General features: G+C 66.9%; 130 protein-coding genes and 1 tRNA gene (1 of these 131 only partly in view). 70 read left to right on the top strand and 61 right to left on the bottom strand.

The window, feature by feature from the left end:
- The 4 genes in view from nifJ to hypE are tightly spaced (each overlapping or abutting the next) and all read left to right on the top strand, a layout consistent with a single transcriptional unit that may run on beyond the window.
- On the top strand, positions 1–2,616 hold the 3' portion of the coding sequence (gene nifJ, locus ACLNEE_RS04235; RefSeq protein ID WP_411422729.1) for a pyruvate:ferredoxin (flavodoxin) oxidoreductase. Its footprint begins 1,101 nt before the window's first position; only the last 2,616 of its 3,717 coding nucleotides appear in the window; its start codon lies beyond the left edge, outside the window; its stop codon occupies positions 2,614–2,616.
- Positions 2,613–3,644 (top strand): dihydroorotate dehydrogenase-like protein, encoded by a 1,032-nt coding sequence (locus ACLNEE_RS04230; RefSeq protein WP_411422730.1) that lies wholly within the window; start codon positions 2,613–2,615, stop codon positions 3,642–3,644. The genes nifJ and ACLNEE_RS04230 overlap by 4 nt, the downstream gene beginning before the upstream one ends.
- On the top strand, positions 3,641–4,801 hold the full coding sequence (gene hypD, locus ACLNEE_RS04225) for a hydrogenase formation protein HypD (protein WP_411422731.1): 1,161 nt from the start codon (positions 3,641–3,643) through the stop codon (positions 4,799–4,801). The genes ACLNEE_RS04230 and hypD overlap by 4 nt, the downstream gene beginning before the upstream one ends.
- Entirely contained in the window at positions 4,798–5,793 is a 996-nt protein-coding gene (gene hypE, locus ACLNEE_RS04220) for a hydrogenase expression/formation protein HypE (protein WP_411422732.1), read from the top strand. The genes hypD and hypE overlap by 4 nt, the downstream gene beginning before the upstream one ends.
- Before the next feature lie 10 nt (positions 5,794–5,803).
- Here the strand turns inward: hypE and ACLNEE_RS04215 are convergent, their stop codons facing one another.
- A complete protein-coding gene (locus ACLNEE_RS04215; protein WP_411422733.1) occupies positions 5,804–6,304 on the bottom strand; it encodes a hypothetical protein in 501 nt (166 codons plus the stop codon).
- Positions 6,305–6,458: 154 nt separating this feature from the next.
- On the opposite strand from ACLNEE_RS04215, the gene ACLNEE_RS04210 reads away from it, so the two are divergent.
- The 3 genes from ACLNEE_RS04210 (at position 6,459) to ACLNEE_RS04200 (ending at position 9,571) form a co-directional block, all read left to right on the top strand.
- Positions 6,459–6,647: a hypothetical protein gene (locus tag ACLNEE_RS04210; RefSeq protein ID WP_411422734.1), complete on the top strand. Its 189-nt coding sequence runs from the start codon at positions 6,459–6,461 to the stop codon at positions 6,645–6,647.
- Positions 6,648–6,674: 27 nt separating this feature from the next.
- Positions 6,675–7,589 carry an aldose epimerase family protein gene (locus tag ACLNEE_RS04205; protein WP_411422735.1) on the top strand — a complete coding sequence of 305 codons (915 nt, stop codon included), beginning with the start codon at positions 6,675–6,677 and terminating at the stop codon, positions 7,587–7,589.
- A gap of 65 nt (positions 7,590–7,654) precedes the next feature.
- On the top strand, positions 7,655–9,571 hold the full coding sequence (locus ACLNEE_RS04200) for a sensor domain-containing diguanylate cyclase (protein WP_412006811.1): 1,917 nt from the start codon (positions 7,655–7,657) through the stop codon (positions 9,569–9,571).
- Here the strand turns inward: ACLNEE_RS04200 and ACLNEE_RS04195 are convergent.
- The 5 genes from ACLNEE_RS04195 to ACLNEE_RS04175 all read right to left on the bottom strand — a co-directional run bounded on the left by ACLNEE_RS04195 (position 9,501) and on the right by ACLNEE_RS04175 (position 14,338).
- On the bottom strand, positions 9,501–9,887 hold the full coding sequence (locus tag ACLNEE_RS04195) for a MerR family transcriptional regulator (protein ID WP_411422737.1): 387 nt from the start codon (positions 9,885–9,887) through the stop codon (positions 9,501–9,503). The two genes, ACLNEE_RS04200 and ACLNEE_RS04195, sit on opposite strands and share 71 nt — an antisense overlap.
- Positions 9,888–9,919: 32 nt before the next feature.
- Positions 9,920–10,597, bottom strand: a complete 678-nt coding sequence (locus ACLNEE_RS04190) for a mechanosensitive ion channel family protein (RefSeq protein ID WP_411422738.1) — start codon at positions 10,595–10,597, stop codon at positions 9,920–9,922.
- 51 nt (positions 10,598–10,648) lie between these two features.
- Complete coding sequence (locus tag ACLNEE_RS04185) at positions 10,649–11,551, bottom strand: hypothetical protein (RefSeq protein ID WP_412006810.1); 903 nt, start codon at positions 11,549–11,551, stop codon at positions 10,649–10,651.
- A 23-nt stretch (positions 11,552–11,574) separates the two neighbouring features.
- Positions 11,575–13,800, bottom strand: coding sequence for an FAD-dependent oxidoreductase (locus ACLNEE_RS04180; protein ID WP_411422739.1), 2,226 nt, complete (start codon positions 13,798–13,800; stop codon positions 11,575–11,577).
- A gap of 94 nt (positions 13,801–13,894) precedes the next feature.
- A complete protein-coding gene (locus ACLNEE_RS04175; RefSeq protein ID WP_411422740.1) occupies positions 13,895–14,338 on the bottom strand; it encodes a cupin domain-containing protein in 444 nt (147 codons plus the stop codon).
- A 90-nt stretch (positions 14,339–14,428) separates the two neighbouring features.
- Here ACLNEE_RS04175 and ACLNEE_RS04170 point away from each other — a divergent pair, with 90 nt between their 5' ends.
- Positions 14,429–14,896 (top strand): DUF2721 domain-containing protein, encoded by a 468-nt coding sequence (locus ACLNEE_RS04170; RefSeq protein WP_411422741.1) that lies wholly within the window; start codon positions 14,429–14,431, stop codon positions 14,894–14,896.
- On the opposite strand, the gene ACLNEE_RS04165 is transcribed toward ACLNEE_RS04170, so the two are convergent.
- The 5 genes from ACLNEE_RS04165 to ACLNEE_RS04145 form a co-directional block, all read right to left on the bottom strand.
- Positions 14,890–15,114: a hypothetical protein gene (locus ACLNEE_RS04165; protein WP_411422742.1), complete on the bottom strand. Its 225-nt coding sequence runs from the start codon at positions 15,112–15,114 to the stop codon at positions 14,890–14,892. The two genes, ACLNEE_RS04170 and ACLNEE_RS04165, sit on opposite strands and share 7 nt — an antisense overlap.
- A gap of 77 nt (positions 15,115–15,191) precedes the next feature.
- Positions 15,192–15,704, bottom strand: a complete 513-nt coding sequence (locus tag ACLNEE_RS04160) for a BCAM0308 family protein (RefSeq protein WP_411422743.1) — start codon at positions 15,702–15,704, stop codon at positions 15,192–15,194.
- 47 nt (positions 15,705–15,751) lie between these two features.
- Positions 15,752–16,081: a DUF924 family protein gene (locus ACLNEE_RS04155; RefSeq protein WP_411422744.1), complete on the bottom strand. Its 330-nt coding sequence runs from the start codon at positions 16,079–16,081 to the stop codon at positions 15,752–15,754.
- A 4-nt stretch (positions 16,082–16,085) separates the two neighbouring features.
- The gene (locus tag ACLNEE_RS04150; RefSeq protein ID WP_411422745.1) at positions 16,086–16,337 is read right to left on the bottom strand and encodes a hypothetical protein; all 252 of its coding nucleotides are present in this window, start codon (positions 16,335–16,337) and stop codon (positions 16,086–16,088) included.
- 96 nt (positions 16,338–16,433) lie between these two features.
- The gene (locus ACLNEE_RS04145; protein WP_411422746.1) at positions 16,434–17,234 is read right to left on the bottom strand and encodes a class I SAM-dependent methyltransferase; all 801 of its coding nucleotides are present in this window, start codon (positions 17,232–17,234) and stop codon (positions 16,434–16,436) included.
- Positions 17,235–17,312: 78 nt separating this feature from the next.
- Here ACLNEE_RS04145 and ACLNEE_RS04140 point away from each other — a divergent pair, with 78 nt between their 5' ends.
- Positions 17,313–18,134 carry a M23 family metallopeptidase gene (locus ACLNEE_RS04140; protein ID WP_411422747.1) on the top strand — a complete coding sequence of 274 codons (822 nt, stop codon included), beginning with the start codon at positions 17,313–17,315 and terminating at the stop codon, positions 18,132–18,134.
- A gap of 3 nt (positions 18,135–18,137) precedes the next feature.
- Here ACLNEE_RS04140 and ACLNEE_RS04135 read toward each other — a convergent pair whose 3' ends face one another.
- Complete coding sequence (locus ACLNEE_RS04135) at positions 18,138–18,362, bottom strand: chlorophyll a/b-binding protein (RefSeq protein WP_412006809.1); 225 nt, start codon at positions 18,360–18,362, stop codon at positions 18,138–18,140.
- A gap of 152 nt (positions 18,363–18,514) precedes the next feature.
- Between ACLNEE_RS04135 and ACLNEE_RS04130 the strand changes: the two genes are divergently transcribed.
- On the top strand, positions 18,515–19,144 hold the full coding sequence (locus ACLNEE_RS04130) for a phosphate-starvation-inducible PsiE family protein (RefSeq protein ID WP_411422749.1): 630 nt from the start codon (positions 18,515–18,517) through the stop codon (positions 19,142–19,144).
- A gap of 500 nt (positions 19,145–19,644) precedes the next feature.
- Here the strand turns inward: ACLNEE_RS04130 and ACLNEE_RS04125 are convergent, their stop codons facing one another.
- Positions 19,645–20,127: a cupin domain-containing protein gene (locus ACLNEE_RS04125; RefSeq protein ID WP_411422751.1), complete on the bottom strand. Its 483-nt coding sequence runs from the start codon at positions 20,125–20,127 to the stop codon at positions 19,645–19,647.
- Between the two features lie 192 nt (positions 20,128–20,319).
- On the opposite strand from ACLNEE_RS04125, the gene ACLNEE_RS04120 reads away from it, so the two are divergent.
- From ACLNEE_RS04120 to ACLNEE_RS04110, 3 genes are all read left to right on the top strand, one after another.
- Complete coding sequence (locus ACLNEE_RS04120; protein ID WP_411422752.1) at positions 20,320–21,570, top strand: glutamate carboxypeptidase; 1,251 nt, start codon at positions 20,320–20,322, stop codon at positions 21,568–21,570.
- 101 nt (positions 21,571–21,671) lie between these two features.
- Complete coding sequence (locus ACLNEE_RS04115) at positions 21,672–21,845, top strand: DUF3955 domain-containing protein (RefSeq protein ID WP_411422753.1); 174 nt, start codon at positions 21,672–21,674, stop codon at positions 21,843–21,845.
- Between the two features lie 218 nt (positions 21,846–22,063).
- Positions 22,064–23,773, top strand: a complete 1,710-nt coding sequence (locus ACLNEE_RS04110; protein ID WP_412006808.1) for a protein adenylyltransferase SelO family protein — start codon at positions 22,064–22,066, stop codon at positions 23,771–23,773.
- A gap of 7 nt (positions 23,774–23,780) precedes the next feature.
- On the opposite strand, the gene ACLNEE_RS04105 is transcribed toward ACLNEE_RS04110, so the two are convergent.
- From ACLNEE_RS04105 to ACLNEE_RS04055, 11 genes are all read right to left on the bottom strand, one after another.
- On the bottom strand, positions 23,781–23,966 hold the full coding sequence (locus tag ACLNEE_RS04105; protein ID WP_411422756.1) for a hypothetical protein: 186 nt from the start codon (positions 23,964–23,966) through the stop codon (positions 23,781–23,783).
- The gene (locus tag ACLNEE_RS04100) at positions 23,966–24,145 is read right to left on the bottom strand and encodes a type II toxin-antitoxin system HicA family toxin (protein WP_411422757.1); all 180 of its coding nucleotides are present in this window, start codon (positions 24,143–24,145) and stop codon (positions 23,966–23,968) included. Before ACLNEE_RS04100 ends, ACLNEE_RS04105 begins: the two co-directional genes overlap by 1 nt.
- Before the next feature lie 125 nt (positions 24,146–24,270).
- Complete coding sequence (locus ACLNEE_RS04095; RefSeq protein ID WP_412006807.1) at positions 24,271–24,696, bottom strand: hypothetical protein; 426 nt, start codon at positions 24,694–24,696, stop codon at positions 24,271–24,273.
- A 53-nt stretch (positions 24,697–24,749) separates the two neighbouring features.
- Positions 24,750–25,049, bottom strand: coding sequence for a HepT-like ribonuclease domain-containing protein (locus ACLNEE_RS04090; RefSeq protein WP_411422759.1), 300 nt, complete (start codon positions 25,047–25,049; stop codon positions 24,750–24,752).
- Between the two features lie 40 nt (positions 25,050–25,089).
- Positions 25,090–25,455, bottom strand: coding sequence for a nucleotidyltransferase family protein (locus ACLNEE_RS04085; protein ID WP_411422760.1), 366 nt, complete (start codon positions 25,453–25,455; stop codon positions 25,090–25,092).
- Complete coding sequence (locus ACLNEE_RS04080; RefSeq protein WP_411422761.1) at positions 25,425–25,613, bottom strand: hypothetical protein; 189 nt, start codon at positions 25,611–25,613, stop codon at positions 25,425–25,427. Before ACLNEE_RS04080 ends, ACLNEE_RS04085 begins: the two co-directional genes overlap by 31 nt.
- 267 nt (positions 25,614–25,880) lie before the next feature.
- Entirely contained in the window at positions 25,881–26,234 is a 354-nt protein-coding gene (locus ACLNEE_RS04075; protein ID WP_411422762.1) for a HepT-like ribonuclease domain-containing protein, read from the bottom strand.
- A 2-nt stretch (positions 26,235–26,236) separates the two neighbouring features.
- On the bottom strand, positions 26,237–26,536 hold the full coding sequence (locus ACLNEE_RS04070; RefSeq protein WP_412006806.1) for a nucleotidyltransferase family protein: 300 nt from the start codon (positions 26,534–26,536) through the stop codon (positions 26,237–26,239).
- A 444-nt stretch (positions 26,537–26,980) separates the two neighbouring features.
- On the bottom strand, positions 26,981–27,160 hold the full coding sequence (locus ACLNEE_RS04065) for a type II toxin-antitoxin system HicA family toxin (RefSeq protein ID WP_411422764.1): 180 nt from the start codon (positions 27,158–27,160) through the stop codon (positions 26,981–26,983).
- Positions 27,157–27,375, bottom strand: coding sequence for a type II toxin-antitoxin system HicB family antitoxin (locus ACLNEE_RS04060; RefSeq protein WP_411422765.1), 219 nt, complete (start codon positions 27,373–27,375; stop codon positions 27,157–27,159). Before ACLNEE_RS04060 ends, ACLNEE_RS04065 begins: the two co-directional genes overlap by 4 nt.
- 106 nt (positions 27,376–27,481) lie before the next feature.
- Positions 27,482–27,865, bottom strand: coding sequence for a DUF3427 domain-containing protein (locus ACLNEE_RS04055; protein ID WP_411422766.1), 384 nt, complete (start codon positions 27,863–27,865; stop codon positions 27,482–27,484).
- A 130-nt stretch (positions 27,866–27,995) separates the two neighbouring features.
- Between ACLNEE_RS04055 and ACLNEE_RS04050 the strand changes: the two genes are divergently transcribed.
- Together ACLNEE_RS04050 and ACLNEE_RS04045 are read left to right on the top strand one after the other, a co-directional pair.
- Complete coding sequence (locus ACLNEE_RS04050) at positions 27,996–28,307, top strand: nucleotidyltransferase family protein (protein ID WP_412006805.1); 312 nt, start codon at positions 27,996–27,998, stop codon at positions 28,305–28,307.
- Positions 28,297–28,647, top strand: coding sequence for a HepT-like ribonuclease domain-containing protein (locus tag ACLNEE_RS04045; protein WP_411422768.1), 351 nt, complete (start codon positions 28,297–28,299; stop codon positions 28,645–28,647). The genes ACLNEE_RS04050 and ACLNEE_RS04045 overlap by 11 nt, the downstream gene beginning before the upstream one ends.
- A 14-nt stretch (positions 28,648–28,661) precedes the next feature.
- Here ACLNEE_RS04045 and ACLNEE_RS04040 read toward each other — a convergent pair whose 3' ends face one another.
- Entirely contained in the window at positions 28,662–29,045 is a 384-nt protein-coding gene (locus ACLNEE_RS04040; RefSeq protein ID WP_412006804.1) for a DUF3427 domain-containing protein, read from the bottom strand.
- 483 nt (positions 29,046–29,528) lie between these two features.
- Here ACLNEE_RS04040 and ACLNEE_RS04035 point away from each other — a divergent pair, with 483 nt between their 5' ends.
- From ACLNEE_RS04035 to ACLNEE_RS04025, 3 genes are read left to right on the top strand one after another with little or no spacing between them, the layout of a single operon-like run.
- Positions 29,529–29,726, top strand: a complete 198-nt coding sequence (locus ACLNEE_RS04035; RefSeq protein ID WP_411424256.1) for a type II toxin-antitoxin system RelE/ParE family toxin — start codon at positions 29,529–29,531, stop codon at positions 29,724–29,726.
- Between the two features lie 4 nt (positions 29,727–29,730).
- The gene (locus ACLNEE_RS04030; protein ID WP_411424257.1) at positions 29,731–30,012 is read left to right on the top strand and encodes a HigA family addiction module antitoxin; all 282 of its coding nucleotides are present in this window, start codon (positions 29,731–29,733) and stop codon (positions 30,010–30,012) included.
- A 10-nt stretch (positions 30,013–30,022) separates the two neighbouring features.
- On the top strand, positions 30,023–30,151 hold the full coding sequence (locus tag ACLNEE_RS04025; protein ID WP_411424258.1) for a hypothetical protein: 129 nt from the start codon (positions 30,023–30,025) through the stop codon (positions 30,149–30,151).
- A 149-nt stretch (positions 30,152–30,300) separates the two neighbouring features.
- Here ACLNEE_RS04025 and ACLNEE_RS04020 read toward each other — a convergent pair whose 3' ends face one another.
- Complete coding sequence (locus ACLNEE_RS04020) at positions 30,301–33,483, bottom strand: DUF3427 domain-containing protein (RefSeq protein WP_411424259.1); 3,183 nt, start codon at positions 33,481–33,483, stop codon at positions 30,301–30,303.
- Positions 33,484–33,774: 291 nt separating this feature from the next.
- On the opposite strand from ACLNEE_RS04020, the gene ACLNEE_RS04015 reads away from it, so the two are divergent.
- The 4 genes from ACLNEE_RS04015 to ACLNEE_RS04000 all read left to right on the top strand — a co-directional run bounded on the left by ACLNEE_RS04015 (position 33,775) and on the right by ACLNEE_RS04000 (position 36,383).
- Positions 33,775–34,074 carry a BrnT family toxin gene (locus ACLNEE_RS04015; RefSeq protein WP_411424260.1) on the top strand — a complete coding sequence of 100 codons (300 nt, stop codon included), beginning with the start codon at positions 33,775–33,777 and terminating at the stop codon, positions 34,072–34,074.
- Positions 34,061–34,339, top strand: a complete 279-nt coding sequence (locus ACLNEE_RS04010; RefSeq protein ID WP_412006803.1) for a BrnA antitoxin family protein — start codon at positions 34,061–34,063, stop codon at positions 34,337–34,339. Before ACLNEE_RS04015 ends, ACLNEE_RS04010 begins: the two co-directional genes overlap by 14 nt.
- A gap of 106 nt (positions 34,340–34,445) precedes the next feature.
- Positions 34,446–35,465 (top strand): DUF2806 domain-containing protein, encoded by a 1,020-nt coding sequence (locus ACLNEE_RS04005; protein ID WP_411424262.1) that lies wholly within the window; start codon positions 34,446–34,448, stop codon positions 35,463–35,465.
- 108 nt (positions 35,466–35,573) lie between these two features.
- Complete coding sequence (locus ACLNEE_RS04000; RefSeq protein ID WP_411424263.1) at positions 35,574–36,383, top strand: HNH endonuclease; 810 nt, start codon at positions 35,574–35,576, stop codon at positions 36,381–36,383.
- A gap of 96 nt (positions 36,384–36,479) precedes the next feature.
- Here ACLNEE_RS04000 and ACLNEE_RS03995 read toward each other — a convergent pair whose 3' ends face one another.
- The 3 genes from ACLNEE_RS03995 to ACLNEE_RS03985 are packed head-to-tail and all read right to left on the bottom strand — an operon-like array spanning position 36,480 to position 38,225.
- On the bottom strand, positions 36,480–37,481 hold the full coding sequence (locus ACLNEE_RS03995; RefSeq protein ID WP_411424264.1) for an HIT domain-containing protein: 1,002 nt from the start codon (positions 37,479–37,481) through the stop codon (positions 36,480–36,482).
- A gap of 11 nt (positions 37,482–37,492) precedes the next feature.
- Positions 37,493–37,891: a HEPN domain-containing protein gene (locus ACLNEE_RS03990; RefSeq protein WP_411424265.1), complete on the bottom strand. Its 399-nt coding sequence runs from the start codon at positions 37,889–37,891 to the stop codon at positions 37,493–37,495.
- Positions 37,878–38,225, bottom strand: coding sequence for a nucleotidyltransferase domain-containing protein (locus tag ACLNEE_RS03985; protein WP_411424266.1), 348 nt, complete (start codon positions 38,223–38,225; stop codon positions 37,878–37,880). The genes ACLNEE_RS03990 and ACLNEE_RS03985 overlap by 14 nt, the downstream gene beginning before the upstream one ends.
- 265 nt (positions 38,226–38,490) lie before the next feature.
- Here ACLNEE_RS03985 and ACLNEE_RS03980 point away from each other — a divergent pair, with 265 nt between their 5' ends.
- The 5 genes from ACLNEE_RS03980 (at position 38,491) to ACLNEE_RS03960 (ending at position 40,713) form a co-directional block, all read left to right on the top strand.
- Positions 38,491–38,715, top strand: coding sequence for a 2-oxoisovalerate dehydrogenase (locus tag ACLNEE_RS03980; RefSeq protein WP_412006802.1), 225 nt, complete (start codon positions 38,491–38,493; stop codon positions 38,713–38,715).
- Positions 38,712–38,957 (top strand): type II toxin-antitoxin system HicA family toxin, encoded by a 246-nt coding sequence (locus tag ACLNEE_RS03975; RefSeq protein WP_411424268.1) that lies wholly within the window; start codon positions 38,712–38,714, stop codon positions 38,955–38,957. Before ACLNEE_RS03980 ends, ACLNEE_RS03975 begins: the two co-directional genes overlap by 4 nt.
- A gap of 342 nt (positions 38,958–39,299) precedes the next feature.
- The gene (locus tag ACLNEE_RS03970) at positions 39,300–39,569 is read left to right on the top strand and encodes a BrnT family toxin (RefSeq protein WP_412006801.1); all 270 of its coding nucleotides are present in this window, start codon (positions 39,300–39,302) and stop codon (positions 39,567–39,569) included.
- Between the two features lie 338 nt (positions 39,570–39,907).
- Entirely contained in the window at positions 39,908–40,300 is a 393-nt protein-coding gene (locus ACLNEE_RS03965) for an AbrB/MazE/SpoVT family DNA-binding domain-containing protein (protein WP_411424271.1), read from the top strand.
- Positions 40,297–40,713, top strand: coding sequence for a type II toxin-antitoxin system VapC family toxin (locus tag ACLNEE_RS03960; protein WP_411424272.1), 417 nt, complete (start codon positions 40,297–40,299; stop codon positions 40,711–40,713). The genes ACLNEE_RS03965 and ACLNEE_RS03960 overlap by 4 nt, the downstream gene beginning before the upstream one ends.
- Before the next feature lie 139 nt (positions 40,714–40,852).
- On the opposite strand, the gene ACLNEE_RS03955 is transcribed toward ACLNEE_RS03960, so the two are convergent.
- On the bottom strand, positions 40,853–41,098 hold the full coding sequence (locus tag ACLNEE_RS03955) for a hypothetical protein (RefSeq protein ID WP_411424273.1): 246 nt from the start codon (positions 41,096–41,098) through the stop codon (positions 40,853–40,855).
- Between ACLNEE_RS03955 and dcd the strand changes: the two genes are divergently transcribed.
- A complete protein-coding gene (gene dcd / locus ACLNEE_RS03950) occupies positions 41,097–41,621 on the top strand; it encodes a dCTP deaminase (protein WP_411424274.1) in 525 nt (174 codons plus the stop codon). The genes ACLNEE_RS03955 and dcd overlap by 2 nt on opposite strands.
- A gap of 28 nt (positions 41,622–41,649) precedes the next feature.
- On the opposite strand, the gene ACLNEE_RS03945 is transcribed toward dcd, so the two are convergent.
- On the bottom strand, positions 41,650–42,306 hold the full coding sequence (locus tag ACLNEE_RS03945) for a L,D-transpeptidase (RefSeq protein WP_411424275.1): 657 nt from the start codon (positions 42,304–42,306) through the stop codon (positions 41,650–41,652).
- A 44-nt stretch (positions 42,307–42,350) separates the two neighbouring features.
- Positions 42,351–43,700: a DUF2252 domain-containing protein gene (locus ACLNEE_RS03940; protein WP_412006800.1), complete on the bottom strand. Its 1,350-nt coding sequence runs from the start codon at positions 43,698–43,700 to the stop codon at positions 42,351–42,353.
- A 411-nt stretch (positions 43,701–44,111) separates the two neighbouring features.
- Between ACLNEE_RS03940 and ACLNEE_RS03935 the strand changes: the two genes are divergently transcribed.
- Entirely contained in the window at positions 44,112–44,255 is a 144-nt protein-coding gene (locus tag ACLNEE_RS03935) for a hypothetical protein (protein ID WP_412006799.1), read from the top strand.
- 2 nt (positions 44,256–44,257) lie between these two features.
- A complete protein-coding gene (locus tag ACLNEE_RS03930; RefSeq protein WP_412006798.1) occupies positions 44,258–44,542 on the top strand; it encodes a hypothetical protein in 285 nt (94 codons plus the stop codon).
- Between the two features lie 121 nt (positions 44,543–44,663).
- Here the strand turns inward: ACLNEE_RS03930 and ACLNEE_RS03925 are convergent, their stop codons facing one another.
- Complete coding sequence (locus ACLNEE_RS03925; RefSeq protein ID WP_411421500.1) at positions 44,664–45,935, bottom strand: serpin family protein; 1,272 nt, start codon at positions 45,933–45,935, stop codon at positions 44,664–44,666.
- A gap of 173 nt (positions 45,936–46,108) precedes the next feature.
- Between ACLNEE_RS03925 and ACLNEE_RS03920 the strand changes: the two genes are divergently transcribed.
- Both ACLNEE_RS03920 and ACLNEE_RS03915 read left to right on the top strand, forming a co-directional pair.
- Entirely contained in the window at positions 46,109–46,783 is a 675-nt protein-coding gene (locus ACLNEE_RS03920; protein WP_412006797.1) for a LuxR C-terminal-related transcriptional regulator, read from the top strand.
- Positions 46,784–46,850: 67 nt separating this feature from the next.
- Positions 46,851–48,395, top strand: a complete 1,545-nt coding sequence (locus ACLNEE_RS03915) for a sensor histidine kinase (protein WP_411421502.1) — start codon at positions 46,851–46,853, stop codon at positions 48,393–48,395.
- Here the strand turns inward: ACLNEE_RS03915 and ACLNEE_RS03910 are convergent.
- Positions 48,380–48,916 (bottom strand): hypothetical protein, encoded by a 537-nt coding sequence (locus tag ACLNEE_RS03910; RefSeq protein WP_411421503.1) that lies wholly within the window; start codon positions 48,914–48,916, stop codon positions 48,380–48,382. The genes ACLNEE_RS03915 and ACLNEE_RS03910 overlap by 16 nt on opposite strands.
- A 164-nt stretch (positions 48,917–49,080) precedes the next feature.
- Between ACLNEE_RS03910 and ACLNEE_RS03905 the strand changes: the two genes are divergently transcribed.
- A complete protein-coding gene (locus tag ACLNEE_RS03905) occupies positions 49,081–49,695 on the top strand; it encodes a hypothetical protein (RefSeq protein WP_411421504.1) in 615 nt (204 codons plus the stop codon).
- Between the two features lie 76 nt (positions 49,696–49,771).
- Positions 49,772–51,700, top strand: coding sequence for a hypothetical protein (locus ACLNEE_RS03900; protein ID WP_412006796.1), 1,929 nt, complete (start codon positions 49,772–49,774; stop codon positions 51,698–51,700).
- Position 51,701: 1 nt separating this feature from the next.
- Here ACLNEE_RS03900 and ACLNEE_RS03895 read toward each other — a convergent pair whose 3' ends face one another.
- Positions 51,702–51,959, bottom strand: coding sequence for a hypothetical protein (locus tag ACLNEE_RS03895; RefSeq protein WP_411421507.1), 258 nt, complete (start codon positions 51,957–51,959; stop codon positions 51,702–51,704).
- 87 nt (positions 51,960–52,046) lie between these two features.
- On the opposite strand from ACLNEE_RS03895, the gene ACLNEE_RS03890 reads away from it, so the two are divergent.
- Entirely contained in the window at positions 52,047–53,504 is a 1,458-nt protein-coding gene (locus ACLNEE_RS03890; protein ID WP_411421625.1) for a glycosyl hydrolase family 57, read from the top strand.
- 50 nt (positions 53,505–53,554) lie between these two features.
- Here ACLNEE_RS03890 and ACLNEE_RS03885 read toward each other — a convergent pair whose 3' ends face one another.
- Positions 53,555–54,469, bottom strand: a complete 915-nt coding sequence (locus ACLNEE_RS03885; RefSeq protein WP_411421508.1) for a hypothetical protein — start codon at positions 54,467–54,469, stop codon at positions 53,555–53,557.
- A gap of 173 nt (positions 54,470–54,642) precedes the next feature.
- Here ACLNEE_RS03885 and ACLNEE_RS03880 point away from each other — a divergent pair, with 173 nt between their 5' ends.
- Genes ACLNEE_RS03880 through ACLNEE_RS03870 form a run of 3 tightly spaced genes read left to right on the top strand, consistent with a single transcriptional unit; the run spans position 54,643 to position 57,217 of the window.
- A complete protein-coding gene (locus tag ACLNEE_RS03880) occupies positions 54,643–55,320 on the top strand; it encodes a hypothetical protein (RefSeq protein ID WP_411421509.1) in 678 nt (225 codons plus the stop codon).
- A 5-nt stretch (positions 55,321–55,325) separates the two neighbouring features.
- Positions 55,326–56,687, top strand: coding sequence for a serine hydrolase domain-containing protein (locus tag ACLNEE_RS03875; RefSeq protein ID WP_411421510.1), 1,362 nt, complete (start codon positions 55,326–55,328; stop codon positions 56,685–56,687).
- Between the two features lie 2 nt (positions 56,688–56,689).
- Positions 56,690–57,217 carry an ureidoglycolate lyase gene (locus ACLNEE_RS03870; RefSeq protein ID WP_412006795.1) on the top strand — a complete coding sequence of 176 codons (528 nt, stop codon included), beginning with the start codon at positions 56,690–56,692 and terminating at the stop codon, positions 57,215–57,217.
- A 9-nt stretch (positions 57,218–57,226) separates the two neighbouring features.
- Here the strand turns inward: ACLNEE_RS03870 and ACLNEE_RS03865 are convergent, their stop codons facing one another.
- Positions 57,227–57,697, bottom strand: a complete 471-nt coding sequence (locus ACLNEE_RS03865; protein WP_411421511.1) for a lysozyme inhibitor LprI family protein — start codon at positions 57,695–57,697, stop codon at positions 57,227–57,229.
- Positions 57,698–57,904: 207 nt separating this feature from the next.
- Between ACLNEE_RS03865 and ACLNEE_RS03860 the strand changes: the two genes are divergently transcribed.
- Entirely contained in the window at positions 57,905–58,132 is a 228-nt protein-coding gene (locus tag ACLNEE_RS03860; RefSeq protein ID WP_411421512.1) for a hypothetical protein, read from the top strand.
- A gap of 39 nt (positions 58,133–58,171) precedes the next feature.
- Here ACLNEE_RS03860 and ACLNEE_RS03855 read toward each other — a convergent pair whose 3' ends face one another.
- Positions 58,172–58,855 carry a GAF domain-containing protein gene (locus ACLNEE_RS03855; protein ID WP_412006794.1) on the bottom strand — a complete coding sequence of 228 codons (684 nt, stop codon included), beginning with the start codon at positions 58,853–58,855 and terminating at the stop codon, positions 58,172–58,174.
- Between the two features lie 196 nt (positions 58,856–59,051).
- Between ACLNEE_RS03855 and ACLNEE_RS03850 the strand changes: the two genes are divergently transcribed.
- The 5 genes from ACLNEE_RS03850 to ACLNEE_RS03830 all read left to right on the top strand — a co-directional run bounded on the left by ACLNEE_RS03850 (position 59,052) and on the right by ACLNEE_RS03830 (position 63,250).
- Complete coding sequence (locus ACLNEE_RS03850) at positions 59,052–59,312, top strand: hypothetical protein (RefSeq protein WP_411421514.1); 261 nt, start codon at positions 59,052–59,054, stop codon at positions 59,310–59,312.
- A gap of 64 nt (positions 59,313–59,376) precedes the next feature.
- Complete coding sequence (locus ACLNEE_RS03845; protein WP_412006793.1) at positions 59,377–60,549, top strand: transporter substrate-binding domain-containing protein; 1,173 nt, start codon at positions 59,377–59,379, stop codon at positions 60,547–60,549.
- A 108-nt stretch (positions 60,550–60,657) separates the two neighbouring features.
- Entirely contained in the window at positions 60,658–61,047 is a 390-nt protein-coding gene (locus tag ACLNEE_RS03840; RefSeq protein ID WP_411421516.1) for a DUF6632 domain-containing protein, read from the top strand.
- A gap of 87 nt (positions 61,048–61,134) precedes the next feature.
- Positions 61,135–61,656 carry a hypothetical protein gene (locus ACLNEE_RS03835; RefSeq protein ID WP_412006792.1) on the top strand — a complete coding sequence of 174 codons (522 nt, stop codon included), beginning with the start codon at positions 61,135–61,137 and terminating at the stop codon, positions 61,654–61,656.
- Between the two features lie 55 nt (positions 61,657–61,711).
- Entirely contained in the window at positions 61,712–63,250 is a 1,539-nt protein-coding gene (locus ACLNEE_RS03830) for a cytochrome P450 (protein WP_411421518.1), read from the top strand.
- Here ACLNEE_RS03830 and ACLNEE_RS03825 read toward each other — a convergent pair.
- Positions 63,245–63,640, bottom strand: coding sequence for a hypothetical protein (locus tag ACLNEE_RS03825; protein WP_411421519.1), 396 nt, complete (start codon positions 63,638–63,640; stop codon positions 63,245–63,247). The genes ACLNEE_RS03830 and ACLNEE_RS03825 overlap by 6 nt on opposite strands.
- A gap of 350 nt (positions 63,641–63,990) precedes the next feature.
- On the opposite strand from ACLNEE_RS03825, the gene ACLNEE_RS03820 reads away from it, so the two are divergent.
- From ACLNEE_RS03820 to ACLNEE_RS03810, 3 genes are all read left to right on the top strand, one after another.
- Positions 63,991–64,236, top strand: coding sequence for a DUF3136 domain-containing protein (locus tag ACLNEE_RS03820; protein ID WP_412006791.1), 246 nt, complete (start codon positions 63,991–63,993; stop codon positions 64,234–64,236).
- Between the two features lie 154 nt (positions 64,237–64,390).
- The gene (locus tag ACLNEE_RS03815) at positions 64,391–64,564 is read left to right on the top strand and encodes a hypothetical protein (protein ID WP_412006790.1); all 174 of its coding nucleotides are present in this window, start codon (positions 64,391–64,393) and stop codon (positions 64,562–64,564) included.
- A gap of 112 nt (positions 64,565–64,676) precedes the next feature.
- Positions 64,677–65,363 carry a helix-turn-helix transcriptional regulator gene (locus ACLNEE_RS03810; RefSeq protein WP_411421521.1) on the top strand — a complete coding sequence of 229 codons (687 nt, stop codon included), beginning with the start codon at positions 64,677–64,679 and terminating at the stop codon, positions 65,361–65,363.
- Between the two features lie 259 nt (positions 65,364–65,622).
- Here the strand turns inward: ACLNEE_RS03810 and ACLNEE_RS03805 are convergent, their stop codons facing one another.
- Together ACLNEE_RS03805 and ACLNEE_RS03800 are read right to left on the bottom strand one after the other, a co-directional pair.
- Positions 65,623–66,471 carry a lysophospholipid acyltransferase family protein gene (locus tag ACLNEE_RS03805; RefSeq protein ID WP_412006789.1) on the bottom strand — a complete coding sequence of 283 codons (849 nt, stop codon included), beginning with the start codon at positions 66,469–66,471 and terminating at the stop codon, positions 65,623–65,625.
- A 470-nt stretch (positions 66,472–66,941) separates the two neighbouring features.
- Entirely contained in the window at positions 66,942–67,187 is a 246-nt protein-coding gene (locus ACLNEE_RS03800; protein WP_411421523.1) for a hypothetical protein, read from the bottom strand.
- A gap of 262 nt (positions 67,188–67,449) precedes the next feature.
- Here ACLNEE_RS03800 and ACLNEE_RS03795 point away from each other — a divergent pair, with 262 nt between their 5' ends.
- The 3 genes from ACLNEE_RS03795 to ACLNEE_RS03785 are packed head-to-tail and all read left to right on the top strand — an operon-like array spanning position 67,450 to position 71,001.
- Positions 67,450–68,163, top strand: a complete 714-nt coding sequence (locus ACLNEE_RS03795) for a putative 2OG-Fe(II) oxygenase (protein ID WP_411421524.1) — start codon at positions 67,450–67,452, stop codon at positions 68,161–68,163.
- A gap of 50 nt (positions 68,164–68,213) precedes the next feature.
- Complete coding sequence (locus ACLNEE_RS03790; RefSeq protein WP_411421525.1) at positions 68,214–70,742, top strand: plasma-membrane proton-efflux P-type ATPase; 2,529 nt, start codon at positions 68,214–68,216, stop codon at positions 70,740–70,742.
- A 22-nt stretch (positions 70,743–70,764) separates the two neighbouring features.
- Positions 70,765–71,001, top strand: a complete 237-nt coding sequence (locus tag ACLNEE_RS03785; RefSeq protein WP_411421526.1) for a hypothetical protein — start codon at positions 70,765–70,767, stop codon at positions 70,999–71,001.
- 137 nt (positions 71,002–71,138) lie between these two features.
- Here the strand turns inward: ACLNEE_RS03785 and ACLNEE_RS03780 are convergent, their stop codons facing one another.
- The 3 genes from ACLNEE_RS03780 to ACLNEE_RS03770 form a co-directional block, all read right to left on the bottom strand.
- Complete coding sequence (locus tag ACLNEE_RS03780; protein ID WP_411421527.1) at positions 71,139–71,567, bottom strand: hypothetical protein; 429 nt, start codon at positions 71,565–71,567, stop codon at positions 71,139–71,141.
- Positions 71,568–72,401: 834 nt separating this feature from the next.
- Positions 72,402–72,965 (bottom strand): PPC domain-containing DNA-binding protein, encoded by a 564-nt coding sequence (locus ACLNEE_RS03775; protein ID WP_412006788.1) that lies wholly within the window; start codon positions 72,963–72,965, stop codon positions 72,402–72,404.
- Positions 72,966–73,136: 171 nt separating this feature from the next.
- The gene (locus tag ACLNEE_RS03770; RefSeq protein WP_412006787.1) at positions 73,137–73,592 is read right to left on the bottom strand and encodes a hypothetical protein; all 456 of its coding nucleotides are present in this window, start codon (positions 73,590–73,592) and stop codon (positions 73,137–73,139) included.
- A 418-nt stretch (positions 73,593–74,010) separates the two neighbouring features.
- Here ACLNEE_RS03770 and ACLNEE_RS03765 point away from each other — a divergent pair, with 418 nt between their 5' ends.
- Positions 74,011–74,517, top strand: a complete 507-nt coding sequence (locus ACLNEE_RS03765) for a lysozyme inhibitor LprI family protein (RefSeq protein WP_412006786.1) — start codon at positions 74,011–74,013, stop codon at positions 74,515–74,517.
- Between the two features lie 60 nt (positions 74,518–74,577).
- Here the strand turns inward: ACLNEE_RS03765 and ACLNEE_RS03760 are convergent, their stop codons facing one another.
- Both ACLNEE_RS03760 and ACLNEE_RS03755 read right to left on the bottom strand, forming a co-directional pair.
- Positions 74,578–74,910, bottom strand: a complete 333-nt coding sequence (locus ACLNEE_RS03760; protein WP_412006785.1) for a hypothetical protein — start codon at positions 74,908–74,910, stop codon at positions 74,578–74,580.
- An 867-nt stretch (positions 74,911–75,777) separates the two neighbouring features.
- Positions 75,778–75,851 (bottom strand) — tRNA-Arg (locus ACLNEE_RS03755).
- 65 nt (positions 75,852–75,916) lie between these two features.
- Between ACLNEE_RS03755 and ACLNEE_RS03750 the strand changes: the two genes are divergently transcribed.
- Complete coding sequence (locus ACLNEE_RS03750) at positions 75,917–76,732, top strand: helix-turn-helix domain-containing protein (RefSeq protein WP_412006784.1); 816 nt, start codon at positions 75,917–75,919, stop codon at positions 76,730–76,732.
- Here ACLNEE_RS03750 and ACLNEE_RS03745 read toward each other — a convergent pair.
- Both ACLNEE_RS03745 and rsmI read right to left on the bottom strand, forming a co-directional pair.
- Entirely contained in the window at positions 76,729–76,971 is a 243-nt protein-coding gene (locus ACLNEE_RS03745; protein WP_411421535.1) for a hypothetical protein, read from the bottom strand. The genes ACLNEE_RS03750 and ACLNEE_RS03745 overlap by 4 nt on opposite strands.
- Before the next feature lie 35 nt (positions 76,972–77,006).
- Positions 77,007–77,894: a 16S rRNA (cytidine(1402)-2'-O)-methyltransferase gene (gene rsmI / locus ACLNEE_RS03740; protein WP_411421536.1), complete on the bottom strand. Its 888-nt coding sequence runs from the start codon at positions 77,892–77,894 to the stop codon at positions 77,007–77,009.
- Between the two features lie 96 nt (positions 77,895–77,990).
- Here rsmI and ACLNEE_RS03735 point away from each other — a divergent pair, with 96 nt between their 5' ends.
- Positions 77,991–78,914 carry a 3'(2'),5'-bisphosphate nucleotidase CysQ family protein gene (locus ACLNEE_RS03735; RefSeq protein WP_412006783.1) on the top strand — a complete coding sequence of 308 codons (924 nt, stop codon included), beginning with the start codon at positions 77,991–77,993 and terminating at the stop codon, positions 78,912–78,914.
- A gap of 64 nt (positions 78,915–78,978) precedes the next feature.
- Positions 78,979–80,424, top strand: a complete 1,446-nt coding sequence (locus tag ACLNEE_RS03730) for a hypothetical protein (protein ID WP_412006782.1) — start codon at positions 78,979–78,981, stop codon at positions 80,422–80,424.
- 16 nt (positions 80,425–80,440) lie between these two features.
- On the opposite strand, the gene ACLNEE_RS03725 is transcribed toward ACLNEE_RS03730, so the two are convergent.
- The 5 genes from ACLNEE_RS03725 to serS all read right to left on the bottom strand — a co-directional run bounded on the left by ACLNEE_RS03725 (position 80,441) and on the right by serS (position 86,180).
- Entirely contained in the window at positions 80,441–82,567 is a 2,127-nt protein-coding gene (locus tag ACLNEE_RS03725; RefSeq protein WP_411421539.1) for a polyribonucleotide nucleotidyltransferase, read from the bottom strand.
- 140 nt (positions 82,568–82,707) lie between these two features.
- Positions 82,708–83,010, bottom strand: a complete 303-nt coding sequence (gene rpsN, locus ACLNEE_RS03720) for a 30S ribosomal protein S14 (RefSeq protein ID WP_411421540.1) — start codon at positions 83,008–83,010, stop codon at positions 82,708–82,710.
- Between the two features lie 36 nt (positions 83,011–83,046).
- Positions 83,047–83,724 carry an endonuclease III gene (nth, locus tag ACLNEE_RS03715; RefSeq protein ID WP_411421541.1) on the bottom strand — a complete coding sequence of 226 codons (678 nt, stop codon included), beginning with the start codon at positions 83,722–83,724 and terminating at the stop codon, positions 83,047–83,049.
- Positions 83,725–83,743: 19 nt separating this feature from the next.
- Entirely contained in the window at positions 83,744–84,832 is a 1,089-nt protein-coding gene (rseP, locus tag ACLNEE_RS03710) for an RIP metalloprotease RseP (RefSeq protein WP_411421542.1), read from the bottom strand.
- A 67-nt stretch (positions 84,833–84,899) separates the two neighbouring features.
- Positions 84,900–86,180, bottom strand: coding sequence for a serine--tRNA ligase (gene serS / locus ACLNEE_RS03705; protein ID WP_411421543.1), 1,281 nt, complete (start codon positions 86,178–86,180; stop codon positions 84,900–84,902).
- Positions 86,181–86,346: 166 nt separating this feature from the next.
- On the opposite strand from serS, the gene ACLNEE_RS03700 reads away from it, so the two are divergent.
- From ACLNEE_RS03700 to ACLNEE_RS03685, 4 genes are all read left to right on the top strand, one after another.
- Positions 86,347–88,317, top strand: coding sequence for a hypothetical protein (locus ACLNEE_RS03700; protein WP_411421544.1), 1,971 nt, complete (start codon positions 86,347–86,349; stop codon positions 88,315–88,317).
- Positions 88,318–88,911, top strand: a complete 594-nt coding sequence (locus tag ACLNEE_RS03695; RefSeq protein ID WP_412006781.1) for a type II secretion system protein J — start codon at positions 88,318–88,320, stop codon at positions 88,909–88,911.
- Positions 88,912–88,943: 32 nt separating this feature from the next.
- Positions 88,944–89,579 (top strand): hypothetical protein, encoded by a 636-nt coding sequence (locus ACLNEE_RS03690; protein ID WP_411421546.1) that lies wholly within the window; start codon positions 88,944–88,946, stop codon positions 89,577–89,579.
- A 115-nt stretch (positions 89,580–89,694) separates the two neighbouring features.
- Entirely contained in the window at positions 89,695–90,375 is a 681-nt protein-coding gene (locus tag ACLNEE_RS03685; RefSeq protein ID WP_412006780.1) for a type II secretion system protein, read from the top strand.
- 48 nt (positions 90,376–90,423) lie between these two features.
- Here ACLNEE_RS03685 and ACLNEE_RS03680 read toward each other — a convergent pair whose 3' ends face one another.
- Entirely contained in the window at positions 90,424–90,684 is a 261-nt protein-coding gene (locus ACLNEE_RS03680; RefSeq protein WP_411421548.1) for a NifU family protein, read from the bottom strand.
- 57 nt (positions 90,685–90,741) lie between these two features.
- Positions 90,742–91,329, bottom strand: a complete 588-nt coding sequence (locus ACLNEE_RS03675; RefSeq protein WP_411421549.1) for a hypothetical protein — start codon at positions 91,327–91,329, stop codon at positions 90,742–90,744.
- A 119-nt stretch (positions 91,330–91,448) separates the two neighbouring features.
- On the opposite strand from ACLNEE_RS03675, the gene lepA reads away from it, so the two are divergent.
- Complete coding sequence (gene lepA, locus ACLNEE_RS03670; protein ID WP_411421627.1) at positions 91,449–93,257, top strand: translation elongation factor 4; 1,809 nt, start codon at positions 91,449–91,451, stop codon at positions 93,255–93,257.
- 97 nt (positions 93,258–93,354) lie between these two features.
- On the top strand, positions 93,355–93,921 hold the full coding sequence (locus ACLNEE_RS03665) for a hypothetical protein (protein ID WP_411421550.1): 567 nt from the start codon (positions 93,355–93,357) through the stop codon (positions 93,919–93,921).
- Between the two features lie 2 nt (positions 93,922–93,923).
- On the opposite strand, the gene ACLNEE_RS03660 is transcribed toward ACLNEE_RS03665, so the two are convergent.
- Positions 93,924–95,636 (bottom strand): putative bifunctional diguanylate cyclase/phosphodiesterase, encoded by a 1,713-nt coding sequence (locus ACLNEE_RS03660; RefSeq protein ID WP_412006779.1) that lies wholly within the window; start codon positions 95,634–95,636, stop codon positions 93,924–93,926.
- A 168-nt stretch (positions 95,637–95,804) separates the two neighbouring features.
- Here ACLNEE_RS03660 and ACLNEE_RS03655 point away from each other — a divergent pair, with 168 nt between their 5' ends.
- The 4 genes from ACLNEE_RS03655 to ACLNEE_RS03640 are packed head-to-tail and all read left to right on the top strand — an operon-like array spanning position 95,805 to position 97,954.
- The gene (locus tag ACLNEE_RS03655) at positions 95,805–96,329 is read left to right on the top strand and encodes a hypothetical protein (RefSeq protein WP_411421552.1); all 525 of its coding nucleotides are present in this window, start codon (positions 95,805–95,807) and stop codon (positions 96,327–96,329) included.
- Positions 96,326–96,871 (top strand): hypothetical protein, encoded by a 546-nt coding sequence (locus tag ACLNEE_RS03650; RefSeq protein WP_411421553.1) that lies wholly within the window; start codon positions 96,326–96,328, stop codon positions 96,869–96,871. The genes ACLNEE_RS03655 and ACLNEE_RS03650 overlap by 4 nt, the downstream gene beginning before the upstream one ends.
- Positions 96,858–97,346 (top strand): hypothetical protein, encoded by a 489-nt coding sequence (locus ACLNEE_RS03645; RefSeq protein WP_411421554.1) that lies wholly within the window; start codon positions 96,858–96,860, stop codon positions 97,344–97,346. Before ACLNEE_RS03650 ends, ACLNEE_RS03645 begins: the two co-directional genes overlap by 14 nt.
- 32 nt (positions 97,347–97,378) lie before the next feature.
- Entirely contained in the window at positions 97,379–97,954 is a 576-nt protein-coding gene (locus ACLNEE_RS03640; RefSeq protein ID WP_412006778.1) for a prepilin-type N-terminal cleavage/methylation domain-containing protein, read from the top strand.
- Positions 97,955–97,979: 25 nt separating this feature from the next.
- Here ACLNEE_RS03640 and ACLNEE_RS03635 read toward each other — a convergent pair whose 3' ends face one another.
- Both ACLNEE_RS03635 and ACLNEE_RS03630 read right to left on the bottom strand, forming a co-directional pair.
- Entirely contained in the window at positions 97,980–98,627 is a 648-nt protein-coding gene (locus ACLNEE_RS03635; protein ID WP_411421556.1) for a hypothetical protein, read from the bottom strand.
- A 13-nt stretch (positions 98,628–98,640) separates the two neighbouring features.
- A complete protein-coding gene (locus tag ACLNEE_RS03630; RefSeq protein ID WP_411421557.1) occupies positions 98,641–100,221 on the bottom strand; it encodes a methyltransferase regulatory domain-containing protein in 1,581 nt (526 codons plus the stop codon).
- 21 nt (positions 100,222–100,242) lie between these two features.
- On the opposite strand from ACLNEE_RS03630, the gene ACLNEE_RS03625 reads away from it, so the two are divergent.
- Positions 100,243–100,527, top strand: coding sequence for a hypothetical protein (locus ACLNEE_RS03625; protein ID WP_411421558.1), 285 nt, complete (start codon positions 100,243–100,245; stop codon positions 100,525–100,527).
- Between the two features lie 42 nt (positions 100,528–100,569).
- On the opposite strand, the gene ACLNEE_RS03620 is transcribed toward ACLNEE_RS03625, so the two are convergent.
- Positions 100,570–101,046: a prepilin-type N-terminal cleavage/methylation domain-containing protein gene (locus tag ACLNEE_RS03620; protein WP_411421559.1), complete on the bottom strand. Its 477-nt coding sequence runs from the start codon at positions 101,044–101,046 to the stop codon at positions 100,570–100,572.
- A 115-nt stretch (positions 101,047–101,161) separates the two neighbouring features.
- Here ACLNEE_RS03620 and ACLNEE_RS03615 point away from each other — a divergent pair, with 115 nt between their 5' ends.
- Entirely contained in the window at positions 101,162–102,505 is a 1,344-nt protein-coding gene (locus ACLNEE_RS03615; RefSeq protein ID WP_411421560.1) for a sensor histidine kinase, read from the top strand.
- Here ACLNEE_RS03615 and ACLNEE_RS03610 read toward each other — a convergent pair.
- Entirely contained in the window at positions 102,474–103,244 is a 771-nt protein-coding gene (locus tag ACLNEE_RS03610) for a response regulator transcription factor (RefSeq protein WP_411421561.1), read from the bottom strand. The genes ACLNEE_RS03615 and ACLNEE_RS03610 overlap by 32 nt on opposite strands.
- 53 nt (positions 103,245–103,297) lie before the next feature.
- On the opposite strand from ACLNEE_RS03610, the gene ACLNEE_RS03605 reads away from it, so the two are divergent.
- Positions 103,298–104,122 carry an ABC transporter permease gene (locus tag ACLNEE_RS03605; protein WP_411421628.1) on the top strand — a complete coding sequence of 275 codons (825 nt, stop codon included), beginning with the start codon at positions 103,298–103,300 and terminating at the stop codon, positions 104,120–104,122.
- 3 nt (positions 104,123–104,125) lie between these two features.
- Positions 104,126–104,500, top strand: coding sequence for a hypothetical protein (locus ACLNEE_RS03600; RefSeq protein ID WP_411421562.1), 375 nt, complete (start codon positions 104,126–104,128; stop codon positions 104,498–104,500).
- Here ACLNEE_RS03600 and trmH read toward each other — a convergent pair.
- The gene (gene trmH / locus ACLNEE_RS03595) at positions 104,460–105,149 is read right to left on the bottom strand and encodes a tRNA (guanosine(18)-2'-O)-methyltransferase TrmH (RefSeq protein ID WP_411421629.1); all 690 of its coding nucleotides are present in this window, start codon (positions 105,147–105,149) and stop codon (positions 104,460–104,462) included. The two genes, ACLNEE_RS03600 and trmH, sit on opposite strands and share 41 nt — an antisense overlap.
- A 15-nt stretch (positions 105,150–105,164) precedes the next feature.
- Between trmH and ACLNEE_RS03590 the strand changes: the two genes are divergently transcribed.
- Both ACLNEE_RS03590 and ACLNEE_RS03585 read left to right on the top strand, forming a co-directional pair.
- Complete coding sequence (locus ACLNEE_RS03590; RefSeq protein WP_412006777.1) at positions 105,165–105,506, top strand: MGMT family protein; 342 nt, start codon at positions 105,165–105,167, stop codon at positions 105,504–105,506.
- Positions 105,499–105,930 (top strand): transcription antitermination factor NusB (locus tag ACLNEE_RS03585; protein ID WP_412006776.1); only part of this gene is annotated, 432 nt, incomplete at its 3' end. The genes ACLNEE_RS03590 and ACLNEE_RS03585, both read left to right, overlap by 8 nt.

The following is a 105,930-nucleotide window of genomic DNA, read 5'->3' as shown; positions in this document are numbered from 1 at the left end:
GTGCACGGCGCTGTGCCGCCGCCGCGGGTGCTGGGCGGCCGCTACGGGCTCTCCTCCAAGGAGTTCACCCCGGCGATGGTGAAGGCCGTGCTGGACCATCTCAAGCGGGCGATGGCCGGTCCCGGGGCCCTCAACCACTTCACCGTGGGCATCGACGATGACCTCACCCACCGCTCCCTGCCGGTGGAGGCCGGCTTCGTGACCGAACGCCCGCGGGCCGAATGCGGCGAGGTGCGGGCGGTGTTCTACGGCCTCGGCTCCGATGGCACCGTGGGGGCGAACAAGGCCGCGATCAAGATCATCGGGGAGGGCACCGATCTGTTCGCCCAGGGCTACTTCGTCTACGACTCGAAGAAATCGGGGTCGGTGACGGTGTCGCACCTGCGGTTCGGGCCGCGGCCGATCCGCTCCAGCTACCTGATCCAGCGCCCCACCTTCGTGGCCTGCCACCAGTGGGATTTTCTCGGCCGCTTCGACCTGCTGGCCGGCATCGAGCCGGGGGGCGTGCTGCTGCTGAACAGCCCCTTCGGCGCCGCGGAGACCTGGAGCCGGCTGCCGGAGCGGCTGCGCCAGCAGATCCGCCAGGCCGGCCTGGACGTGCACCAGATCAATGCCTACCGGGTGGCGCGCGAGGCCGGCATGGGGCCCCGCATCAACACGGTGATGCAGGCCTGCTTCTTCGCCCTCAGTGGGGTGCTGCCGCGGGACGAGGCGATCGGGCGCATCCGCGGCTCGATCCGCAAGACCTACGGGCGCAAGGGGGAGGCGGTGGTGGCGATGAACCTGGCCGCCCTCGACGCCAGCCTCGACCATCTGGAGCAGCTTGACTGGCGGGCCCTCGAGGCCCAGGCCGCCCCGCCGCCAGCTCCGGCCAGTGCCGAGCCCGGCCTGGCCGAGCGCCTGGAGGCTGCGCCGGCGTTCGTGCGCGAGGTGATCGGCCCGATGCTGGAGCGCCGGGGGGACCAGCTGCCGGTGAGCGCCCTGCCCTGCGACGGCACCTGGCCGGTGGGTACGGCCCGCTGGGAGAAGCGCAGCATCGCCGCGGAGGTGCCGGTGTGGGAGAGCGAGCTCTGCGTGCAGTGCGGCAAGTGCGTGATGGTGTGCCCCCACGCCGTGATCCGCGCCAAGGTGGCGCCGCCCGAGGCCTTCGAGCTCGCCCCGGAGGGCTTCCGCACCGCCGCCGCCCGGGACCACGCCTTCAGCGGCCAGACCTTCACCCTCCAGGTGGCCGCGGAGGACTGCACCGGCTGCGGCCTGTGTGTGGAGGTCTGCCCGGCCCGCGACCGCAGCGAGCCGCGGCGCAAGGCGATCAACATGGCCCCCCAGCGGCCGTTGCGCGAGCAGGCCCGGGGCCACTGGGACTTCTTCCTGCAGCTGCCCGAGACGCCGCGCGGCGATCTCGACCTGCGCAGGATCGGCCAGCAGCAGCTGCAGCAGCCCCTGTTCGAATTCTCCGGGGCCTGCGCCGGCTGCGGTGAGACCCCGTACCTCAAACTCGCCACCCAGCTGTTCGGCGACCGGATGCTGGTGGCCAATGCCACCGGCTGCAGCTCCATCTACGGCGGCAACCTCCCCACCACACCGTGGAGCGCCAACGCCGAGGGGCGTGGTCCTGCCTGGAGCAACTCCCTCTTCGAGGACAACGCCGAGTTCGGCTACGGCATGCGGGTGGCCCTGGATCAGCGCCGGGAGGCGGCCCTGACCGATCTGCACCGGCTGGCCTCGGCGTTGCCGCCGGAGCTGGTGGAGGCCATCGGCGGCGCCGATCAGGCCGATGAGGCGGGCCTCGTCGCCCAGCGGGAGCGGGTGGCGCAGCTCCGCCGCGAGCTTCAAGCCCTGCTGGAGGGCACCGCCCCGGGCCTGGGTCAGGACGACCAGGGGCGGGCGGCAGCCCATCGGCTGCTGGAGCAGGCCGATGGGCTGGTGAAGACGAGCGTCTGGCTGGTGGGGGGCGACGGCTGGGCCTACGACATCGGCTTCGGTGGGCTGGATCACGTGCTGGCCAGCGGCCGCGACGTGAACGTGCTGGTGCTCGACACCGAGGTGTACTCCAACACCGGGGGGCAGGCCTCCAAGGCCACCCCGCTGGGGGCGGTGGCGAAATTCGCCGCCTCGGGCAAGGGCTCCGCCAAGAAGGACCTGGGCCTGATGGCGATGACCTACGGCCACGTGTACGTGGCCAGCGTGGCGATGGGCGCCCGCGATGAACACACGATCCGGGCCTTCCTCGAGGCGGAGCGGTATCCGGGGCCCTCGCTGATCTTGGCCTACTCCCACTGCATCGCCCATGGCATCGCCATGGCCCAGGGGATGGAGCACCAGAAGCTGGCGGTGGAGTCGGGCCGCTGGCTGCTCTACCGCTACGACCCCCGCCGGGCGGAGCGGGGGGAGAGCCCCCTGCAGCTGGACAGCCCGGCGCCGCGTCGGTCGCTGGAGGAGGGGATGGCGTCGGAGAACCGGTTCCGGATGCTGCGCTACGGCCAGCCGGAGCGGGCCCGCGAACTCCTGCGCCGGGCCGAGGCCGAACGGGAGCGCCGCTGGGCCGCCTACCGGGCCCTGGCCCAGCCCCACCCCAGCCCCTCCAGTCCCACGCCGCCCGGTTCGAGCCCGCCATGAGCCCCGATCTCTCCACGACCTACCTGGGGCTGAGGCTGCGCACCCCGCTCGTGGTGGGGGCCGCCGGACCCCTCAGCGAGGACCTCGCCCACCTCGAGGCCCTCGAGCAGGCCGGCGCGGCCGCCATCGTGCTGCACTCCCTGTTCGAGGAGCAGATCGAGCGCGAGCAGCTGGATCTGCACTGGCACACCCACCAGGGGGCGGAGAGCTACGGCGAGGCGCTCAGTTACCTGCCCGAGGTGGCGGCCTTCCACGAAGGCCACGATCTCTACCTGCGTCAGATCGAGCAGGCCCGCCGGCGCCTGGGCATCCCCGTCATCGCCAGCCTGAATGGCACCAGCCCCGGCCGCTGGGTGGAGGCGGCCCGCCGCATCGAGGCGGCGGGGGCCCACGGGCTTGAGCTCAACATCCATTCCCTGCCGGTCGACCCCGACCTCTCCAGTGCCGCGATCGAGGCCCGGGTGGAGGAGATCGTGCGGGAGGTGCGGGCCGAGGTGGCCCTGCCGCTGGCGGTGAAGCTCGGCCCCTTCTTCACCAACTTCAGCGCCATGGCCCAGCGGGTGGCCCGGGCCGGCGCCCAGGGCCTGGTGCTGTTCAACCGCTTCTACCAGCCGGACATCGACATCGAGGAGATGGTGGTGCGTCCGAATCTGCTGCTGAGCACGCCCCATGACCTGCGCCTGCCCCTGCGCTGGGTGGCCCTGCTGCATGGCCGGGTGTCGCTCGACCTGGCCGGCAGCAGCGGCGTGCACCGGGGCACCGATGTGGTGCGGATGCTGATGGCCGGGGCCTGCGTCACCCAGGTTGTGGCGGCCCTGCTGCGCCATGGGCCCGCCCGGCTGGCGGGGCTCGAGGACGAGCTGGCCACCTGGCTGATGGAGCACGAGGTGGCCACGGTGGCCGAGCTGATCGGCTGCATGAGTCAGGAGCGTTGTCCCAATCCGGAGGAGTACGAGCGGGCCCAGTACATGCGGGCGATCCAGAGCTACCGGCGCGCCGATGCGGCGGCCGCCCCCGGCCCCTGGTGAGCCACGTCGCCGCGCTGGCGGCCCAGCTGCGGGCCACCCAGACCCGCCCCTGGACCCTGATGGAGGTGTGCGGCGGCCAGACCCACGCCATCGTGCGCTGGGGGATCGATCAGCTGCTGCCGGAGGGGCTGCGGCTGATCCATGGCCCCGGCTGTCCGGTGTGCGTCACCCCCGCCACCGTCCTGGACCAGGCCCAGGCCCTCGCCCGCCGGCCGGAGGTGATCCTCTGTTCCTACGGCGACATGCTGCGGGTGCCGGGCAGCGCCCCGGGCGAGGACCTGCTGGGGGTGCGGGCCGCGGGCGGGGACGTGCGCTTGCTGACCTCCCCCCTGCAGGCGCTCGCCCTGGCCCGCCGGGAACCCCACCGCCAGGTGGTCTTCCTGGCGGTGGGGTTCGAGACCACCGCCCCGGCCACGGCCCTGCTGGCGCTGCAGGCCGAAGCGCTCGGGCTGGGGAACCTCTCGCTGCTGGTGGCCCATGTGCGGGTGCCGCCGGCGATGGCCGCCATCCTGCGGGAGCCCGGCAACCAGGTGCAGGGGTTCCTGGCGGCCGGCCATGTGGGCTCGGTGATGGGTCTGGCGGAGCTCCAGCCCCTGGCGAGGGACCATGGCGTGCCCGTGGTGATGACGGGCTTTGCGCCCGAGGAGCTGATGGCGGGGCTGCTGCGCTGCGTCGCGATGCTGGAGGCCGGCACGGCCGGCGTGGCCAACGCCTATCCCAGCGTGGTGCGCGAGCAGGGCAACCCCGGGGCCCGCGCCCTGCTGGAGCGGGTGTTCCGGGTGGTGGATCAGCCCTGGCGCGGGCTGGGGGTGATCGCGGCCGGCGGGCTGGCCCTGCGGCCCGAGCTGGCCTGGCTCGACGCCCGGCAGCGCTTTGCTCTGGAGGCGTACTGCGGAACGCCGGCGGCCGTTGAGGACCCGTGCGCTGGGGAGCAGTGCTCTGAGGGCCCGTGCGCTGAGGCGCAGTGCATCGCCGGCCGGATCCTGCAGGGCCGCGCCCTGCCGTCCGACTGCCCCGCCTTCGGAGGGCGCTGCACTCCGGAGCATCCCCTCGGTGCGCCGATGGTGTCCAGCGAGGGGGCCTGCGCCGCCTATCACCGCTACCGGGCCGACAAGGCCCAGGCCCGACCCGCCATGGCCCCGGGAGGTGGGGGGTGAGCGAGCGGATTCAGCTGGCCCATGGCGGCGGTGGCCTGCTGATGCAGCAGCTGATCGAGCAGGAGCTGCGCGGCCTCTACGCCGATCCCCGCCAGGTGCTGCACGATGCCGCCGCGATCGACGCCCCGCCGGGCCGGCTGGCCTTCACCACCGATGGCTACGTGGTGCACCCGCTCGAGTTTCCCGGCGGTGACATCGGCCGGCTGGCGATCACCGGCACGGCCAACGATCTGGCCATGGCCGGAGCGCGGCCGCTGCACCTGAGCGTGGCACTGATCCTCGAGGAGGGCCTGCCGATCGCGCTGCTGCGGCGGCTCGTGGCCTCGATGGCGGCGGCGGCCCGGGACTGCGGCGTGAGCGTGGTGACCGGAGACACCAAGGTGGTGGAGCGGGGCAAGGCCGACGGGGTGTTCATCACCACCAGCGGTCTCGGTGTGGTGGCGGAAGGCCGCCGGATCGATCCCACGGCGATCCGCCCGGGGGATCAGCTGCTGCTGAGCGGGGATCTGGGGCGGCACGGGGTGGCGATCCTGGCGGCGCGCCACGGCCTGGTGCTCGACCCGCCGGTGCTCAGCGACTGCGCGCCCCTCTGGCCCCAGGTGGAGCGGCTGCTGGAGCAGGGGGTGGCGATCCATTGCCTGCGGGATCTCACCCGCGGCGGGCTGGCCAGTGCGCTCCAGGAGCTGGCGGCGGCGGCGGCGGTGGAGATGGCCGTGCAGGAGGAGCGGCTGCCGGTGGCCGCGGCGGTCGCCGGCACCTGCGCGGTGCTGGGTTTCGAGCCGGTGCATCTGGCGAATGAGGGCCGCTTCGTGGCCGTGGTGCCACCCGAGGCGCGGGCCCGGGCCGAGGCGTTGCTGCAGCCGGCGGGTGGGGGCTGGATCGGCGAGGTGCGGGCGGCGGCCGGCTCGCCGCGGGTGCTGCTCACCACGGCCCTCGGCACCGAGCGGCTGCTGCTGCCGCTCAGCGGTGAGCTGCTGCCACGGATCTGCTGAGCCCCCCGGCTCAGGGGGCTGGTGGCGCCAGCCGCCAGAGGGCCAGCCCGCCGCCCCGGCCCCGCGCCGCCAGCCATCCCTCCTCCCCCTGCCGGCGGCTGGCGATCAGGGCGAAGAACGGCCGTGACCGCTCGTTCCCCGGCCGCGGCAGGGGGCGCTGCCAGAGCAGGCGGCGGGCCAGCCGCAGCTCCACCCGCTCGAACCAGAACACCAGCAGCGGGCGGCGGCCGCGCAGCGCTCCCTCTCCCACGAAGCAGAGCTGCAGGCTGCCGAGTTGCACGCTGTTGCGCACCCCGAGCGGCCCTCCGTCCATCGCCGTGATGGCCAGGCAGGCCCCGAGGGGGCGGAGCAGGGCCACCGCCGCGGGCATCGGCCGTGCCTGGCGGCGGCTCCAGAGCTGCCACAGCTGCCAGGTGCCCTCCAGGTCGTTGGCGGTCAGTCCGGAGCCGTGGCGGCGGCTGTGCTGTTCGAGCTCGAGGAGTGCGGTGCCTTCGGGGTGGGCCAGGGCCATCGGCACGATGCTCGGCGGGAACGGGGTGACGGCAGCGGGGGCAGCTTCACATGCCGCAATCGTTCTCTGGGTATCCCTGCTTATCCGGAAAGCCAGATGTTGCTAGCCACGGGCCACCTTCATACGGTAAAGGACCAGCCCCCACCGCCGCGCCATGAACTCTGCCGAAGCCTTCCCCGTCCAGGGCCTTCAGGCCTCCGGTCACCCGGCGGCCTTCGCCCAGGGGGCCGGCCACCGGGACCATGACCCGGTCGAGGCCTACTTCGAGTGCATCACCACCTGTTCCATCGACGATGGCGAGTGCGTGACCACCTGCACCGAGATCCTGCGGCAGCACAGCTGAGCGCCCCGATCTGCCCGGACCCCGCCGATGGTTGACGCCATGGGCCTGCGCCAGCGGCGCGATCCCTATCCCCATTGGGAATACGGCGATCCCGCTGGGACCGAGCTGCTGCGGGTGGTGCCCGAGCGGGGTGGGCTGGTCACCGGCTGGCGCAGCCTGGGCCGGGAATGGCTTTACCTCGATGTCGAGCGCTTCCGGGATCCGGCCCTGTCGGTGCGCGGAGGGATCCCGGTGCTGTTCCCGATCTGCGGCGGCCTGCCCGAGGATCGGTTGCCGCTGCCCCAGGGCACCTTCCGGCTGCCCCAGCACGGCTTTGCCCGCACCCTGCCGTGGCAGCTGGTCCCGTTGCCGGAAGGGGGCGGGATCCGGCTGGAGCTGCTCCATGACGCCCACACCCTGGCGGTCTATCCCTTCGCATTCCGCCTGACGCTGGAGTACCGGCTGGCCCCCGGCAGCCTGCAGATCACCGCGCTGGTGGACAACCTCGGCAGTGAACCGATGCCGTTCAGCCTCGGGCTCCATCCCTACTGGCGGGTGGGGGCGCCTGGGGGCGTGCGGCTGGAGGGGCTGCCCGAGCAGTGCATCGACCAGCGCAGCATGGCCTCCGCCTCCACCGCCGCGCAGCTGGCCGAGCTGGGATCGGGGGTGGATCTGCTGGCCCATCCGGCCGGTCCGGTGCGGCTGGTCGACCCCGCCACGGCTTCGGCGGTGGTGCTCGAAGTCACCCCCCCCCTGGACCTGGTCGTGGTCTGGACGGATCCCCCCCGGCCGATGGTCTGCCTTGAGCCCTGGAGCGCGCCGCGCCAGGCCCTGATCAGCGGCGATCGCCGGCTGGAGATCGCTCCGGGGGAGCGCTGCAGCCTGGGCTGTCACTACCGGGTGCTGGCCGGGACCGCGGCGGCCGAGGGGGCTCCGGGAACGGCGTGGCTAGAAGTGGGGTGAACGCTGGGGTGGACGCTGCGCAGGCCGCCGCATCCCGTTCCGCTCCGCCAGCAGCCCCGACCGCCATGGAAGCCCCTCCCCTCAGCGCGCACGAGGCCGAACGGCTCCTCGCGCAGGCGGGTGACGGGGGGCTCGACAGCGAGCTGGACCCGCTGGTCGGGGGTATCTGCGCCCTGACGCGCCGCCTGGCCGGCGCCGAGCTGGCCATGGTGAGCCTGGTCGACACCGAGCGGCAGTGGTTCAACAGCTGGGCGTCCGGCCGGCTTGGGGTGCAGGCCAGCGACACCCCGAGGCCGCTGGCCTTCTGCGCCCAGACGATCCTGTCGCGGGCTCCGCTGATCGTTCCCGACACCTGGAAGGACGGGCGCTTCGCGGCAGACCCCCTGGTCACCGGCGCTCCGGGGATCCGCTTCTATGCCGGGGTTCCCCTGATCGGCCGCCAGGGCCTGGTGATCGGCAGCCTCTGCGCCATCAGCCGGCAGGTGCATGGCCTCTCGGAGGAACAGGTCGACAGCCTCGAGAAGCTGGCCTCGGTGCTCGTGCAGCTGCTGGAGAGCCGGGGGCCCTCCCCTCCGGACGCCCCCAACGCCGCCGTATCGCCGGCTCCGGATCGGCTGATCAGCCGGGCGGCGCTGCTGCAGCGGCTCGAGCGGGCCTGCTCCCCGGATCCCGATCCCGATCCCGCTGCCGCCGCCGGCCCCCTTGCTCCCCTGGCCCTGCTGCGCTGTCGGTTGCGGGATTACGAGCGGATCACGGCGACCTTCGGCCGCGTGCTGGCGGAGGCCTGCCTGGCGGAGGCCTCCCGCCGCATCCTGGCCGTGATCCCCGCGACGGCCGTGGTGGCGCCCTTCTCCGAGGCGGAGGTGCTCGTGCTGGTGCCGGATCCGGGCCGGGGCGCGACGGTGCAGGCCCTGGGGGAGAGGATCCTCGCGGAGGTCAGCCGGCTGCATCGCATCGGCAACCTGCCGTTGGCCATGGCCATGGCGGTCGGGGTGGCCACCGCCGGCGAGAAGGACGCCTCGGCCACCACCCTGCTCGCCGACGCCGGCCTGGCGCTGCAGATGGCCAGCCGCTCGGCAGGCAGTGCCCTGCGCCTGGTGGATGCCCGTGCGAAGGGGACCGCCCTGGCGAGCTACCGCTTCGAAACCCAGTTCCACTCGGCCCTGCACGATCGGATTCTCGACCCCGCCTTTCAGCCCATCGTGGATCTGGCCACCGGGTGGCCCCTCGGCCTGGAGGCACTGGTGCGCTGGGAGCATCAGGGGCAGCTGCTGCCGCCGGCGCGGTTCATGCCCCAGGCCGAGGACGCGGGCCTGACCGGTGCCGTGGACCTGCTGGTGGCCGAGAAGACCCTGGCCGCGCTGTCCCAGCTGGCGGGGGCGGTCGCCGGCCTGCCGATGACGATCAGCCTCAACCTCTCGAGCAGCACCCTGAAGGACAGCGTCCTGCGCCTGCGGTGGCTCGGCATGCTCAAGGCCTCGACGCTGCCAGCGGGATGGAGCCTGCAGGTGGAACTGCTGGAGGAGGCGTTCCAGGACACCTCCGAGGCCTTTGATCAGTTCCTGCAGCACCTCACGGACAGCGGGGTGACCATCGCCATCGATGACTTCGGCACCGGTTACTCCTCGCTGGGGCGGCTGATCGCGCTGCCGATCCAGCGGGTGAAGCTGGACCGCACCTTCATCGCCCGGCTGGATTCGGGCAGGCCGGGCCCCCGCAAGCTGCTCAGCCGGATGGTGGTGATGCTGGAGGATCTCGGCCTGGAGATCACCGCGGAGGGGGTGGACTCGCCCCTGCAGAAGGCCTGGCTGCTGGACCATGGCATCCGCAGCGCCCAGGGCTATCTGTTCGCCCCGCCCCTGCCCTGCTCCGAAGCCATCCGCTACCTGAAGCGCGCCGCCGCGCCGCTGCTCAGGCCCGACGACCCCCGCAGGACTGCCAGCTCTCCAGCAGGGTCATCAGCTCCTCCCTCAGGGTCCTGAGGTCGAGGATCTTGGCTTCGATCTCGTCGACCTTGTCCCGGAGGGTGGCCTGCAGGGTCTCGCAGGTGCAGAGCCCGGAGCGTCGCGCCGCCAGGATGCCCTTCACCTCGGCGAGGGGGATGGCCATCGCCTTCAGGCGCCGGATCAGGGCCAGGTCGGCGTAGACCCCCTCGTCGAACAGGCGGTAGTGGCCGGCGCTGCGGGCGACGGGCTGGATCAGCCCCTCATCGCAGTAGAAGCGGATCGTCTTGACGGGCAGGCCGGAACGGGCCGCGACCGTGCCGATCTTCAGGCCAGGGGGCGCGGCCACAGCCATGGCCTGACTTTTCTGCTGGTGGAGGGTCGAGCCTAGGTCTGGCCGGCCGTCGCCGCGGCAGCCGGTGGCAGGGTGCTGGGGTTGCCGTTGCGGATGGCGTGATAGCCGGGGGAGAGGATCTCCACCTTGGCGGCGGCGAACTGGTCCTGGATCGCAGCCAGCAGATCGGAGAGGGTCTCGCGGTACTTCTTGGCGTCGCGCACGCCGGCGGTGAGCTCGTAGCTGATGTGGAAGTCGTTGAGGCTGGTCTGCAGCACGAAGGGGTCCACCTCGTCGCTGATGCCTTCCACCGATTCGGCCGCGGCCAGCAGCAGGGCGTGCACCTGGCGCCAGGGCACGTCGTAGCCGATCGTGATCGTGGTGCTGAGCGCCACGGGTTTGCGGATCTCGCGGCGGGAGAAGCTGTAGTTCACCACCGAGGCGGCGATCACGGCCGCGTTCGGAATGCTCACCAGCTCGTTGCGGGGCGTACGGATGCGGGTGACCAACAGGGCCCGCTCCTGCACCAGACCCACCACCCCGTTGATCTCCACCCGGTCGCCCTCGAGGAAGGCGCGGGTGTAGATGAGCATCAGCCCGCTGATGATGTTCGTGGCCACGGCGCTGGAGCCCAGGGCGGCCAGCACGCCGAACAGCAGGCCCGCCCCCTGGAACACCTTGCTGTCTGAGCCGGGGATGTAGGGGAAGGCGAACACCACCCCGATCAGCACGATCAGGATGTTGGCGATGCGGCGGGTGGGAATCGCCCACTCGCGGTAAAATCAGCGGATGCTGATCTGGCCGCGCCGCAGGGCGGCGAACAGCCAGTTGCTGACGCGCACCATCAGGGCGGTGCCCACCGCGATCACGGCGATCCAGAGCAGGCTGGGCACCAGGCGCAGGCAGGCCCGGATCAGGCGCAGCGCCAGGCTGAGGATCTGGTCGCTCAGCCCGTCGGCCATGGCCTGGGTGGGCGGGAAGAAGCTGAGCAGCAGCGGGATCAGCAGCCAGCTCACCGTGATCAGCAGCCCCCAGTGCACGATCGAGAGCGCCAGATGGCTGATCGCCCGGGTCTGGGCCGAGGTCACCAGCGTCTGCTGGCCGATCTTCAGCTTCGGGGCCAGTTCCACGCTGCGGCCCGCGAGCCAGCGCTTGAGCCGCACGTGGGTGCGCCGCTGCCAGCGCAGCCACAGCACGTACACCACCAGCACCGCCAGGGCCAGCAGGGTGCCCACGATCCAGTTGCGCAGCCTGTTGCGGTCTTCGTAGGCCACGATGGCGCTGCGCACGGCGTCGCGGTAGCGCTTGGCCAGGGCCTCCCGCGTGGTGCCGGCCTGCTTGGCGGCCCGCTCGTCCACCGCCAGGCCCGGGATGAACTTGCCCTCGAAGTTGAGCAGCCCCACCATCGAGTAGGGCGGCTCCTCCCGCACCACCACCTGGTTGGCCTCGAAGCGGGGATTCCTCACCATCCGGGTGAGGTGGCTGCTGATTCGCTCCGCCACCTCCTCAGGGGTCTGCGCTCCCGCGGCGCTGTTGATCTCGATCACCTTCTCGCCATCGAGGGTGACCCAGGCGGCGCTGGCACCGGGCGCCGGACCCAGCAGCAGAAAGGCCGCCAGGAGAAGGGCGAGACAGCGCCGGATGCCCACGGGGTTCAGGGGCCGAGAGGCCAGCAGTTCCGGCATTATCCGGCCCGGCCGGCGGCGCGTCAGCCGCCGCCCCGTCGCCAGCGGAACCAGCGCTCCAACCAGCCCAGCAGCCGCCTGGGCGCCCGGGCCTTCTTCCACACGCCGGCGGCGTACTTGTTGGCCTCGGAGAAGGTGGGGTAGGCGTGCACCGTGCTGAAGAGGCGGCTCAGCCCCAGCTTCCAGCGCATCGCCAGCACGACCTCCGCCAACAGCTCGCCGGCGTGCTCGGCCACGATCGTGGCACCGAGGATCGTGTCCTTGCCGGGGGCGGTGAGCACCTTCACGAAGCCCCGCTCGGCGCTCTCCACGATGGCCCGGTCGAGCTCATGCAGCGGGAAGCGCGTCACCTCCACAGGAATCTGCTGGGCCGCGGCCTCCGCTTCGGTGAGCCCCACCGTGGCCACCTCCGGATCGGTGAAGGTCGTGCGCGGGATCACGCGGTAGTCGGCCCTGAAGCGCCGCACGCCGCCGAACAGGGCGTTCACCGCGGCGTACCAGGCCTGGTGGGCGGCGGTGTGGGTGAACTGGAACGGCCCGGCCACATCGCCGGCGGCGTAGATGTTGGGGTAGAGGGTCTGCAGGTAGGCGTTGGTGGTGATCGTGGCGCCGGTGGGGATGCCGAGCTCCTCGAGGCCGTAGCCCTGCAGCCGCGCCCGGCGGCCGAGGGCGCAGAGCACCGCATCGCAGGCCAGGGTGCGGGCCTGGCCCTCGTGCTCCACCAGCACCCGGGCGGCGCCCTCCCCATCGGCGGCGAAGCCCAGCACCTCGGTGCGGGTGAGCACCTGCACGCCATCGGCCTCCAGGGCGCGGCGCACGTCCTCGGCCACGTCGGCGTCCTCGCGGCGCAGCAGCCGGCCGCTGCGCTGGATCAGCGTCACCGGCAGGCCCAGCTGGGCCAGGGCCTGGGAGAGCTCGCAGCCGATCGGTCCGCCCCCGAGCACCACCAGCCGCGGCCGCTCCTGCGGGCAGGTGCGCAGGTAGGTCCAGATCGTCTCGCTGCTGAGCAGGGGCACCTGATCGGTGCCCGGCAGATCGGGCAGCACCGGCGCGGCGCCGGTGGCCAGCACGATCGCCCGGCTGGTGAGGCGCAGCTCCCCATCGGCCCGGGTGATGGCCACGGTCCAGGGATCGACCAGGCGGGCGTGGCCGCGGATCACCTCCACGCCGAGCCCCTCGTAGCGCTCCACGCTGTCGTGGGGGGCCACGGCCTCCACCTTGGCGGCCACCCGCTCGAACACCTGGCGCACCGAGAGGCGGGGCTCCACCGGCTCCAGGCCCCAGCGGTCGGCCCGGCGCATGCGGGCGGCCAGGCGGGCCGAGGCGATCAGGGCCTTGCTGGGCACGCAGCCGGTGTTGAGGCAGTCGCCGCCCATGGCCTCGGCTTCGATCAGGGTGACGCGGGCCTTCACCGTGGCGGCGATGTAGCTGGTGACCAGCCCCGCGGCGCCGGCGCCGATCACGATCAGGTTGCGATCGAAGCGGCGCGGGCGGCTCCAGCGGCGGTAGAGGCGCCAGGTGGCCCAGCGGCTGGTGGCGGCCCGGGCCAGCCAGGGGAAGGCGGCCAGCAGGGCGAAGGAGAGCAGCAGCGGTGGCGAGAGAATCCCGCCCAGCCCTTTCAGGCGGGCCAGCTGGGTGCCGGCGTTCACGTACACCAGCGTGCCGGGCAGCATGCCGATCTGGCTGGTGAGGTAGAAGGCGCCGGCCCGCATCGGCGTGAGGGCCATCAGCAGGTTCACCAGAAAGAAGGGGAACACCGGCGCCAGCCGCAGCGTGAGCAGATACAGCACCCCGTCGCGCGCCACGCCGGCCTCGATCGGCGCCAGCTGCCGCCCGAAGCGCCGCTGCACCAGATCGCGCAGCAGGGTGCGGGCCAGCAGGAAGGCCAGCAGGGCGCCGGCGCTGGAGGCGAACGACACCAGCAGCGTGCCGAGGCCGAGGCCGAACAGGGCCCCGCCGGCCAGGGTGAGCACCGCCGCCCCCGGCAGCGACAGGGCCGTGACCACCACGTAGACGCCCATGTAGGCCAGGGCGCTCTGCAGCGGTGCCGCCTGGCGCCAGGCCAGCAGTGAGCCCTGGGCCCGCTGCAGCCCCTCCAGGGTCAGCTGCCGCTGCAGCCCGAACCCGAAGAACAGCGCCACCGCCAGGACGATGGCCGCCAGCAGCAGCAGCTTCCGCCAGCCGCCGCCCTGGGGCTCCGGCTCGGGGGTGGCGTCGCCGGGGGGGGACTCGGCTGCGGGAGGGTGCATGGAGGCGGATGGCCTGGCTCTCTACCTTCCTCCCTACCGGCTGGGGCGTCGCACGGATTGACGCGGCGGCCGGCGCCTGCCGGGGAGGGGCGGCTCAGGGCCGGGCCGGCAGCGACAGCGCCTGTCCTTCCAGGCCCACGTAGACCACCAGGATCCGGGCGGGTCCGGGCCCCAGGCTGGTGCCCTGGTGGGGTGTGTTCACCAGCTCGATCAGCCCGTCACCGGCCTCGAGCGTGATCGTCTCGCCCGTGGCGGTGGAGACGCGCATGCGGCCCTCGAGCAGCACGCCGGCATTGATCACCGGGTGCACATGCAGGGGCAGCGACGCCCCGGCCGGGAGGGTGATGCGCAGCACGGTCACCTCCGGCTGCCCCGGCCCCAGGGGCGGGAGCGGGGAGCCATCCCAGCTGCGGGTGCCCTTCACCAGCTGCTCCACCTGGATCGCCTGGGCCACGGCCGGCTGCGGGCCGGCGGCCAGGGCAAGCGCCACAAGGGCCGGTGCGCCCCAGCGGCGGGGCCGCGGGCGCGGCAAGGGCATAGGCCACATGGGAGCCGTGCTGTTGCGCGCACCCTGGGAAGGCGCGGCGGTGGTGTCAACGCCGGCCGGCGCCGCCAGGCTGGAAGGGCCATGACCCGACCCGAGTTCGCCACCTCCATGGAGCAGCCCGCTTCGATCGTGAGCCTGTCGCGGGCGATCCAGCTCTCCCTCTCGCCGGTCTTCCTGCTCACCGGCATCGCCGGCCTGCTGAACCTCTTCACGGGGCGACTGGCGCGGATCATCGACCGCACCCGCGTGATCCAGGCGGCGCTGGACCAGGACCCCGCCGGTGAGGCGTCTCCGCTGCACCGCAGCTTCCAGGTGCAGCGGAGACGCCTCTTCCTGATCAACCGCGCCATCCTGCTCACCGGCATCGCCGCCCTGCTGGTGGCCGCGGTGGTGGCTGTGCTGTTCATCGGCTCGATCGCCGCCATGGATCTGGCGGCGATCGTGGTGACGCTGTTCGTGGTGGCGATGCTCGCCCTGATCGTGGGGCTGCTGCTCTTCCTGCTGGAGGTTCAGATCGCCATCCGGCAGAACCCGCGCCGCTACTACTGAGCAGCGGGACTCGCAGCGCCCGGAGCGGGGGTGGCGCCGCCCTCGATCGCGCCCTTGCTCACCCGTTCGGCTTTGGGCCTGGCTTCACACTGGCTGTGGATGATCCGGTCTCGGATGGCCTGGGCCTGGGCGGGTTGCACCGCCAGGGTGACCAGGCAGATGGCTCCGGCCACCTGCAGCAGCCAGGTACAGGCCGGAAGCTTGCCGAACGGGGACATGGCCAGTGGTTCCGGGTGCCGGACTGGGGCACGGTCCGCCGGGGCACCACGCCGCTCACCCCCCGCTCAGTCCCCCCTCAGCCCCGCTGCCAGTGGGCCCGCATCGGGGAGCCGGCATCCGGATAGGGGGCGTTGAGGGTTCCACCGAAGGCCTTCACCAGCGCCTTGCCGAGCCCATGAGTGGCATGGATGCCGGTGAAGCGCAGCAGCACCGCACCGCCGGCGGGATCGCCGCTGGTGTCGATCAGCCGCTCGAGGGGATGCTCCTGGCGGATGCGCTGCTCGGTGTTGTTGACCAGCCGCATCACCTCCTCGGCATGGGCGGCGAGGAAGCTGCCCTCGAGGCTGAGTTCGCCGGCGGGCACTCTGTCGCGGATGCGCTCGCAGGCGGGGCAGCGGTGGCTGCCGGCACCGGCCGGCGGGGCCTCCCAGCTCCAGCGGCCCTGCTGGAAGGTGGCCTGGCAATCCGGGCAGCTGCTGGGCTGGGGCGGCTTGCGGCGCTGCTGGTAGGGATCGCTGTGTTGCCCGCTCTCCATCCCGTCATGGCGGGGGCGATGGTTGGCGTGGGCATGGGTGGTGGTGGGTTTCATGGCCCTGGACCCTGCTGCTCCTGCTGTAGCCATAGCTGCAACGGCTGTCAGGTGTGGCCGCCCTCAGAAGCCGGAGCCGGGGGTCTGCAGGAAGGCCAGCTCCGCGGCCGTCGAGGTCCGAGCGAGGCTGGCGTTGCGGTGCGGGGATCGGTGAACCCCTCGACCAGCGGGATCGCCCTCTCCCGAATGGCCAGCGTTTCGCTGTGCATCCGGGGCATCAGCCAGAACTGGCGCCGGGCCTGGCGGGCGAGGGGCAGGAAGCGATCCCGCAGACGCCGATCGACGTCTGGATCGCTGCCGAACCACGGGCGCGGCTCGATCGCCGCGAACCAGTCGTGAAGGACGGCGTCGCTGACGGCAGTCGTGGCGTCGGTCAAGGGCTCAGCAGCAGGGAGCCGTCCGGCGGGGCAGGGGCAGGACGGTGTGGCGCAGGGCCCGGGGATCGGGATCGGCGCGGCGGATGCGGGTGCGGTAGGCCACGTGGATGGGCCCCAGGTGCTCGATCAGGGCCTCACGGGCCTCGTGGTGGAGTTCTTCGAGGGAGGCGGCGGTGATGGTGATGGGATGGTCCTCGGCCCGGGCCTCGAGATGGCCGGGACGCTCACTGATCACGCGAAAGACGATCTCGCGCATGACGGGGATATCTGCGTTTTCCGCCCCCATCCTTGGGCCGATCGCCCTGTCCTGGGGGTGCCCGGGGATACGGGGATCCGATCCGGCCCAGGGGGCTCAGGGCCGGCCCGGCACCGTGCCCTGGATCGCATGGGCCAGGCCTGAGAGGGTGAGAGGCTCCTCCCCCTGCACCTGCCAGCGGCTGCGGAGCCGTTCCTGCACCGCCATTCGTTCCGCCGCCGTCAGGGTGGCGAGGACCTGCCCGGAGCTCGGTCCCTCCAGCAGAAGGTTCCAGAGCTCCTCAAAGCCGGTGAAGGTGCGTTGCACCGCCACCTGCCGCGTTTCGATCCCCTCCAGGCCACCGTTGGCCCAGAGCTCCACCAGCGTCTCCAGGCGGGAGGCCTCGGGGCTGGGCGGCATCGGCAGGGCGCGGCCCAGCGCCTCCAGCACGGTGCGCACCTCCTGGTAGGGGAACCCTCCGTTGGCCATGTCCCAGGCGTAGGCGGCCACCGTTCCCCCGGGGACCACCACCCGGGCCATCTCCGCCACGCCGCGGGCGGGATCGGGAACGAAGAAGATCACCAGCGGCATCACGGCCACGTCGAAGCTGCCGGAGCCGTAGGGGAGATCCATGGCATTCCCGAGCTGGAAGCGGGCGCCCTGCAGGGCGGGATGCCGGCGGGCGAAGCCGAGCTGGGCTTCGGAGGGATCGACGCCCTCCAGGCTGCGGGGTGCCCAGCGTTCGGCCACCAGCTGGGTGAAGGCGCCGTTGCCGCAGCCCACGTCCAGCCAGCGCAGATCCGGGGCGGGGGCGAGCCAGTCGAGAACCTCCCGGCCCACCTGCCGGCTCCACACCCCCATGAAGCGGTCGTAGGCCGCTCCATCGGAGAAGCGGATCGCCTCCCCTGTGCCGCTCATGGCCGCCCCGCCTGTCGTGGCCGCAGCATGGCAGGGCGGCGCGGAGGCGGTACAACGCGAGGGCCGCTGGCCGGTTCGATGGCGCCTGCGCATCCCCGCTGGGTCCCTGTACTGCTGCTGCTCCCGCTGCTGCCCCCGTTGCTGGGCGTTGCCACGGCTGGGGTGGAGGCCGCCCCGCTGCCCGAGCCGCCGATCCCCGATTCGGCCACCGGGGCCGTCGCCGGGGCTGGGGCTGACGCGGCGCCGTGGTCCGATGCCCTGCCGCCGCCGGCGGCAGGGCCCCCCGCCGCGGGGGGGGGGGGGGCCACCGCCGTGCCTGGGCCGACCAGGCCCGAACGGCCGGCGGCCATTCCCGCGGAGGTTGCCGTGGGGGATCTTGCGCCCGAGGAACCGGCGGATGGGGCCGGCGGTGCGGCCCAGGCCCCGCCACGACCGTGGCACTACCCCCTGGCCGTGGCGGCTTCCGAGCAGGATCCCTGGGGATGGCGCTACTCCAGTGCGCGCGGGGCCTGGCGGATGCACACCGGTCTGGATCTGATCGCTCCTGAGGGCATCGCGGTGCTGGCGGTGCAGGCGGGGCGGGTGCAACGCGTGGCCGAGATCGACGGCTACGGCCTCACCGTGCTGATCGACCACGGCAGCGGTTGGTCAAGTCTCTACGCCCACCTGTCGCAGGCCACGGTGGCGGCGGGGGAGCGGTTGGAAGCCGGGCAGTCGCTGGGGCTGGTGGGCCAGAGCGGCAATGCCAGCACCGCCCATCTGCATCTGGAGCTTCGACGGCGGCAGCCCCGGGGCCTGGTGGCGGTCGATCCCACGCCCCTGCTGCCCAGTCCTCAGGACGCCGCCTGGAGGCCACCGCCGGGGAGTCCTCCGGCCCGCGCCACCGCGGTGATGCCTTAGGCGTCAGGTGCCCCAGCCCAGGTACCAGCGCACCAGGGCGAGCACCTGGTCGGCCGGCCCGTGGCCGCTGAGCCATTCGCCGATCAGGGCGGCGGCGAAGCCGAGCATGGCCACCCGGCCATTGAGCCGCTCCACACCCTCGAGAGCCCGGGTGTTCCAGGGACGGCGGGTGGTGAGGCCCTCGCCGAACTTCTCGAGCGGTTCGTAGCGGAACTGGGGCTCGGTCATCGGGCTGGGTGACTGCAGGCCCGAGCCTATGCGCCCCGACAGGCCATCAATGGGATCAGCACGGCTGATCGTTTGGTCGTTGATTGATAAGCGAAGGCCCCTTAGGGTCGCGTCACGTCTGCTGGTCCTGCACCAGAGTTCCGGTCGAATCCATGACATCTGCCGCCCTCACGCCCCCGTCGGAAGCCCGTTCCGGCCCCGCCCCTGCCACCGCCGTGCCGCCCTCCGCCGTGCCGCCCTCCGCCGTGCCGCCCGCCCCCGCCGCCTTGCCCTGGCACCAGCAGTTCCGCCGACCTCAGATCGTCCAGTCGCTCGAGGCGGTGCAGGACCTGATCGCCGTGTCCCTCTGCCTGGGCCTGTTCTGCGTGATGGCCCTGCAGCTCAAGACGATCTTCGCCTCGCTGATCACGCGACCGCAGTTTCACGCCATCACGGCCGACATCCTGTTCATCCTCATCCTGGTGGAGCTGTTTCGCCTGCTGATCATCTACCTGCAGGAACAGAGGGTCTCGATCGGTGTGTCCGTGGAGATCGCGATCGTGTCGGTGCTGCGGGAGGTGATCGTCAACGGGGTGCTCGAAACCGACTGGCGCCAGATCCTGGCCGTGTGTCTCTTTCTCGCCACCGCTGCCCTGCTGATGGTGGTGCGGGTGTGGCTGCCCCCCACCTTCGCCGGGGTGGATCCCGAGGGACACGTGTCGGCCCGGATGCGGGTGGATCGGCCCGGGGAAGGCCATGGTGGAGGGGACGCCGCGACGGCAGCCGCAACGAAGCTGCTCTGAATCCCCGCAGCCTTGGGCACAGGGGTCGCGGATATTCGGCCCGGCGTGAGGGTGGGGTCATTCGGTGGATCCCACTGCGCCGGGCTACACCGACAGGGAGACGCCCTGATCTTCATCCATGCAGAGAGACGGGCAAGGCGCTCCAGTCCGCTAACCGGATCCGGCCATCGAGGTGATCGCGCCGGCCTTCCGGCTCTACGTGTTCGGCAATGCCGCCGTGGAGCGACATCCCCAACAACCGGATGCTGCGCTGGTGTGAGGACACCGCCTGTGCATCACGGCCGGCCAGTCGGTCTATGCGGTGTACGTGGAAGCCCGGGGACTGCCGTTCCCCTCGATGCCATCGCCACCCTGGTGGAGCTGCGAATCAGTGACCGCACCATCAGGGGCACCCCAGAACCACAGCGGCAATGCCCCCATCCATCCGATGGCTGGGCAGGCGGATGGCTGGGAAAGGATCTTCGAACCCCCGCCTCCATGTCACGGCCTCGGGACCCTGGTCAGGGCAGATCCTTCGGCACGATGTCGATCACGATCGCTTTGGCCGGAGCATCGGTCTCGTTGCGCCACCAATGCACCACCCCGGCCGCTTCGAAGGCCACCTCTCCCGGAGCGAGCGGTTTCGGGCGGGCGCCGGGGGCACGTCGCTCGGTCATCTCCCCCTCCAGCATCACGGCGACACCCGGGCGGCGTTCATGGCGATGCACGCCGATCTGGCCGCCGGGGGCAACGGTGATTTCCCTGGCGCGCAGCACATAACCCTGCATCGATGGAAAATCCTGCTCCAGATCCGTCGATCCCAGCAGACGCACAGACAGAACACCGCGCGTTTCCTTCGGGGCCCCGGGCAGGAGGTGCTCCAGACCCTGCCGCTCCCTTTCTGGAACCACCGCCTTGGAATCAGCCCTGGCCGGCAGAACCGGGCCGGCGCCGATGCCGGCTGCCAGGCAGACAAGGGCGGCCCTGATCCAGCCTCTGGTCATCCAACCTGTGGCGCCAAAGGTCATGCGGGGATCCGAGAATCGGGGCCAATGCTGACAGCTCTCCAGGGTGGGTTCCCTCGGGCATGGGATCCAGCGAGGCACGCCACAGACTGCTGCTGAGCCCGTGGCCGCAGAGGCTGCCCGTGGCACCGAACCTCACCAGGCTGATGCAAGCGGTCAGTCCCGATCACGATGCTGAGACCCCTGGCCGTTCTGCTGGCCCTGCACGTTGCTCTGCCGGCGGCGGCGCAGGTGCCCCAGGCCCCCGCAGCGGATCGAACCTTGCAGAGGCAGAGCCAGGCGCGGATCAAGCCCTTCCTGGCCGAGCTGGGCAGCCTGGTGGCGATCGACAGCGGCAGCGACCAGCCTCAGGGTCTGGAGCGGATGGCCACTCACCTGGAGCAGCGGCTGCGGGGGCTCGGGGCCAGGGTGGAGCGGCACCCGGCCAGGCCCGCCGCCGGCGACACCCTGGTGGCGCGCCTCGAGGGGCGCGGCGATCGGGGCATCCTGCTGTTGATCCACTACGACACGGTCTTCCCGGACGGCGAGGCGGCACGGCGGCCATTCCGGATCGAGGCGGGCCGTGCCACGGGGCCGGGGGTGGCGGATGCCAAGGGCGGGGTGGTGATGATCCTGCAGGCGCTGGAGCTGCTCAGAACGCGCAACGGCGACGAGCACACACCGATCACGGTGCTGTTCAACCCCGACGAGGAAATCGGCTCGCCGGGATCGGCGCCGCTGATCGCCGAGCTGGCCCGCCGGCACGCGGTGGTGCTGTCGTTCGAACCGAGCCCGCAGAACGGCGTGATCGACTCCACCAAGGGCATCGTCTTCCTCACCCTCACGGTGCAGGGCCGGGCGGCCCACGCCGGTGCCGATCCGGCCAGCGGCCGCAACGCGGCCGTGGAGCTGGCCCATCAGATCGTGGCCCTGCAGAACCTGGGGGATCCGGCCCGGGGCACCACGGTGAACTGGACGGTGCTGCGCAGCGGTGAGCGCCCCAACGTGATCCCCGCCGAAGCCACCGCCACCGCCGACATGCGGTATGGCGATCCGGGCGAACTGGAGCGGGTGCGCCAGCAGGTGGAGCGCACGATCCGCCGCCGTCACATCCCCGACACCACCGCCACCCTTTCCCTCACGCCGCGGCGGCCGCCCTTCCCGCCCAATCCGGCAACCGAGGCGCTGGTGTTGCAGGCCCGGGCGATCTTCCGCGAGCTGCAGCTCCCCCTCCCGGCCATCGCGATGGGGTTCGGCACCGACGCCGGCCATGCCTTCCAGAGCGGCAGCGCCGGCCCGGCCGTGCTCGAGGGCCTGGGCGTGGTGGGCGGCGACCTGCACAGCCCGGCCGAGTGGATGGATCTCGGCAGCCTGCCGGAGCGCCTCTACCTGGTGGTGCGGCTGCTGGAGACGCTGCCCCTCGGCGGCTCGGCGGCTCGGTGAATCAGCAGGGGCCGTGGCGGCAACCCGCTCGAACCCAGAATGAGCCAGGGTGAAGCGCGCCCGCGGCATGAGGCTCCATCAAGCTCCCCACCCTGATCGCCGTGATCGCCCTGGCCGGGGCCGTGGCCAGCGGCAGTGCCTACAGGCTGCAGGGCCAGAGGATCGACGCGAACGGGATCCTGCGCGAGCCCTTCGCGCTGATCCCGATCACCTACGCCCTGATCGCCGTCTCCGCTGTGAGCGCGGCGGTGAGCCTGGCCCGACGGAAGCGCTGACGCCGCAACGCCCTCAGACGTTCCACCTTCATCCACCCCCATGATGTTGCCTCGCGCCGTCACCCTTGGGGCCCTCAGCGCCGGCTGCCGCCCGCGGCGAGATGGTGGGGGCCCGCACCCGGCCTGCCACCGGTGGCAACGGGTTCGCCAGGATGGTGCCCTCAGCGTCAGGGCCCTGCCCAGGCCGCGCCATACCCGAGAGACCCGTGCCGACAGCCGTGCCGACCACAGCGCCGAACACAGTGCCGGCCTCGGCACCGACCAGCACGTTCGCTGAGTTTGCAGAGCGGGCCGACTATTCGCTGCTGGACTCCCTGCAGGCGGATCCGCAGGCCAGCGGCGATGGCCATGATCACCGGCCCCGCCAGGTGTTCTCCGGTCATTACGTGCCGGTCACACCCACGCCGCTTCCGGTGCCGGAGCTGGTGGCGCACAGCCGAGCCCTCTTCCACGACCTGGGCCTGAGCGAGGCGCTGGCCCATGACGACCAGTTCCTGCGGCTGTTCTCCGGCGACATCGGCGTGACCACGGAGCCGATGCGCCCCTTCGGCTGGGCCACCGGTTATGCCCTCTCGATCTACGGCACGGAATACATCCAGCAGTGCCCGTTCGGCACCGGCAATGGCTATGGCGATGGCCGGGCCATTTCCGTGTTCGAAGGCGTGTTCAACGGCCGGCGCTGGGAGATGCAACTCAAAGGCGGTGGCCCCACGCCCTACTGCCGCGGCGCCGATGGCCGCGCCGTGCTGCGCTCCAGCGTGCGCGAGTTTCTGGCGCAGGAGTTCATGCACGCCCTGGGGGTTCCCACCTCACGCTCACTGACGCTGGTGGTGTCGCGCGCCGAAACCGTGCGCCGGCCCTGGTATGCGCCGAATTCCCGTTCGTTCGATCCCGACATCCTGGTGGACAACCCGGCGGCGATCACCACCCGGGTGGCGCCCTCGTTTCTGCGGGTGGGCCAGCTGGAGCTCTTCGCCCGCCGCGTCCGCAGCCAGGCCCATCCGGCTGCGCTGCACGAGCTGGGGATGATCGTGCGTCACCTGATCGAGCGCAACTACCGGCCCCAGATCGATCCGGATCTGGAGTTCAGCGATCAGGTGGTGGAGCTGGCGCGGTTGTTCCGCGGGCGGCTCACCGCACTGGTGGCCCACTGGATCCGGGTGGGCTACTGCCAGGGCAATTTCAACAGCGACAACTGCGCCGCCGGTGGCTACACGCTCGACTACGGCCCCTTCGGCTTCTGCGAACTGTTCGATCCCCGCTTTCAGCCCTGGACCGGCGGCGGCGAGCATTTCTGCTTCTTCAACCAACCGGTGGCCGCCGAGGCCAACTACCAGATGTTCTGGGCCGCCCTCCGGCCGCTGCTTGAGGACAACACCGAGGCCCTGGCGCGGCTGGATCAGCTCCGCGACGGCTTCGCCGAGGCGATGAACCAGGCGATGGAGGCGATGTGGGCCAGCAAGCTCGGGCTGACCAGCTATGACGCCGCGCTGGTGAACGAGCTGCTGGAGCTGATGCTGCTCTCCAAGGTGGATTACACGATCTTCTTCCGCCGGCTGTCGGCCATTCCGGAGGATCTCTCCACCCTGAAGGAGAGCTTCTACCTGCCCAGTTCAGAAGATCTCGAGGCGCGCTGGACGCAGTGGCTGCAACGCTGGCGGGATGGCCTCTCGGAGGGTGGCGATCGCAAGGCGACAGCCGAGGCGATGCAACGTGTGAACCCCGCGATCACCTGGCGCGAGTGGCTGATCGCGCCCGCCTATCAACAGGCCGAGCAAGGTGATTACAGAGCGATCCAGGAGCTGCAGGCGGTGTTCAGCCATCCCTACGCGGAGCCATCCGCGCAGCTGGCGGCCACGTACGACCGCCTGAAGCCCCGGGAGTTCTTCAACGCAGGGGGTGTGTCGCACTACAGCTGTTCGTCCTGAGGGGCGCTCATGGCAGCACCCGCACGGCCAGTAGCTGCTGGGGATCACGATCAGCCAGGAGATCGGCCCGCTGCAGGTTCCAGAGCGTGTTGGCCACCTCGCTGAGCATCAGCTCCGGGGCGATCACCAGAGCCGCCTCGCGGATCTGCTCCGCCACGGCAGCAGCGGCATCGAGAACGCAGGTGAGGGCCATCAGCGCTCGCGGTCGGCGCGGATCAGTGCTTCCGGCGTCTGCTTTCCGGCCAGGGCGCTGGCGCCCATGGTGATGGCGTTGCTCATGATCAGATGCCCGGATTCCCTCACCACGCGATAGCCAAGTTTCTGGAATACCCGCACCGCCTCCTTCTGGCTGATCCCCGGAAGCCTGGGCATTACACGGCCAACTCCAGCATTTCCACGATCTTCACCCCAGCCTCTTCAGCTTCCACTTCCAACCAGAGGGTGATGGCCTCGCGGATGTTGCTGAGAGCTTCCTCGCGGCTGTTGTCCTGGGAGTGTCAGCCAGGCAGGTCGAGGCAACTCACGGCCCAGCCTTCTTCGGTTTCCAGCAGTCGGATGCGGTAGGTCATGTCCCAGCGCCATCGGTCTCCACAGTCTGGCTCCCCCCAAACCGCCAACGCCACTGTCATGCCAAGCAACAGCCTGGCAGCCACCCCGCCGCGACCGCCCTCCCGCCGGTGCTCGCGCACGTAGCCGCAGGCTTCCGCACAGCGGTACAGCAGCACCCGCGACCCCCGCGCCTCGTGGTGGATGGTGCGCTGCCCGGTGGGGGAGGCGGCGGTGGTGGTGCTCTGGCTCTCCAAGTGGAACAGCGAGGCCCCCAGGGCCAGGTCGCGGGTGCGGGTGGTGGGGGAGAAGAGGGCAGCGCTCTTGTTGAGGGTCACGAACAGCAGATCGGTGTGGCTGGGTTCGTGCCAGGGCACGCCTTCGCGGTGGATCCAGGGGGCTCCCCATCCCTTCATGAACAGGCTGCGCGTCAGGTCATCACGGCCTTCAGCTGAAGGATCAGCAGCGGCAATTCCACCTGCACCATATCCCACACCACATCAAGATCGACCCCCAGGTAGGCGTGGATGAGTTGATTGCGCATCGCAATGATCTCTCGCCAGGGGATCTCGGGATGAGCATGCCTCACTTCCTCTGGGATGCGCGTGGCGGCTTCGCCGATCAGCTCGATGTTGCGAAGAACGGCGTCCTGCATCAGTTGGTTCGCCTCAAACTGCGCACGATTCAGATCCACGCAGTAGCGCACGGCGCGATGGGCAAACCGATCCATGTCCTGTGCATAGAGACGCCAATCGCGTTTCGGATTGCCGTCAGAGGGTGATGGCATCCGCTTCCACCGCAGACCGGAGTTCCTGCCGGAGTGCTCGTTCCGTCACCAGATCGATGGGCTGTTGAAGAAGGTCTTCAAGAAACAGCTGGAGGCCATAGAAGCGCCTGGCTGTGGCGGGGCCGTCGAACTCCACCAGCAGATCAACATCGCTGTCGGGTGTTGCCGTGCCGCGGGCCCAGGAGCCGAACATCCGGAGGCTTCGCACGCCGAAACGCTCACTCCAGATGGGCGCATGCTCGCGCAAGCGGGTGATCAGAATGTCAGAACTGAGATCCATGGCCGGCAGGAAATGCTCAGTCGGGCCCTTGATGAAGGCTAAACCGCCAACCCCATCAAAGGCAGCCACACCGCCGGGATCTCCCGCTCCAGCCGCCAGCGGACCGCCATGGGGCGCTCCCCCTCATGGCTCTCGTAGCTGACGAAGCCCATACACCGACCGGGCTCGGTGACACCTGCCCGGTGGGGGAAGGCGCGGTGGTGGTGCTCTGGCTCTCCCAGTGGCACAGCGATGGCCCCAGGGCCAGGTCACGGGTGCGGGTGGTGGGGGAGAAGAGGACTTCGCTCCTGTTGAGGGTCACGAACTGCAGGTCGGTCTGGCTGGGTTCGTGCCAGCGGACGCCTTCACGGTGGATCCAAGGCATCCACACTGCGAATGCCGCGATCGCCGGCTCCAGACACACGGCCCCCCGGAAACGCCCTTTGAATCCGATGGCACTCAACTTGGGGAAAGGTAGGTGCCCAGTCAGGCGTTGGCTGCGTTCACGACAGTGACTAAGTCATGGGGGGATTTGTGCTCAGCACATCCCGCAGAGAGGCTTTCAGGCCAGGGAGGTCATTCTGGATTGCATCCCAGAGAATCAGCTGATCCACGGTTTCGTAGACATGGATGATTCTGTTGCGTGTGCCCACGATGAGTCGGAGGTCGGGAATGAAATCAAGAACGCTGGTATCGGCATCCTGCGCTCGGTTGAGGGCTTCTCCGATGATTTCGAACTTCCGTTCCACGGCTGATTGGATCAGCTGATTTTCAAGGTAGTGATCAAGCGTGCAGTTTTCGATGAAGCGCTGAATCGCCTCGATGGCTTCCAAGGCGTCGTGCAGGCGTTTCAGCGCCGCCCTTCGCATGGTCAGAGTTCCACCAGCACGCGGCGAGATGCGTCCACGTCCTTTCGGAAGTAAGGGTTGTGGATCATGGATTCCGTCAAGAGATCGACGGGTCGGCCGAACAAGGCTTCCAAGGCATCGGCGAAGGAACAGAAGCGCCTGGCATAGCCCTTTTCCCGCTGGTCAGCCATGCGCACGATGAAGTCGAGATCGCTGCTGGCAGGGTCGAACAGGCCCTTGGCCGCCGATCCGAAGACCTCAAGTCGATCCACCCCATAGCGGTCGCACAGCTCCCTGAGCGGCTCCAACCGGTCGGCCAGCAAGGGAAGGAGTGGAGCAGGGCGGTCCATGGCAACCAGGCTAAGGGCACCCCAGGTTCAACGCCCTCAAACCGCCAACCCCATCCCCTGCATCCACCCCGCCGGAATCGGCCGCTCCAGCCGCCAACGGATCGCCATCGGCCGCTCGCCCTCATGGCTCTCGTACCGCGCGAACCCCAGACACCGAAACGGCTCGGTGACACCCCCGGCGCGGCCCCCTCGCGCCGGTGCTCCCGCACAAACAGCAGCACCCTTGAACCCCGCGCCTCGTGGTGGATGGTGCGCTGGCCGGTGGGGGAGAAGAGGGCTTCGCTCTTGTTGAGGGTCACGAAGAGCGGGTCGCACTGACTTGGTTCGTGCCAGAGCACGCCTTCGCGATGGATCCAGGGGACGCCATCGTGCAGGATCCCGAAGCCGCCAGGCTTCTCCGCAGCAGTGATCCAGAACTCAACTCGCACCGAGGCTGGTGAGAATCTTTCGGGCCAGTGGTTCCTTGATTTCGTTGTGTCTTGGGACGGCTTCCTTGACTCCAGTGGCTGGGTTGATCCAGATGGAGTGTGAGGCTCCTTCTCGTTTCAGGACACATCCAGCCATGCGAAGACGCCGTTCCAGATCGCGGCGTTTCATCCGATCTTCAAGGGCATGCGCACAGCATCAGGCGGCAGCCCACGGCTGATATCAGCCTCACGATCCTCGAGGAGAAGCTCAATGGCGGCCTGCAGATCCGTTCTTGCTTCCTCCATGGTTTCTCCCTGGCCGTTCGCGCCGGGAATCTCCAGGCAGATCGCCCAGAAGCCACCCTCTGGAGCTGGCTCAATTACGGCAGTCAGTTCCCCCTTCATCAAGCCCGCCCCACTACCACGTTCCAATCAGCTTAGGTGCATCAAAACGTGGCAGCAGCCATGGAGGTGACCAGGCGCCCTCTTCTGAATCGTCCCCCCCCCCCCCTCAAACCGCCAACGCCATCCCCTGCATCCACCCCGCCGGGATCTTCCGCTCCAGCCGCCACCGAATCGCCATCGGCCTCTCCCCCTCGTGGCTCTCGTAGCGGACAAACCCAAGACACCGAAACGGCTCGGTGACACCCCCGGCGCGCCCACCTTCGCGCCGGTGCTCCCGCACAAACAGCAGCACCCTTGAACCCCCCTCCTCGTGGTGGATGGTGCGCTGGCCGGTGGGGGAGACGGCGGTGGTGGTCCTCTGGCTCTCCCAGTGGAACAGCAAGGGGCCCAGGGCCAGGTCGCGGTAGCGGGTGGAGGGGGAGAAGAGGGCTTCGCTCTTGTTGAGGGTCAGGAACAGCAGGTCGGTGTGGCTGGGTTCGTGACAGAGCACCCCTTCGCGATGGATTCAAGGGCACCAGCAGGAACCAGGGCAGCGGGTGCAGCCAGTGCTCAGCCCTGTCCGTGCAGCGGAGACGAAAGCGAATCCGGCCGCCTTGGTGAAGGCGGGTAAGAATGGGGCCATGGCAATCGCGCTGACCCCAAAGCAACTTGAGGCGATCACTGAGGCCTGCCGCCGTCATCCGGTGGCGCGCCTTCATGCCTTCGGATCTGTTGTGGGCTCCCACTACCAACCTGGTGTGAGTGATATCGACCTGCTGGTGGAATTCCATCCCTGCGATGCGGGGGTAGTCTACAAGGCGTATTTCAGTCTGCTGAATGAGCTCCGCAAGCAACTTCCAGCCCCGGTTGACCTTGTGATGGCAGACGCGGTTCGCAATCCCTATATCAAGGCTTCGATCGAGGCTGACAAGCAGATCCTTTATGCTGCGTGATCCGTCTGCGTATCTCAATGACATCATTGAGGCGGCTGCCGCCATCGAGGACGCTACTGATGGGCTCAATGGGGAGACTTATGGGCAAAGCCGCCTGATTCGCTCGGCGGTGGAGCGGGAATTCATCATCATTGGAGAAGCGCTCAAGGTGATCTCCCGGAGGTGGCCAGCCCTGTTCGCTTCCATACCGGAGGGCAGACAGATCATCGACTTTCGCAATCTCTTGACCCATGAGTATCTGAACGTGAGTGACCGACTTGTCTGGGGTGCCATTCAGGTTGATCTGCCCACGCTCAAAGCCCATTGCCGTGACCTGCTGCAGGAGCTGAACCCGGGCTGACGCGCCGTCCTCCCTCAAACCGCCAACCCCATCCCCTGCATCCACCCCGCCGGGATGGGTCGCTCCAACCTCCACCGAATCGCCATCGGCCTCTCCCCCTCGTGGCTCACATACCCGACAAACCCCAGACACCGAAACGGCTCGGTGACACCCCCGGCGCGCCCACCTTCGCGCCGGTGCTCGCGCACGAACAGCACCACCCTTGACCCCTGCGCCTCGTGGTGGATGTAGCGCTGGCCGGTGGGGGAGGCGGCGGTGGTGGTGCTCTGGCTCTCCCAGTGGAACAGCGAGGGGCCCAGGGCCAGGTCGCGGTAGCGGGTCGAGGGGGAGAAGAGGGCTTCGCTCTTGTTGAGGGCCACGAACAGCAGGTCGGCCTGGCTGGGTTCGTGCCAGAGCACACCTTCGCGGTGGAACCAGGGGGCGTAGTCGCGCAGGATGCCGTAGCCGCAGGCTTCTGCGCAGCAGTAGGCCGCTTCGTCTCGGTGCGTCTGTGGTGGCCGTGGACGCGCAGGGGCACCGGCAGCGCCCAGGGCAGCGGGTGGAGGCGGCGATCGGTGCGCTCGGCCAGCAGGTCAAACAGCTGGCGCAGTTCGTCGCACCAGGCGGCCGCCTGCCAGAGCATGGCGAAGGCATCGGGGAGAGGTGCAGGTCCCGGTCCAGCTGCTGCAGGGACACCACCGCACTCTCGGCGGGCCGAAGCTGCCGCACGGTGCCGATGGTGGGGATGTCGAGCCCCTCGGGTGGCTGAACGGAATGCCCATGCCAAGCGTAGGCACGTTCGGCGGGGGTAAGATGATTCAGTGATCAGGTCGTTTCGTTGCCGCGACACTCGGGCCCTGTTCGAGGGGAAGGTGGTGAGGCGGTTTGGAAGCTTCGCTCGCGTGGCTTTTCGCAAGCTCGCCATCCTGGATGCCGCCGGCTGCCTCAACGATCTGCAGATCCCACCAGGCAATCGCCTGGAGCCGCTCCGGGGAGACCGCCATGGCCAGCACAGCATCCGCATCAACGACCAGTTCCGGCTCTGCTTCGTCTGGACGGAAGCCGGCCCAGAGGAGGTCGAGATCGTTGACTACCACTGACCTGATGTTGGTCCCTCCAGGTGAGGTGCTGCTGGAGGAGTTCCTGCGGCCGATGGGAATCAGCCAGTACAGGTTGGCATTGGCGATCAGCGTGCCGGAGAGCCGCGTCAACGCGATCGTGAAGGGGCGCCGAGCAATCACCGCCGACACGGATCTGCGCCTTTGCCGGTTTTTTGGCCTGAGCGAGGGCTTCTGGTTGCGGATGCAGGCCAGCCATGATCTGAAGCTCGCCAAGAAGGCTCTGGGAGATGTCCTGCCAGCGATCGAGCCGTTACAGCACGCCTGATCCAGTCTTGGTGTCGGCCCGCGCCTTGCTGGATCAACGGGATGCTCTGCTGCAGGACCCTGGCTTCCAGGCCGAGCTGGCAGCGTTCTTCGAGGGGTTGCGCGACACGCGCCCTGCGGAACCGGTGGAGTTCCCCTGAAGGACTGTCGCCACGCCTGGATACCTGGGTGCGCGAGCAACGCTGTTGCCTGTCGTCGATCGTGGTGGCGGAGAAAGGCTGCGCCTGGTGACGGTCATCAGGCAGGGGTTGGCCAGGGCCGCCTCCATGACGTGCTGATCTGCCCCCCCTCAAACCGCCAACCCCATCCCCTGCATCCACCCCGCCGGTATCGCCCGCTCCAGCCGCCACCGAATCGCCATCGGCCGCTCCCCCTCGTGGCTTTCGTAGCGGACAAACCCCAGACACCGAAACGGCTCGGTGACACCCCCGGCGCGGCCCCCCTCGCGCCGGTGCTCCCGCACAAACAGCAGCACCCTTGAGCCCCGCGCCTCGTGGTGGATGTAGCGCTGCCCGGTGGGCGAGGCGGCGGTGGTGGTGCTCTGGCTCTCCCAGTGGAACAGGGAGGGGCCGAGGGCCAGGTCGCGGTAGCGGGTGGAGGGGGAGAAGAGGGCTTCGCTCTTGTTGAGGGTCACGAACAGCAGGTCGGTGTGGCTGGGTTCGTGCCAGAAGACACCTTCGCGGTGGATCCAGGGGGCGTCGTCGTGGAGGATTCCGAAGGCGGCCTCGATCTCGGCGCGGGAATAGCGGCCGTGCACCCGCAACGGCACCGGCAACGCCCAGGGCAACGGGTAGAGCCGGTGATCCGCCTGCTCGGCCAGCAGCTCCAGCAGCTGGACCAGCTCCACTCGCCAGGCACCCATCTGCCAGAGCACCGCCAGGGCTTCGGCCAGGGGCGTCCAGCGCTTGCCGGTGCCGAACAGCTGGGCGGTGAGCATCAGCCACTGGCGCTGCTCGCGATCGCCCAGACCGGTGACATCAGGAGGTGCATCGGCCTGCAGCTGGGCGGCTAGCCAACGCAGACGATCGGGGTCGTCCAGATGGAGCAGGCCGGCGCCGATGGCACGCGTGAGCCGCTCCTCCTGCGGGTGAGGCCCGCCGCTGAGCCAGCCCAGCTCGCGCCGGAGGGCGGTGAAGCCGGCGCCGCGCACGCCGTAGAACTCGGCCGGCTCCATGCCCAGTGCGTCGAGCCAGTCGGCCAGGCCTGATGCGGGGCTGATCACCCCCTCGGCCGCCAGGGCGCGCAGCTCCTCCAGCAGTTGTGGCCAGCGGCGGGGCAGGTTCTGGCGCAGGTTGTCCAGCACCCGCTGCGACGCCACCCGATCGAGCACCAGCCGGCAACCGGGCGGCAGGAACGGAAAGCCCTGAACGAGCTGGGTTTCCAGCTGACGGCGGCTGCCTCCCAGCAGGGCGCGGTAGCGCAGATCGAAGCGGAAGCGCCGGTGCTGCTGGCCGATGAAATCCAGCACCGTGAGGCAGCTCTTGCCGGTTTCGGGGGAGAGGCGCAGGCCCCGGCCGAGCTGCTGCAGAAACACCACGGCACTCTCGGTGGGGCGCAGCAGCAGCACGGTGTCGATGGCCGGGATGTCGAGCCCCTCGTTGAAGAGGTCGACGGCGAAGAGGATCTGCAGCTCACCGTTCTGAAGGCGGCGTAGGGCATGCCGGCGCGCATCAGCAGGGCTGCTGGCATCGAGGGCTTCGGCATTGAGACCGCGGGCGCGGAAACGCTCGGCCATGAAGCGGGCGTGCTCCACGCTCACGCAGAAGCCCAGGGCCCGCATTCGGGATGGATCGGCGAGCTTCTTGTCGAGCTCGCTGAGGATTAGATCCACGCGGCGGTGGTCGCCGGTGTAGAGGGTGCTGAGCTCGGCGGGCACGTAGCCGCCGCGGCGCCATTCCAGGGCGGAGAGGTCGGTGGCGTCGGCCACGGCGAAGTAGTGGAAGGGGCTGAGCAGGCCCTGGTCGAGGGCACTCCAGAGACGCAGCTCGGCGGCGATGCGGCCCTCGAACCAATGGAGGATGTCGAGCCCGTCGGCGCGCTCGGGGGTGGCGGTGAGGCCGAACAGGAGCTTGGGGGTGAGGTGATCGAGCCAGCGGCGGTAGCTGGATGCGGCTGCGTGGTGGAACTCATCCACGATCACCACGTCGAACCGATCGGCGGGAATCTCAGCCGTGTCCTGCTGGCTGAGCGACTGCACGGAGGCGAACACATGGCGCCACTGGCTGGGCCGCTCGCCATCCACCCAGAGTTCGCCGAAAGAGGGATCGCGCAGCACCTGGCGAAAGGTGGCCAGGGCCTGCTGCAGGATTTCCTTGCGGTGGGCGATCAGCAGCAATGGCGGCGGATCGGGCGAGGGGAACCGCTCGGAGAAGTCGGCATGGAGCCGGGCCACATCGAAGGCGGCGAGCACGGTTTTGCCGGTGCCGGTGGCCGCCACCACGAGGTTGTGCCAGCGGTGGTGAAGCGAGCGTTCGGCCGCCAGCTGATCGAGCATCTCACGCTGGTAGGCGTAGGGCCGCAGGTCGAACCAAACAGGCGCGGTGGCGCCACTGGCGGAGTCGTCGCCACGGGCCAGGGCAAGCTGATGGTCGATGCGGACCTGCTGTTCGGCAGTGGCGCCGTAGGGCTCGAACTCGCCCTCCTCCCAGTAGGCCTCGAACGTGCCTTGAAACTTGCGCAGCATCGCCGGCGTTTCCAGGGCTGCCAGGCGCACGTTCCATTCCAGGCCATCCACCAGGGCGGCATGGGAGAGATTGGAGGAGCCGATGTAGGCGGTGCTGGTGCCGCTGGCGCGGTGAAACAGCCAGGCCTTTGCGTGCAGACGGGTGCGGCGCGTGTCGGTGCTGACGCGCACCTGGGCCCCGCGGGCCACCAGCCAGTCGAGCGCCTTGCGATCGGTGGCGCCCATGTACACGGTGGTAAGCACGCGCAGGGGGCGGCCGGCATCGAGGTGGGCACTCAGCTGCTCCTGCAGCAGACGCAGGCCGCTCCACTTGATGAAGGCACAGAGCAGGTCGATCCGATCGGCTGAAGGACACTCCGCCTGCAGAGCCAGGCCCACGCTGGGCTCACTGGGCGCGTTGATCAGCAGGGTGCCATCGGCCAGGGGGATCAGGGGCCGGGTGATGGGGACCTGGCCAGGGAGCAAGGGAGCATCGCGCAGCTCTCGCAGCAGCCGAGCGCTGGGGTGCAGCTGGTCGCCGGGGTGGACGGCGGCGGGTACCTTCTGGTGCAGCAGGGCCACGATCTGGTTCACCAGCGCCAGCTGCTCTTGCTGTCGCTGGGCTTCTGGTAACGAGGCCAGGGCTGCTTCGCTCAGCTTGTGCAGGTAGCGGGCCAGGCGTTGGGGGGCTTCGGCGGGGTCGAGTGGATCAAGGTGGTCCAGGCCCGCCGGCCCGCAAGCGAGGGCCTGGTGGATGGCTTCGCTGAAGGGGTGGTCGTAGAGGCCTGCAGGTAGCGCCTGGTCGGACATGAGTGGGTAGGCCTGTTACCGAAGGCCCTGCAGCCCAGTGGTGGGCAAAAGCCAGACCTGGGAATTTTATGCGGGTCCGCATAAACTGACACAGGCTTTGAAAGACAAGGTCAGATGGGTTGCCTGGAAAGGTTTCTGCTGGTGCCAGCCTCAAGAGATTCGTGGCTTATGCGGACAGGAAGAGGGCATCTAGGGGTTTAGGCGGATCCGCCCAATAACAAGTTAGGCCCACCTGAAAGCTGCTTGATGAAACGAAGTTGACGGTGGGGATTCTCGTAGCTACAGTAAAGTGTGCAGTTCGATTTCGACCCTGGCAAGGACGCTATCAATCTGAGCAAGCATGGCCTCTCTTTGGCGGCCGCAGCTGAGCTCAGCTGGGAGGCAGCACTCGTCTGGCTTGATGATCGTGCTGACTATGGTGAAGTAAGGATGGTTGCCTTGGCTCCACTAGGAGACATACTCTATTTTGTAGCCTTTGTAGATCGCGAGTCGACAAGGAGAATCATTAGCCTACGCAGAGCCAATCGCCGTGAGGTCAATCACTATGTCAAAGCCATTAAAGAAGATCAGCCTGAAGATGCCGACACGTGAGGAAGATCAGTTGATAACTGCGGCGGCGGAATCAGATCCTGATGCCCTCCCGCTTACAGACGAGCAGATGAGCGCGATGGCCCCCATTCGTGTGCTGCGCGGTCGACCAGAGTTGGCAAATAAAAAGCAGCTGGTATCAATCCGATATAGTCCTGAGGTTATTGACTATTTCAGGGCTTCTGGAGCTGGTTGGCAAGCTCGTATGGATGCTGTGCTGAAGGACTACGTCGAAGCGCAATCCACTGGCGATGCGAAGGGGGCCTAACATCAAGATTCAGAAGACGGGAGCGGAGGTAAGCGCCAATTTCAAAGTTTCGGCCCGCTTCTGATCTTGGCGTTAGACTCCCTCACCGAAGCACCGTTTTCTTTGCATGGAAATTAAAGACCTCGCAGGACTCAGCGAACCCTTGACTCGCCTCATCGAGGTTATATCGCAGGGGGTGGGCGAGGTCTCGCGACCGTACCTAGTCAGGAAGAATGCAGATGCAAAAGCATATGAGATTCGTGCAATCGCAGGCGCCTTGAAAGAAGTCGCCGAGCGACATCAACTTCCAGCGGTATTCAAGGATGGCGAAATAGAGATGTGGCAGCGAACCGAAGATAGAACCCTATCGCTAGAGGCTCCTGATTACGAGATCCGCTCTGCGCGCCGGCTTGGTTACCAGCAGCGCAAGCGCCAAGATAACGTAGAGAGAATCACGGCGGTAGCCGCAGCTGAACTATCGCAGCAGACAGAGGTAGCAGATGAACGACCAGACGATGATTGGATCAATCGATTCTTTCGCGCTGCCGAAGACGTTTCATCGGAGCAAATGCAAGAACTTTGGGGAAGGATTCTGTCAGGCGAGGTTATCAAGCCTGGAAGCTACTCACTCAAGACCCTTGAGTTCATGAGGAATATCACTAAGTCTGACGCTGACTTAATTGTGGAGATGGCGAAGTTGGCTGTCTTTTACAGTGGCACCGCCATCCTTCCCACTCCCGCTAAAGAATGGCTCCGAACAGAGAGGAAAATTTTCCCTGGCCACCATTTCGCGGCTGGAGAACTTGGTATCATGTATCCAACCGATCTGAACTACAGGGTCTTTCTAGAGCCAGAGATGACCCAAGCAGTCTTTCTATCTGGCGGCTTTGTCTTGATTGTTGACAGGGGGTCAGTCACAGGCCACATTGAATTACCCGTATGGAAGTTCACGCGTATTGGACAGGAAGTCTTGCAGCTAATTCCGGTTGATGGAGACGAACCACATTTAACCCAGATTGGTGAGTTCTTTGCTGCCCGCAACGCTCCCGCCAAAACCGCTCAAGTTATCGAGCGACTCTCTAATGGAGCCGTCCGCTTTCAAAATGCGAAGGATATTCGACTTCCCGTTGAGAGTGCTCCCGATTAGAATGTCTAACATTGCCATTCACCAGAGCCGCCTCCAGGAGTTACTTGTTCCAGCCTGAGACCATTGCGGCCTGGTGATGGCAAGCGTTAGATGCACTAAAGTAGAGCCATGAATACATACCTACTTGCCTGGAATCCGCTGAAGTACCCTTGGGGCTCGCTTGACGATGAATTAAACCAAGTAAGACAGGATGGCTCGTCTTGGGTGCGATGGAGCGTAGCGAATAATCGCAGCATTCAGCCCGGCGATCGTTTATTCCTTATCAGGCTGGGGAAGGATCCACGTGGAATCGTTGGTTCTGGTTGGGCGAAGACTGCGCCCTACGAAGCCGCGCATTGGGATCTAGATCGTGCAGCCGTTGGGGAAGTGACGAACTACGTCGACATGGCCTTCGATTCCCTCTTTGAGGCGCCTCGGTTGCCGATGTCGATGCTTCAATCACCTCCATTGAATGGCTATAAGAACTGGAGCACGCAGATGTCAGGTGTCCAAATTCCATCACTATTGGCAGTCGAACTCGAAGGTTTCTGGGCTGAGGTTGTCGGCGCTCGGGGTATTGGCTTCCCTGAAGAGACGGCCACAGAAGCCGAGTATCCAGAGGGTGCTGCCAGCAAGGTCTACGTCAACAAGTACGAGCGCAATCCTGCAGCACGTGAAGCATGCTTACAGCATTATGGACGGGCCTGTTGCGTGTGCGGAATGAGTTTCGGAGATCGTTATGGCTCTATCGCGGCATCATTCATTCAGGTTCACCATGTTCGGCAACTGTCGGAAATCAAGGTCGAGTATAAAGTAGACCCAATTAAGGATCTCAGGCCGATCTGTCCAAATTGCCATGCAGTCGTACATCTCAAGAAGCCGGCACTGAGCATCGAGCAGGCCCGCAACTTACTTGAAGATGTCAAATCTGGCATCTAACACGCCCCTCGATTGGACAGCCTGCCACCGATGTCTTGTTTAAGATCAAGGGACTTGAATGCTACTCAGGGGCAGCGTTGAGCGCTGGGTTCGCTGTCAATACCTCTGTCGTTGAGGAATCACCCCCCGCACCCCTCCCCGCGGCTGCTCACAATCCCCTCCCCGCCTCGGAATCAGATGCAAGTGCGCATGAAACACCGTCTGCCCGGCAGCTTCGCCTGAGTTCAGCCCAACGTTCCAGCCGCTGATCGAAGAGTCTTCCGCGATGAGCTGCTCCCGCCGCTGCTGCAGCAGTGCCACCACGGCGTTCCACTCCGGCTGGTGCAGCGCCATCCCATCCGCCACATGCCTCCGCGGGATCACCAGGCTGTGGCCCTCGCTCACCGGGTAGGCGTCGGCGATGCAGAGCGCCAGCTCGTTCTCCAGCAGCACCCGCCCGCTCTCCTCCAGTGCGCAGAAGACACAGCCTTCCTCGCGGTGGCCGTAGCTGGCCTGGACGCCGCGGAAATCGGTGCTGTCTGTGTCGCGCTTGCCGGCGTTGCAGCGGAAGCAGAGCGCCTGCAGGTTGCTGATGTCATCCGAGCCGCCCTGGTTTTTCGGCACGATGTGGTCCACCTCCAGGGCCCGTTGGTGCTCATGGGCGCCGCAGCATTCGCAGCGGCCCCGGGCGCGGGTGAGCACCCGGTATTTCACCGAGCCGCTGACTGGGGTTCGAGTTCGTGAGCGGTGTGCAAACACCTCCTCGCCGCGCTGCTCGCGGAAGGCATCGAGGCGCTGGCGGCACAGCTGCTGCAGCGCGTCGCGCTCGGTGTCGCTCAGCTCGTCGCCCCCGATCAGGCTGTAGGCGCCGTTGCCGTAGTGCGTGATGCCGTTGCCGGTGAGCACGCGGCCCACCATCCGTTTCACCCGTTCCGTGTAGTAGTCGATCTGGGTCACGTCCTCCCCCAGGATCCGCCGGGCGATGTCCTGCGCCGGGGCCGGGCTGTGGCGGCCCAGCAGTTCCATGAGCATCAGCGGTTGGTAGATGTGGCTCATGCGCATGCGCTTGGCGATGTAGTCGCGGAGGCGCTCGTAGGTGGGGGAGGGGTTTGGGGGCATGGGAGACCCCATCAAGGGTCACTGTCAGAACCTGGCAGGATCAGTGCGTTGACACGCGCCAGCAGCGCATTCACCTGTCGGTTGTAGTGCGCTCGATCCAGCCCCAGAGGGGTGGGATCAGCGTCATAGCGGAACTGCACGGCGTAGACGGTGACCCGAGCCAGCGGCTCCAGATCTGCCGTGCTCACACCGGCTGCGGCGAGAAGCAGCACCAGACGACGCAGATCATGGGTGAGCGGCGGATCGACTTCCAGATGCAGCAGCCAGGCTTTCAACGCCTTCTCCACGGCCTGCTGAAGCCAGAACCCCCAGGCACCCTCCCGGAATACCGCTGGATCACTGCTGGCCTCAGCCGTTTCCAGGTCGGCTGCGGCGATCTTCACCAGGCCTTCCGGTTCAGAGAGCACCATCCAGCACCCGCCCCTCCCGGTAGGCCCTGCCGATCACGTGACTGCGCCAGTGGCGGCGCTCCACGCACTCCTTCTGGGAATAGAGCAACAGATCAAGGGACACATCCGCCTGGGCCAGCTCGTCCCAGAGCTGGTTGAGCACCTCGAAGCGTTGGTGGCCCTCAAGCCAGGCATCCGGTGCGGTGATCAGCAGGTCGATGTCCGATTCCGGCCCCGCTGTGCCACGCGCCCGGGAGCCGAACAAGCGCACTTCGGCGCCTGGGATCCTTTGCCGGATCACAGCCGCCATCCGCTGGAGGCGCTGGTCGATCGGTAGCGCGGCGGCGCTGGTCATGCCGCCATTCTGGGCAGGGTCTTATCGAGCTGGTAGGGAGGGGAATCCTGGCTGGGGGTGTGATGGGTCATGGGTTGATCCTTGCGGCTCCCGTACGCATCTGCCAGGGTCGTCTTTGGGCGGCCCGTCAGGCTGGCGCCCCTGCTGGGATCCCTTCTGGTGCGGGCGCGTGGCGGCTGCAGTCAACACGGCTCTGGGTGCTGGTGTGCCGCCCCAGTCCCTCTGCCCAGACAGGGGCAGCATCCCGCCCGCCACTGCCAGACTGGTGCCGCTGGAGGGCGTCATGCAGGAAATCCTTTTCGTGGTCGAGGAAGCGGAGGATGGGTCCTACCGGGCCAGCGCAGCCGGTGCCGCGATCCACACCGAGGCCGACACTCTCGAGGAGCTCCACCGGGAGATCCGCGACGCCGTCGTCTGCCACTTCGATCCCGGCCAGGCGCCACCCCTGATCCGCCTCCATCACGTGAGGCAGGAACTGCTGGCCCTGTGAGGATTCCGCGGGACGTCAACGGCCAGCTCCTTGCTGAGCGCCTGCAGCGCCATGGTTACGCGGTGACCCGACAAACAGGCAGTCACATGCGGCTGACCCGAGATGCCGCCGGCCAGCAGCAGCACCTCACGATTCCGGCCCACAAGCCGCTGAGGGTTGGCACCTTGCGGCAGATCCTCAAGGACGTGGCCGGTCTGGTGGGCTGCTCAATCGAGGAGCTGATCGGCAGCCTGGATCTTTGAGGGCTGGGGGCAGTGCGGCCGATCTTTTGGATGAGCACGCGGCCCACCATCCGTTTCCCAGGATCCGCCGGGCGATGTCCTGCGCCGGGGCCGGGCTGGCTGTTCCCTGGCAAACCCATGGCCCAGCAGTTCCATGAGCATCAGCGGTTGGTCGATGGGTCTCATGCGCATCCGCTCGGCGATGGTGTGCCGGAGGCGCTCGTAGGTGGAGGAGGGTATGGGGCCATCCTCGCTGGGGTGTGACGGGGGGTGGCACTTGTGGGTCGAGGCTCGGTTCTGCGTTGCTCATGACCAGCCCCCTTGGGGAGCCCGCCCTGGCCTCCTGCCCATGGCTGCAACACGGTGATCGGCTTTGATCCCCTCAAGCGCCTCCGCACCCTCGAGCAGCGAGGCCTCGACTTTCTTGATGCTGAACGTGTGTTTGCGGGGCGTACCGTTGAGTTTGAGGACCTCAGGCGCGACTATGGTGAGATCCGGACCGTCTGCCTCGGGCTGCTGGAGGGCCGCATGGTCGTGATCATCTACACCCAGCGTCCCATTTATCGCCATATCATTTCGATGCGCAAGGCCAATGCAAGAGAGCAACTTCGTTTTCGTCGCCACTTCACCTGAAGATCCGATCCGTTCGGATCTTCAGTATGTGGATGCGCATGTGATTCAACCTGAGGAATATGCCGAGATCCCCGAGATCACCGACGCGGATCTGGCCCGTGCCGTGATCAAGCCGCCCCGCAGACTTGAAAAGCCTCAGTAGGTTCTTTTCATCGAGTCCCACAGGGTCTGCACCAACTCCAGACGCTGTGCCAGGGCATTATCAGCAGGTCATTCACCACATCCCATCTGACAGAGCCGGAATGCAGTGGGAATCAGACTGGAAGGGGCCTTGAGTTACCTGAGATCACCGGCTCCGAGCTGGTTCCTGGGGATGATCGGGCCAACTCCTCACCCCGTTGCTCGCGGAACCCGTCCAGCCGCTGGCGGCACAGCTGCAGCGGCGCGTCACGCCCATCGCCGTAGCGGGTGATGCCGTTGCCGCTGAGCACCAAGCCCACCATCCACGCCAGCTAGTATTACCAGGTAATACCAGCGCAGGACCGGCTGTGGACGCCTCCAGCTCCAGCTCAGTCACCAGCAAAGGGCAGGTCACCATTCCCAAGGCCCTGCGCCAGCAGCTGGGCCTGGCCAGGGGCAGTCGCGTCAGCTTCCAGCTGGTGGGTGACCACATCGAAGTGCGGCCCTGCAAGCCCCGGCAACCGGTGAGCACCAGCGGCTTTGGCCTGCTCAAGAGTCAACGCCCGCCGGTACCGGTCGACTTCGATCCGGCCAGCCTCCTGCATCCATGATCGGGCTCGATACCAATGTGCTGGCTCGCTATTTCGTCGAAGAAGCTCAAGCCGATGCCGCCACGCAGCGTCAGCGAGAAGCAGCGCGCCAGTTGATCGAATCCGGCCAGAAGCTGTTCCTGCCCAAGTCCGTGGCTCTGGAACTGGAGTGGCTGCTGCGTGGTTACTACGGCTTCCCGGTGCAGCAGGTGCTGCAGGTGTTCGAACAGCTGCTGCATCACGCAGACCTGCAGATCGAAGATCGCCCAGCCCTGGAGCAGGCCGTGGCTGGGTTGGCGTCTGGACTGGATTTCGCTGACGCCCTGCATCACGCCAGCTGCCGCGGCTGCGAAGCCATCGCCTCCTTCGACGATCGGGGTTTCGCCCGGCGCATCCGTCAGCTCAACCTGCCGCCGCGCGTCGTGGTGCCATAGCCGTATGGGGGGATGTCTGTCGCCAGAGCCTTGGGTCGCGGCCTCAATGCAGAACGGCAAGCACCGGATCAGGGCTCGGCGGGTGCCGCGGTAGCCCGCGAGGTCAGCCTCAGGGTTGATGTGGATGCGGCGGGGCTGTTCAGCCCGCCCCACCGGAGCCGAGCGAGCGCAGGATGGCCCAGAGGCTGCCGCCGGCTTCGGGACGCGCCATATCCCGATTGGCAAACCACATCGCGCCCGCCAGGCCGTTGAGCGCCAGCACCCCCAGCCACACCCTCCATCCTTCCGGCAGCTTCATGGCGTTGCTTGTGGCGAAGGCGTCCATCATCCCCGGCGCACCCACCGCCTGAGACAATCCAGCTCCGCCCATCCCAGGTACCACCATGGCCGTGCTCGGGAGAGAGGCGATTCTGGAGGCGATCGCGCAGGGCGCCATCACGGTCACGCCCTTCGATCCCGAGCGGCTGGGCCCCGCCTCGCTCGACCTCACCCTCGCCCCCACCTTCCGCGTGTTCCGCAAGGTGCATGCGGTGATCGAGGTGCGGGAGCACACCGATTACCGGCAGCTCACCGAGAAGATCGTGGTGCCCGAGGGCCAGCACATCCTGATCATGCCCGGCGAAACCGTGCTCGGCATCACCCAGGAGCGGCTGCGTCTGGGCCCCGGCCTCTGCGGCTGGCTGGAGGGCCGCAGCCGCTTCGCGCGCCTGGGCCTGATGGTCCACATCAGTGCCCCCTTCATGGGGCCGGGCATCGACAGCCAGCAGGTGCTGGAGATGAGCAACTTCGGCCCCGCTCCCTTGGCCGTGCATCCCGGTACAGCGATCTGCCAGTTCGTGTTCCAGCAGCTGCAGGGCAGCGAGAGCTATGCCGGCCGTTTCGCCGGCCAGACGGAACACTCCTTCTGAGCAGCCCTGCCTGCGCGCCGTGGTGCCGTCACGGGGTGCACGGCCCCTTGGCCCTGATCACCACCTCATCGCCCAGCTTCACGGTGCTGAGCAGCGTGCGCAGCACCGGCTCGGCCACGTTCACGCAGCCGCCGGTCACCTGCTGGCCGATGCGCTGGTCGTTGTTGCTGCCGTGGATGGCGAAGCTGTACCAGCGGAACTTGCCGTCGTAGGTGTTGAAGGCGAAGGGCTGTTTGACGCTGTCCACCGGGGCCAGGCTCACGTAGCCGAGGCCGTACTCGCCGGTTTCGCCATCGCCGCTGAAGTCGATCGCGTTCATGTCACGGAAGAGGGTGGCCTTGAGCTCGGCCTCCGATTTGCCCGACCGGGCAATCAGGGCCGGCTCCATCACGAAGCGGTCGTTGCTGAGGATCGCATTCACCTTGAACCGCCCCAGCGGCGTGTAGCCCTCCTCGAAGCGGCTGCCGGCGCAGGTGACGCCCTTCTTGCCGAAGCCCACCTTGAACACCGTGCGCTCCTCGCCGCGGGGCAGCACGCCGAAACTCAGGGAGGGGTCGCCCGGATCCAGCTCGATCTGGATGGGCCCGGTGATGGCGGCAGCCTCCTGCCGGGGCGCCTGGCTCTCCCCGCAGCTGGAGAGAGCCAGGCCGATCCCGACCAGGGCAGGCAAGAAGAAAGGGCGCATGGCGGGCCGGAAGCTCCGGGCCCATGATGCCGGCCCCCGCTGCCTCAGAGGTCCTCTTCCACCAGGGCCTCGAGGCGCCCCTGCTTCACCGCCTCCACCAGGGCGGCATGGTCGCGCTCCGTCTGGTCGGCATAGGCCACGGCAAAATCCGCCATGGCTTCGTCGAACGCGTCACCCTTGCCGAGATAGCCACTGATCGTGGCCGAATCTCCCGACCTGGCATGGGCCCGGGCCAGGCTCCAGCCGCAGTGAGCCGCGTAGCGGCTGAGTTCATCCGCCTCGAGACCTTCGATCGGCACGGAGAGCTTCATGTCACGCAGCTGGCGCACGAAGAACTCGTAGCCATGCCGTCCCCGCACCCAGCCCAGGAAGATGTCGCTCGACGACTGGATGAGCCGCTGCCCCATCACCACCCGCTGCCCCTGATTCTCGTAGGTGCAGGGCTGGGTGTAGGGCTCGAGAACCGAATGCCGGGCCTCCTTCACCTGCAGGATCAGGGGGTGATTCTCTTCCGAATAGAGCAGGGCCACATTGCAGCGGGTACCCACGCTGCCGATGCCCACCACCTTCATCGCATAGTCCACATACTGATAACGATCGAGCAGCACGCGGCGCTCGTGGGAGAGGCTCTCGCGGTAATCCTCCAGCCCTTCGAGAACCCGCTCCTCCATATCGGGTTCAGCCACGTGATAGAGCACCGGCGGCTGATCCACGAAGCGGGGCTGGCCGCCCACGATCGCGGCAATCTTGGGGAACACGTTCTCGGTGATGCGCTGGCGAGCCTTGGCGGCCAGCGCCTTGCGCCTGTCTCTGGCCTCCCCATCCGGCGCCGCCGCGATGATCTCCTCCATGTCCAGCCGTAAGTACCACACCTCCAGCGGACTCATGCGCGAGAACTTGCGCAGGTTCTCGCGGTACGAGCGCACACAGGCCATGGCGGCCTGCCTGGACTGCTTGTCAGGCAGATCGTTATCCCGCCCGGCCACCACGAAACTCGCGGCCAGCCGCTTGAGGTCCCATTCCCACGGGGCTGGATGGGTTTCATCGAAGTCGTTCAGATCGAAGACCAGATTGCGCTCGGGTGTGGCGAAGAGCCCGAAGTTGAGCAGATGGCAATCGCCGCAGGCCTGCACCTGCAGCCCGGTGCTGGGCGTGGTCGCCAGGTCGGCGGCCATCAGGGCGGCGGAACCGCGCAGGAACGTGAACGGACTGCGCAGCATCCGGCCGTAGCGGATGGGGATGAGGCTGCTCAGGCGGCCGGCATTGGAGTTCTCGAGGATGGCGATCGGATCGCGCCCTTCGGCCGCTGGGGCCCAGGCGCCATGGGCATCGCGCGGCAGGGAGGTCCGGAGCCTCTTGCCGTCGGCCACGCGTTCTTCACGGGAGCGAAACATGACGCTTGTCTCTGAGGCAGGGTGATCGAGGCAGACCACGGGCAGCACCGCCCATGGGCAGCACCGCCGCATCCCGGTTCTCCCTCCACCTCGTGGTAGCAACGGCGTCGGCCCTGGCTGGCTTGCCCCTCTGGTGCCTCGATCCCTCACCCCGCTTCACGCCATGGCTGCGCGACCCCCTCTCTGGACCGACCGCCACCAGGCCGGTCTGGCCCTGGCGTCCGCTTTCGCCGATCACCGGGGCCGCGCCCACGACACCACCCTGCTGGCGCTGCCGCGCGGGGGTGTGCCGGTGGCGGCGGCGATGGCCTCGCGCCTGGGCCTTCCCGTCGCCACCTGGTCAGTGCGCAAGGTCGCCGATCCGGCCTCGCCGGAGCTGGCGATCGGCGCGGTGGCCGCCGCTGGGGTGGTGTGTGGCGCAACGGGGAGGGAGCACGCCGCCGGGCCACCAGCGCCAACCTGCACGGCTGGCTGGCGGCGCAGGAGAAGGAACTGCGGCGCCGGCAACAGCTCTTGGGGATCCGCCGGCGGATCGGCTGCGGGGCCGGCATCTGATCGTGGTGGACGACGGCATCGCCACCGGCATGACCATGCAGGCGGCCCTGCTCTCCCTGCGCCGGCTGGAGCCGGCCTCGCTGGCCCTGGCGGTGCCGGTGGTGGATCGCCAGGTCGCCGCCGAGCTGAAGCCGCTGGTGGATCGTCTGGTGGCCCTGGCCGCTGTGGACGATCTCCGGGCCGTGGGCCTGTGGTACGAGCACTTCGACCAGCTCAGGGACGAGCAGGTGCTGGCCCTGCTCAACCAGGACCCCCCGGCAGGGGAGCAGGCGTCTGTCGATCGCTGAGGCCGCGGCAGGTTTCCTGCGCCGATGCGATCGGATGCGTTGGCTGACCCTTCTGGCCTCTCACGCCACCGTGGGATCGCGGCGGCGGCTGGAGCAGGACTGAACGCGGTGGCACCCGCTCTCAGCGCGCTGCATCGGGCGGCGGTGCCATCAGCACCCCGTTGAACAGCAGCGTCTGGGAGGCCCGCGCCACGATCGCGAACACGAACGGCCGGTTCACCACGATCTGCCGGGTGGGAGACACCGGGCCGATTGAGGTTCTGCGGATCCCGCCGATCAGGGTGGTGGCGGCGGCCCGCACCCCGTTCTCGTTCAGCTCGATCCGGCTGTGGTGCCGCACGAGCCCCAGTTGGCTGGGCTGTGCCGACAGCCGATCCAGGTTGGCGCTGCTGTCAAACAGAGGAGCCAGCCCCAGATCGGCCGCGATGGGTGATCCAGTCACCATGCTCACTCCATCGCTGAAGCTGAAGCTGGGCAGCTGAACCATCAGCGGCTGCCGGGCACCGTTGCCGCTGAACACCCGCTGGGTGGTTTCGGGCAGGGCCGGAATCGCCGCTTCCAGCAACCATCGGTCGATGTGCTTCTGCTCTGCCGCGGGCACATGCACGAGGAAGGCATACTTCTCGCCTGCGAAGGGCAGCTGGAAGGCCACGCTGCCATCCTCCAGGTCCACAACCTGTGCTGAATACCTCGCGCTGCGAATCGATCGGGCGGCCTGGGGGCGGCCGTCGAGCGTCACGAAGCGGTAGGCCCCGCCCGGGGCCACCCTCTGCATCGCTGTTCCCCAGCCTCCTTCAAACAGCGCGGTGTTGAGGATCACCCAGCGGAGTTTCGCCAGGGTGGGGTCGTCGATGATCGAAGGGATCAGCCCGTTGGTCCGTTGCTCCGCCCAGCTGTTGATGGTCTGCGCGGCGCCGGCGGCCTCGAAGTCGATCAGCCGGTGGCTGGCGCCGTAGTGAGTCTGCGCCGCCAGCACGAACTCCCGCTTCAGCAGGAAGGGCTGGCTGCCGCTGGCGCCGTTCGTGGACCAGACCCCCTGGCTGAGGCGGAAGCTGCCGCCGGTTTCCCCGGCGGTCACTTCCGTGCTGAGCTGCTTCGCCAGTGGCCCGGCGATGTCGGCCACGCTGGCCTCCACCCCTTGATCGCTGAGCAGCTGTGAGCGCAGCAGGTTGCGCGAGGCACCATCGGCACCCAGGGCGAGCACGCTCAGCCCATAGAACAGCGAGGGCCCGGACACCATCGCGTTGGCCATGCCGTTGTGGCGCAGATGGGAGGCCAGCAGTCGCGCACCGATCTGATTGATCGAGGTGCGCTGCCGCAGGCGCAGGGCTTCATCAGCGCGAGCCGATGGGGCAGCGAGCAGAAGGCAGAGCAGCACGATGAACCGCTTCATCAGGGTTTTCTCGGATTTCGGTAGGGTGGTTGGCCTCACTCTTCGCGTTGGGCGAACATTCCGCCATGGGGTGTTCACCCCAACTGCCGCTGCACGGTGCACCGTGCAGCGTGCACACCACCTTCAGACCATCAATCCCCAGACCATCAATCTCCAGAACATCAACGGAACGGATGCTGAATCCCGAGCTGGCCGGATCGATTGTCTCGGTGATCATTGCCGATGATCACGCCATTATCCGTGATGCGATTCGTGATCTGCTGGTCAGTGGCACGGAGAGCCAGGAGGTTCAGTACAACGTGATCGCCACGGCGGAGAACGGGCTGGAGACCGTTGCGGCTGTGAAGAACCACCGGCCCGATCTTCTGGTTCTTGATGTCGCCATGCCCCTCGGCACCGGTGCCGAAATCATCCGCGATCTGCGGCAGTGGAGCCCGGGCACCCGCATCGCCGTGTTCACCGGGATCGCCGCTGCTGGCACCCTGGCGGGCCTTGTGGAGGCGGGGGCCGACGGCCTGTTCAGCAAGGCCAATCCTCCCAGCGCCATGGTGGCGAAGTTTCCACTTCTGCTGAGCGGCGGCCGCCATGTGGCGCCGGAGTTCACCGAGCTGATCCGGCTCGGCCAGCAGAGCGGCACCCTTACTGACCGGGAACGTCAGGTGCTGAACCGGCTCGTTGCCGGCAAGTCGAACAAGGAGATCGCCGCCGAGCTGTACATCAGCCCCAAGACGGTGGAGAAACACCGTGCCAGCGTGATGAGCAAGCTCGAGGCCCACTCGGTGGTGCAGTTGATGGCGCGGGCCCTCAGGGAAGGGCTGATCGACCCCGCCACCAACGCGTTGGGGTGAACACCCCATGGGCCCCGGGGTCTCAGCTCAGGAGAATGGTCTGGCCGTGATTCCGTCCGGAACGCGCATGGACACCTCCTGCAGCAAGCGCGCCAGAGTTCCGGCGGCCATCCTGCTGGGCGGTGGCGTGGCGGGCGTGATTCTGCTCGGCGCCGGTGCGGCCCAGGCCCTGACGCCGGGCCATGTGCCGGGGATCGCCGATGGCGTGTTCTACACCTTCCTGATCACCGCCATCGCCCTTTCCGCCGCCATCATCACGGCCTGCCAGCAGCTGCAGTGGCTGGTGTATGTGCTGTTTTCCCTGTTGTTACTGCTCAGCGTGGCGAGCATCGATGGCACCCTGGCCCACCTCCTCGGGGGCGGTGATTTCGTGCTCTGGGTGGTGCCATATCTGTGCGTGTCGCTTGCCACGGCCTTCGGCTATCTGGTGGTGGTTTTGCGCATCGAAGGCTCGCATCGTTTCACGCGGCTGCGGCCGGTCTTCGCCTGGCTGGCCCTGCTCACCGCCCTGCTGCCCCTCAGCAGTGCGCTGTGGTTGCGGCGGATCTCCCTGGTCACGATGTGGATGCCGCTGAATGTCCTGTTCCTGGTGATGCTGTTCGCGCAGGTGCTGCCGCCGCTCACCTGGTCGATCCGTGATCCCCGGCAGCGGCGGCTGACGCGGGCCTTCCCTGCGGTGGTGGGCGGTTTCGCCACGGCGGTGCAGCTGAGTCACTGGGGCGGTGCTGGGTGGCCCCAGCCGGTCTTCAACCAGCTGAACCGCTTCACCCTGCTCCTCTCGGCGGCGTTTTCCCTGGCGATCGTGATCTGGCAGGTGCTGGCCACCTCCCGGGAGAAGGCCCGCGCCGAGCGGCAGACCCTGCTGGCCGAGCGCAACGAGGCCCGGCTGAAGCTGGCCCTGGCCGAGGCGGAGGCGGACTACCAGGAGGCCGTGACCGTCGCTACGCGGCACCGCTCGAAACTGCAGACCGTGTCGCACGATCTCCGCCAGCCGGTGGCGGCCTTGCGGCACGCGGTGGATCAGCTGCAGCGGGCGGGCCATGACCAGGAGGCTGACAGGCTCTCACGGGCCGTGGACTACGTGGCCAGTCTGGCCAGGGCCTACACCCAGGATCCTGAAGCCGAGGCCATGGGCGATGGGGCTGCGCACCCCCCCGCCGGCGGGCCTGAGCTGGTGGCCAGTGAGATGTTCGCGCGCACCCTTGAGCAGATGTTCATGGCTCAGGCTGCCCAGCAGGGGGTGCGCCTGCGCATCGTCTGCCCGCCCAGCACCATTCGAGTGGAGCCGCTGGCCGCGATGCGGATCATGGCCAACCTGATCGCCAATGCCCTGGCCCATGCGGCGCCGTCACGCCTTCTGGTGGGTTTCATGCCCCGTGGCGACAGGGTGCTGTTCCGCGTGCACGACGACGGCGTGGGCATGGATCCGGACACCCTCGCCCGCGTGATGCAGCCCGGCTGCAAGGGCACGGCCTCAGAGGGCGAGGGCCTAGGGCTCGGCATCGTGCGGGCGTTGTGTCACGCCCAGGGCATGCCGTTTGAGCTGCGTTCCGTGCCCGGCAGGGGCACCTCGGCCTTCGTGGCGCTGCCGCGCCATCAGGGCGCCTCCTGAAACCGGGCCGCGCAGGCCCCATCGCCGTTGTTGCCCCTGCCGTTGCCCTTGCCCTGGTTGGCCATCTCGTCGGCCAGCACGGGCTGCTCCGTCTGCCAGCGTCCGGCCTGGCGCCGGGCCAGGATCCGGGCGGTGAACGGTGTGGCACCGCTCGGGCCGATGCCCGTGATGAAGCGGCCACACACCTCGAGCGTGTCGGGTCCTGCCCAGGAAGCGCCGATCAGCGCATACAGGCGCCAACCCTGATGCAGGGTGATGGCCCTGGCCATCTCCCGGGGACCGCTTGCCTCCTCCCCAGCCGGGAGCAGGTAGAGGCCACCGCTGCACGGATGGGTGCCCAGCACCATGCCGCCCTCCAGGATCTGCAGGGGCTGGGTGCGGCCGGGAGCCTCCAGCACGCAGCTGGCGATGGCTGGCGGGGCGGCATCGCTGCGGCTGTCCCCCGGTTCACCAGCCTTGGCTTGTTGGGGCAGGCCGAGCACCAGAACGATGAGTGCAAGCAACCCGGTTGTTCTGGCCATGGATGTAGCGGTGGATGGCACGATCTGCGCCCATTCTGTTCTGCCTGCATCGATCACGGCCTGGCATCAGCACAAATGGGGTGAACACCCCATTTCGCGGACAGCAGCACCGAATTTACGTTGTGCACATCGGTCAAAAAGCCGAGTCTTCACGCAGAACAACCATGGCCAACGCACTGAAAACTCCTCGCTTTCCAGCCTTCACAGTGGCTGCGACTTTCGCAGCCGTGGCCTCGCTCAGCAGCGTTTCCATTCCTGCCCAGGCTGCCCTGTTCAACACCTGCAAGAACGTTCGCATCACCATCCACAACAACACCAACCTGCCGATCGAGGCCCGCTATTTGCGTGTCTACGATCCCCACAGCGAAGACTGGGATACCGAACAGCTGACCAACAAGAAGATCATGCCGGGCTCCAGTTACACCTACAGGGAGAATCTCGCCGACGTTGGCGGCAAGGCCTTCACGCTGAAGCCCTACTACAAATCACTCCGCCAAACATCGTCTGGGGCGCAGTGGAGCTCCACGGTGGCTGGCAGCTCCCAGGACTTCTCGCGCTGTGACAACGCTGGTTCCTACGCGCTGACGATCGGCAACAGCGGGCCATCGCAGGGCCCGGGGGCGGACATGTTCCGCACCCGCAGGGAGGCACTCAGGCGTGCCCGTCAGATCAGGGGGTGCCGCGGAGAAGCTTTCTCCAGGCGGCTCGGCTTCATGAGTTTCTGGATGCCTTGCCGCAATCTCCAGGCCTACCAGACGGCCATGGCAGGCCGGGGTTGACGGGATGGAGCCGGATCAGATGAGGTTGGCAATGGGGGATCACGTGGCTAAGCATCAGGAAGTGCGCCCCGCCTGCATGTCCGAACTGCATGGACGGACCACGACGGCGCGGTCATGGGGAGGGCGCTGGCTGCCGCTGCTGCTGACGCCGCTGCTGTCGGCCCCGCTGGTTCTCCTGCCGGCTGCGGCGCAGGCCCAGGGGGTGGGGATTCCGGCCTTTCTGCCAAGCCGCACGGCGGTCCCCGCCACGGCTCCCATGCCGCTGGACGGGATCTGGAGGATCAGCAGCAACGGCAAGCGCATCCGCATCCAGGCCGGCCGCGCCTACGCCTTGGATGGCTGGAACCACATGGTCGTGCTGAACATCCAGCCCGGCATGGTGGTGATCCGCAACATCACGCCCACGGGTCCCGGGCTGTATCAAGGCGATGATCTGCCCCTGCTGGGTCGCTGGAACGCCCGGGTGGACACCCAGGGCAACCTGACCGTGACGGTGCAGGGCCAGATGCTCCCCGTGAGTTACACCCTCACCCCGGTGCAGCTCGACAACGACGCCTGGTTCGCCCAGGAGATGGCGCTGGCGCTGCCCGGCGCCCCTGACGAGCCTCCGATCTACGAACCCTCCCCCCCTCCCGGCGGAGGCGATGGCGATGACTGGGGGGAGATCCCCGAGCAGCCTGAGCTGCCAGACGAGCCCGACGGGCCCGGCGTGCCGGAGGGGCCCGATGAGCCCCCCATCGATGCGCCGGAAGGCGACGCAGGCGATTCCCTCCTGGAGAGCCTCGAGGCCACTGTGCGGCGCAACAACCCTCTGATCAGCACCCTCAAGGGCATCGGCACCTGCTTTGCCCGCTCGGCCAACCGCAACGCCCTGCTCACGGCCATCCGGGAGCGCGATTCGGCGGCGGCGGCCGATGTGGCGCAGCGCTGCATCACCGACGAGACACGGCGCTCCCTGCGGGCCATGCGGCTGGTGGCGGAAGACGGTTCAAGTTCGCCGCCCCAGTCGCTCAACGTGGGGCTGGGGGCCAGCGCCGGGGCGTTGCTCGGGGCCGGCTTCGATGGCGGCTTCGTGTTCGACCTCAACGGCTCCGACCCGCCGCGTCTCTATCTCAGCGGCATGTCGGGGGCAGGTGCCCAGGGATTCATCGGCGGCGATGTGATCGCAGGAGTGAATGTGGATCCCTCCAGCCCGGGCCTCTCGCAATACAGCGCCTTCATGGTGTCAGGCGACATCGGCGTGGGGGCCGGAGCTGCGCTCGTCACCGAGCGCTGGCGGGCCCTGCGCGACCGGGTGGGTCGCCCCAAGGGGTTCCAGGTGAGTGTGGGGGCAGGGCTGGGGGCCAATCTGGGCTCGAAGTACAACATCCGCACCCGCATCTACAAGGAGTCGAGGCCCGCCTGCCGTGACATCACGGCGCGGCTGCGCAACGGCACCAGCCAGACCATCACCGTGCTGGATCTGGATTACTGGGATCCGGTGTCGAAGATCTGGCGCTCGGAGCCCACCATCAACAAGCAGCTCTCCCCTGGCGAGTCGTGGAGCAAGACCTCGACCCTGGAGAAGGTAAGCGGGAAGGACACCATGCTGCGGGTGAAATACAAACTCACCGGCCTGCTCAAGCCCACCACCTACTACTCACCCAGCTTCGGCAGCGGCCCCTGCACCGACAACAAGGTGTTCAGCCACACCCTCACGGCCCGCAATCCCGAAACGCGTTCCGATTGCCGCATCAACCTGAGCGTGCGCAACGACACGGGCCGCAAGATCCGCATTGTGGATCTTGACTACTGGGATGCCCTCTCGCAGAAGTGGCGCTCGAAGATCACCCCGGATCGAAGCCTGGCCGCAGGAGCCACATGGACCATGAGCCCAACCCTGAGCAAGATGGGCAACGCTGACACGAAGCTGAGGGTGGAGTACTGGGCCGGCCTGTCACGGCGGAGCCAGATCTTGCCGATCAGCCGCTGCAGTAACAGAGGCTATTCGTTTGTGCTCCGCTAGATCAGAAGATTCCGAGCTCTTTCTTCTTGCAGTAGCCCGCCCCGATGTTCATCCAGCCCGAATCACAGGGCTTGCCGTCGGTGGGCTTCACCTCGTAGTAGATGGGTGAATTGCAGTGCTGCTTGAGGTCGTTCACGTAGCCCAGCGGACACTCGTCGTAGCCGGGGAGTTTGGGAATCCGCTTCTGCGCCACGGCGGCGCCCGGGATCACCACAGGCGCCAGAAGGGTGGTGGCCAGAATCAGATGGACCGTTCGCACCAGGTGAGCCGTCAGCTGGCCAGACTCTAGAAGGGGTCTCCACGGTTGTCAGGACAAGCCCTCCGGCGCCGCCCGACACCCCCAACCATGAGCCAGCAAGCCCTGCCACCGATCGCCGGCCGCGAAGCCGAGCTCCTCGTCCTGGTGCAGCCGCCAGGTGCGGTGGCGTTGCCCCGCACCAACCTGAAGCTGGAGTCGATCCGCTCGGGCTTCGCCTGCGCGCTGCACATGCACCAGCCCACGATTCCGGCCGGCGCAGGCGGAGAGCTGATCTCCCACCTGCAGTACATGCTCGAGCACCCGGGCGAGGGGGACAACCACAACGCCGAACCGTTCGCCCACTGCTACCGGCGCCTGGCTGAGATCCTGCCGCAGCTGATCGCCGAGGGTTGCAACCCCCGGATCATGCTGGATTACTCCGGCAATCTGCTCTGGGGTGTCGAGCAGATGGGCCGCGCCGACATCCTCGAGGCGCTGCGCTGCCTGGCCACCGATCCCAGCCTGCAGCCCCATGTGGAGTGGCTGGGCACGTTCTGGAGCCACGCCGTGGCGCCCTCCACGCCTATCCCCGATCTGAAGCTGCAGATCCAGGCCTGGCAGCACCATTTCGCCGCCCTGTTCGGCACCGAGGCCCTGCAGCGGGTGAAGGGGTTCTCGCTGCCGGAGATGGCCCTGCCCAACCATCCCGACACGCTCTTCGCCCTGGTGCAAGCCCTGCGGGAGTGCGGCTACCGCTGGCTGCTGGTGCAGGAGCACAGCGTGGAGAACCGCGACGGCTCGGCCCTGCGCCAGGAGCAGCTGTTCATCCCCAACCGCCTGGTGGCGCGCAGTTCCAGCGGCGAGGAGGTGGCCATCACGGCCCTGATCAAGACCCAGGGCTCGGACACCAAGCTGGTGGGCCAGATGCAGCCCTACTACCAGGCCCTGGGGCTGGAGCGACAGCTGCTGGGCGGCATCGCCATTCCGCCGTTGGTGTCGCAGATCGCCGACGGTGAAAACGGTGGCGTGATGATGAACGAGTTCCCGCCGGCGTTCCTTCAGGCCCATCAGCGGATCGCCCGTGAGGGAGCCGGCGATGGGGCCACGGTGGCGATCAACGGCACCGAATATCTCGACCTGCTGGACGCCGCCGGTGTGCCGGGCGACGCCTTCCCCACGATCCAGGCGGTGGGGCAGCACAGGCTGTGGCAACAGGTGGGCGTTGCACCCACCCCGGCGGCGGTGGAGGCGGCCATCGCCAAGCTCCAGGCCAATGATCCCTCCTTCTCCATGGCCGGTGCCTCCTGGACCAACGACCTCAGCTGGGTGGAGGGCTACGCCAACGTGCTCGAGCCGATGCAGCAGCTCAGCGCCCGCTTCCATCAGACGTTCGACCCCCTGGTGGCCCAGGATCCCGCCATCACGCAGAGCCCGGCCTACCAGGAGGCCCTGCTGCATCTGCTGCTGCTGGAAACCAGCTGCTTCCGCTACTGGGGGCAGGGCATCTGGACCGACTACGCCCGCGAGATTCACCGGCGCGGGGTCGCCGCCCTCGCCTTGCCCTGACCGGCTTGGCGAGAGCAGCCAGCGAGCAGCCTGGAGGGCCCTGGACTCCTTCAGACCCCAGCGGCGGTGAACGAGGCGATGCCGCTGTTGTCGACCGTGAGGACGCCGGTGGCATAGGGGAACCGCCCGCCGTTGATCCCTTCCAGGGCCTCGAAACCGCGCAACGGCAGATAGGTCGAAGCGGTGCTGATCCGGTTTGGCGTCACTGTGTAAACCCCTTGAGGTAACACGATGGTATCGATGCCTCGATTGCCGCTGAGAATTCCATCTCCAAAGTCATCGTAGATGGGCGGCGCAGCCGCGAAGCCAATGAAGCGATCATCGCCTTCGCCAAGATTCAACTCAAAGCCGGCATCATTCTCGAAAAGATCAAGGCCACCTCCTGATGCATCCACGACGTCGGTTCCTGCTCCCATATTTACATCCGACCAGTCGTACAATTGCATCACTCCTAGAACGCTCAGCTCATCGTCGCCCGCGCCCATCTCCAGCCGCAAAAGGTCGGTGCTGAGATCCTCTTCGATCACAAAACGATCATCGCCTGTTCCGGTTGACACGAAGGCTCCGAACAAGGCGGCGCTCTTAGCGGTAATCACATCATTGCCAGCGCCAGTGTGGCAGCTGGTGCTCTCTCCCATGAACAGGCGCCCTTCTGGGACGCTGATCGTGTCATTACCGAGCCCCATCTGAATGGTCCCTTGATAGGCGGAATTAATCTCTCTGTACCTGAGCTCCAGGCCCTTCCGGCCCGTGATCAGATCCCGGCCCGCCCCCGTATGGATTGGACCGTAAGAGCGAATGAAGGATCGGCTGCGGATCTGATCATGTCCTTCGCGAAGCCTGATCGAACCCTTGATGCCGATCCAGATGGCAGGCTTGTCCGTACTTCCCCGGACGAAGTCATCGCCGCGGCTGCCCAGCAGCTGATCGTTCAGATTCTCATCCAGGATGAAGACCTTGCCCATGGTCGGGGTGCCTCCTCTTCGGTGTATTCAGCCTGATGAGGCGGCAGGGTTGTCGGAGAGTCGCTTGAGCAATCTTCACTGTCTCAGGTCAAATGAACGGGGAAGAAAACGAGCTAGAACACTCAGGCAAGCCCTGAGGCAGTTGCGTGATGCAGCGATCGACTCTGCAATGGATGTCCAGGACCTCCTTCGCGGTGGTTGTCGGGATTGGCCTGGCGGCCTGCGGCACCGGTGCCGGGGGGCCTGCCTCGCCCTCCGCCTCGGGGGATTCGACGTCGGGGGCCTCGGCCATCCCCGCCCGCCTGGCGCCGTTCGGCGATGGCTACCCCAAGGCGGGCGATCCCTGCCGGCGCCTCGGGGAAACCGCGGCGACGGCGAATTACCTCGACGACAGCGCTGTGCTGGTCGGCTGTGCCGAGGCCAGGGCCGCGGCCGCCCTGGGCGGGCGGGTCGTGGCCACGGTCGATGGCATCACGCTGGTGTCGATCCCCCAGGGGGATGCCAACGGCGCGGCTGCCAATGGAGGCGATGCCCTGGTGCCGGGCACCGACTACAACGCCACCGCCCCTGTGGCCTGTGGCTTCGACGGCGGCGAACCCACCGGCACCTGCCAGGCCGGGGTGAAGCGCCGTTGGGGCGAGGACGGAACCGCCCTGGTGGAGATCACCAAGCCCGACGGCCGCAAGCGGGCGATCTTCTTCCGGGGCACCACCGCCTATGGCGCCGACAGCGCCCAGGCGGACGGTTCCGCCGGGTGGTCCTTCGCGGTGTCACGCCGCGACGATCAGAGCGTGATCCGCTACGGCCCGGAGAGCTACGTGATCATCGATGCTCTGGTGGTGGGCGGCTGATCGCCATGCCCGGCGCGAATGGGCTGGCGGCACTCTGGAAGCAGCCGCGAGATCCTTCGGTGAGCACCCCATCTCCTGTCGCCGCCCTGCTGGCCGCTGCTGCGCTGGTTCAGCCGGGTGCCGCGGACGGGCGCCCCTGGACGGCGGCCTCCTCCGATCCGCGCACCCTCGGCTGGATGCAGGGGGCGCCGCCGCCGGCCGAGCGGGTGATCGTCTTCGGCGATCCGCAGGCCTTCACTTTTCCCCGGCTGCGCTGGAGCGTGTGCCACACCGACCAGCTGATGCCCACCCGGGCGGTGAGCCGCGGGCTCACTCCGGTGCGGCCCCTGCCCCGCCGTGAACGCACCGACCTCGACGCCGTGCGCTTCCAGCCCTGGGGCGCCAGCCAGCCGATGACCTGGGGCCAGGCCTTCGACGCCAACTTCACCGACGGGGTGGTGGTGCTGCACGGGGGTGCGGTGGTGTATGAGCGCTATGCCGGCTGCCTCGGGCCCACGGGCCGCCACGCCGCCATGTCGCTCACCAAGTCGCTGGTGGGGCTGCTCGGCGAGATGCTGGTGGCGGAGGGCGTCCTGCAGGCCGACGCCCCGGTGCGCGCCACCATTCCGGAGCTGGCCGGCAGCGCCTTCGGGGATGCCACCGTGCGGCAGGTGCTCGACATGACCACCGCCCTCGACTACTCCGAGGACTACGCCGATCCGGAGGCCGGCGTGTGGCAGCACGCCGCCGCCGGCAACGCCCTGCCCAAACCGTCCGATTACAGCGGCCCGCGCACCTACTTCGAATTCCTGCAGACGGTGCAGCGCAAGGGCGAGCAAGGCCGGGCCTTCGGCTACAGGACCGTGAACACCGACGTGCTCGGCTGGCTGATCAGCCGCGCCACCGGTCAGTCCCTCACCGAGGTGATGGCCGAGCGCCTCTGGAGCCGGCTTGGGGCTGACGCGGGCGCCTTCTTCAGCGTGGATTCGATCGGCACCCCCTTCGCCGGCGGCGGCTTCAACGCCTCCCTGCGGGACATGGCCCGCGTCGGCCAGCTGATGCTCGACGAGGGCCGCATCGGCGACGAGCAGGTGATCCCGGCTGCGGTGATCCGTGGCATCCGCGCCGGCGGCGAGCGGGCCGCCTTTGCCCGGGCCGGCTACCGGCAGCTGCAGGGCTGGAGCTACCGCGGCATGTGGTGGGTGAGCCACGATGCCAACGGCACCTATATGGCGCGGGGCGTGCACGGCCAGTCGCTCTGGATCGATCCGGCGGCCGGCGTGGTGATCGCCCGCTTCGCCTCCCATCCGGTGGCCGGCAACGCCGACAACGACGCCACCACCCTGCCGGCCTATCAGGCGATCAGCCGCCACCTCCAGGGGCGGTGACCATGGAGGCCAGCGCCGGGCGGCCCCAGGGCCTGATCGCCTCCACCCTCACGCCTGCGGCCTTCGCCCCGTTCGGGTTCGTGATCCAGCCCCAGCCCGATGACGCTCCCTGGTGCCCCGGCGATGCGGTGCTGCAGTTCGGCGGCGGACCGCCCCGCCTCTATCTGATGACGCTGCCGCCGCGGGGCCTCGGGTTCGCGGAACTCGCCCGCCACCGCCGGGTGAGCCAGGCGCTCGGTGCCATCGACGACCAGGCCTGGTTCCTGGTGGTGGCCCGGCCGGACCATCCTGCCGGGCGCCCCTTTGCCCCCGCCGCGGATCTGCACGCCTTCAGCATCCCGCCGCGCCGGCTGGTGGTGCTGCATCCGGGCACTTGGCATGCCGGACCGCTGTTCGCGGGGCCCGCCGAGCGGGTGTTCCTCAACCTCGAGTCCCGCACCACCAACCGCGACGACCGCACAGTCCTGGCGATCGGCGGCCGCCAGCGCTGCGTCGTGGACGGCGACCAGGAGGCACCGGGCGGCCACTGAGGGTCGCCCTCAGGGCTCGAGCTGTTTCAGCAGGGTCTCGGTGAGTTCGATCTCACAGGTGGTGGTGAAGATGCCGTAGCCGGTGCCCTGGAAGGCCATCGACTTGGCGTAGGCGCACACCTTGCGCCGTTCCTGCCGAAAGGCTTCGGCCTGCTGCTTCGGGTCCGCACTCGTGCGGTGGAAGGTCGTGAGGTTGTCGCGCCAGAGGGTCTGGAAGGTCTCGCTGGGCACGCCGGCGGCCTCGGTGGCGACCCCCGCCAGGGCCGTGTCCAGCGTGCGATCCAGAGCTTCGAGGGCCTGGATCAGGCAGCGTGTCGACTCCACCGTGCTCCGGGCCTGGCGGCAGGAGGACAGAGCCGGGGACTCCGCCGCACGGGCCACGCCCTGCAGCGGCAGCAGCGTGACCGCCAGCACGGCCAGCAGAACCGACAGCGGGCGGGCGTGGGTCATCGGGTCGTGGGTTTCGGGAGCAGCGATCATCAGCGATGATGAACCGCCCAATCTCCTGGGGACCCGATGGCGGGACTGATCAGGATCAGGCGCTGCGCGAGCTGGGGATGAAGTCTGAGAACGACAACGGGCGAGTCACCGCCCCGCGGTCGAGGGGGATGTCCCGCGCAGAGCACACGGCTACATTCCTGGTGGCCAGGCCCTCGGCTGCGCCTCCCGAAACCCATCGAAGACCGTATGAAGCGCCTCGTTCTCCTCGCCGTGGCGGCCGTCGCGTTCCAGGTGCCGGCGCTTGCCGACCAACCCAACATGAAGTCGGCGCTGATGAGCCTGAACCAGGCCAGGACCAGCCTGGAGAAGGCCGCCCATGACAAGGGGGGGCACCGGGTCAAGGCTCTCAAGGCGATTGACGAGGCGATTCGCGAAGTCGAGGCCGGCATCGACTACGACCGCCTGCACCCCTGATCCTGCACCCCTGATAACGGGCTTCGGCTGGAGGTCTGGTCAGGCCAGGGGCGCCACTTCCGGGAAATGCTTCGCCATGCAGGCCTCGCACACCCCGTGGGAGAACTCCACGTTGTCGTGGCTCTTGATGAACGCCTCCACGGTCCCCCAGTAGCCGTCGTCGTTGCGGATCCCCTTGCAGTAGGAGCAGATCGGAATCAGCTCCTCCATCACATCGATGCGCTCGAGGGCTCCGGCGAGTTGATCGGACACCCGTTTCAGTTCCAGTTGGAGCACCACCTGCCGGGCCAGCGCCTCGAGGGAGCGGAGCTGCAGGTCGCTGAGGTCACGGGGGCGGTGATCGATCACACAGAGGGTGCCGATCCGGGCCCCTTCCGGCGTGGTCAGCGGCACCCCCGCGTAGAACACGATGTGGGGCGGATGGCAGACCAGCGGGTTGTCGCGGAAGCGTTCGTCTTCGCGGGCATCCCGCACCACGAAGGTCTCCTCGCCGAGGATCGCGTGGGCGCAGAACGACACATCGCGGCTGGTTTCCCGCACGTCGACGCCCACCCTGGATTTGAACCACTGACGCTCCGCATCCACGAGGCTGATCAGGGCGATCGGCACGTCGCAGATCTGCGCGGCCAGCAGGGTGATGTCGTCGTACGACTGCTCCGCATCCGTATCGAGGATGTGGTAGCCCTTCAGCGCCTCCAGGCGGGCCTCTTCGCGGGGGGCCACATTCGGGCGCATGGGGGACAGGCCGGGATGCAAGGCCCGGGGCGCAAAGGCTGAAGCAAGGGCCACGTTGGGCCCCTTAAAACGTAGGGAGGACGCTCAGGTCCACTGGCGCGGGTTCACATCTCCTCATGCCATGCGGTGGCCCCGGCGAGGCGGGGCTGCCTAGGTTGAACAGCAGGTAATCCCTGCTGCGGCGATGACCGAATCCACTCCCGAAGCCCTTCCCGAAGGCACCCCCGCCGACACCCCGGCGAGCCCTGAGTTCGTGGCCTGGGCCCGCCACCACGACGAGGAGCACAGGGCCTACCGCCCCGAGCTGGCCGAGGTGAGCGAGCACCAGCACCCGGAAGGAACGGCCAACGCGGCGCACCAGGAACAGGTGTGGGCGGCCCGCCGCGACCATGAACACCGTCTGCACGACAGCGCGATCGAACAGATCCGCCACCACAACCCCTAGGCAGCTCATGGCCCGGGCTTCCCGCCTCCCCAGGAGCCTCCCGCTCCCGTGGGCGGCCTGGCGCGTGGGCGTGCTGCTGGACAGGGCTTTATGGGTCAGCTCGGCTGTTTGGGTCAGCCCAGCTGTTCCGCTGGGGTCAGGTGGGGGGCTGGCCGCTGCCGCTGCGCTGGAGCGGCTGGAGCCAGCCCCGCCGGTGTTGCGGGTGGGGATGGTGGACGGGGCGCCCCCCTGCAGCTACCGCGACGCCGGTGACTGGCGGGGACTTGCCATTGACCTGTGGAGCCGGATCGCCACCCGCGAGCGGCTGCCGTATGTGGTGTCGGCGTGGCCGTCGGTGCAGGCGATGCTCGAGGCCAGCCGCAACGGCGACCTGGACGTGGCCGTGGGCTGCATCAACGTGTCCCCCGAGCGGCTGGAGCGCTACCGCTTCAGCCTGCCCTTCCAGGAGGACGGCCTGGCGGTGATGGTGCTCCAGAGCCGGCTGGATCTGGGCCGCTCCTTCCTGCTGGCCCTGTTCACCCCCACCCTGCTGCAGCTGCTGGGTGGCTATCTGGCGGCGATCGCTCTGCTGGCCCTGCTCACCTGGCGGGTGGAGCACTACGACCAGAACCCCGACACCCTCAGCCAGGGGCGCCGGCGCAGCTTCAGCGCCCTGTTCCAGGTGCTCGCCACCGGGCCCGGCAGCAACACCCTGGTGGCCACCAGCCGTGGCCAGGGCATCGTGCTGCTGGCCTATCTGGTGCGGATCGTGTCGGCCTCGCTGCTGGTGGGTTACCTCACCGTGAACGTGGCCCGGCAGGTGCAGGGAGGGCCCAGCGCCAGGATCCGTTCCGAGGCCGATCTGCGCGGCCTGCGGGTGGGGGTGCGCGGCGGCACCGTGAGCGAGGCGCTGCTGCAGGAGCTCAACGCCGGCAGCAGCGCCCCGAAGGTGACGATCGTGCCCCTGGCCGGCATTCAGTCGGGGATGCCTCTGCTGGTGTCGGGCCGCCTCGATGCCCTGCTGGGCGACAACCTGCAGCTGCGCTATCTGCTGATCCACGCACCGCTGCAGGGCGCCCGGCCCACCCTGGCGCTGCAGGGGATCCGGCCCGAATCCCAGGCGTTCGTCTTCTCCCCCGGATTGCCGGAGGCCACGGCCGAGCGGATCGACAGGGCGATCAGTGCCCTCAAGCGCAACGGCGTGGTGGGCGCCCTGCGGCAGGAGGCCACCACGCCTGCCGTCAGCCCGAGCCCCTGAGGCCTGGGTGGGCCAGCTGGCGTGGCGCCGCCATGTGGCCATGGTGTCCGATCCTGCCTACACAGGGAGAGCCACGCGTTGCGCCGCTGTTGCAGCAGGCAGGACTCCATGGACATCCTCAACCCGGACAAGACCCTGCGGATCGCGCTGATCGCGGTGGGGATCGTGTACACCGTGGGGCTCTACCCGCTCACGCTGATCTGGCCCGACGGTTTCATGTGGATGCCGCGCCAGGCGGAATACGAGCAGATGATCCTCGCCACCTTCGCGGTGCTGGGGGTGTTCCTGCTGCTCGCCGCACGGGCACCGGCCGAGCACCGCAGCCTGATCGGCTTCGCTGGCTGGTCGAGCCTGGTGCACGGCCTGGTGATGCTGGTGCAGGCCCTGCGTGATCCGATGGAGCAGGCCAACTTCTTCGGCGATATCCCCGCCCTGATCGCTGTGGGCGCCGTGCTGCTGGTGCTCAACCGGCCGGCGGTGACGCCCGCGGCGGGCTAGCGCCAGCCGGCACATGTCGCCGTGTGAACAGCGGCTGGGCTGCCCGCCCCGGTGCCGTCACCGTAAAGGCGATGGTCTGATCAGGCCGTGAGCCCGAGCGAAGCGCGCAGCACCATGGCGATCCTCAACCGCTGCCGCTGGCTGCCCAGCCTGCTGCTCCTCGCCGGCCTGCTGCCGACCTCCGCGCGCTCCCAGCCGGCCGCCGCGGCAGTCACGCCATGGTCGCCGCCGCCCGAGCCGGCCGCCTGGGCCGTGGTGCGCAGCGACCTGCTGCGGACGGGACCGCCCGACGGACTGGCGCCCAGGGAGTGGATCTTCGTGCGGGGCCTCGACCGGCCCGATCTCCGTGCCGGTGAATACCTGGCCGATCTGGTGCCCTCGCTCGATGGAGCCGCCCCCGTGGTGGCCTTCCAGGCGGTGGTGCTGCTGCAGCGGCCGGCAGCCGGGCCCGCCTGGCAGGTGCGCGAACGCCGGATGCGGGCCCGCTGCGCCGAACGCCGCCTGGAGCTGCTGGATCCTGCCGGTGCCTGGGTGGCGTATGCCGGCACCCCTGATCCGGAGTCTCCAGCTCGGCTGGCCTGGATCTGCCGCAGGGCCGTCACCCCATGAGGCCCGTACGGGCCGAGGGAGGGTGCGGCCGCTGCCGTCTTCAGGAGCTGCCGCCATGGTGATCCTTCTGCCCGGGCTTGGTCTCCTTGCGCTCCTGGGTGGGACGGCCCTTCTGGCCTGGCGAGCCTGGCGGCGGCGCCAGCACTTCGCGCCCCTGCGGCGGCTGCCCTCGCCGCCGGGGCTGCCCCTGCTCGGCCATCTGCCGGCGGTGCTGGCCGCCGTGCGCCGCAAGCGCTTCTTCCAGCTCCTCCATGACTGGAGCCAGGCCTACGGCCCGGCCTATGTGTACTGGGCCGGCAGGCCGGTGCTCGTGCTCAGCCGTCCTGCCCTGATCGAGTCCGCGATCGTGCAGGGGATGCGCTCCGGCTGCCTGATCCGCTCGCCCGCCATGCGGCGGGCCTGGAATGACATGCGCGGTCCGATCCTGATCGGCGAGGAGGGGGCGGAATGGCAGTGGCGCCGCCGTTCCTGGAATCCCGGCTTCACGGCCGCCAGCACCGCCGCCCATCTGCCGCTGCTCGAGCAGGCCAGCGCCCAGGTTCTGGAGCGGATCGCGCAGGCACCGGCCGGGCAGGCCATCGCGCTGGATCCCCTCTTCGTGGAGATGGCGATGCGGGTCATCGCCACCCTGATGCTGGGCATCCCCCTGCAGGCCGGGGCGGAGAGTCCGGAGGGCCCTCGCCTGGATGTGGCCCGCGCCTACCAGGCCATGGGGGTGCTGGGCCGCCGCTTCTTCCGGATGGCCACCGGCGAGAGCCCCTGGATGAAATATCTGCCCACCCGGACCTCCCTGGCCTACTGGGCCGCCCGCCGCCAGCTGGAGGATCTGCTCGCCCCGCGGGTGGCGCTTGCCCTGCGCCTGCGGGAGGGGAACGCAGGCGAGGAGGCGGGCCTCAGCCCCCTGTTCCGCCAGTCGCTGCTGGTGCGGATCGCAGCCAGGGAGCCCCGCTACGACCAGGACAGCCTGCTGGCGGAGACCATTGAATTTCTGATCGCCGGCACCGACACCACCGCCCACACCCTCTCCTTCGCTGCGGGCACCCTGGCCCTCCACCCGGACGTGCTGGCCCGGGTGAGGCAGGAGGTGGATCAGGCCTGGGAGCGCCATGGCGGCCTCACACCGGCCTGCATCGGCGCGCTGGATCTGGTGCGGGGGGTGATCAGGGAGACGCTGCGCCTGTTTTCGGTGGCCTCGGGATCCACGGCTCTGCAGGTGGTGAAACCGACCCATCTGGAGGGGGTCGGCAGGGTGCCGGTGGGAACCACGGTGACCTGGTCGATGCAGGGTGCCGGACGCGACCCGGAGGCCTACCCCAGGCCCCTGGAGTTCCTGCCCGAACGCTGGCTGCCGGGCGGTCCGGAGGGCCCCGCCCCTCCGATGATCGACTTCGGCTCCGGTCCGCACCGCTGCATCGGCGAACACCTGGCGATGCTGGAGGCCACGGTGATGCTGGCCCAGCTGCTGCGCCACACCACCTGGGAGCTGGTCAACGGCCCGGCGTCGCTGGAGAACCAGCGGCAGAACCTGCTGATCTATCCCGCCGACGGCATGCCCGTGCGGGTCCGGCGCCGGGGAGAGGCGGGATGGTCATGAGCTGGGGAAGGGTCGGAAGCTCAAGGGCGCGTACTTGTCGATCGTGACGGTCCAGGCCGTTGATCCCAGGGCCTGCAGCTGCTGCAAGGCCGCCTCGGTGTCGCCTCCGGCGATCCAGGCGGCCTTGAGCGCGGGGAGTTGCGCGCTCATCGCCTCCATCGGCATCACCACGAGCAGCAGGCTGGCGTCGCCGGCGGCTCGCCGCAGGGGCCCCTGGTCGCTGCGTTGCCAGACGCGCAGCAGCAGCTCGAGCGCCAGGCCACGGCCCTCCTCGCCGGGATCCTCGCGGCCGGCGGCCGCGGCGGGGAGGGATCGACCGGCCAGCGGCAGGGCCCGCGTGCCGTTCTGTTCCAGGAAGGCCAGGGCGATCAGGTAGGGCGTATCCGCCATGGGGAGACCAACTGCGACGCCCTCACCCTGACGCAGGACCAGGCCGCCAGGATGTCCCCATTTGCGGGTAGACGCCTGGAAGCGCGAATCCATAAGGTGATGCCGTCCGATCCGAAAGGACCTCGAAAGGACTGATCCAGCCGCACAATCCCGCATCCAGCCATGCCATCAGAAAGCCTTCACTCTGATGGTGTCGCGGACGGCATTCAGGGGCTTCTCTGAGATGGTGGAACTGGCTTCTGGCTTCGACCTGTTGGGCCATGTGCCGGCGGATGGGTGTTGCGATCTGACTCCTGCTGATGTCAATTTCCGGCTTGATGACGACTGAAGTCTCCACTTTCACGACCACCATGACGATCGGTGAGCTTGAGGCCAGCTATCCCCTCTATTGTCGGGCTCTGCGCATTCTGATCCAGGAGGGAAAATCCCTCAACAAGATCAAGCGCACCGTCTGCTGGTCCAGGCTCACCAGCCTGCACACCTGCCTGCCGCGTCGGTATCGGGATCCGGAGCATCTCTACTTCGTGCTCAGGCGCGAGGTGGAGCCTGAGGGTGCCGCGGGATGCTCACCAGCATCGCCATCAACAGCAGGCTGATCCACGCCATCGGCGCGCTCAGGAGGGACATCCTCACCTCCACGGACCATGCCGCCTGGACGCGGCTGCATGCACACGGATGCATTGTCCGCCCATGGGGACCGTGATCCAGACATCAAGCTCCTAGACTGAATTCATCAGGGCCGTTAGCACAATGGATACCACCATCACCCCTGGTTCGCCGGTAGCCCATCCACACGCCGCCCGCGCCTCCTGTCTGGGGCGGACGTGCATGAAGTGGACCTCGGATGGCGAACTCTCCGACATCGACATTCAGCTGATCCTGCAGCGCTTGCGCGAGGTGGATGCCCAGGTGGAACCTGTCTGAAACTCCCTGCCCGGGCAGCCTGCCAGTGGGCTGTAGGGTGAGCGGTGGAGCTTGATTCCCAGGCCTTGCGTTGCATGCACGTTCGCGCAACACACGCAAGTCCCCTTTCGCCATGGACTTCACCCCATACCTCACCGGTTTTCAGGCGGGTAGCGCCGATGAGCGACTGCTTTCCCTGAAGCTGGACGGCCAGGTGGCCCTGGCCATGAAGGGCCGCCTGTTCCTGCGCTCCATGTGTGCGAACTTTGCCGATCCAGTCCAGATCGGTTGTGCTGTCACGGACGAGAAATCCTGCCTTGATTACCTCTCCCGGGCACCCTTCAGTCTGCTGATCTGCACGGACTACCTGGAGCAGGGAAGTGGTTTCGAGCTGGCTCGGCACGCCAAGGAGACCCGGCCGGGCCTGAGGGTGATCGTGCTCGCCCTCGGCGATGTCATTCCGGCGGAGTATGCCGAGGTCGCCTGGCTGGATGCCGTGGTGGCCGAAGCGGATTTCGTCGAGGATCAGCATCCCCTGCAGGCCGCTGTGCTGGCTGTGATGGGGAACCACGCCTACAGGAGCCCATCGCTGCGCAGTGGCACGTTGCCGTACCTCAGCTGCCCGCGACTCACGCCCAGGGAATATGAGGTGCTTGATCTGCTGGCCAGCGGGATGAGCGACCGCGAGATGGCGGAGGCCCTGGTGATCTCCGAGGAGTCGGCTCGCACCTACACCAAGCGGCTCCTGCGCACCCTGGGGGTGCACAACCGCCTGCAGGCCGTGCTCAAGGGGATGCGCTGCGGCATGGTGAATCTCTGAGGTCCGCCGGCCAGAGCCGTGAGCTCCGGAGCGATCCCCGACCAGCCTTCACCGACCAGGCTCCATCGATGAGCTGACGCGTCAGCCAGGCAGCTCCCTGCCCATGCAGCTCGCCGGCTGCGCCTCCTGCGCGGGCCTCAGCATTCCCGAGCCCGTGAGCAGCGGTCTCTGGCGTGTGTGCTGCTGGCGCTCCTGGTGGTGGCGCTGGTGTCGGGCTGCTTCATCGACATCACCAACTCCCTGGTGATCCAGGGGTTCCTCAGGCGGATCGGCTGATGCCGCTCGCCTCGGCCGCCAGCCGATCCAGTTCCCCCTGCATGTGGGCCACCACCTGCTCGTAGCAGGCCTGCACATAGCCCCGGTCGCGGCTGGCCTCATAGCCCGTGCGCGGGAACACCACCGGGGCGCACACCCGTGTGTGGATCGCGGCCGGCAGGGGCAGGTTCGGCAGCGGGCCCACCCCGAGCCCCCACGGCAGACCGAGGTAGAGCGGAAACACCTCCGGGTCGAGGCCCAGCAGCCACGGCATGCCCAGCGCGTGCAGGCGCCGGGCCTGGGCCGTGCAGTCCTCCAGCACCACCAGGGTGTCGTGAGCGCCCCAGGAGATCAGCGGCATCACCGGCAGTTCCTGCCACAGGGCCAGGCGGATGAAGCCGGTACGGCCGCGGAAGTGGATCCGATCCCGCAGCCGGTGGGGCCGGAAGGCATCCTCGCCGCCGCCGGGATACACCAGCAGGCTGTGGCCCTGGCGCAGCACGGCCAGGGCCTGACGCGGGTGAAAGGGCACGGCACCCACCCGGGCGGCCAGCTCGGCCATGCCGGGGTACGCCTTCCACACCTTGGCGTGGGTCAGGCCGTACACCTGCCGCTGCACGCCATAGCGGCGGATCCAGTCCACCAGGAACATGGGCAGATCGGGGGTGGCCAGGCCACCGTTGTGGGAGCCCACCAGCAGCACCTGGCCCTGGCTGGGCATGTGCTCCCAGCCGCTGGTGCGCACCCGGAAGTAGTGGCGGTAGAACCACTCCCACACCGGCATCAGCCGGCGGATCACGCCGGGGTCACGCCGCAGCGCCGGCGGGGGAAGCGTTGGCAGGGACGCTGGCACGGACGGTGACACGGTTGACGGCACGGGTGGTGGGGGCGGTGGAAGGGGGGGAGGACGCTGACCGCCGCCACCACCGCTGATCCTCCCTGGAATCCTGGCGGCATTCGCTGCGGATCCCCCACAGTGGGCGCACTGGGCCTGCTGCGCGCCCTGATCGATGCCCCGGTCTCTGGCGGAAGCCGCTGATGGGGTGGTCGTGGGGGGGGGGTCTCGCCGGCCTGGTGGCGGCCCGAACCGTGCAGGAGGCGGGCCGCGGTGGCCCAGCTGCCCGAAGGGCATCCCCACCACCATCCCGCCGCCGCCCTCGATCGGCAGAGCTTCCGGCACGGGATCGACGTGCACACCCCTACCCCCTTCGCCGCCTGGCACTTCGCCTCCTTCTGCCGCGCTGTGGGGTTCCTCGGTCCGGCCGAGCCCGGGCCGGGCTTCATTGAGGGGGTGGTGCGCAGTGGTGAGGCGGCGGCTGAGCCTCAGGGCCGGCCGCCGTTCTGCGGAGCCCCCTCTCCGGCGGTTTCCGGCTGCGGGGGTTCCCCGCGCTCGGGTTGCCGGACCTCGGCTTGCGTGAGCTCGGCTTGCTTGAGCTCAGCCTGCTGGCGCTCAGCCTCCTGCCGGTCGAGGCAGGTGGAGCACAGCACGCGACCTTTCTGCTGCAGGTAGTGCCGCAGTGAGCGCTCGATCTGCACGCCGCAGCCGGCACAGGAGAAGAGGGGGCTCATCGGCGCTGGCGTTGACCGCTGCTGCGGGAAGTCTGTCGGTCGCCGGGGCCCGGCTGGCCCACAGGCCCCAGGCTGGGTCAAAGGGCTGGCTGTGAAGGACGGCCTCCCGCACCCCCTCGCTTCCGTGGCCCTTCGGGCGCAGGGGGTCGGGTCTTTGGGCCGTGTCCACGATCCAGGGCGAACGCCATCAGGAGCAGAAGGAGGGCACCGCGACGGGACACCGGCCAGATCTGCAAGAGTCCTGGGGAACGGGTGCCCCGCGATGGACAGCAGCATGGAGGTGCTGAGCCTCTTCCCCCGCTACCTGTTGAAGGGAGCGCTGGCCCCGGAGGCGTTGCGGGCTCTGCAGCAGCTGGCGCATCAGGTGCTGACCGATCCGCAGTCCGCCCCCGATGCCTCGGTGAAACTGGCCGGTCAGCTGTCGCTGCAACGGGAGCTGGGGCCCCAGTACCCGCCGGTGGTGGACCTCTGCGCCGATGTGCTGTTGCCGGCCTGTGAGCGCTGGATCCGCCATGTCGTGGATCAGCAGCCGCCCGAAGCCCGCGGTCCCTGGGCCGAGGGGCGCTATCGCCTGCAGTTGATCGACATCTGGCTGAATGTGCAGCGAGCCGGCGATTACAACCCGACCCATACGCACGGGGGCACGTTTTCGGGGGTGGTGTTTCTCGAGGTGCCCCCCCAGATCAACGCCGAACGCTTCGACGGCCAGCTCTGCTTCTACGGCCCGGAGGACTGGCACATCCAGAGCTTTCGCACCGGCATGGCCCACTACGTCGTGCCGGTGCCGGGTGAGTTCTACGTGTTCCCGGCCTGGCAACCCCATTCCGTCGCCCCCTTCCGCGGAGACGGCGACCGCCTTTCCCTGGCCTTCAACGTGGTGGCCCTGCCCCAGCAGCCTGCGGCGCGGCCTGGGCCGGTGGTGGAAGGCAACATCTCGCTCTCGACAGCCCGCCGCAAGCCGGGCGGTTTCGGCTGAATTCCGTCAGCCGGCCCATCCTCGGGAGAGCGTCGGTGTCCGGATCACCCATGCCAGCCAAGCCCGGCCGCGGCCCTGCCAGCCAGTCGTCCACCATCCCCGCGGGCAGCGGGGAGGAGCTCGCAGGTCTGCCCCTGCCGGAGCTGACCCGGCGCCTGGACACCTCACCGCGGGGTCTGGACAGCGCCGAGGCCGCCCGCCGACTCGAGCGCTGCGGCCCGAACGAACTGCCGCACCAGACACTCTCCCCCTGGCGCCTGCTGCTGGGCCATCTCTGGGGGCCCATCGCCTGGATGATCGAACTGGCGGCCCTCCTCTCCGCCCTGGTGCGGGACTGGAGCGATCTGGTGCTGATCCTGGTGCTGCTGGGCGCCAATGCCCTGGTGGGCTTCTGGGAGGAGTTCAAGGCGGGCCATGAGATCGAAGCGCTGCAGGCCCAGCTGGCGCTCGAGGCGCTGGTGCGTCGGGATGACACCTGGAGCCTGAGGCCGGCCCGGGACCTGGTTCCCGGCGATGTGATCCGGTTGCGGATCGGTGTGATCGTGCCGGCGGATGCCCGTCTGCTGGAGCCCGGGCCGCTGGAGGTCGACCAGTCCCCGCTCACCGGCGAGTCGCTGCCCGTGGAGCGGACGGAGGGGGATGGGGTGCTCTCCGGATCGATCGTGCGCCGCGGCGAGGCCGATGCCGTGGTCTACGCCACCGGGGCGGGCACCTTCTTCGCGCGCACGGCCCGGCTGGTGGAGGCCGAGCCGCCGCCGAGCCACTTCCAGCAGGCCGTGCTGAAGATCGGCGACTACCTGATCGTGGTGGCGCTGCTGCTGATCACCCTGATCCTGCTGGTGGCCCTGTTCCGGGGGCACGGCATGGTCGAGACCCTGCGCTTCGCCCTGGTGCTCTGCGTGGCCTCCATCCCCGTGGCCATGCCGACCGTGCTCTCGGTCACCCTGGCGGTGGGGGCGGAGCGACTGGCCCGCCGGCGGGCCGTGGTGACCCGGCTCGCCGCCATCGAGGAACTGGCGGGCATCGACATCCTCTGCTCCGACAAGACCGGCACGCTCACCCAGAACCGGCTGAGCCTCGGCACACCGTTCTGCCTGCCGGGCTGCGGACCGGACCATCTGATCCGCTGCGCCGCCCTGGCCTCCCGCCAGGAGGACCACGATCCGATCGATGCGGCGGTGCTGGCGGCACCGCAGGCCGGCACCGCGGCGGACACGTTGCGGCTGGAGGCGTTCGCGCCCTTCGATCCGGTGCGCAAGCGCACGGAGGCCACGCTGGTGGAGCCCGGCGGGCGGCGCTTCCGGGTGAGCAAGGGGGCGCCCCAGGTGCTGCTGGCGATGGCGGCCAATGCCGTGGAGGTGCGCGAGGCGGTGGATCAGGCCGTGGAGGGGTTCGCCTCCCGGGGGTTCCGCTCGCTGGCGGTGGCCGAGGCGGAAGGGGAGGAGCCCTGGCGGTTCCTGGGGGTGCTGCCGCTGTTCGATCCGCCACGGGACGACAGCCTCACGACGCTTGCCGAGCTCCGGGAGCTGGGCATTGCCACCAAGCTGATCACCGGGGATCAGGTGGCGATCGCCCGCGAGATGGCGGGCCAGCTCGGGCTGGGTACGGCGATCCTGCCGGCGGAGGTGCTCGAGGAAGCCACCGCCGGCCCCGTTCACGATCCCGGCGAGCGGATCGAGCGGGCCGACGGCTTCGCCCAGGTGTTTCCGGAGCACAAGTACCGGATCGTGGCGCTGCTGCAGCGGCGGGGTCACCTCGTGGGGATGACCGGCGACGGCGTCAACGATGCGCCGGCCCTGAAGCGCGCCGACGCCGGCATCGCCGTCTCCGGTGCCACCGACGCCGCCCGCAGCGCCGCCGACATCGTGCTGCTCACCCCCGGGCTCAGCGTGGTGGCGGCGGCGATCCGCGAGAGCCGGCGCATCTTCCAGCGCATGCACCACTACGCCATCTATCGCATCGCCGAGACGATCCGGGTGCTGGTGTTCATGACCTTCTCGATCCTCATCTTCGACTTCTACCCGCTGTCGGCGTTGATGATCGTGCTGCTGGCGCTGCTGAACGACGGCGCCATCCTCGCGATCGCCTACGACCGCACCCGCTGGTCTCCCCGGCCTGTGCGCTGGCAGATGCCGGTGGTGCTGGGGGTGGCCACCGCCCTGGGCCTGGCCGGCGTGGTCGCCACCTTCGGCCTGCTCTGGCTGGGCGAGGTGGTGTTCGCCCAGCCGCGGGAGTTCATCCAGACCCTGCTCTACCTCAAGCTCTCGGTGGCCGGGCACCTGACGGTGTTCGTCGCCCGCACGGTGGGCCCCTTCTGGTCGGTGCGGCCGGCCCTGCCGCTGCTGCTCGCCGTGGTCGGCACCCAGCTGCTCGCCACCCTGGTGGCGGTGCACGGCCTGTTCATGGCCCCGATCGGCTGGGGCTGGGCCCTGCTGGTGTGGGGCTACTCGCTGGTGTGGTTCCTGCTGGAGGATCGGGTGAAGCTGCTGGCCTACCAGCTCTTCGGCCATCAGCCCACCCTGCTGCGCCGGCGCCCGAGCCGGAACCGCCCTGGGCCGAACCGGCAGGGGATCGGCTGAGGCCGAGGCGCCGCCTTCCTCCTTGGCTCAACGCACCACCAGGACTGCTGCTGAACAGTTCCGCATCGATGCCAGGGAGAAGCCGCACTTCCCGGAACTGCTGCACTGGCATGCCGCGACCACTTCTTGGCTGCGCCAGGGGCAGGGCGTGGCGCTGGGCTGCTGTGGCAGCGCAGATTGCCATGGCCACTGGAGTGCTGGCCACTTGAAGTCCGTCACCACCCATGACCATTCCATCACCATCAGCCCTGTCAGCTGAACAGCCTTGAGGGACTACTGGGAATATATGCCTAACGTCAAGCTCGGCACATCAAGCTCAGCGGCTGGCAGTATGCGAGTCAGTTGCAGATGCACACTGGGTTCCAGGCCGCTGAAGCTTGATACTACGCTGCCAAACTATTCGGCCACCACCAGTACAAACGTTGACCAGCGGAATATGCCGCCGTTGGGGAGATCAGTGAAATCAACTTCTTCGGGGCCATGCATCCAAGTCTTCTGACCGCGAACGCCAGCAAACAAGAACGGCTCTGTCTTGCCCATCTTGACCGAGAAAATTGTATTCTCGCCGCTCATCGTTTGCTTGACCTTGCAAGGCCCTTCGTATAAGGCGACCTGGGCCGCGGTGTTAGTGAGCTTGCAGGTGGCTCGTTCCCTGAAGGTCTGTGCGCTCACGCTCCCGGCGATTGCCAGGACAGTTGTGATGCCAACGAGTGCGTTTCTAAGCATGAAGCAAATCTTTGATGGGAGCCCTTTGGTTGTCAAATTGACAACTCCATCACATTGCTCTGCGTCTGCGCCAAATTGCAATGCGCTAGTCCAGTTCATGAAGTGTGCCCAGGTTTTTCAGTGATTTCGGCTTTTGAAGGCCTGTTCCAGTCCGCCTATCGGTGTCCTATCGGTGTGAGTGCTTGGGCTGATTCCAGTGCAACCAATCTTGCGCAAACGAATTCTCCGCGCTGCATGGCGCGATCTGCGAGCTGCTTCAATTCTGCGGCCCACGCTTTGCGTCCCCAGGCTTTGCCCAGGCCCCGATGGTGGGACTGCAAAACCAGGCAGGAGCCAGCAAGAGTCGTCAAGAGCAACCCTCATTGAGAGGCTCTAAGCTGTGCCAGTCCATGTGCACTCATGGCTTACGGCTGGTGTTGCCTTGGCCCCCTGCCATGGCAACGCAAGCCCCTGCGCTGACCACCTCGCCCCTCTGCTTCATGATGACATCAGCTACGGCCAGGAGCTGTTCGATGTCGTTGAGATCCATCGCCGTGAGCAAGGGCTGAGCACCCCTGCCAAGGCGATTCACGCCCTGCCCGAAGGCGGCCCTGGCTATGTCAGACGCTCGGGCATAAAAAAGGGTCGGCACTACCCGACCCCTACGGACAACCACCAATAAATTGGTGCATGACTCTATCCAGTCCCACTGCTCCCGACAGCGGACACCCTCAGTAATCCGTCAGCATCGTCACGACGTTCGAGCGTCACGACTGCTGCACCATCGATGAAGTCTGGAACTCGCAGCCTTTTTGCCCGAGCCGTGGCGCAGATCTCAGTTCGCTTATGAAAGCGCCCTGGCTTCAAGACTACCCCGCCTCCCTGAATCGCAACGGATCTTGCTCCGGTATGGCGATCCATGTGCATCTGCTGGTCACCGATGAAAACCGCGCGTCACGCGGTAGTCACATGGTCGCGCCCATGCCCATGCCCTTGCCCTTGAACCTTGAGAAGCTGACCCGCTTCTTGCTGCGGGGCCTGCGCATGGGCGCCAGCACGGTGGCGGTCGTTGAGTTGCTGCGGAGCGATCATCGGTGCCCCAAGATCCCGAGGGCTGATCTGCAGCTCGGCGTAGCCGGTGGCTGGATCCAGCTCCCGCCGAAACTGCCAATCCGGCAGCAGTCCCACCACCAGCTCGGCCGTGGTGCGGACCAGCGAGCCGGCGCCGAGGTGACCGCCGATCACACTTCCGTTGGTGTCAGCAATGGCGATATGCAGGTGGGCTGCATCGGTCGAGAGCGTGCCGGCCAAAGAAATGATCTCCAGATCGCCCTGGATCCTGGTTGGTTCAGATGCTCCCGCAAAGCGCAGCTGGGCCACTGAGAGGCTGCCGATGCCGCTGATCAGACACCCTGCCCGCTCCTCCCGCTGACGCATCCAGACTTCAAGGATCTGGCGCAGATCGTCGCCGGGGCTGAGGCGCAGCGGCACCACCTTCATGCCCCCTGCTGCTGCCATGCGTGAACTGCTCTTCGGCACCCGCCTTGCCCGGAACTTCTGGGCATGACTGAGTCCAACGGCGGGGCGATCAAGCCTGTCCCCCGCATCCAGCGCTGCCCCAACAGTGCTCACGGCGGCCCAGGGGTGGAGTCGGAAAGCCAGAGATACCTTGTCGATGGAACGTTGGATTCACTGATAGGGGGCTGTATCCCAGTAGACAAATATTGACTGCTCGGCCAACCGGTAGATATGGATATTGCCATTGTCCTGGAGCTCGCGCGTTGCCGGCTTGTCATTGGCATCGAGATAGGCATTGGCTTTGCTGCCGTCGGGGGTCAGCTCAACGCGTTGGCCATTGTTGAGCTGGATGCTCACAAAACCCTGCCTTTGTGAAAAGGTGCACAACCCAGAGGAGGTGGCCCGATCCTCACCCTTCGGAAATACATCGCAGCGAGCCTTGACCGTATCGGCCTGCACAGGAAGCGCGGAAAACATTCCACCAAAACTCAGCAAGGTGGCACTCAGCAGCGGAGCGAAGCAGTTACCGAGTCTTGCAACAGTATGCATCAGATTGATCCTGGGAATGCGGGATGAGTGGGTCAACGTGACTGTAGGACTGGGGTTGGTCGGCAGCCAGTTGCTCAAGGGGTTCAGGAGGAGTCCCAGGGTTGTGCTCACTCCCACCCGTTTTGCAGCATCGCCACCAGGGCCCAAAGCCCAGGGCCGGTGAAAGGAGCACCGATCGGCAACAGAACCACCCGGCTGGCTACGGTCTCGCAAGCGGGCGTCTGGGTCAGCCCGGTGACCCTTCACCATCATCGGTGATGCCACCCAGGAACCGACATGGAAGGGGGGCTGACCCTTCGGGTTCATGGCTGTGGGCGCGGTTTCCCCGATCAGGTTGTTGCCGGCCCCACTGGCGGCGGCAGTCTTGGCCTGGTGCGTACCCGCCGCTGCTGTGCCTCCACCGCCGCAACAGAGCGCCGCGAACTGTTCCACACCCACCTACGCCAGTGACCAGCTGGTGTGTGCCGATCCGGTTCTGCGGGCACTTGATCGGAGCATGGTCGATCTGTTGGCAGTTTCCAGCTCGGCAGCACCGGCTCCGGGGCTGCACTGGTTTGAACCGCAGCAGGAGTGGTTCCGCAGGAGGAGCCGGTGCGCCTTCTCGGCGCGCCATGCCGCCTGCCTGAGGGCCGCCTACACCGAGCGGATCGAGCTGCTCTCTGCCCAGGCAGGGCGGTCGGCCAGCCAGGGCCCCCCGGGACGACCGGCGATCTGCCACGACGCTCCCTGGGGCAATGGGCATGTGCGGCTTCACGGGGGTGATGAGCGCCCGCTCACCATCGCGGACTGGCGCGGCACGGTCGTCGTGGTGGCCACCGCCCTCGAGCCTCGGGATGACTGGTCGCCCTTTCTTCGCGTCGTCAGGGAGAACGACGGGATCCGGATCGAACCCATGGAGGGCAGCGCGATTCTCTGCCGGGTCGTTCACGATCAGCGTTCCGGAAAGACGGCCCCGCATGGGAATCGCTCACCGTGGATCCCCTCCCTGAGGACCATTCGATGAGATGATTGTCGTGGTGAGTGGTGGACCCGCCTTGCCAAGACTGGCGAGGGTTCGTTGACCTCACAGCAGGGCAATCAGCGCGATGGGGGCCACGATCGCCAGCTGCATCAGCGGCACCACGATCACCGTGAAGCGCTGCTCCATCCGGTACTCGGCCACGGTGTGGAACGTCCAGCTGTCAACCGCGAAGCACCCCACGCCCGCCAGGGACAGCGCCGCGGTGAAGCCCAGCAGGCTCCAGGCCCGCCACCGCGAACGCCGCCACCGCGAACGCCGCAGTCGCGTGGCCAGCGCCGCCAGTGCCAGGTACGGACTCACGGCCAACAGCAGGAAGGGGATGTCATTTCCCCGCAAGCTGGGAACGCTGGTGAGGGCGAAGAGGAGGGTGAGCATGGCCGCGCACCCGCACGCCCCCATGGTGAACCGGGCCGGCAGTTGGGCATGCTCAACCATGGGTCGATGTTGTGTGGCTGGTGTCGGAATGGCCGATGGCGAATCGCGAGGTGGCGGTGAAGCCAGGATTGCCGCGGTCTGCGCGGTGGGGTTGTTTCTGCTCTCAACAGCCCTAGCGCTGGCAGGAGCGGACTGGCCACCACCGCGACCAGCCGGAGTCACGCAGAGGCGACAGTTACGAAAGCCTTCATCGCCGAGGAATCTTTCGGCTACTGGCGCGGTTGGTGCCGGTATTTCAGTGATGGAAAACCTTCTTCCCGCTCAGAGCTATCCCTTGAACGCCATTGTTCGTCCGCTTCCTCCTCTCCGCCACAGTGCCGCCACCGCAAGCGCCCTCGTCCGAGACAGCGCCGGCATCTGCCTCAGCGTCCGGGCCGCCGGAGGCGCCGGATGAGGGCGGTCCCCGCAACTGGAAGGTGGTCAGCGACGGCGTGAACCTGCGCGAGCAGCCTTCCACCTCCTCTGCTGTGGTCACCAGAGCGGATGGCAGGAAGCCGGAGCTGTATTTCCGCATGGGCGAGGCGATCAAGGCTGACACAAGCCAAGCCGACCAAAGCGGCGGCCTTCTCCACCAGCAAGGAGGCTGGTGTGCACACAATCAAGGTCGGGAAGGAGCGCTACGAGGTCTTTGAGGCGGTGGTCTGTGGGGGTGAATCAGCTTTTGCCGCCAGTGGGGCCCTGTCAGCTGCTTGACGGCACCGCCGTGGAGCGAGGGCACACTGACTGTTCAGGTTGTGTGCAAGCTGCCGAAGATGGGGCCCTGGAGGGAGCCCACGCGATCCCTGAGAACCCTTGGAATGACTGGTACGCCCCCTGATGGATTCGAACCATCGACCGGCTGCTTAGAAGGCAGCTGCTCTATCCAGCTGAGCTAAGGGAGCAAGCAGGCCGGCGCGGCAGGCCGGTTGGGGGCATTGTGGCAGCCCTGCCGGGGGCGGCGCCTACAGTGACCTGCTGCTCCGTGTTCGATCTGGCGATGGCGGCGACCCGGCTTTCCGATGGCCAGAAAGAAGAGATCGTGCGGCGGTACCGGGCGGGGGAAACCAGCACCGAGCTGGCCCAGGCCTTCGCCTGCAGTGCCAACACCGTGAGCCGGGTGGTCAAGGCGGCCCTGGATCCGGCCGACTACGAGCGGCTCAAGCAGCAGCGGGGCAAGGGAGCCCGAAGCGCCCCGCCTCCGGCACCCGAGCCCGTCGCCGATTTCGTCCCCACCGAGCCGAACGGCGCGGATGAGGCCTCCGATCAGGAGCCCGACCAGGAGCCCGATCCGGAGGACGAGGAGTGCGGGGTGCTGGCCATTGATGACGCCGATGATTTCGGTGATGACAGCGCGGACGACGACGACGGCGATGACGGCGACGAGGTCGATGCCGACGCCGATGCCGAAGTGGATGAGGCCCAGTTCGTGGCCGTGCCGGTGCTGGCGGCGGACCAGGCGCAGCAGCCGGTGCAGTGCCGCCCGTTTGCCGATGCGACGCTGCCGGAGAGCGTCTACATGCTGGTTGACAAGACCGTCGAGCTCCAGGCCCGCCCCCTGCGGGAGTTCACCGAACTGGGCCACCTTCCGGTCGACGAGGAGGAGCGTCAGGCCCTGATGGTGTTCGTCAATCCACGCCAGGCCAAACGCCTCTGCGGCCGCAGCCAGCGCGTGATCAAGATCCCCGACACACGGGTGCTTGAGCGGACGGCCCCTTACCTTCTGGCCCAGGGCATCAGCCGGGTCGTGATCGAGGGCAGCCTCTATGCCCTGCCGGGGGCCTAGTCGGCCAGGGAATCCTCGTTTGCGCGCGGCAGCAGCAGCGCCGCGCTGCTGCCGCCGCTGATCACCCCCACCACCAGTGCCAGACCCACCAGGAAGCCTGCCGGCAGGGGTGCGGTGCTGCCGAACCCCAGCCACAGCCTCGGGCGCTCCTCCAGGTTCTGGGCCCCCAGGCAGAGCAGCACCAGCAGCAGGCCGCCGCCGAGCAGGCTGGCCAGCACCAGTCGCAGCCGCAGAAGCATCGGGGTCGAGTCCGGGATGGCTGGAGTCTGCCGCCTCAGCCCTCCTGATGCAGCAGCGCGTAGAGCGCCCGGCGGCTGTGGCCGCTGCGTTCGGCCAGGGTGCGGGCCGCGTCCTTGCCGCTCAGCCCCCCCGCCACCAGGGCCTGCAGCTCCCGGCGCAGGGTGTCGGGCTCCCAGGTGGGAGGTGCCGGGGCGGGGGCCCCTCCCAGCACCAGGGTGCATTCCCCCTGGGGCGGTGTGTGGCGAAAGTGCTCGAGGGCGGCCTGCACCGTGGGCCCCACCTGCTCCTCGTGCCGCTTGGTGAGTTCGCGGGCCACGCTCAGGGGGCGATCGCCGAGCACCGCCAGCAGATCCTCCAGCAGCTCCAGCAGGCGGTGGGGCGCCTCGAACAGCACCAGGGTGCGCTCCTCGCCGGCCAGCTCCTCCAGGCGCCGGCGGCGCTGGGCCGGCTTCGGCGGCAGGAACCCCTCGAAGCAGAAACGGCCGCAGGGCAGACCGCTGCTCACCAGGGCGGTGGTGACGGCGCAGGGCCCCGGGACGCAGATCACCGGCAGCCCCAGCGCCCGGGCGGCCGCCACCAGCGCCTCGCCCGGATCGGAGATGCCGGGCAGCCCCGCATCGCTGATCACCGCCACCGCTTCCCCGGCCTGGAGGGCCTCCAGGAGTTCGGGCAGGCGCGCGGCCTGGTTGTGCTGGTGGAAGGGCACCAGTCGCGGGCCGTGGTCGCGGCTGCGCAGGCCGAGCTGGTGCAGCAGCAGGCCGCTGCGGCGGGTGTCCTCGCAGGCGACCCGATCCACCCCGCCCAGCACCTGCCGCGCCCGGGGGGAGAGGTCGCCGAGGTGGCCGATCGGGGTGCCGACCAGGTAGAGCACGCCGGGAGCCGGTTCGCCCGCGGTGGGGGCCGCGCTGGCGTTTTCCGTCATCGGCGACACCCCTCAGCGACAGCGGCGGCGATGGACAGCCCGGTCGGGGGCTCCTGCATGGGGCTCCTGCACAATGCAGCTTCCAGCGCTTCCATGATGCCGGCCTCCCTCACCCTGCCTTCCGGCATCGCCCTCGACACCCTGCTGGTGGAGCTGCGGCGGCTGAGCTGGGGAGCCGCCGACATCCTGCGGGCCTACGCCCGCGGTGAGCAGCCGCCCCACGGTTTCCCACCGGCGCTCAGCGTCGATGCCGGGGGTGAGGGCCCCGTGAGCGCCGCCGATCTGGCGGTGAACCGCTGGCTGCTGGATGGCCTCGCCCAGGCCTTCCCCGACGCCGACTGGACCCTGCTCAGCGAGGAGACCGCCAAGGAGCAGCTCACCGAGGGGGAGCCGCTCGCCGCCGACTGGCTCTGGATCCTCGATCCGCTCGACGGCACCAAGGACTTCCTGCAGGGCACGGGCGAGTACGCCGTGCACCTGGCGCTGGTCAAGGCCGGCACCCCCGTGCTGGGGGTGGTGCTGCTGCCCGAGATGGAGGAGCTCTGGCTCGGGGTGGTGGCCGGCGAGGCGGGGGAGGCCTGGTGCGAGAACCGGGCGGGCGATCGCTCCCCGGCGCGCTTCAGCGACCGCCGGGCACCGGGGGAGCTGGTGCTGGTGGCCAGCCGCAACCACCGCGACGCGAGGCTCGAGCAGTTGCTGGAGGCCCTGGAGCTGGGCGACACCAAGGCGATCGGCAGTGTGGGTGGCAAGGTGGCCACGATCCTGCGGGGGGAGACCGACCTCTACGTGTCGCTCTCGGGCCGCAGCGCCCCGAAGGACTGGGACATGGCCGCCCCCGAGGCGGTGCTGCGGGCCGCGGGCGGGGCCTTCAGCCATGCCGATGGCGCACCCCTGGCCTACAACACCGGCGACGTGCGCCAGGCGGGGTGCCTGATCGCCAGCCATGGCCGGGCCCATGCCGAGCTCTGCGAGCGGGCGGCGGCGGCGATGGCCAGGATCGATCCGGGCTTCCGTGTCTGAGACCACGGCAGGCCTGGGCCGGCCGCGACACCGCCGCTAGGGTCCGCCCAGATGACAGGTGCGAGTGGTTGCTCCAGCGGATCTGCGTAACCCCTTCCGCTGGTATCTGGCGCTGCTGCTGGTGGGGGTGCTGGTCAGCCTGGTGGATGGCCATCCGCTGCTGAAATTCCAGACCCATCGGATCACCGAGGTGCTCCTCGCCGTGGGGCTGCTGGCCTGGTGTTTCAGGCCCCAGTCCCGCAGCTTCTTCGAGAGCCCTTTGATCGGCGGCTGGTACGGCCTGGGCCTGGTGGGGTTTGCGGCGGTGGGCCTGCTGGCCGGGGCGGTGGGGCCGGTGCCCTGGATCTCGGCCGGATTCCTCGGGCTGGCGCTGCTGCAGTTTGCGCTCCTCCCCTTGCTCCAACCGGCCTGGCGGCAGCATCGGGCCGATACGGTGCGGCTGCTGGCGCTGTTCACGGTGGCGCTGGTGGGCATGGATCTGGGGTTCTGGCTGATCACCCAGGCCAACGGGTTCGTCCCCTATGGCTGGGTGCGCCGGCTGCTGCCGGGGGGGGAGGTCTTCCATGTTCCCTACCTCTTTATGAATCCCCGCTGGGCCAACCAGTGCAGTGTGTTGCTCCTATGGACCTTTGTGCCCCTGCTCCAACAGCTGCAGCGTGGGGCGATCCGCCGCTGGCGCGGCTTCTGGTGGGTGATCTGCGCCGCCGTGCCCCTGCTGTGCGTGGCTCAGATCGTGGCCAGCCAGGGGGATGGGGCCTTTCTGGCCGTGGCCCTGGCCACCGGGGTGCTGGCCCTGCTGGCCTGGCGCGGTGACGGGGAGGCTCGCAGGCTCTACGGCACCGCGGTGGTCATGGTCCTGGCGAGCGCCCTCCTGGCCGGGATCGGGGCGATGGCCGTCGACAGTGGCCGCTTTTTCGCAGACCTGGTGACGCGCAATGCCGCCGAGATCACCACCCAGGGGAGTGCTGATTCAAAGCAAAGGCTCGTGAACTGGTTGATCTACGCTCGATCGTCCCTGGGTTCGCCCCTCTGGGGCGTCGGGATTCAGGCGGTGCCCCGCGGTTCGGGGCTGTGCGGGCCCCACAACCTCTGGCTGGCCCTGCTCTACTGGGTGGGGCTGCTGGGCACGGCCTGTGCCACCCTGCTGGCCACGGGCTTCGTCCCGCGCTCCTGGCGGCCGCTGCACCTGCAGCCCATGACGGCGCCGTTTCTGGTGACCCTGTTCACCTACCAGCTGGTGGATGACATCTGGCTGCGCCCCCTGTCGCTGGCCCTGCTGCTGGTGCTGCTGCCGGCCCTGTTGCCGGATGGGGCGACCGATGGCTGGCCGGTGCCCCCCCGGATGGCCCCGCTGCTGCGGCACCTGGCCCTCCCGGCGGTCAGCTACCGCTTCGCGGCCATGCTGGGTCTGTTGCTGATCATGGTGTCGGTGGTGGTTCCCGGAGGGGTCGGCTTCAAGCCTTCCCCGCTGGTTTCGATCCCCGGCAGCAGCTGCCTGCTGTTCTTCTGATCAGGAGGCAGGGGCATCAGACGGGCACCGGTGCATCGGCCTGGGGCACGCCGCGCAGGGTGAGGTTGATGCGGCCGCGGTTGTCGATCTCTCGCACCCGCACCGTCACCTGATCGCCCACGTTCACCACGTCCTCCACCTTCTCCACCCGGGCTTCCGAGAGCTGGGAGATGTGGATCATCCCCTCCTTGCCGGGCAGGATCTCCACGAAGGCGCCGATCGGGATCACGCGGGTGACGCCGCCGGTGAACACCTCACCCTCGGACACGCGGCGGGTGAGGCCCTCGATGATGCGCTGGGCCTCCTCGGCCGCGGCACCGTCGTGACTGGCGATCGTCACGATGCCGCCGTCCTCGATGTCGATCTTGGTGTTGGTGCGCTCGGTGATGCCCTTGATCGTGCGGCCGCCGGGGCCGATCACGGTGCCGATCAGCTCGGGGTCGATACGGAAGCTGAGCAGGCGCGGGGCGTGGGGGCTGAGGGTGTCGCGGGGCTTGTCGATCGCCTCGAGCATCTTCTCGAGGATGTGCAGCCGGGCCGGACGGGCCTGGTTCACGGCCTCGGCCACGGTGCTCACCGCCAGTCCGGTGATCTTCATGTCCATCTGCAGGGCGGTGATGCCCTTCTCGGTGCCGGCCACCTTGAAGTCCATGTCGCCGAGGAAGTCCTCGATGCCCTGGATGTCGGTGAGGATGCGCACCTCCTCGCCTTCCTTGATCAGGCCCATGGCGGCCCCGCTCACCGGCGCCTTGAGCGGCACGCCGGCATCCATCAGGGCCAGGGTGCTGCCGCACACCGAGCCCATCGAGGTGGAGCCGTTGGAGCTGAGGCACTCCGACACCACGCGCAGCACGTAGGGGAAGGATTCCTTGGCGGGCAGCACCGGCACGATGGCGCGCTCGGCCAGGGCGCCGTGGCCGATCTCGCGGCGGCCGGGGGAGCGCATCGGCTTGGTCTCGCCGGTGGAGTAGGGCGGGAAGTTGTAGTGATGCAGGTAGGTCTTCTCGGTGGACGGGTTGAGGTCGTCCATCTCCTGGGCATCGCTGGGGGTGCCGAGGGTGGCGCAGGAGAGCACCTGGGTGAGCCCGCGCTGGAACAGGGCCGAACCGTGCACCCGCTTGGGCAGCACGCCGGCGGCGGCCTGGATCGGGCGCACCTCATCGAGGTTGCGGCCATCCACCCGCTTGCCCTCGCCCACGATCTGGGCGCGCATCAGCTTCTTGGTGAGGCCCTTGTAGGAGTTGCCGAAGGCCTTGCCGCTGGCGGCGGCCCGGATCGGGTCGTCGTCGGCGAGGGCGGTGATCTTCTCGCCGGCCTCAGCCTTGATGGCGTCGAGCTTGGCTTCGCGCTCGGCCTTGCTGAGGCTGAACTGCTTGAGCACCTCACCGATCGCCGCGCTGCATTCCTTCTCCAGGAAGGCGGGCAGGGTGGGGTCTTCGCTGCGCTCTTCGGGGAACACCTGCTCGATGCCCAGATCCTTGAGCAGGTTCTGCTGGGCCTTGATCAGTTCGCTCACCGCTTCGTAGCCGAAGTCGATGCCCTCGATCACGTCCTGCTCGGGCAGCTGGTTGGCGCCCGCTTCCACCATGATCACGCCCTGGGGGGTGCCGGCCACCACCAGGTCGAGGTCGGAGCGCTCGATCTCGCGGTAGCTGGGGTTGAGCACGAAGTCGTCGCCCAGCAGGCCCACGCGCACGGCGGCCATGGGGCCATGGAAGGGGATCTTGGCCAGCAGGGTGGCCATCGAGGCGCCGGTCACGGCGAGCACATCGGGCGGCACCCGCTCATCGAGCGACAGGCAGGTGGCCACGATCTGGAGGTCGTCCCGCATCCAGGCGGGGAACAGTGGCCGCATCGGGCGGTCGATCAGGCGGGCGATCAGGGTGGCGCGCTCGGGCGGGCGGCTCTCGCGGCGCATGAAGCTGCCCGGGATGCGGCCGGCGGCGTAGAGCCGCTCTTCGTAATCGCAGATGAGGGGGAGGAAGTCGATGCCTTCACGGCCGCCGGAGCGGGTGGCGGTGACCAGCACCGCCGTATCACCGCATTCGACCATCACCGAGCCCCCCGCCTGGGGAGCGAACCGACCGGTGGTCAGCCGGATCTCCCGACCATCGAAGGAGATCGACTGAGTTTGTCCTTGCACTGGGCCTTATCTCTCTTTGTCAAGGGGCATTCTCGCATTCGGCCCCCGGGGGCCGGGGGAACCCCTGCATTTTTCTAAGGCGCCCACAACAAAGGGCGCCCGCAGGCGCCCTCCGAAGCCTCAGGCGGCTTCAGCGGCTGTCACCAGGACGACTTGACCACGCCGGGCAGCTCGCCCTTGTGGGCCCGCTCGCGCAGCTGGTTGCGGCACAGACCGAAATCGCGGTAGACGCCGCGGGGCTTGCCGGTGGCCCAGCAGCGGTTGCGGATCCGGGTGGGGGCGCTGTTGCGGGGCAGGGACTGGATCTTGCGGTGGATGTCCAGACGCTCCATCGGGTCGGCGGCCGACTCGAAGGCGGCCTTGAGGGCAGCGCGCTTGGCGGCGAAGCGTTCCACCATCTTCTTGCGCTTCACGTCGCGCGCAATCATCGACTTCTTCGCCATGCGGGCTGGAGTGCGATCGGTAACGGATTCATGAGCCTACCCTGCGGCCCTCCCCGCCTCGCTCGCCGCCCCGGCTGCGGCGCTGGGGCAGAGGTCGGCGAGGCTGCAGCTGGCGCAGCGGGGCTTGCGGGCGGCGCACACGGCGCGGCCGTGGAAGATCAGCCGGATCGAGAGGGTCTGCCACTCCTCCTGAGGCACCAGCTGCATCAGATCGGGCTCGATCCGCGCCGGTGTGGCGTGGCGGCTGAGCCGCAGGCGCTGGGCCAGGCGGCCCACGTGGGTGTCCACCGTGACGCCGGCATTGAGGCCGTAGCACCAGGCCAGCACCACCGAGGCGGTCTTGCGGGCCACCCCCGGCAGCTGCAGCAGCTCCTCCATGCTGCGGGGCACCTCGCCGCCGTGCCGCTCGATCAGCAGCCGGGAGGCCCCCACGATGGCCTTGGCCTTGTTGCGGAAGAAGCCGGCCGACTTCACATAGGGCTCCACGGCCTCCGGTTCCACCGCCGCGGCGCTGGCGGCATCGGGGAACCGCTCGAACAGGGCAGGGGTGATCCGGTTCACCCGCTCGTCGGTGCACTGGGCCGAGAGCATGGTGGCCACCAGCAGCTCATAGGGCGTGCGCCAGTCGAGCGAGCAGGTGGCGTCGGGATAGAGGGCGCCGAGCCGCTCGAGGATCAGGGGAGCCCGGCGGCGGGCGGAGGGGAACCGGGGCATCGCCGCGGGGGGCTGGAGCTCAGCGGCTCAGCAGCTGCTGCACGGCCGGCAGCTGGGAGGTGTCCTTCACAATCAGCACCACGCTCAGGCCCACCAGAAACACGAAGCCCGACTGCATGAAGGCCATCTGGAACCGCTGCGGCAGTGGCCGGCCGCGCAGGCCCTCCAGCAGCAGCAGCACGAACTGACCGCCATCGAGCAGGGGGAGGGGCAGGGCATTGAGCACCGCCAGGTTGATCGAGATCAGGGCGGTGAAGAGAAAGAGGCTGCTGCCGCCCTCATGGGCCAGGGAGGCCCCCATCTCCACGATCTTCACCGGTCCGGAGACCTGGGAGGCCGTTTCGCCGAAGTGGGTGATCAGGGTGAGGAAGCCGCCGGCGGTGCGGCGGAGCAGCACGGCCGTATCGCGACCGGCCTGGCGGATCGGCTCGAGCGGGCTGCGGGGGCGACGGAACACCTCGGTGCCGTTGGGCTGGAGCTGGGCGCCGATGCGGCCCACGCCGCCCAGGTCGGCGGGGGTGAGCTGCAGGTTGACGCGCTGCTCACCCCGCTGGGCCACCAGGGCCAGGCGGCGCTCCGGCGAGGTCTTGATCTGCTCCACCAGGGTGGCCACGGCCTGCTGGCCGCCGCCGATGGTGGTGCCATCGAGGCTGAGGATGCGGTCACCGGGCTGGAGGCCGGCGCTGGCGGCGGCCTGGCCGGGCTGGACGCCGGACACCAGCACACCGGGGGTGGCGCTGAAACCGGAGGGGATGCCCACCAGGAAGCCTTGGGCCACCAGCACGGCAAAGGCCAGCAGCAGATTGGCCAGCACGCCGGCGGCGATCACCAGGGCGCGCTGGCGCAGGGGGCGGTTGGAGAGCAGGTCCGGGTCGTCCTTGGGGATGGCGCTGCTGTCGTCGTCGTCGGGGAAGGCCACGAAGCCCCCCAGGGGGATGGCCCGCAGGGCGAACTGCACGCCGCGTCGCTGGCGCTCCAGCAGCACCGGGCCGAAGCCGATCGAAAAACTGCTGACGCGGATGCCCTGCCAGGTGGCGGCGAAGAAATGGCCCGCCTCGTGCACCACGATCAGCCCTGCCAGGATCGCCAGTGCGGTGAGAACGCCCATCCAGTGCTGCCCGGGAATGCCTCCATTGTGGAGGACGTGGCGCAGCGGCCGCGTGGGGGCGCCGGCTTCAGGCGGGCGAACCGAGCCGCTCGCAGCGCATGTAGGGCACCAGGGCGGCGGGCAGCTGCACCGTGCCATCGGCCTGCTGGCCGTTCTCGAGCAGGGCGGCCATGGTGCGCCCCACCGCGAGGCCACTGCCGTTGAGGGTGTGCACCAGCTGGGTGCTCTTGCCGTCCTTGAGCCGGATCGAGGCCCGGCGGGCCTGGAAGTCGGTGCACACCGAGCAGCTGGAGATCTCGCGGTAGGTGCCGGCCCCCGGCAGCCACACCTCGAGATCGAATGTTCTGGCGGCAGAAAATCCCAGATCACCCGTGCAGAGCTCGATGCGGCGGTAGGGCAGCTCGAGGGCCTCGAGGATGGCTTCGGCGTCGGCGGTGATCTGCTCGTGGGCCTCGGCGGAGCGCTCGGGATGGCAGAACCAGTAGAGCTCCACCTTGTTGAACTGGTGCAGGCGGATCAGGCCGCGGGTGTCGCGGCCGTAGGAACCGGCCTCGCGCCGGAAACAGGGGGTGTAGGCGCAGTACCTGAGGGGCAGCTGCTCGGCGGGGATCAGCTCGTCGCGGTGGAAGGAGGTGAGCGGCACCTCGGCGGTGGGGGTGAGCCAGAGGTCGTCGTCGGCGCAGCGGAAGCTCTCCTCGGCGAACTTGGGCAGCTGGCCGGAGGCGGTGAGGCTGGCGCTGTTCACCAGGATCGGCGGCAGCACCTCGGTGTAGCCGCGGCTGGTGTGGCGATCGAGCATGAAGCTGATCAGGGCCCGCTCCAGGCGCGCGCCCTGGCCCAGCAGGGTCACGAAGCGGCTCTGGGCGATGCGCACGGAGCGCTCGGTGTCGAAGAGGCCCAGCCGCTCGGCGATCTGCCAGTGCTCCTCGAGACCACCCTCCTGGCGAGGGCTGCCCCAGCGCTTCACCTCCACGTTGTCGGCCTCGCTGCGGCCGTCGGGGGCCTCCGGCGCGGGGAGGTTCGGCAGGGCGGCCAGGGCCTCGCGCAGCTGCTGCTGCAGGGCCTTCTCCTGCTCCTCCAGGGCGGCGACCTCCTGCTTGATGGCGTTGCCGCGTGCCCGCAGGGCCTGCACCTCGGGCCCGTCCGGGGCGGCGCCGGCCCGGATCTGCTGGCCCACCTCCTTGCCGATGCGGTTCCCCTCGGCCTGGAGGCTGCTGCGCTGCTCCTGGAGATCCCGCTCCTGGAGCGCGATCTGCTGGAGGGCGGTGAGGTCGGGGCTGAGTCCGCGGCGGGCCAGCGGCACGGCGATCAGGGCCGGGTCGTCGCGCAGCAGGCGCTGGTCGAGCACGGGGGGAGGTGCGGGTTCTTGTGAGGTTAGAAGCTGATGATGGTCACACCGACCTGGAGGAACTAGGATCTGAGGAGACGCGAAAGCCCCTGTATCAATGGGGATTTGACCAGTACCTGCTCGATCAGATATGCGAGGCCCGAAGAAGTTCCATAGCCTGTCCTCCATGCTCCTACTGCGCAGCGCCCTGAGTACTGCCCGTTTTCGAGCCAGGCCTACTTCACCCAAATCCGAAGAAGGCTATGCGCTGCAACTGGCACTCATCATCTCGGTGGCGCTAGTAATCGGAGTCGCAGCGTTTGCCTCCAGAACCGGAGCTGGATTATTTGGCGCTGCGTCTCAGACCGTCAACCGTGAAGCACGCGATACGGCCGAAAGTGCGATCAACGAGTTCATTAATACCTTTAACCGAGAAGAGAATCGTTATCTCTTGACCGCCGGTAGCTCCAGCGTGTGGGGAAGCGACGGGTCAATTAATCCTTGTACAAAATATGATACCACTGGAGCAGTAGTCGATGCAGATGGGCGTGAACCCTCGGCCTCTGTTAGTAAATTTGTCCCAGTTGGAGCAAATGGCCCTTTTCAGGATTTCGACGCAGCTACAAGTACTGTGTCGCGAAGATTCAAAGTTGAATCTATTTCTTATTTAGATTCCAACAAAAATACATATAACCAAAATGATACTCAATTCATCAGCAACATACGAAGAGGTGGCAATAGAACCCTGATCAGGATTGTCGTGATTTCTGAGGTTGCGGAATCAAATGGAAGGAAAAGTAGGGCTAGGGTGGCAAGGGAACTCGAAGTAGTTCCTAAATGCTGCAAGCGCTCTTTCCCTCAGAACAGCATTGGGGCGAAGAATTGGGGTCGTGACACAGACTCCTGCGGAGGAATTAAAGGTGGTGGAGGTAATGGAATTATTTCCGGAATGAATGGTGGGGTGCCATCGGGTCAGCCGGCGCCAGAAATCCTTGATGAATTCGGTAATATCGTTACCCAAGCGCTCTGCTGGGGTGGTGATGATACAACCGTAGAAAACTATGGCAGCGATGCATCAATCCTTGATGGCACTCCTAATACTGCTTGTGAAGAGGATCAATTGAAGATCGCTACCAATGGAGCACCAAGCAACTCAGGCATAAGCTTTGCTGAAACTTTGTTTAATTATATTCCTCCAGTATACAACGAGAGTCTTAACCTGGCTGTGTCCGATGGTGATGTCAGCGAGATTCAAAATAGATATTTGGATCTTAATACTATAAACAGCGATTTTTATATTTATTATAATCCGACAAATATACCTGCTGAAACAAGGCTTACTAATCCCTTGCCGGCTAACAATCCTGCTCGTATTTATAGGGATGATTCTGGCAGCGGCCCGGAGTACAGTGCAGCGAGGCCAGGTCAAGTTCTGTTGTGCAGGGTTTTCAACAATGGTGTCAATAACTGTAGGCCTATACTAGACAGTAGCGACACTACTGGCCATGATGTTTGTTACGTTGTTGCTACAGCTAGTGGTTCAAATCTCTATGATGAGGTAAACTGCCGTCTCGGGCGGATTTGGCTGCGAAATAATAACAGCCTGACTATTGACACTAGCAACGCAAAAATCAATTTCTTCTTCGATCAAGATAGTACCGACGCTAGTTTCAACTACGTAGCCTCTGGCAACTCTAATCCAACGGGAAATTTAGTCATCAAGCGCGTTCAGTGCGCTCTAGATACTCCTGTGAGCACTGCCACTCGTTGTCAAAGTCCTATTGAATGGTCTACCACAGATCCCCCTGCGAGCCTATCCTTCCAGTCGATTTACGATTCCACTACTGACCCCCAGAAGTATATTGGTGACCTGCTTAACTTTTTCATCACTGGTCTGGGGAATTGGGTGGTGCAGGGCACTAGCGATAGTATAGGTTTCAATCTTTATGCACCAGCTGTTGATGTAAGCTTCAACGGTGATACCAGTTTCATGGGCCGCATCTGGTCCGATGGTTTGGACGTCCAGGGTGCTGGGAGCGTGACTATTCGAACACTCAACAGCAATCCTGATTTTTGTACAGGAGATAATTGCCCTCCACCTGGGGCTCCAATTATCGACTTCATGGCTCGAAGCTTTACCCAATCCCAAGGGTTCTAGATGCCAATGTCAAGCATAATTCTCCAAAACCATACAAATCTGCGCGAACAAGGGTTTAGCATCATTGAAGCCTTGATCGCATCTGTTATTGTTGCAGTGGTCATAGGGGCAACTTTTCGTTTTTTTGGTACAACTGTAAGTACGATTTTTAAATCCGGAGAGATTGCATCGGCCAATTCTATCATTGATGCAGATATTTCCAGAATTCTTACCCTTTCCGAGACCTACAATGCTTGTACCGTTCCGACGGGCACATTTGTAGACTGTCCGACCGCCGAGTTTGGTGATTCTTGGTATTATTTCCCCCAGCCAACAGCAGGGGATCCAGTGCAAACTGAGGCAGACGTGCAAGCCTTCTTCGACGCTTGTAACTACCCCACAGTCCCTACAACTGTTGCCAAGCACATCACGCAAGACTTCGTCAGTCAAATTGGCACTTCTGATGTCTCAATTGGCTCTAGAGTCACTAGATTAGCCGCCCTTAGGCAAAGTCCGAGCGACCCGTCTGATCATATTGTTGTGGTGCGCTGGCGGCATCCTGGGTTTGAAAGAGTTCTCAAGATTGCTCCAGTAGTATCCTCTTGGTGTCCATAATCTCCATGCCTGCTCACTCTGTGCCTAGGTATTTGCGTTCTCTGCGTTATCATCCTCTCAGGAGATGCTCACAATCCAAGGCACACAGGTGTGGCGGCTATAGTCTTGCTGAGCTACTTGTCATTGTTGTTATCCTGGGCCTTGCTGCAGCAATCAGTACTGCAGGTCTTTTTTCAGTTATCAGGCGTGAACGCATCAACTCTGTGGCTTTGGAGATTGCTGGCTGGATTGAAAGGACCCGAAATCTTGCCGCCAGAGAGGTTGCATCGAATGAAGAACTTGGGGGTTGTGAAATTAGTTTTGTTGCCAATGGATTAAGTGGGCCATACGATGCAGCAAATCCTACGTTGGCGACAACATCTTGTGCAAATGACACCGCTGTTGATCTAGATGCCTCTGGGAATGTGGCTCCACCCCTTAGGCTTCCGCCCGGCTTTGAAGGTGAGATTTTTATGAATACAACTTCGTCGAACATTGTATTCACTCCGCGAGGCACATGGAGTCTGGACAGCGATGGTTCTTTGGGTGATTTTCAAATCAAGATAGTTTTGGGTGGTAGCGGCCCCATGCGGTGTATTCGCCTCTCTACAATGCTAGCGGCTGTTGATATTGGCGTTGCAAATACTGCGGATACATCAGATGACTGCGCAAATTTTTCAGCAATCTAAACGACTCTCCAAGGCCATGTCACATTCCGTTGATCTTTTAAGAGCACTTGGGCCGACTACTATAAAGGCCTCGAGTAAGTCAAGGCTTAAGGTCTGTAATGTGGGTTCCTTAGGTATGACGCTTCCTGAGATTCTTGTCGCTCTTGTGATTACTGCAGTAATAATCGCCGGGGTTGGCAATGTGCTATTGAATCATATGTTTGATGCGCGTAGGGTAGAGAGGGCTCAGCGCCTCCGTGAAGATTCCAATAGAATCAATTACCTGATCGCTATAGAGGCGGCAGAGGCATCAGCAATTAACACAGACCCGGGCCTGCAAGTTGCTAATTGCAATGAAGACAATGGAGAGGATGCCGAATTCTCGTTGACTATTCCATGGCAGGAGACCACGACCTATGGGCCTGGTGCTGAGTCCTCGACTGTTTATTACTACAATCAGACTGCTCCTGATGGTGTCGCGACCATCAAGCGCTGTGGCCCGAAAGTGACAAAGAATGGGAGGCTTATCCACAGCAATGATACATATCAATCCGGAACTGTTTACAGGGGTGGAGAGATTGTATTGCCAACCGATTGTAGTGTCAGTGTTGATAGCTCGGGAAGCTTGACTCAGGGAGGCACCACGAGCAGGCAGCTTGTTTACAATTTACAAATTGGTAGCCTGTCTGATCAATTATTCGCAAGATGTCAAGTTGCAAAAGCTAAGACTGTATTTGTATGCAACCCTCCAATCCCTAATAGCGATGGATCCTTTACCCTAGATGTAGGTGACTGTCCTCCGCCGGCCTCTCCGTAAATATCATGTAGGGGGGAAGATCAAGAATTTCTCTTGATCAGGCCAGCTTCACAGCACTTGCACCACCTCACTCACCTCAGGAATCGCTTCCCGCAGCTTCCGCTCGATCCCCATCTTCAACGTCATCGTGCTGCTCGGGCAAGAACCGCAGGCCCCCTGCAGCCGCACCTTCACGATCGGGCCGTCGATCTCCACCACCTCCACGTTGCCGCCATCGGCCATCAGGTAGGGACGCAGCTCATCGAGGGTGCGCTCCACGTTCTCGATCGTGAGGGCACGGGGATCTGAGGCCGGCGCTTCGGTGGTCATGGCAGGCGTTCTGTGGAAGTGAACGCAGCATAGAAAGCCATCCGCTGGCCTGGCTGCTCAGAGGTTGTAGAGGGTGAAGAAATTCAGGGCCGGGTCCGGTCGCCCGAGGGCTCGCCAGCGGGAGAGCAGCTGGTCGAGAAGCTTGCCGTACTCCTCGGAGCGGCGCCACAGCCAGATCAGGTAGACGATCCCTGGAAGCACGCCGCAGAGCAGCAGCAGCACCGTGATCAGCGTGTGGCGGCGCCGGGAGCCCATGTAGGGGAAGCGCCGGCCGCTGCCGATCGCCCAGGCGAGGGCCCGAACCTTCTCCTCCTGCATCCTGAGCGTCTGCTTGTCCACCTCAGGGGGCCTGCCGGGCCTGGTGACCTCCGCCTTGGAGAGTTGCAGGAGCTCACGGGCCACCTGGCGCCGGTAGGCCAGCATCCGCCGTGCCTCGGGCAGCGCGACCCTGGCGATCAGCTTGCCCTCGCTGGTCTTGAGGGCGAGGCTGGTGCGGCTCAGCACCGACTGCTCCAGCGAGGCGCGAAGCCCGTCGGAGAGTTTTCCCTGCTGCCGCGCAATGTCCTGGGCGGCGGCGAACAGGAGCACCTGGCCGTCCTGGCGGCTGGTCCGTCGTCGTTCCGGTGTCCCCGTACCCCTGGACATTCTGCGAAATGACCCGTCCACGCAGCCAAACTACAGGCACCTCCGCACCACTGCCTAGGATCTGTCAGCGTACTCCCCCTGCCGCCGACCAGTTCTCGGGGGCGGCCCGAACCCAGCGCATGACCGACGTTCCCGTCTCCCGCATCCGTAATTTCTGCATCATTGCCCACATCGACCACGGCAAGTCCACCCTGGCGGACCGGTTGCTGCAGACCACCGGAACCGTGGCGGAGCGGGACATGCAGGAGCAGTTCCTCGACAACATGGAACTGGAGCGCGAGCGCGGCATCACGATCAAGCTGCAGGCGGCTCGGATGGAGTACACGGCCGCCGATGGCGAAAACTACATCCTCAACCTGATCGATACCCCCGGCCATGTCGATTTCTCCTACGAGGTGAGCCGTTCACTCCAGGCCTGTGAAGGCGCCCTGCTGGTGGTGGATGCGAGCCAGGGTGTGGAGGCCCAGACCCTGGCCAACGTCTATCTGGCCCTGGAGAACGACCTGGAAATCATTCCGGTGCTCAACAAGATCGACCTTCCCGGCGCCGACCCCGAGCGGATCGCCGCTGAAATCGAGGCGATCATCGGGCTCGACTGCTCCAACGCCATCCACTGCTCCGCCAAGACCGGTCTGGGGGTGCCGGACATCCTGCAGGCCGTGGTCGAGCGCGTGCCGCCTCCCGCCGACACGATCCAGGAGCCGCTGCGGGCCCTGATCTTCGACTCCTACTACGACCCCTACCGCGGCGTGATTGTCTACTTCCGGGTGATCTCCGGCACCATCCGCCGCAAGGACAAGGTGTTGCTGATGGCCTCCGGCAAGACCTACGAACTCGATGAGGTGGGGGTGATGGCCCCCGATCAGCGCCAGGTCGATGCCCTCCATGCCGGTGAGGTGGGCTACCTGGCCGCCTCGATCAAGGCGGTGGCCGATGCCCGTGTCGGTGACACCATCACCCTGGTGGCGAATCCGGCGGCCGCACCGCTGCCTGGCTACACCGAGGCCAAGCCAATGGTGTTCTGCGGCCTCTTCCCCACCGACGCCGACCAGTACCCCGACCTGCGCGACGCCCTCGACAAACTGCAGCTCTCCGATGCGGCCCTGCGCTACGAGCCGGAAACCAGCAGCGCCATGGGTTTCGGCTTCCGCTGCGGCTTCCTCGGCCTGCTGCACATGGAGATCGTGCAGGAACGGCTGGAACGGGAGTACAACCTCGATCTGATCGTCACCGCCCCATCGGTGGTCTACCAGGTGAACATGCTCGATGGTGCGGCGCTGATGGTCGACAACCCCGCCACCCTGCCCGATCCGCAGAAACGGGAGTCGATCGAGGAGCCCTACGTGAGCCTGGAGATCTACACCCCCAACACGTTCAACGGCACCCTGATGGAACTGTGCCAGGAGCGGCGCGGTGAGTTCGTGGACATGAAGTACATCACCACCGACCGGGTCACCCTGCACTACGAGATGCCCCTGGCCGAGGTGGTGACCGACTTCTTCGATCAGATGAAAAGCCGCACCAAGGGCTATGCCTCGATGGAGTACCACCTGATCGGCTACCGCCGCAACGATCTGGTGCGGCTGGATGTGCTGATCAACGGCGAGAAGGCCGACCCCCTCACCACCATCGTGCACCGCGACAAGGCCTACAACGTGGGCCGGGGACTGGTGGAGAAGCTCAAGGAGCTGATCCCCCGCCAGCAGTTCAAGATCCCGATCCAGGCCTCGATCGGCAGCCGGGTGATTGCCTCCGAGAGCATCAGCGCCATGCGCAAGGATGTGCTCGCCAAGTGCTACGGCGGCGACATCTCCCGCAAGAAGAAGCTGCTGCAGAAGCAGGCCAAGGGCAAGAAGCGCATGAAGGCCATGGGCAAGGTGGATGTGCCCCAGGAGGCCTTCATGGCGGTGCTGAAGCTCAACCAGTAGGCCAGTCGCTCAAGGGCACTTCTGCAGCTGGCTCCCTGGCGGCTTGACGCCCCATCCAGCTTCGCGAAAATTAACTGCATTTCTTTACGCCACCTGCGTGTCCTGGACCAACCTTGTCAGCAAGCCTGACTGGATCACGGCATCGAAACTCAAGGGCAAAGAATCCACGATCGTGCAGCTGCGGGGTAACTCCACCTGGCTGAGTCAGCCGGTGGCATGGGACGCCACCCTGAAGGTCTCGGGCCAGAAGCAGCGCCTCAAGGCTGCCAAGGGGCTGATCAAGCCCAGGGACATCGTGACCGGCTACAGGATCGACAATGCGATGGCCCGCAGCTGGAAGGGGATCGGCTCCAAGGGCAGCGATGTGTTCGACTTCCAGGCCAATGCAGGCGCGATCACCAAGCGGGCCACCAGTGTGATCAACTTCAAGAAGGATGATGCCCCGGACAGCTTCTTCTTCACCAACAACACCCGCACCCATGGGCCGTTCAATCACATGCAACGCTTTGTGATCAAGAACTTCGGCCGCGAAGACACGGTGACCCTGCGTAACATCGGGCGCAGCTTCGGTTACAGCGACCTCGTCTCCTACGGCAATGGGGTGATGGGGTTCAGCGGCGTCGATCCCACCAAGCTGCGGGTGGTGCCGATCCAGGGTCTCTGATCTCAGGGCCTCTGATCCGGACGTCCGGCCGGGGTTGCCTGCAGGCGATCCCGGCCAAAGCGGATCAGATCGTCGGTCAGCATCGGCCGGCAGAAGAGGTAGCCCTGAAAGTACTGGATGTTGAGGCCCCTCAGGGTCTGGAAGGTGTCGGCAGTTTCCACCCCTTCCGCCACCAGGTCCAGATCCATGTGCGCGGCCATGCTGGCGATCACGGTCACGATCTGATCGGCGTAGGGATCGAGGCCCAGCCCCTGCATGAAGGAGCGGTCAATCTTGATTTCATTCGGGCGCAGAGCCTGGAGCACGTTGAGCGAGGAGTGGCCGGTGCCGAAGTCATCCAGGGATATCCTGAAACCGGCCTCCCGCAGCTTCACCAGGTTGGTCTGGGTGGCTTCGTTGCGTTCCAGTACCACCATCTCGGTGATCTCCAGGGTGATCAGGCTGGGAGAGATGCCGGCATGGCCCACCATGGCCATCAGCCGTTGATGCAACTCCGGATTGTTGAGCTGGGAAGGGCTCATGTTGATCGAAAGGCGCAGGCTCTTCAGATCGAGCTCCTGGCGGATCTGCTGGTAACCCCGTAGGGACAACGCCACGATCTGTTCACCCAGATCGTTCATCAGCCGGTAGCGTTCTGCCACCGTGATGAACCGATCCGGTGGAATGCCACCCAGCGTCGGATGCTGCCAGCGGGCCAGCGCTTCGAGGCCATCCCAGCTGCCACTCGCGGTCACCAACGGTTGGAAGGCCATCTGCAGGGAATGGGTCCGCAGCGCCTCCTTCAGATCGCTGAACAGGGTGTAATCGTCCCAGCCCCTGCCACTGGCCTCGTGATCGAAGAGGGCCACCCGCCGGTATTTCTGCTGCTTCGCCTGTTCCACCGCGGCATTCAGCTGGCGCAGCACCGTTTCGCCGTTGCCCTGCCCCGGTTCCACCACGCAGACCCCCACGCTCACGCTGATGTGGAGGCGCCTCTCGCCCAGGTCGAGGGATTCCCCGAAGGCCTCCACCAGCCGGTTGGCGAAGCTGTGGGCATGGGCCTGCAGCTTGGCTGCACTGGCGGCCTTGATGGCCGACGCATCCATCAGCAGGGTGAACTGATCGTGGCCCTGGCGGGCCAGGAAGTCGCCGATGCGTACCGTCTGCCGCAGGCGCCGGGCCACGGCGATCAGCACCTGCTCGGCCTCGGCATCCCCGTAGGTGTCACTGAGGTTGCGGAAGCGGTCGATGTCGACCAGCAGCACGGTGAAGGGGCTGCCGGCCCGCAGGGATCGGGCTGCTTCCACCTCCAGCTGTTCGACGAACTGGCGCCGGTTCGGCAGGAGGGTGAGGGGATCGATCCGATCGAGGGCGCGGGCCGCCTGCAGCAATCCTTCCAACTGGGAGGCCAGGTGGTGCAGCTGGGAGTGGATGGGGCGTCGATGGCGGCATCCACCAGCTGGGGCGCGCTCTGCCGCCGCCGATCCGGCCTGGGGCGGCGGAGTACTCCCCAGCCGGGTGAGCAACCCCTCCAGTTGGTGGCTGCTCTGGCGCAGCCGCTGGTTGGTCTGGCGCGTCTCCTGGATCTGCTGCAGGCGGGTTCGTCGCAGCGTCAGCTGATCGCGCAGCCGTACCGCCGCCAGCAACGGCACCGGCAGCAGGATCAGGGGGCCGTGGAGCTGGGTGAGCCGCAGCAGGGCCACCGCGCCCAGCCCGCCCACGCCCAGGTGAAACATCCGGCGCTTGGGGGATCCCGAGCGCCAGGCCCGATGCTCTTCCTTCCACCACGCCCGGAGGCTCAGGAGCCGTGGTCGCATCAGGAGTCACATTCGCCCTCAAGGTACCGAGGGGGTGCAAGGGCAGCGGTGTGGCAACGCTGACCCCGTGTTGCGCTCCTGCCTGCCTTGAAACGTACCTGGCTGCCCCCGCCTGCGGCCGAACGGGGGTTCCTGCTGCCGCTCGCCACCACCGGGGCGATGCTGTTGATCCTGAGCAGCCTCTCGCTGCAGGGCATGGCCCTGCAGCAGCGGGCCCAGGTGGCGGCCCAGCAGCGGCTGCGGCAGCTGGAGGACCGCCTGATGTCCGCCGCCCAGACCGTGGCCGGCCGGCTGCAGCGCCGCCATCGCTGTCTGCTGGCCCTCGATCAGAACGCCTGGACCCTGGCGCCCTGTGTGGGAACCGGGGAGTTGCCCGGGCTGTTGGCGGGGGAGAGCGAAGGCGGCCCCTACCGTCTGGTGGGCTATTGCGCCGGCAGTGGTCGCGGTGAGCTGTTGCTCGAGCTGGGCGGCACCACGCCAGGCCGGCGGGGGGCCTTCGCGCTCGACTGGGTTTCAGGGACGACGGCCGAGCCCCAGCTGCGGGGCCTGCGGGAGCTCGGGCTCCGCTCCGCCACGGCGCCTTCTCCGGTTTGCGGGGAGGTGCAGCCATGAGCCTGGCCGAAGTGCTGGTGTCGGCGGTGGTGTTCACCGGGTCCGCCACCTGTTCCCTGCAGCTCTGGAGCACGAGCACCCAGTGGACCCAGCGGGCCCAGCAGCAGCGCGAACAGCTGATCGAGCTCGATGGCCGCCTGCTGGCCGTCCAGGCCGAACTCGAGCAGCTGGCCGGCCAACCCGTCGCGGCCGACTGTGGCGCGGCGGCGAGCTGGCTCGCTGCCCATCTGAGCGACCTGGAGCCGCGGGGAGAGGGGGTGCTGCTGCGCGTTGAGGGGCAGAGCGGCCTGGAGCGGGAACGCTGGCTGGATCCGGCGGCTTACGGCCTCTGTGGTGCTGCCGAGCCGGTGGACATGGCGTCTGGACTGCCCGGCGACGCGGGGGGCAGCAAAGAGGCCCTCGATCTGGATGCCGTCGAGCCGAGCAGCATCGGGTCTGGCGGTGAGGCTCCTCTGCAGGAGGTCTCCATGGAGCCTGGCTCCGCCCCAAAGCCGCTGAGCGGTGCGGACGCTTCTGGAGGATCCAGTGATGGCCAGCCCTGAGACAAGCTCCGGTCAGGTGGCCGGTTACACCCTGGTGGAGGCGCTGCTGGCGGTGGCGATCCTGGCGCTGATGGCCGCGTTGGTGCTCGGTACTGGCCGGCAGCAGCTGGCTGCTGGCCGGGTGGAGGCGGCGGCAAGGCGGCTGGGCAGTGAGCTGGAGCGCAGCCGCCAGCAGGCCGAGCGGAGCGGCACCCCGCTGCTGCGGGCCCTGGAGGGCCCGGGTGGGCTGGTGGAGGAGATCCGTAGCGGCGACGCCAGCCTGGAGCTGCACCACAACCTGCCGGCCCAGCTGCGCTTCACCGCGAATGGCCTGGTGATCGATGGCGGCACCGTGGTGATCAGCAGTCCTGGAACGACGTTGCGCCGCTGCCTGGTGATGGCGCTGCCGCTGGGTTTCACGCGCGTCGGCCGCTACGGCGCTGATCCCGGGGCCGGTCTGAGCAGCAGCCTCTGCCGCCCCGACCCCACACTCTGATTCCGATGCGCAAGGCCATGGCCCCACAACGGTTGCGTTGCTCTCGTGCCGGAGGCTTCACGCTGGTGGAGCTGCTGTTGGCCCTGGTGCTGGGAGGCATGCTCAGCGCGCTGATGCTGCAATGCCTGCTGGCGGAGGGTCGTGGCGGCCAGCGATTGGCGCGGTTGCTGCGGGAACGCCAGGCTTCGCAACGGGTGCTGGAGCTGGTGCGCTCCGAGCTGCAGCTGGCCAGCGTGGTGGAGCTGGGAGATTCTGGTGGGGGTGTGTTGGTGCCGGCCTGCAATCTTGGTGGGCGGACCCTGGTGATGCAGTTCCAGACCCCTGCCGGGGTGATCAGCTACACCCAGGGGGCGGCGCCGGATCCGATCTGGCGGGGGGAAGTGCTGATGCGCTGTGGGCCGGCCTATGGTCTAGACGGGACTTGGAGCGGCGGCTCGCCGCTGACGCGGGTAGTCATCGATGCGTTGCCGTCCGATGGGGGATTGATGGTCAACTCAAGCCCAAATGCTGGGTTTCTGCAACTGGAGCTTGTACGTCGATTCGCAGATGGGACTCTCCTCCGTCAGCGTCAGGGGGTTACAGCTAGGGCAGCGTTTGCAGGGAATTGAAACCGTCGCTGATAAGAAGTGGCTGTTAAGCGTCAAAGTTGTGATATAGGAATGAGCCGTCTGGGCGCCTCACTAAATTTCCTTGGTAAGCGCCGGTTCTAGAGATGCGGTCCCAGTACTGCATCTTATCGGTTCCAAAGGTGAAGGAGAGTAGTTCTACGGGAGGGGCGCAGATTCCAGGCTCGGTTGAGTGCACAAATTTGTCGCCGAAGATAATACCTTTGCCAAGCTTATAGGGATATCGCCCTTCCGATCCGTCTGTCTTCCGGTAAAGAAGTGCCGCAGGAGGCTCGCCGAGTTGTAGGGGTGTGATCAGGGTGAAGGCCTGCTGATAGGTGTCGACCCAGTCTTCATGGAAGGTGGGCGCTGAACAATGACCTCGCCTAACTAGGAATCCCGAATAAAGGCGTGGTCCCTGTTCAAGGTCGAGAAGGGGCCTGACGGTGTCGGCAATGTGCAGAGCCTCGAAAAGATCTCTAAAGGCTTTGAACATCGTCAATGTATTGGGAGAAATCCACTGGATATCGCTTTGCCAGGGAGGATGCTCAACGTGAAAATCCGCAGTGTTGAGATTGGAAGCCAGGGAGGGTTTGAACTTGTTAATGTGTCGCAAGTCGATATCGACTTCCAGCACATTAAGTGCATCGAGTTTGGCGTTGTGGAAGGGAAACACGATTTTGCAGCTGTCAACACTGGGATGATGATTTATTGTACATGCCCAGTGACCTCAGATATCCAAAGCGCTGGCTGATAAAACGATCAATACCCTCTTGCAGTGTGTTGATCTGGGTGGCGGTTTTCTTGATAGGATGACCGTCTTGATCTGTGATCTGGATTCCTCTAGAGGCAAGTTCCATAAGCAAGCAGCTTGCTAGGAGTTCGCCTTCCAAGCCCTCGGCCAAGCCTTGTGCCATCAGCTGCTCTTGGGTGCTCACGAATACTGCTTGCCCAATACAAGAAGCGAGCCTCCACTCGAAGATTATTCCTTCCTCTCGCAGCTGCTCGAGTTCTCGGTTGACTTGCTCACAGATCTGGCTTGCAGCTCGTCCGGGTTGGCCTCGGTCCAGCCCAAGTCTGCCTCCATGCAGCAGCAAACCGATCTGAGTGAAGAGATTCTCCGGGTTGCTTTCCCACTCTGGTAGGGAGGAGAGGGATCTTGGACCATCCGCAAAGTGCGCTTCAATGGTTTTGTAAACTTCAAGATCACCGGTGAGCTTTCCATAGCTGGTACGAAATTCGTAGTTTTCCGTTTCAGGCGCTTCTTGCTGCCTCACTGCAAGACGGGCCAAAAGACGAGCTCTTTGGCCCGGCGGAAGCGGGCATGGGCCGCGGGAAAAGATGTCGTATCGAAATCCTTTGTTGGTAGCCAAATCCACCATGAGCTCTCGCAGAAAGGGGCTGGGCTCCTCTTGGAGCAACTTCTTAAGCTGATTGGAGAGCAGCTGCGGAAAGAGTTCGCTGAAATTTGCGGGGCCGATGTAACTCAGTTTCTCTGCATGGCAGCGCTCATGGAACTCATCAACGTAGAGGGGCTGCCAGCCATCGTTGGCATACTCCTGGCTCAGATATGTGGGATCCTGTTTCTGAAGGTAAGTGAGTTCATCCCGCAACAAGGGAAGTGCATTTGCCAGAAGACTTGGTTCTTCAGGAGTGCTGAGCAATGACTCCAGGGTCGCAGCTGCACGCCGGGTTGCTAAAAGAGCTGAGCTTGGGTCACTTCGTCGGCGCTCATGGGTAATAAGTCTGTGAAGACTTGTTCTTCCTAGCCAACCTGGTAGGCAGTTGTAAGAGCAGTAAAAAAGTCCGCCCGGTCGAAGAGCAGCCGCTGCAGTGGAAAGCAGCGCCCGCTGCACAGGATGTACCACCCAGGTTGCGACACCATGAGAAACGACATAGTCGAAGCGTGGCGATGTAGTATGATTAGAACTTACTGTGGAGAGATCGCCGGCCAAGGCGAGGAAATCAGCTTCGAGAAAGCGGATGTTGCTCAGTCCCAGCCGCTTGGCTAGGGCTTCAGCCTCGGCTATGTGTACCGGTAGGAAGTCTACGCCGACGAATGTGCCCTCTGGGTATAAGGCTGCGAGCATGCAAAGGCCGTAACCAGTGCCGCAGCCCAGATCGAGATAGCTAAAAGGCAGGCCTTCCTCTAAGCGGCCTGGAGTCACCCCCTTGACTAGAGCCGCAAAATCTATCCAAGAAGGGGTTGTCTCACGGAAGTAGCCTCGAATATAGGAGGCGTGGGAAAAATACCCGTGATCCCAGCTCATGGAAGTAAGAATCGGATTGTGATGCTAAAGGTGATTGGGGAGATATTTGAACTCAAGTCTCCATGTGCCGAAAGAAGCTCAATAAGCGGATTGGTTATCATTGCATCCAACTCCGGCATATTGCAAGCGCAGGGCAATGATGTCGCTTGTGGGGCTTGCCTTATGGATTTTATGGCATTGAAGGCGGACGGCGCAGCTTTTAAGGCGCATTGCTCCATGCTCGAATGCGGATTTGTCTTATTCTACATTCTGCCGACTTCAAAACAAAAAAGCAGCCGATTGGCTGCTTTGGAACGGTGTGGTTGAAAGAAGCGTGTCTTCGGGGTTTGAACACCAGGGTAGGGGAGCTTATCCCCTTGCTGGCTGGCAGCCGTCGGTAAGCACACCCTTGGTCCATCCAGTAGCCGTGGCGCATGTGGTTAGTTCCACGGAACCGTCAGACCCCAATTCAGCAATGGGGGCTGTAATCAGGCCAAACGATGTGATAGGGGTACTGTACTTTGCACCGGTCCCTGCAGCAGGGCATCCAGGGGCTGCAGCAGTGGAGGTGATATTTTTCGCAAGTTTATATGAGGCTTCTTCGCCTGTGATCTGCAATGCAGTGCAAGCTCTGGCAGCATCCACTACGGCAGTCTGGGCTGAACTTACCCTCGCCCGGCCTTGCTGGTTCAGGAAGGCCGGGATGGCGATCGCTGCGAGCACCCCAATGATGATCACAACGATCAGCAGTTCAATCAGGGTGAAACCTTGATCGCCTTGCATCTTGTTGAGCTTATGCAGAAGGCTGCGCTTGAGAAGCAGTGCGCTGCGGTCGGGTCTGGCCATGGTGCGGGGGGGCGCTTCCAAATGGTATCTCGATCAAGTATGAAGCACATGCAGGGGGTTTGCCAGTCGGTTCCAGGAGACTTGTCTGAGAATTCCCTGAAGATGTGGCCATTAGATGTCTACCCAGTCGCTGAGGGTGTGGTTGCAGAGCGGTTTGGTGCTGGCGGTGCTGGCCGGTTACGGGCTGCTGCTCCTGCTGAACCAGGCCGTGGCGAGGCAGCAGCGTCAGTCGGCCCATCAGCAACTGGTCGCCGGGTTGGCCGCCAACCTCCAGGAGCGTCTTGACGCCGGCGAAAGCTGGGCCCACCTGCGGGAAGTCACGCCGATCCCAGGCCTGGAGCTGGAGCTGCTTGCTGATCCAGTGCCCGAGCACCCTGCCGCGCCATGGCTGGAGCAGCGTGGCGTCGACACCTGGATGGTGAGTCGCGTGCCCCTGTCTCTTCCACAGGGCCGAGCCGGCGAGTTGGTCGTTGCTCAGGACATCAGCCTGTCGCTGCTAGGAGAGCAGCTGGCCTTCTGGGTGACGGTGATTGGGGCCGGCACGTCCACGTTGATCACCAGCAGCCTGATGCGCCTTGTCCTGCGTCAGGGGCTGGTGCAACCCCTGCGCCATTTCACCCGCCTGCTGGATGCGATCCAGCCGCCGCCCGCCCAGCTGCAGCTCATCCGTCTGCAGGAGCAACCGGTGGAGCTGAGGCCCATTGCCCATGCCTTCAACAGGATGCAGACCCGTCTTCTCGACTCCTGGGAGCATGAACGCCTGTTCGTGGATGGGGTGGCCCATGAGCTGCGCACTCCGCTCACTCTGATCAGCGGCCACGTGGAGAGGCTTCAGCGTCAACTGGCTACCACTCCCCAGGAGGCGGAGCTTCGGCTGATTCGCACTGAGGCTGATCGCATGGTGCGGATGGTCAAGGATTTGCTCGACCTCGCACGCCACGATGGCAATCGGCTGTCACTCGCCTGCCGTGAAATCGTGGGAGAGGAGGCGCTTCTGGCCGTTTTTGAGCGCATGATGTCTGTGGCTCCAGGCCGACTGCGCCTTCAGGGGCCGTCTCCGGAAAACGACCCCCCTGCCACTGGTTTCGGGGATCCGGAACGGCTGGAGCAGTGCCTGATATGCCTGGTCGATAACGCCCTCCGCTACAGCCCTTCCTCCTCTTCAGTGACGCTGGCCTGCGAGCCAGCCGCCGGGGGGGGGCTGCTCCTGCACGTGCTGGATCGTGGACCCGGCGTGGCTCCAGCCGAACGGGACCTCATCTTCGGACGTTTCGTGCGTGGGTCGGCAGCAGCTGCCGCAGGGGCTCGCAGCAATGGCATCGGACTGGCCCTGGCGAAGACTCTGATCGAGGCGATGGGCGGAACCGTGAGGGTGGTGGGGCGTCCTGGCGGTGGAGCGGACTTCCAGCTGGAGCTGCCACCACCGGTCAGGACTTGGGTGGCCCCTCCTGCAGCATGAAGCCCACCCCGCGCACTGTCTGAATCAACGTGGGTTCACCTGCGGGTTCCAGCTTGCGGCGCAATGTCCGGATGTAGACATCGAGCACGTTGTCGTCGCCGACCCAGCACTCGCCCCAGATCTCTTCCATGATCGCGCTGCGTTCATGCACCTGCTCTGGCTGTCGCAGCAAGTAGAGCAACAGTACATACTCCGTGTTGGTGAGGTGCACCGATTGGCCCCCACGGCTCACCGATCGACTGGGCAAGTGGAGTTCCAGATCGGCCAGCCCCAGGGTCGCATCAGCCTTGTTTTCGCTCCCATCCCGCCCGGTGCGCCGCAGCCGGGCCCGCACCCGGGCCAGCAGTTCCTCGATCGAGAAGGGCTTGGTGAGGTAGTCGTCGGCGCCGGCATCGAGCGCCTCCACCCGTTCACGCACGTCATCACGGGCGGTGACCATCATCACGGCGGTGTCGTCGCCGGTGGCGCGCAGCCGGCGGCAGATCTCCACCCCGCTGAAATCCGGCAAAGACCAGTCCAGCAGCACCAGATCCCAGCGTTCGGCACGGATCAGGCTCAGGGCCCGCTGGCCGGTGGCCGCCTCGCAGCACTGGTGGCCATCCAGTTCCAGTTCGGTGCGCAGGAACTCCCTCAGCTCGGCGTCGTCATCGACGATCAGCAGTCGGGCTGTAGACACGGCGGCGGACTGGGGCTCCTCGGCCTCCAGTCTGGCGGTGAGGTTGACGGTTGAATGGGCCAAGCTTCTTTGCCCCCGTGCTCCTGAGCTGGCGCCCCACCACCCTCTCGGCCCGCATGGCCCGCTGGGGCGTGCTGATCGTGGTGAGCTATGCCCTCGTGGCGGTGCTGACGCCGCTGCTGGTGCAGGCCGGCTGGCTGCCGGATCCCAACGCCGGTCTGCATAACCCCATCTATGCCCCGCCCTCGCTGCAGCACTGGTGCGGCACCGACCGGCTCGGGCGTGATGTGTGTGTGCGCACCCTGGCCGCCAGCGGTGTGGCCCTCCAGGTGGTGGTGCTGGCGCTGGTGGTGGCCCTGCTGGTGGGGGTGCCGCTGGGGATGGTGAGCGGCTATCTGGGCGGCTGGGTGGACCGGCTGCTGGTGCTGCTGATGGACACCCTCTACACCCTGCCGGTGCTGCTGCTCTCGGTGGTGCTCGCCTTCCTGCTGGGCCGGGGCCTGCCCAATGCGGCCGCGGCCCTGTGCGTGGTCTACATCCCCCAGTACTTCCGGGTGGTGCGCAACCAGAGCGCCCAGGTGAAGGCGGAGCTGTTCATCGAGGCGGCCCGCTCGCTCGGGGCCGGGCCGGTGTGGATCCTGCGCCGCTACCTGCTGCGCAACGTGATCACCTCGGTGCCGGTGCTGCTCACCCTCAACGCCGCCGACGCGGTGCTGGTGCTCGGCGGCCTCGGCTTCCTGGGCCTGGGGCTCCCTGAAACCATCCCCGAGTGGGGCGGGGATCTGCAGCAGGCCCTCACCGCCCTCCCCACCGGCATCTGGTGGACCGCCCTCTATCCCGGCCTGGCCATGTTCGTGCTGGTGCTGGGCCTCTCCTTCCTGGGCGAGGGGCTGGAGAGCTGGCTGAGTGGCAACGCCCAGGCCGGCCGGGCTGCCAGCTGAGGGTTGCCGCGCCAGAATCGAGTTCTGCAGCAGGCTCCGGCGGAGCCCTTCGCCATGCCCTGGTGGTTGGATCTGGTTCTGCTCTCCGCCGCCGTGATCCTCTGGTTCAGCGGCAGCGCCGATCAGGATGACGTCTGGAGCCTGCTCCAGCGGATGCTCGCAGTCGTCGCCCTCGCCGTGGTGCTGCTCGGCGGCCGGCAGATCCCCCTCGAGCTGCTGGCCCTGGGGGTGGCCCTGTGGTTGCCCAGTGCCGGCAGCCGCCGGCTCTCCAGCGGCGGCCTCATCCCCACCGATACCGCCGCCGAAGAGCATCCCGAGCAGCACGGTGGCGGGCGGTTCAATGGCGGAGCCGCACGGTCCGCGGCAGCGCCTCGCTGATCGCCCCTTCGGCGTCCAGCGGCGGATAGGCCCGTCCCTCGCGACGGCACCAGGCCGCCACCTCCGGGTAGGCCCACTCGAACAGCCGCCGCTGGTAGTGCTCCGGCGCCAGCCCCTCCCCCTGGCACGGCACCAGGCCGGCGGCCTGGCGCTGGCGCAGGGCCTCGAACAACAGCGTCGCGGTGGCCACGCTCACATTCAGCGACTGCACCATGCCGCTCATCGGGATCACGATCGCCTGGTCCACCAGGGCGGTGGCCTCGGGGCTCAGGCCCCACTTCTCCGCCCCCAGCACGAAGGCGGTGGGGCCGGTGAAGTCGCACTGGCGGTAATCCACGGCGTCGGCGCTCAGGTGCGTGCCGTAGAGGCGGAAGCCCTGCCGCTTGAGGGCCGCCACGGCGTCGGCCGCGCTGGGGTGCCGGTGCAACGGCACCCACTTCTGGCTCCCCTGGGCGGTGCTGTTGAAGGTGGGCAGCCGCCCCTCCAGCCACACCGCATGGGCTTCCAGCACGCCCACGGCATCGCAGCTGCGCAGGATCGCCGAGAGGTTGTGGGGCTTTTCCACGTGCTCCAGCAGCACGGTGAGGTCGGCCATGCGGCGATCCAGCACCGCCTTGAGGCGCTCGAAGCGGCGGGGCAGCAGGGGCATGGCCAGGATGCGGGCATGGAGCTTCCCAGCTTCGATCAGCGCGTCTACGCCATGGTCCGGCGCATCCCCCGCGCCCGGCTGGCCACCTATGGCCAGGTCGCCGAGGCGATCGGGGCCTATGGCTGCGCCCGCCAGGTGGGCTGGGCGCTGCGCCGCCTGCCCCTGCCTTCGCCGGTGCCCTGGCACCGGGTGGTCAATGCCCGCGGGCAGATCAGCTTCACCCCCAGCCGTGAGGGCAGCGACTGGATCCAGCGCGAGCTGCTGCTGGCCGAAGGCATCCCGGTGGATGCCGAGGGGCGTCTGCCGCTGGGGCGCTATCTGTGGGTGCCGCCCCTGGACCCGCCGCCGCTTGGCTGAATCCGCTTCCATCGGCCTGGAGCCGCGCCAGCTGGCCTGGCAGGTGCTGCAGGCGGTCGCCGCTGGCGCCTATGCCGATGTGGCCCTGGAGCGGGCCCTGCAGCGCAGTCCGCTGGAGGGGGCGGACCGGGCCCTGGCCACCGAGCTGGCCTACGGGGCCATCCGCCAGCGGCGGCTGCTCGACGCCTGGCTCGATGCCCTCGGCCGGGTGCCGGCCGAGCGCCAGCCGCCGCGGCTGCGCTGGCTGCTGCATCTGGGCCTGTACCAGCTGCTGTTCAGCCAGCGGGTGCCCGCCTCCGCGGCGGTGAGCACCACGGTGGAGCTGGCCAAGCGGGCGGGGCTGGGACGGCTGGCCCCCGTGGCCAACGGCCTGTTGCGCCAGGCCCAGCGCCGTCGCGAGGGGCTGGCCGCCTCCGCCGGCAGC

Origin of the sequence: Aphanothece stagnina RSMan2012 (assembly GCF_046764815.1) — a bacterium.
Classification (GTDB): Bacteria; Cyanobacteriota; Cyanobacteriia; order PCC-6307; family Cyanobiaceae; genus NIES-981.
Note: the sequence above shows the minus strand (reverse complement) of the source record. Positions and strands in the feature narration are given on the sequence as shown.

Bases quoted from the DNA above. Each gene is read 5' to 3' on its own strand.
- ACLNEE_RS03620 (WP_411421559.1), bottom strand. From the start codon at position 101,046: ATGGCCAGACCCGACCGCAGCGCACTGCTTCTCAAGCGCAGCCTTCTG.
- ACLNEE_RS03850 (WP_411421514.1), top strand. From the start codon at position 59,052: ATGACCGAATCCACTCCCGAAGCCCTTCCCGAAGGCACCCCCGCCGAC.
- ACLNEE_RS03645 (WP_411421554.1), top strand. From the start codon at position 96,858: ATGGCCAGCCCTGAGACAAGCTCCGGTCAGGTGGCCGGTTACACCCTG.
- ACLNEE_RS04065 (WP_411422764.1), bottom strand. From the start codon at position 27,160: ATGAAACGCCGCGATCTGGAACGGCGTCTTCGCATGGCTGGATGTGTC.
- nth (WP_411421541.1), bottom strand. From the start codon at position 83,724: ATGCCCCGGTTCCCCTCCGCCCGCCGCCGGGCTCCCCTGATCCTCGAG.
- ACLNEE_RS03995 (WP_411424264.1), bottom strand. From the start codon at position 37,481: ATGCCCCCAAACCCCTCCCCCACCTACGAGCGCCTCCGCGACTACATC.
- ACLNEE_RS04160 (WP_411422743.1), bottom strand. From the start codon at position 15,704: ATGAAACCCACCACCACCCATGCCCACGCCAACCATCGCCCCCGCCAT.
- ACLNEE_RS04135 (WP_412006809.1), bottom strand. From the start codon at position 18,362: ATGACCGAGCCCCAGTTCCGCTACGAACCGCTCGAGAAGTTCGGCGAG.
- ACLNEE_RS04150 (WP_411422745.1), bottom strand. From the start codon at position 16,337: ATGCGCGAGATCGTCTTTCGCGTGATCAGTGAGCGTCCCGGCCATCTC.
- ACLNEE_RS04030 (WP_411424257.1), top strand. From the start codon at position 29,731: ATGTTGGTCCCTCCAGGTGAGGTGCTGCTGGAGGAGTTCCTGCGGCCG.
- ACLNEE_RS03880 (WP_411421509.1), top strand. From the start codon at position 54,643: ATGTCCAGGACCTCCTTCGCGGTGGTTGTCGGGATTGGCCTGGCGGCC.
- ACLNEE_RS04210 (WP_411422734.1), top strand. From the start codon at position 6,459: ATGAACTCTGCCGAAGCCTTCCCCGTCCAGGGCCTTCAGGCCTCCGGT.
- ACLNEE_RS03985 (WP_411424266.1), bottom strand. From the start codon at position 38,225: ATGACCAGCGCCGCCGCGCTACCGATCGACCAGCGCCTCCAGCGGATG.
- ACLNEE_RS04175 (WP_411422740.1), bottom strand. From the start codon at position 14,338: ATGCCCTTGCCGCGCCCGCGGCCCCGCCGCTGGGGCGCACCGGCCCTT.
- rsmI (WP_411421536.1), bottom strand. From the start codon at position 77,894: ATGACGGAAAACGCCAGCGCGGCCCCCACCGCGGGCGAACCGGCTCCC.
- ACLNEE_RS03780 (WP_411421527.1), bottom strand. From the start codon at position 71,567: ATGAACTGGACTAGCGCATTGCAATTTGGCGCAGACGCAGAGCAATGT.
- ACLNEE_RS03605 (WP_411421628.1), top strand. From the start codon at position 103,298: ATGGCCCGCTGGGGCGTGCTGATCGTGGTGAGCTATGCCCTCGTGGCG.
- ACLNEE_RS03900 (WP_412006796.1), top strand. From the start codon at position 49,772: ATGTCCGAACTGCATGGACGGACCACGACGGCGCGGTCATGGGGAGGG.
- ACLNEE_RS03660 (WP_412006779.1), bottom strand. From the start codon at position 95,636: ATGTTTCACCTGGGCGTGGGCGGGCTGGGCGCGGTGGCCCTGCTGCGG.
- ACLNEE_RS04145 (WP_411422746.1), bottom strand. From the start codon at position 17,234: ATGAGCGGCACAGGGGAGGCGATCCGCTTCTCCGATGGAGCGGCCTAC.
- ACLNEE_RS03700 (WP_411421544.1), top strand. From the start codon at position 86,347: ATGCTCCTACTGCGCAGCGCCCTGAGTACTGCCCGTTTTCGAGCCAGG.
- ACLNEE_RS03940 (WP_412006800.1), bottom strand. From the start codon at position 43,700: ATGTTTCGCTCCCGTGAAGAACGCGTGGCCGACGGCAAGAGGCTCCGG.
- ACLNEE_RS03910 (WP_411421503.1), bottom strand. From the start codon at position 48,916: ATGGCCAGAACAACCGGGTTGCTTGCACTCATCGTTCTGGTGCTCGGC.
- ACLNEE_RS04195 (WP_411422737.1), bottom strand. From the start codon at position 9,887: ATGGCTGTGGCCGCGCCCCCTGGCCTGAAGATCGGCACGGTCGCGGCC.
- ACLNEE_RS03860 (WP_411421512.1), top strand. From the start codon at position 57,905: ATGAAGCGCCTCGTTCTCCTCGCCGTGGCGGCCGTCGCGTTCCAGGTG.
- ACLNEE_RS03905 (WP_411421504.1), top strand. From the start codon at position 49,081: ATGGCCAACGCACTGAAAACTCCTCGCTTTCCAGCCTTCACAGTGGCT.
- trmH (WP_411421629.1), bottom strand. From the start codon at position 105,149: ATGCCCCTGCTGCCCCGCCGCTTCGAGCGCCTCAAGGCGGTGCTGGAT.
- ACLNEE_RS03870 (WP_412006795.1), top strand. From the start codon at position 56,690: ATGGAGGCCAGCGCCGGGCGGCCCCAGGGCCTGATCGCCTCCACCCTC.
- ACLNEE_RS03625 (WP_411421558.1), top strand. From the start codon at position 100,243: ATGCTAAAGGTGATTGGGGAGATATTTGAACTCAAGTCTCCATGTGCC.
- ACLNEE_RS03630 (WP_411421557.1), bottom strand. From the start codon at position 100,221: ATGAGCTGGGATCACGGGTATTTTTCCCACGCCTCCTATATTCGAGGC.
- ACLNEE_RS03925 (WP_411421500.1), bottom strand. From the start codon at position 45,935: ATGAAGCGGTTCATCGTGCTGCTCTGCCTTCTGCTCGCTGCCCCATCG.
- ACLNEE_RS04140 (WP_411422747.1), top strand. From the start codon at position 17,313: ATGGCGCCTGCGCATCCCCGCTGGGTCCCTGTACTGCTGCTGCTCCCG.
- ACLNEE_RS04020 (WP_411424259.1), bottom strand. From the start codon at position 33,483: ATGTCCGACCAGGCGCTACCTGCAGGCCTCTACGACCACCCCTTCAGC.
- ACLNEE_RS03800 (WP_411421523.1), bottom strand. From the start codon at position 67,187: ATGAGCCCCCTCTTCTCCTGTGCCGGCTGCGGCGTGCAGATCGAGCGC.
- ACLNEE_RS03790 (WP_411421525.1), top strand. From the start codon at position 68,214: ATGCCAGCCAAGCCCGGCCGCGGCCCTGCCAGCCAGTCGTCCACCATC.
- ACLNEE_RS04165 (WP_411422742.1), bottom strand. From the start codon at position 15,114: ATGTCCCCGTTCGGCAAGCTTCCGGCCTGTACCTGGCTGCTGCAGGTG.
- ACLNEE_RS04230 (WP_411422730.1), top strand. From the start codon at position 2,613: ATGAGCCCCGATCTCTCCACGACCTACCTGGGGCTGAGGCTGCGCACC.
- ACLNEE_RS04180 (WP_411422739.1), bottom strand. From the start codon at position 13,800: ATGCACCCTCCCGCAGCCGAGTCCCCCCCCGGCGACGCCACCCCCGAG.
- ACLNEE_RS03735 (WP_412006783.1), top strand. From the start codon at position 77,991: ATGCCGGCCTCCCTCACCCTGCCTTCCGGCATCGCCCTCGACACCCTG.
- ACLNEE_RS04100 (WP_411422757.1), bottom strand. From the start codon at position 24,145: ATGCCCAGGCTTCCGGGGATCAGCCAGAAGGAGGCGGTGCGGGTATTC.
- ACLNEE_RS04050 (WP_412006805.1), top strand. From the start codon at position 27,996: ATGGCAATCGCGCTGACCCCAAAGCAACTTGAGGCGATCACTGAGGCC.
- ACLNEE_RS03815 (WP_412006790.1), top strand. From the start codon at position 64,391: ATGGATACCACCATCACCCCTGGTTCGCCGGTAGCCCATCCACACGCC.
- ACLNEE_RS03830 (WP_411421518.1), top strand. From the start codon at position 61,712: ATGGTGATCCTTCTGCCCGGGCTTGGTCTCCTTGCGCTCCTGGGTGGG.
- ACLNEE_RS03825 (WP_411421519.1), bottom strand. From the start codon at position 63,640: ATGGCGGATACGCCCTACCTGATCGCCCTGGCCTTCCTGGAACAGAAC.
- ACLNEE_RS03615 (WP_411421560.1), top strand. From the start codon at position 101,162: ATGTCTACCCAGTCGCTGAGGGTGTGGTTGCAGAGCGGTTTGGTGCTG.
- ACLNEE_RS04215 (WP_411422733.1), bottom strand. From the start codon at position 6,304: ATGGCCCTGGCCCACCCCGAAGGCACCGCACTCCTCGAGCTCGAACAG.
- ACLNEE_RS03890 (WP_411421625.1), top strand. From the start codon at position 52,047: ATGAGCCAGCAAGCCCTGCCACCGATCGCCGGCCGCGAAGCCGAGCTC.
- ACLNEE_RS03760 (WP_412006785.1), bottom strand. From the start codon at position 74,910: ATGCTCACCCTCCTCTTCGCCCTCACCAGCGTTCCCAGCTTGCGGGGA.
- ACLNEE_RS04200 (WP_412006811.1), top strand. From the start codon at position 7,655: ATGGAAGCCCCTCCCCTCAGCGCGCACGAGGCCGAACGGCTCCTCGCG.
- ACLNEE_RS04075 (WP_411422762.1), bottom strand. From the start codon at position 26,234: ATGCGAAGGGCGGCGCTGAAACGCCTGCACGACGCCTTGGAAGCCATC.
- dcd (WP_411424274.1), top strand. From the start codon at position 41,097: ATGGCCGTGCTCGGGAGAGAGGCGATTCTGGAGGCGATCGCGCAGGGC.
- ACLNEE_RS04000 (WP_411424263.1), top strand. From the start codon at position 35,574: ATGAATACATACCTACTTGCCTGGAATCCGCTGAAGTACCCTTGGGGC.
- ACLNEE_RS04045 (WP_411422768.1), top strand. From the start codon at position 28,297: ATGCTGCGTGATCCGTCTGCGTATCTCAATGACATCATTGAGGCGGCT.
- ACLNEE_RS03915 (WP_411421502.1), top strand. From the start codon at position 46,851: ATGGACACCTCCTGCAGCAAGCGCGCCAGAGTTCCGGCGGCCATCCTG.
- ACLNEE_RS03840 (WP_411421516.1), top strand. From the start codon at position 60,658: ATGGACATCCTCAACCCGGACAAGACCCTGCGGATCGCGCTGATCGCG.
- ACLNEE_RS03945 (WP_411424275.1), bottom strand. From the start codon at position 42,306: ATGCGCCCTTTCTTCTTGCCTGCCCTGGTCGGGATCGGCCTGGCTCTC.
- ACLNEE_RS04185 (WP_412006810.1), bottom strand. From the start codon at position 11,551: ATGCCGGAACTGCTGGCCTCTCGGCCCCTGAACCCCGTGGGCATCCGG.
- ACLNEE_RS03795 (WP_411421524.1), top strand. From the start codon at position 67,450: ATGGACAGCAGCATGGAGGTGCTGAGCCTCTTCCCCCGCTACCTGTTG.
- ACLNEE_RS04105 (WP_411422756.1), bottom strand. From the start codon at position 23,966: ATGGCCCTCACCTGCGTTCTCGATGCCGCTGCTGCCGTGGCGGAGCAG.
- rpsN (WP_411421540.1), bottom strand. From the start codon at position 83,010: ATGGCGAAGAAGTCGATGATTGCGCGCGACGTGAAGCGCAAGAAGATG.
- ACLNEE_RS04060 (WP_411422765.1), bottom strand. From the start codon at position 27,375: ATGAAGGGGGAACTGACTGCCGTAATTGAGCCAGCTCCAGAGGGTGGC.
- ACLNEE_RS03865 (WP_411421511.1), bottom strand. From the start codon at position 57,697: ATGATCGCTGCTCCCGAAACCCACGACCCGATGACCCACGCCCGCCCG.
- ACLNEE_RS03695 (WP_412006781.1), top strand. From the start codon at position 88,318: ATGCCAATGTCAAGCATAATTCTCCAAAACCATACAAATCTGCGCGAA.
- ACLNEE_RS04170 (WP_411422741.1), top strand. From the start codon at position 14,429: ATGACCCGACCCGAGTTCGCCACCTCCATGGAGCAGCCCGCTTCGATC.
- ACLNEE_RS03650 (WP_411421553.1), top strand. From the start codon at position 96,326: ATGAGCCTGGCCGAAGTGCTGGTGTCGGCGGTGGTGTTCACCGGGTCC.
- rseP (WP_411421542.1), bottom strand. From the start codon at position 84,832: ATGGGCGTTCTCACCGCACTGGCGATCCTGGCAGGGCTGATCGTGGTG.
- ACLNEE_RS04120 (WP_411422752.1), top strand. From the start codon at position 20,320: ATGCTGAGACCCCTGGCCGTTCTGCTGGCCCTGCACGTTGCTCTGCCG.
- ACLNEE_RS04090 (WP_411422759.1), bottom strand. From the start codon at position 25,049: ATGGATCGGTTTGCCCATCGCGCCGTGCGCTACTGCGTGGATCTGAAT.
- ACLNEE_RS03745 (WP_411421535.1), bottom strand. From the start codon at position 76,971: ATGCTTCTGCGGCTGCGACTGGTGCTGGCCAGCCTGCTCGGCGGCGGC.
- ACLNEE_RS04205 (WP_411422735.1), top strand. From the start codon at position 6,675: ATGGTTGACGCCATGGGCCTGCGCCAGCGGCGCGATCCCTATCCCCAT.
- ACLNEE_RS03685 (WP_412006780.1), top strand. From the start codon at position 89,695: ATGACGCTTCCTGAGATTCTTGTCGCTCTTGTGATTACTGCAGTAATA.
- ACLNEE_RS04125 (WP_411422751.1), bottom strand. From the start codon at position 20,127: ATGACCAGAGGCTGGATCAGGGCCGCCCTTGTCTGCCTGGCAGCCGGC.
- ACLNEE_RS04130 (WP_411422749.1), top strand. From the start codon at position 18,515: ATGACATCTGCCGCCCTCACGCCCCCGTCGGAAGCCCGTTCCGGCCCC.
- ACLNEE_RS03810 (WP_411421521.1), top strand. From the start codon at position 64,677: ATGGACTTCACCCCATACCTCACCGGTTTTCAGGCGGGTAGCGCCGAT.
- ACLNEE_RS03955 (WP_411424273.1), bottom strand. From the start codon at position 41,098: ATGGTGGTACCTGGGATGGGCGGAGCTGGATTGTCTCAGGCGGTGGGT.
- ACLNEE_RS03680 (WP_411421548.1), bottom strand. From the start codon at position 90,684: ATGACCACCGAAGCGCCGGCCTCAGATCCCCGTGCCCTCACGATCGAG.
- ACLNEE_RS03775 (WP_412006788.1), bottom strand. From the start codon at position 72,965: ATGGCAGCAGCAGGGGGCATGAAGGTGGTGCCGCTGCGCCTCAGCCCC.
- ACLNEE_RS03675 (WP_411421549.1), bottom strand. From the start codon at position 91,329: ATGTCCAGGGGTACGGGGACACCGGAACGACGACGGACCAGCCGCCAG.
- ACLNEE_RS03765 (WP_412006786.1), top strand. From the start codon at position 74,011: ATGGTCGATCTGTTGGCAGTTTCCAGCTCGGCAGCACCGGCTCCGGGG.
- ACLNEE_RS03990 (WP_411424265.1), bottom strand. From the start codon at position 37,891: ATGGTGCTCTCTGAACCGGAAGGCCTGGTGAAGATCGCCGCAGCCGAC.
- ACLNEE_RS03885 (WP_411421508.1), bottom strand. From the start codon at position 54,469: ATGGGCAAGGTCTTCATCCTGGATGAGAATCTGAACGATCAGCTGCTG.
- ACLNEE_RS03820 (WP_412006791.1), top strand. From the start codon at position 63,991: ATGACGATCGGTGAGCTTGAGGCCAGCTATCCCCTCTATTGTCGGGCT.
- ACLNEE_RS03875 (WP_411421510.1), top strand. From the start codon at position 55,326: ATGCCCGGCGCGAATGGGCTGGCGGCACTCTGGAAGCAGCCGCGAGAT.
- ACLNEE_RS04010 (WP_412006803.1), top strand. From the start codon at position 34,061: ATGCCGACACGTGAGGAAGATCAGTTGATAACTGCGGCGGCGGAATCA.
- ACLNEE_RS03920 (WP_412006797.1), top strand. From the start codon at position 46,109: ATGCTGAATCCCGAGCTGGCCGGATCGATTGTCTCGGTGATCATTGCC.
- lepA (WP_411421627.1), top strand. From the start codon at position 91,449: ATGACCGACGTTCCCGTCTCCCGCATCCGTAATTTCTGCATCATTGCC.
- ACLNEE_RS03960 (WP_411424272.1), top strand. From the start codon at position 40,297: ATGATCGGGCTCGATACCAATGTGCTGGCTCGCTATTTCGTCGAAGAA.
- ACLNEE_RS04005 (WP_411424262.1), top strand. From the start codon at position 34,446: ATGGAAATTAAAGACCTCGCAGGACTCAGCGAACCCTTGACTCGCCTC.
- ACLNEE_RS03590 (WP_412006777.1), top strand. From the start codon at position 105,165: ATGGAGCTTCCCAGCTTCGATCAGCGCGTCTACGCCATGGTCCGGCGC.